The sequence below is a fragment of the Solirubrobacter ginsenosidimutans genome (assembly GCF_027587205.1).
Map to the genome: position 1 here is coordinate 111,804 of NZ_JAPDOD010000001.1, position 114,933 is coordinate 226,736.

Here is a 114,933-nt window from a genome sequence, read left to right on the forward strand (position 1 = left end):
ACGCACGAGGAGTGGGACCTCCAGTTCGCCGACGTGTTCGACCAGATCAACGCCTTCGCGGCTGGGGCGCCGATCAACGTCGTCACCCCTCCGCGCGTATGAAGCCCTAGGGGGCGGCTCGGGCCGCCCCTGCGCCGCGGCTCGACGGTTGCGATTGAGATGGCGAGGAGTGCCTCGTTGGGGTTCGTCGCGTACGAGTTCATGGACTGCGGCGACGGTGAGTTGATGACGCGGGGAACTCAGCGAGCTCCTGCACATCGTGGACGACGTGTTCGCCGACCAGGTCGAGGCGATGGACGGCTTCTACGCCTACCACGCACTCGACTGCGGAGGTCAGGGAGTGACGATCAGCCTGTTCCGCGATCAGGCGGCAGGGGAGGCCTCCGACGAGCTGGCGCTCGAGTTCGTCCGCCAAGAGCTCGCGAGCTTCGGGATCGAACGCTCCGAAGTGATCGGTGGCGAGGTCCTGGTCAGTCGCGCCATGGCCGAGTTGCTCGAGCCAGCGCACGCGTGAGAAACCTGGCGGGGTGGGGCACCGCGCTCGTGTTCGCCCCGCTCCGCCGACCTCGGCACCGCCGGTCCGTCCCGGTGAGCGCCCTCGGTGAGCGGACGGTTGGGAGCGTGGACATCCCGGCGCCCGGGGCGGGCGCCGGGATGTCGCGCGTCCTATGGTCCGCTGGTTGACGCGGTGGTGGCGAACACGTCGGTGCGGTTGGCCAGGTTGCCGCTGTTGGCGCGGACCTGGAACGGCTTGAACCCTGGCCTCAGCCCGCCGCCGGCGAAGTCGAGGCCCGCATAGTCGCCGACGAAGTAGCCGAGTGCGTCGGGTGCGGTCGTCATGTCGAACGACGTGGTCCCGATCCTCTCTTCCGTCCAGCTCGCACCCCCGTTCGTGGACCGCAGGAGCCACGTGTCGGTGGTAAGCGGCGGGGTGGTGGCCGGATTGTCGAAGCGGAAATCGTAGTACTGAACGGCGACTGTGCCGTTCGACGCCACCCTGGGGGTCGCGGTGAAGGCCTGGTTGACCCCTCCGACCGTGCTGATGCGACGCGTGGCCGACCAGGTCCGTCCTGCGTCCGTGGACCGCGAGAACGCGATCTGCTCCTCACCCGTGAAGCGATCGTCCTGCCACACCACATACAGCGCGCCGCTGCTGTTATCGACCGCGATCTGCGGGATCAGATCGCCGGTGCGCACAGCGTGGCCGTCGGCGGGGTCGGTCACGCCGTCGGTGATCATCCGGTCGATCTCGATCGGGCGCGACCACGTGTCGCCCTTGTCGGTCGAGCGCATCACGGCCGCGGTGAAGCCGCGGTTTTGGTTGGACCCGACGTTGCGGATCAGGTTGAACAGCATCACCAGATCCCCGTTCGGCAGCACCACGATCTGGTTGCCGATCGTCTGCGCCTTGTTGCCCGGGTCGAGGATCGGCTTGACCACGTCGTACGAGGCCCCGTTGTCGTCCGAGCGGGCAAACCACGCGAGCGAGCGGAACGCGGCCGCCCGCACTCCCGCGCGTGCGCTGGCATTGTCGCTGGGCGCCACGATGCGCTGCCACGCGACGTAGACGAACCGCGAGTTCGTCGGGTCCGCGGTGATCGTCTCCTTGTCGTTGAAGAAGTTCGCCCGGTCGTCGAACTTGACCACCACCGGGTCCTCCCAGTTCGCGCCCTTGTCAAACGAGCGCGACGTCAAGACGGCGTTGGCGAAGTTGGAGTCGTTGATCGACAGCGCGACCTGGTGCGCCACGCCGTTCGGAGAGAACGACACCCACGGATCGGTCGAGCGCTCGAAGTCACCGCCGTTGGCGGCATTGCCGCCCGTACAGCGGCTGAACTTCGCCTGCCCGGTATCGGACGCGGGGCTGATCGGCGGGATCGTCCACGTCGTGCCACCGTTGAGCGAGAAACCGCTCAAATTGCCGCTCGCCCCGCCGTTGGACCAGCGGTCCTGCTGCCAATTGCCGACGAGGTTGTTGGCGTCCATCAGGTTGACGTCGACCCACGGCTCGACCTCGGCATTGCGGAACACCGTGCCGGTCTGGGGCGCGCCCTCGCACCCCGCGGCGAACGGACTTGGCCCGCTCACCACCGTCAGAGGATCGACGGCCGCCACGGCGGTGGCGGGAGACGTCGCAGCGGCCACCAGCAAGGCCGCGAGAACCGTCCTACGGGCGGAGGATCTGAGCATGGAGCCCTCCTTTTCGAGCGGCCCCTGCGTTTCCCCAACAGGGGTCCGCGGTGCCGCTACCGTACGCCCGGATACGAGACGCCGCAAGCGCAGAACGCGCGGCGGCTTCCTCTCCAGGTTGAAACCGCAGCTCGCGACAGACGCTCTGGGCTCCTGCTCGACACGAGGAGAATTCGCGCAGCCAGGCCCCTCCTGTGCCGTCGCTTGCATAGGGCAGCGCATCAGCCTCCGACCAGCCGCGCCCCGTTCCGTCTCACGGACTTCGCTGTCACCTGAACGCGACACCGTTCCTCGTCGCCCGGATTGTCGCGAGATCGTGGATGAGCGCGAGCTACTCGGTCGCAGCGCCTGGTCCGCTGGCCACCGCCGGGTGCGCGGGACGCGCGTGTTGTGGGTGCGTGGCTACATGCGAATGGTCCAGGAGTCGACGCGGCCGACGTCGGCGGCTGCGGCGTCTTGGACGCGCAGTTTCCATGTTCCGTTGGCGGGCTCGCTCGACAGGTTCACCGTGTAGGTCTGGTCGATGTTGTCGGCACTGCCGCCGGCCCGGTTGTGCAGCAGGTAGGTGCTGCCGTCGGGTGCGATCAGCGAGACGACGAGGTCACCGATGTAGGTGTGCACGATGTGCACCTCGACGGTGGCGGTCGCTGACGCGTTACCCGCGCAGCCCGAGACGGTGATCGGCGACTCCACGGTCGTGAGATCCCCGATCTGCACGTGGCTCCCGTTGGTCGCCCCGCAGCCAGCCGGGCTCGGCGTCGGCGTCGGGCTGGCCCCGAGGTTGACCGTCCAGGAGTCGACGCGGCCGACGTCGGCGGCTGCGGCGTCTTGGACGCGCAGTTTCCATGTTCCGTTGGCGGGCTCGCTCGACAGGTTCACCGTGTAGGTCTGGTCGATGTTGTCGGCACTGCCGCCGGCCCGGTTGTGCAGCAGGTAGGTGCTGCCGTCGGGTGCGATCAGCGAGACGACGAGGTCACCGATGTAGGTGTGCACGATGTGCACCTCGACGGTGGCGGTCGCTGACGCGTTACCCGCGCAGCCCGAGACGGTGATCGGCGACTCCACGGTCGAGAGATCCCCGATCTGCACGTCGCTCCCGTTGGTCGCCCCGCAGCCAGCCGGGCTCGGCGACGGCGACGGACTGGGCGTCGAGGTCGGGCTGGGCGTCGGCGTCGGGCTGGCCGTGGGCGTCGGGCTGGGCGTGGGCGTCGAAGTCGGCGTCGGGTTCGGCGTCGTGGTGACCGTGAACGACCGCGTCGCCGGCGATGGGTCGGTCCTGCCGTTGCTGGTCGCGCGGACCGTCAGCGTGTACGGACCGTCGGCGGTCGTCGTGTAGCCCTGGGGTGAGCTGCACGCTGCGTAGCTGCCGGCTCCCCCGGGTCGGTCCAGCTTGCACTCGAACGTCGAGCCGCCCAACGTCGCGTGGAAGGTGAACGACGGCCCCGTGTCGCTGGTGACGCCGGTCGGGCCGCTATCGATCCAGGTGTCCGGCGGGGAGCCATCGACCACGAACAGCCCCGAGTGGGCAAACCCCGGGTCGGGATTGCCGGCCGCGTCGATCGCCCGCACGAAGAGTGCGTACTCAACCCCGCCGGCCAGCGGACCGAGAGTCAGCGGAGACGCACACGGTTCGAAGAAGCCGGGTGTCTCGACGGTGTCCAGCCGGCACTCGAACGAACCCGGCTCGTTCGACGAGAACGTGAACGTCGGTGTGTCATCGGTCGTCGAGCCGACCGGACCCGAGTCGAGCGACGTGGTGGGGGCGACCGTGTCGACCCTGAACGAGCGTGTCGCCGGCGTCGGGTCCGTGCCACCCGGACCGACCGCTCGGACCGAGAACGTGTAGGCGCCGTTGGCGGTCGTCGCATACGCCCGCGGCGAACTGCACGCCGTGTAGCTGCCCGCGCCGGATGGCGTGTCGAGCTTGCACTCAAACGTCGAGCCGGCCACCGTCGTTGTGAACGAGAACGACGGCGCCGTCCCGTTCGTCAGCCCGCTCGGGCCGCCCGTGATCGTCGTGTCGGGGACTGTGGCGATGGTGAACGACCGCGTCGTCGGGGTCGCATCGGTGTTGCCCGCCGCGTCGGTCGCGCGCACCGCGAACGTGTACGCGCCGTTGACGGTCGTCGCGTACGTCCGTGGCGAGAGGCATGTCGCGTAGGCACCGACGTCGCTCGGGGTGTCGAGCTTGCATTCGAACGTGGAGCCGGCTTCGGACGAGCCGAACGCGAACGATTGCGACGCGCCGCTCACCGTCCCGGACGGGCCGCTGTTGATCGTCGTCTCGGGCGCGACCGTGTCCACCGTGAACGTGCGGGTGGCCGGCGTCGCGTCGGTGCTCCCGGAGTGGCTCGCGCGGACATAGAACGTGTACGTGCCGTCGGAGTGCAGGACGTAGGCTTGCGGCGAGCTGCACGGCCGGTAGACCTGCAGGGTCGTGGGCTCCTGCAGCTGACACTCGAACGTCGAGCCGGGCACGGTCGCCGTGAACGCGAACGACGGCCCCCTCTGGTTCGTCGGCCCGTCCGGGCCGCCCGTGATTGTCGTGTCAGGCGGCGTTTGGCCGCTCACCGTGAACGTGCGAGTCGCCGGGGTCGCGTCCCGGTTGCCGGCGGCGTCCCAGGCGGTGACCGTGAGCGTGTAGCTGCCGTTCGTCGGCGTCGGCCCCACCCATGGAGACGTGCACCAGGCGGGCGTCTCGCCGGCCGGGCCGGTGAGCCGGCAGTGGAAACTCGAGCCCTCCTCCGACGACGTGAACGTGAACGTCTGCGAGGTCCCGCTCACGTTCCCGGACGGACCACCGGTGATCGTCGTCTGGGGCGCGACCGTGTCGACTGTGAACGAGCGCATGGCCGGCGTCGGGTCGGCGCCGTGCGGACCGATCGCCCGAACCGAGAATGTGTACGCGCCGTCAGGGAGCGAGCTGTACCGCACGGGCTCGCTGCACGCCGCGTAGCTGCCAAGGCCGGACGGCCGATCGAGCTTGCACTGGAACGTCGCGCCCGCCGTCGACGCCGTGAACCAGAACGACTCCACGGTCTCGTTCGTCGGCCCGCTCGGACCGGATGTGATCGTCGTGTTGGGGATCGCCTCGACCGTGAACAAGCGCGTCGACCGAGTGACGTTCCCGGCCGGGTCCGTCGCGCGAACCGTGAACGTGTAGTCGCCGTCGGCGAGCGCGCTGTAGGTCTTCGGTGACGTGCAGGCGTCGAAGCTGCCCGTAGTCGCACCCGGGCCGTCGAGCCTGCACGCGAGCGCCGAGCCCGGCACGGCGGGTGTGAACGTGAACGCCGGCGCCGTGTCGCTGGTGTGGCCGGTCGGGCCGTCGGTGATCATCGGCGGGCGGCCATCCAGACGGCCGACCAGGAATCGTGGGTTGCCGATGGACGCGTCTCCCCAGCCGGCGATGACGAAGTCGCTCTCGGGTCCGGGCGCGACGGCCGTGGCGGCCTGCAGCTGACTCGACGGCACGGTCGACCACTCGAACGACGCTGCAGGCGATCCGTCGGGGTCGACGGGCGCGAGCAGGAGATTGGTCCCGTACATCCCTGAGAGCCAGTCACTCCAGTCCTGTTGACCGACGGCCAGGATCGTGCCATCGCCGCGGATCGCCACGTCGTTCGCCCCACCCCCGTAGGGGCCCATGTCGACGGTCTGCCGGCCACCGTTCCCGAACGACCAGTCGAGCGAGCCGTTGGCGAGATAGCGCGAAAGTGCGATCTGGCCGTTGCTCCCCGCCGTGACGATCCGGCCGTCGGCCTGGAGCGCCAGCGCCTCGATGTACTGCCAACTGTCCTGAACCACGCCTCCCGTCCCGAATGACCCGTCGAGCGAACCGTCGGGCCTGAACCGGACCAGGCGGTCGCGACCGGCGAGGACGAGCCTTCCGTCGGCCTGGATCGCCAGGGACTGGCTGATGTCGTCGGCGAACGTCACCATGCCGTCGCCGCCGAACGAGGTGTCGAGCGAGCCGTCGCTGCGATAGCGCGCGATCACGCTCTCCCAATGCCAGTCCGGCAGCTCGTGCACCCCCGCGACGACGATCTTGCCGTCCCGCTGCAATGCCACGGCGCCGAGCCATTCGCTGGCGCCGAGGTCGATCGTCGAGATGCCGCCCGTTCCGAATGTGGTGTCGAGCGAGCCATCCGCCCGATAGCGCGCGAGCAGGAAGTCCGTGGCAGGGGAGCGGCCCGTGACACCGGCGACGACGATCTTGCCGTCCGCCTGGAGCGTCATGTCGGCCACGCCGGCGGATTGGTCGGCGTCGACCTCTGTCGTCTGCTGGCCGTCGTCGCTGAACGAGCGATCGAGCGAGAGGTCCGGGTTGTAGCGCGCGAGCGCGACCCGACTGAGGTAGATGCCCAAGTCGTCGTCGTACGTGCGCGCGGCGCCTGCGAGGACGAACTTACCGTCCGGCTGGACCGCAACGGCGGCGGCCCCACTTTCGGAGCTGGTCGGGAACTCCGTGAACGCCCACTGGTCGTCGGCCTGGGCCGGAGGCGCGACGGCCAGCGTGGCGGCCACCAGCGTGCCGATCCGTCGCACCGTCGTGAGCCGGCCCATCCTGACCTCCTCGTCGCAGAGCTCGCGGCGGTATCTTCTTCGCTCCGCGACCCCAGCGCAATAGGCGATTCCCTATCTTTCGAGCAGCGTGGGCTACTGGCGTGCGCGACTCGGTGCGGACATCGCTCCCGCACCGAACTCGTGACGCTCCTCCTCACCACCTAGGAGCGTCTGTTTCGAAAGAGTCAAGCCGTACCGGTGACCCGAAGGGTGGCTACGGCGAGACCGCGCCCGGGTGGGGCTTACGGGCGGACCAGAAGCGAGGCGAGCACAAGCATGGGCTGCGAGACCGTCGTGCGGCCGTCGATCACCATGGGCAGGATCTCGCGGACCGTCGGGATGGAGAAGGTGTGTGCTTGGCTGGTTCGCATCGGATTGGCTCCTCGCTGGTTGTGAAACGCAAGCTATGCCCCGGCGAGCCGCTTCGCTATGGCGTAAAGCCCGAAAGATCGCTACCGCCTGTGGTGGGGTTGTCACAACAGATGGACGTTGCCGCGCGATGAATGCCCGCGCCGTCGAGGGTCGCCGGTCAGTCACGCAGCGTCGCAAATGCCTTGCGCACCGCCCTCGGAGCGTGGCCGAAGGCGGTCACGATCGTGCCGCCGTCTCTTGCCTCGCGGAACGTGACAGTCAGCGAGTTACCGGCGTTACTGACGAAGAACAAGCGCAGCGGCCTGCGCTCCTCCTCCACGAAGTAGCCTCGCAACTCCAGCCGCGGGACCATTTCACGCCACGCGGACTCGTAAGCGACGCGGAGACTCGCATGCAATCTCCGCTCCTCGTGGAATGCCGCGACGCCAGGAAGAAAAATGCGCCGGCGCTTCGGCACTGCGCTGTTCTCTGATTTCGGGAAGATCGGCGATCAACGCGTCCAGATCACCCCGTGTCTTCGCCCGATAGGCCGTTTCAAGTCTGTCCTCGAGCTCGTCAGCGTCAAGGCGCCCGAGCGACCAGTGCTCTCGCAGCTCTCTGGCTGTCGCGTCGCGGTCAGCGTCTCCTATGCGCATCTCAGAACGCGGCACTCCGCGACTATTGAAGCGCGGAAACGAACGGCCGCTCGCAAGGCAGCTACACGAAAGTCTTGAGCGCGTGGACGAGCGAGCATCGCTGAGCCGTAGATCGGCTACCGCGCCGGACAAGCACCGAGCCGCGACGGCGATCGAGATCGAGTTCGTTGAGATCGAGCGCCTCCTGGATCCGCAACCCGGCCCGCCAGAGCACGACGATCAAACCCCGGGCACGTCCACCATGAACGCCGTCCCCGCAACAGCGCATCACCGCGATGATCTCCTCCGATCACTCGACACGCGATTTCGCGTAGCCGTACCACCGCCAACCGATCGACGATGAGGACAAACCGCCGCAGCGACCGGAGGCCTCAAGCATGCCGCTGACGTCGACTCCGAGCGCGCGCCGAATCACTCTCGAACGCTGCGGCTACACGATCTCATCGCGCGACCTCGCGAGGTCTTCTGTGATGCCATCTCCGTCGACCACCGCGCGAGTTCGAGGTTGGGCGATGCGCGATGCTGGCGCGGCGAGCGTTGCGAGCTCTCGGCGAAGCCTGAACGGGGACGGAGCTGGATGTGAGGGCTACTCGTCGCGGGACGCGCGACCGGCGGCGGCGAAGAGGCTGGTGCGCCGCGCGCGCAAACGCTGCTCGGCCGCGCGCAGATCTCGCGCCGCCCGCCGCAACCGAGGGACGCCGATGTTCCCGACTATCGCGAACGCCACCAGCACGCCAAGACCCGGAACGTTGCGATAGCCAGGCCCCACCACGCCGAGCGCCGCTTCCCGCAAAGCGAATCCACCCATCGCCATGTCGGCGCCGGACACACGCAGGGGCGCGCGGAGCATCCGCTGACCGGACTCGTACGCCGCTCCGGCGGCGGTCACGGCGAGCACTGCGGTCAGCACGTTCGCCTGCTCGCGCGATGTGCCGAACATGCGATTCAGGGCGAAGTAGCGGGCATGGTTGAGCACCCCGAAGGCGATCCGCGAGTCGATGAGAAACATTCGTCCGGCCCCGAACTCGGATTCGGCGGCCGCTCGAGAGCTCGCGCCGGAGGCAGCGGTGGCATCCATGTCGCAACGCTAGATCGAGCGTACGTGGCTGCCATCGCCCGATTGGGGTGAAGTTTGCAATGTCTTCGCACGCCGGCAGGACTCGGCTCAAGCGCCTCTGGCACGCGGAGCTCCGCTGCGGTCGGCACGTCCATCTCAGCGAGCCCGCCATGCTGAATACTCCCGAGATTGCGGAGCTGCGGCACTGTTGCGGAGAGGCGTCGTACAGCGCGTTCTAACACCTATGGGACACCCTCGCCGTGGGCTCCATTCGCCCTGAACTCAACCCGAGCCAGCCGCCGACGTCCGGGCGCCCCTTGGGGCTGCGCGCGCTGCCGCCTCGCCGTCGAGTCAACGAGATGCGGCAGTGCCGAATCGGCCTCCAAGAGTGCTGCGTTTCCACCGGCAGGGCACGTTCGATCCCAGTGGCGCGCAGCGGACGTCACAGGTAGGGTTGGCTCCACGTAGCGCGGCGCGTTGAGCAGCCGCGCGAGCGATCCCCAAGGAGGTCCGTGATGGCGGATTCCGTGTTGTTGTTCGGGTGGGGAGTGCCGATTCCGGGGCGCGAGACGAAGGCGCTTCAGGTCTTCGGCGAGGCCGTCGAGTACTTCGCCCGATTGGAGCGGGACGGTCGGATCGAGGGCATGGAGCCGATGCTGTTGGAAGAGCACGGTGGCGATCTCGGCGGCTTCTTCCTGATCCGCGGTGACCACGACGGGTTGGCCGGTCTGCGCGGCGACGATGAGTTTCAGCGCATGGTCGCCCGCGCCGGACTCGTGGTCTCGAACGTGGGCGTCGTGGCCGGAATGACCGGCGAGCGCCTGCAGCGGCTGATGGCGATGTGGCAGGAGCAGGTTGCCGAGCTGGCCGAGCCCGCAGCGATGACAGCGCACGCCTGACAGGCTGGGCCGGCGGCTTGCCACGGCGAGGCGCCGGCTCCGCGCCATGATCGAGCGGGTCAAACTCCGGGCCGCGTCAAGACGCGGGCGCGATGGTGAGGCACGTACGGCACTCATCGAGCCGTTGTGGCGTGTTCTCGCCGTCGTCGACACAACGTAGCCCGACTTCAGGCGTCACTCGTGCGTCCGGGTCCGACCTCCTGCGACGAACGGCGAACGCCAGCCGTGACCCTTCGTCCGGCTCGGCGTTCCGCTGCCCAGACTCTGCAGGGACCAGGGGCGCGAGACTGCGAGCGCGCAATGTGCCCAGACCGTCGATAAGCACCACTTTGCCGGCGGCGGCGTCGCCGCTGCATTCGGCCCTACGTGGCAGGCGGCATACCCCTCAACCGGGCGCTGACGACGGTCGAGGACGCAAGCGGTACCCAGCCGCGTCGAGATCGCTACCCAGCTGGGGTCGCCTCCGAGAACACGCCCGCGCGAATGTCCTCAGCCATCTCCGAGGACTCCTTGCGATACCAGCCGCCGTCCTCGAGCTCGATCGCCGGAAGCTTGCTCTGCCCGGTGCCGGCGATAACGGCTGTGCGGCGGCCACGCAGGAGCGGTGTCTCCTTGACGATCTCACACGGCACACCAGCCTCCTCGAGCGCGCCTCACGCGCCAGCAGGGATTTCCGTTGGTCTTGGCCCACAAGGTCGAGCAGCGGTGAAGCTTCACGGCCACGGCGGCTCCTTTCTCGAAGCGGATCGCCAGCCGCTCGACCTTATCCCCGGATGGAGCGCGCGGATAGGCGCCCGCATGAACAGGCACGCGCCCCGTTGGCTGCCTCCAGGAGGCGGTCGGTGGACACAAACCTGGCGGCGCTTGATGGCACATCGTCAGCCCGAGCGAGTTTCGTCTACAGCGCGAGACGAACGAGAGCGACCGCGGCGGGCGATCACGAGCGCGGCCATGGCGCCCGGGCTGCTCCGGGCCAACGCCAAGTGGCAACGCGGCCGTGCGCAGACACGATCACCGAGCGCCCGATGCGCCGACCTCGTTGCAGGCCGGCGCGGGTTCGCGCTGCGCCTGGCGTTCGCGCTCGACCAGCACCCGACGCAGCAGCTTGCCTGCGGGCGACCTCGGCAGCTCGACGACCTCATCGATCGCGACCAGCCGCTTGTACGGCGCCACGCGTGCGGCGACGTAGGTGCTCAGCTCCTCGTTGTCGAGCGGGCCGCGCAAGACCACGAACGCCTTTGGGCGTTCGCCGTCGCGCTCGTGCGGCACGCCGATGACTGCGGCATCGGTGACGGCCGGGTGGGTGACGAGCACGGCTTCGAGCTCGGCGGGCGAGACCTGGAAGCCGCGGACCTTGATCAGCTCCTTGAGCCGGTCCACGAGAAAGATGGTGCCGTCCTCATCGATGTGACCCAGGTCCCCTGTGTGCAGCCAGCCGTCTTCGTCGATGGTCGCGGCCGTGGCCTCCGGATCGTCGCGGTAACCCGTCATCAGTTGTGGGCCGCGCACCCACAGCTCGCCGTCCCGGCTCGCCGGTAGCGTCGTGCCGCTGCTCGGGTCGACGACTCGGGCCTCGGTGCCGCCCACGAGCAGGCCTACCGATCCCGCCCGCATGAGCGACGGGTCGGCGAGCGGACAGACCGCGACCAGCGGGGATGCCTCGGTGATGCCGTAGCCCTGTCCGACGATGCAGTCGAGGCGCTTGGCGACGGCCTGCTCCAGCGCAGCGCCGGCGGGTGCCCCGCCGCTGCCGACCGTGCGCAGCGCCGACAGGTCGAAGGACGAGACGCTCGGGTGGTGGGCGAGCGCGGCTAGCAACGGCGGCGCCACGAGTGCCTGCTGCACCCCGTGGGTCTCCATCGCCCGCAGCATGACCTCGAGGTCAAAGCGCGCCAGGGCGACGACCGTGCCGCCGTTCGCCAGTGCATGGTTGAGCACGCAGGACAGGCCCATGCTGTGGAAGAACGGCGCGATGCCGAGCACGCGCTCGCCCTCTTCGATCGGGAACGGCACGGCCATCTGGACGAGGTTGGCCACGAGCGCGGCGTGCGTCAGCTCAACCGCCTTCGGCAGCCCGGTCGTACCGCTCGACGAGAGCATGACCGCGACATCGCGCTGGTCGGGCCGCGACACGGGCGGTGCGCCGGCTGCGGCCATCAGCTCATCGAACGACGGCTCGCCGAGTACGATCACGTCGTCGACGCCGGCCCGCGCGGCGGCCTCACTCGCCACCTCGGCCAGCGGGCCCACGGTCACCACACTGCGGGCGCGCGTGCGCCGCAACTGTGCGGCGAGCTCGCCGCTCGTCAAGAGCGGGCTGACCGGCGACACCGCGCCGCCGGCCCGCAGGCCCCCGTGGAGGACCAAGGCGAACTCCGGGATGTTCGGCAGATGCAGCGCGAGCACGTCGCCGCGGCCGAACCCGCGGGCGGCGAGTCCGGCGGCGATCCGCTCGACGCCGGCGGCGAGTTCGCCGTAGGTGAGCACCCGCCCGCTCGCGCCTTCGATGACCGCAGGCTCGCCGGCGAGGCGGCGGGCGTGGCGGAGCACGAACGTCGTCAGGTCGGAGCCCGGGATCTCGGGATCGGGCCAGGGACTGCGGACCACCGTGTGCTCGTCGAGCGTCGACATCGTCGACCTCCTAAGATGCAGCTTGCACCGTACGGTTCGAACGGTTAGGACCGTACGCTACTATCCGCACCATGTCAACCGGTGTGCGACTCGGACCCGTCTCCTACCTCGTCCTCGGGCTCATCGAGATGCGTGGGCCGTCCACTCCCTATGACCTCAAGCGGATGGTGCAGCTCAGCGTGGGCAACTTCTGGCCATTTCCCCACACACAGCTCTACGAGGAGCCCAAGCGTCTCGCCCAAGCCGGTCTGCTCGAGGAGACGCGCGAGGAAAGCGGCCGCCGCCGGCGCCACTACGCGATCACCGAGGCGGGCCGGCGGCCATTCGCCGAGTGGCTCTCCGAGCCCGTCACCACCCCCACCGAGTACCGGGACCTCGGGCTGCTCAAGCTCTTTTTCGCCGAACTCGCCACGCCCGAGGCCGTGCTCGCGCTCGCGCACGAGCAAGCTGTCGCCCAACGCGCACAGCTCGCCGGCTACGAAGCGATCGTCGCGCGATTCAGCGGCCGGCCGGAGCTAGCCCAGCGCGTGCGCGCCGCCGAGCTCGGCGTCCGCCTCGCCCGCGCTGCCGCAGAATTCTGGGAAGACGTCGTCGAGCGCGAGTCGCGGGCCGACGCCGCCTAAGGCGGGGCCTGGCACGGCCTGCCGTCGGGGAGCGGCTGACGGGGTGGAACGCCGGCTCGCTCGCGATCACACGCGGAGGCGTGTGGTGAGCGCGGCGATCTCGCGGTTGAAGCGCTCGGGGTCCTCGAGGTGTGGCGCGTGACCGACGCCGTCGTACCAGGACGCTTTGGCGACCGGGCAGGTGGCGAGTATGTGCTCGGCCATCGCGGGCAGCGCGACGGTGTCGGCCCGGCCGTGCGTCACGAGCACGGGCACGGTGAGCGTGCGCAGCACGTCGTCGTCGTCGATCTCGCGCGCGGCGAGGTTCGCCCGCACCCGCGCGGGGACGGCCATGTTCCAGCACACCGCGGTCTCCATGTCGGCCGTCGGCAGCGGCGTGGCCAGGCACGCCCGCACGAACGACCGCATGGTGGCGATGTTCGTCGGCAGATCGTCGGCGGTCGCGCCTGCGAAGTGGTCGAGAAACCCCGGGCCGATGAGTGTGCCGAAGGCCGCGGATCCGAGCTTGACGACGCCCTCGACGAAGTTGATCGCGCCGATGCGATCTTCGCCGTGCGCGCGCACGTAGTCGCAGATCACGAAGGCGCCATAGGACCAGCCGACGAGCACGGAGCGGTCGAGGGCGAGGTGCTCGATTATTGCCGCCAGGTCGTCGGCCCAGAGACGGCCGTCGGTGTAGTGCTCGGGCTCGAGCGGTGCCTCGGACATGCCGTGGCCGCGCAGGTCGAACGCGATGAGCCGGAACTCATCGGCCAGGGCGCTCTCGTACTGCGCGGCCCAGCAGAGGTGGTTCTGTGACCACCCGTGGATGAAGAGAATCGGCGGGCCGCCCGGGTCGCCCCACTCGCGAACGTGCAGCCGCAGGCCGTCGCCGCCCGTGACGGTGTGTACTTTGGTGCGCTGCGTCGCCGTTGCCATTCGCGTCCCTTTCGTGTTCGTCGAGTGCGATCCGATCGTCCCTGGCAGCCGGCGGAGGCGCATCGGGCATCAGGCCTTATCTTGGCTCGGCGGGCCGCCGTATCTTGCGGTCGCCCGTGGCCTAGGGCGATACTCGCGGCATGCAGATGCGCGCGAGCGCAGCGTTTGTCGGGCGCGTCCGAGAGCTCGAGGTGCTTGAGCGGGCGCTGAGCGCAACGCGGGCTGGAGGGGGCGCGACCGTGCTCCTCACCGGCGAAGCAGGGATCGGCAAGACGCGGTTGGCCTCCGAGCTCGTGACCCGCGCGCGCGGGGCCGGCTTCGAGGTGCTGCTCGGGCGCTCGCTGGACCTCGTCGGCACCGAGCTTGCCTTTCAGCCGCTCGCCGAGGCGCTGCGAGGGCTCGGAGGGATCGGCCCTGGAGGCTCGCAGCGAGGCGTGTTCGAGGCGACGCTCGCGCTGCTGAGTGAGCGCGCCGGGGTCATCCCCGTACTGCTCATTCTCGAAGACCTGCACTGGGCCGACGCCTCAACGCTTGACATCGTCGTCTACCTCGCGCACAACCTCGACTCCCGGCGCGTCCTCCTGCTGGCGACGCTGCGCGCCGACGAGCCGGCATCGGCGGCCCGATTGCAGCGGCTGGCCGACGGCGTCCGGCGCTCCGGCGCGGGGCAGATCCTCGAGCTCGGGCCGCTCGAGCGCGCGGAGCTCGCGGCGCTGCTCGACGCGCGCGCCGGCGCCCTGTCGGCGGCGGTCACGACCGCGATCCTGACCCGTTCGCAGGGCAACCCGTTCTTTGCCGAGGAGCTGCTCAGCGCGGTCGGCGAGCGAGACGACGCCGAGCTCCCGCGCGGCCTGCGCGACGCGCTCTTGACGCGCGTGTCCGGACTGGACCGGCGCACACAGAGCCTCTTGCGCGTGGCCGCCGCCGCTGGACGCGACGTGTCGTACCCGCTGCTGGTCGCCGTCACGGCGCTCCCCGAACGCGACGTGCGCGAGTCGCTGCGGGCGGCGGTCGAGCATGGCGTCCTCGTGGCCGACCGGCGCGGCGGGCGCTACCGCTTCCGTCATGCGTTGCTCGCCGAGGCGGTCTACGGCACGGTCCTGCCCGGCGAGCAGGAGTGGCTGCACGCGCGCCTCGCCGACGAGCTGGCGCGCGGTGACGATGCCGGACCGGCCGAGCTCGCCCCGCATTGGGCGCTCGCCGGACGCAGCCGCGATGCGCTGACGGCATCGGTAGCCGCCGCACGCGAGGCGCAGGCCGTCTTCGGGCTCTCGGAAGCCCGCGGGCACCTCGAGCGCGCGCTCGCGCTCTGGGACGTCGTGCCCGACGCCTTCGAACTGACCGGCCTACGCCTCGACGAGCTGCTCGAGGAGACCGCGCTGCTCGCCAGCCAAACAGGCGACGCGCCGCGCGCGGTCGAGCTCACACAGCAAGCGATCGCGCTCGTCGGCGCGGGCGACCGGCGGCGCGCGGCGATTCTGCACGAGCGCCTGGGGACCTTCGAGTTCCAGCGCGGCGGGGGCGACACCTTTCTCGCCGCCTTCGAGCGCGCGGTCGCGCTCGTGCCCGCGCACCCGCAGTCCCGAGAGCGTGCGCGAGCGCTCGAGGCGCTCGCGCGCGGTCTGACCCTGTTGTGGCGCTACGACGAATCGCTCGCGGTGTGCGAGCAGGCCCTGGAGCTCGCGCGCGCGGTGGGTGCGCGCGACACCGAGCTGCGCGCACTGATGACGCTCGGCAGCGACCTCGCATATCTGGGCCGGGGTGACGACGGCCTCGCGCACCTGACGCGGGCCGTCCAGCTCGCCGCCGGCGATCCCGACGCGCTGCACCGCGCCTACGTCACCCTCACCGACGCGCTGACGATGCTCGGGCGGCCACGAGCGGCGGCGCAGCTTGCCGAGGATGGCCTCGCCGCGCTGAGTCGGTACGAGGCCGACCACACGGTTCTGGCCGCGAACTGGATCGAAGCGCTGCTGGCCATCGGCGAGTGGGACGCGGCGGACCGTGCGAGCGCCGCCGCGCTGCGCGCGGTGACCGCCAACTACCCGCACATGCCGCTCATCCTCCGCGCCGACCTCGAGCTCGGCCGCGGTCGCTTTGACGCCGCCCGTGTGCACCTTGACGCGGCCCGCGCCACCGTGCGCCACGAGCCCGGCCTGGCCTACCTGGACGCGTACGTCGCCGAGCTCGCTCTCTGGCAGCACCGGTGGACGGACGCCGCCGAGGCCGTTCACGATGGCCTGGCACGGGCCCGGCCCGCCTGGGGAGCGCAGATCCGCGTCTGGCTGTGCGCCAAGGGACTGCGCGCGCAGGCCGAGCTCACCTCGCTCGCCCGTGCCCGTCGCGACGCCGACGCCGTCCGCGGCGAGCGCACCACGGCCAGCGCGCTCCTGGCCGACGCCCGCCGCGCCGCCACCGAAGCTGCAGCCATCACCCCGAACGCCGCTGGCTGGCTCGCCCTCGCCGAGGCCGAGCACGACCGCGCCGAGGGCGCGGTGCGACCCGACCGGTGGGCCGACGCCGCCGACGCGTGGGAGCGACTCGAGCGCCCACCGCTCGCGGCCTATTGCCGCCTGCGCCAGGCCGAGGCGCTCGTCGCGGCCGGTGCGTCCCGCACCGAGGCGGGCGCGCCGCTACGCGCGGCGCACGCCATCGCCGCGCGGCTCGGCGCGGGCCCGCTGCTGCGCGAGCTCGAGCTGCTCGCCGCGCGGGCGCGACTCGATCCCGCGCCACTGCCCGCCCCCGCTCCCCAGGCCGCCAACGCGCTCACGGACCTCGGCCTGACACAGCGCGAGGCGCAAGTCCTCGCACTCGTCGCCCGCGGCCTCACCAACCGCGAAATCGCCGCCGAGTTGGTCATCAGCGTGAAGACCGCCAGCGTGCACGTCTCGCACATCCTGCGCAAGCTCGACGCACCCAACCGCGTCGAGGCCGCCGCCATCGCCCACCGGCTCGCCCCGCCCCAAGCGCACGCCTGACCCGGCATCAGACCGCTACAGAACTCGCGACCACATGCTCCCCGAGGACGCCGCAGTCAAGCGGAGCGCACGCGGACGGTCATCGGGCTCTGCTCACTGTTCCCTTCCTCGACCGTCGCACCAGAGGTACTGCCCAGGCGCCACCACGCACCCGCCTGAACCTGTCCGCAGTCCCTTTCGCGTCAAGGGCGCGACGATCCGGCGGATTGTCGCCAGTTCGCCGAGAAGAGCGACTTTGCGTTCGCCTAACGGTGACGTCGGAGCCTGGGTGCGACACAGGTTGCTATCGCCACGGTCGCCGAATACCCTCGACGTCGTGATGAAGATTGCGATCGTCGCCGCGCTTGTGAGCGCCTACCTGCAACTCGGGTGGCTCGGGGTCGCTGCGGGACTCACGGGATGTGCGCTCGTGTGGGTCTTCGTCCTGATCTACGCGCTCCGTTACGACGAGACCGATCTCGAAATCGAGCGCTAGGTCCCACAGCTCGGGCGACCGAGTAAGCGATCGCCTCGCGCTCACTCGACCCAGAAGGAACATCTCGAGTTCGTCGAATAGCGAGACTCTGCTGGGTTTAGGGCATCCTCGCTTGGTCGCCAAGGCTGCGTGGATCGCCGCCGCCGTGTGAGCGCCGGCTCCGGCGAGCTCCGCTCACCGATCAGGCCGTGTCCGTTATGCCATCGCGCGCTCGAGGTACGCCAGCGAGGCGAGGGTGTCTGCAGTCGGCCGGTACTCCAGACCGATGTGACCTGAGTAGCCGGCCTCGTCGAGCCGGCGCAGAACTGTGGGCCAGTCGATGACGCCCGTGCCGGGCTCGTGACGCCCGGCGTGGTCGGCCACGTGGACGTGGCCGATCAGGTCGCCCTTCCCTGCGATCGGAATACCGGGATCCTCGCCCATCACCGCCGAGTGGTAGACGTCGTAGAGGAGCTTCACGTGCGGCGAGCAGGCCTCCTCGACCAGACGCAGGCCGTGGCCGGTGCCGGTCACGAAGAAGCGTGGATGGTCGGTGTCATTGAGCGGCTCGAAGAGCAGAGTGAGCCCGTGGCGCCCCGCGATCTCCCCGCCCGTGCGCAGCGCCGCGACGATCGCCGCCTCCTGCTCCGCCGCGGGCACATCCGGCAGCCTCTCGCCCGAGGCGACCACCAGCGTCGCGCAGCCGAGCGTTGCGGCCGCGCGCGCGGAGTCCTCCGCAGCCTCCGCGAACTCCGCCAGCCGCCTGGCATCCACGATCGGAACCTGCGGCTCGACGAGCATCATCACGATCGCCACCCCGCCCGCATGCGCCGCCTCGCCGACCGCCTCAAGGTCCTTGTCGCGCCAGTGCCAGAACTCCACTCCGTCGAGCCCCGCGTCCGCAGCGCGGCGGACCCGCTCCGGGACGGGCGCTCCGTCTTCGGCGAACAACCACTCGATGCAAGCCGACCGTGCGAATCTCGTCATGGCGAAAGGATCCTCGCTCGACGCGGGCGCGCGCGTCGCGGTCCGGGACGGGATCGTGCAGCTGGCGTTCGGCAGAGAGTCGCTACCGTCGACGAAAAAGACTTTCCGTGTGCTTACGCGTGTGGCCTGGCGGCGGCGCCGAGGCGGCGAGTGGGACCAGACGCTAGAACGTGGCTCATGCCTTCAGATCTCGTCGAGGATGCCGCGTTGCTGCTTGAGTTCGCTCAGCGAGATTGCGACTTCTCGGCCATTCGCGCCAGCGGTCAGCGTGCGCGGACGCGGATCGACTCGATGACCACGGGCGTGCTGGGCGAGCCCGTTGTCGGGTCGGCCTTGATCGAGTTGATCTTCGCGACGACGTCGCGGCCGCTGCTGACGGCGCCGAGCAGGGCGTAGTCGGGCGAGAGCGGGGCGGCCTCCTTGCCGCTGACGACGAAGAACTGCGAGCCGCTGGTGCCGACGCGCTCGCTGGCTGTCTTGGCCATCGCGACAATGCCCTTGGCGTATTTGAGCTGCTTCGGCGGCGCCTCGACGACGCGGTAGCCGGGGCCGCCGGTGCCGTCACCCTTGGGATCGCCGCCCTGGATTACGAAGTCGGCCACGATCCGGTGGAAGGTCAGGCCGTCGTAGAACCTCTGCTCGGCGAGCGACGCGAACGAGGCGGTCGTCTTGGGCGCGCGCTTGACCGCGAGGCGGATCTGGAAGCTGCCGCAGTTCGTGACTACGGTGGCGATGTAGACCCTGTGCGGATCGAGCCTGCGCTTGGGCTTGGCCGCGTGCACCTTATTGGGCTCGGCCGGGTCGACCGCGGTGCAGCCGTTGGCGTCGGGTGTCGAGACGACGGTGGCCACGCGGTCCAATGCGGAGCCGCAACCAACGACCGTGACCGCGACCGCGACCGCGACCGCGAGGATGAGAATCCGGCGCATGGTCGGGCCAAGAATAGGCGCAGTTGCCGGGTGCCGCCCGGGTCAGTGCCGGACGGCCCCAGGCCCGCGACCTCCACGCTTGTCGCGAGCGACCCGCTGCCCGTAGCTCGGTCGCGAGCGATCCGGCTGCCTATAGCTCCCCGGGAGGTCTGGTGGGTATCGAAATCGTCGAGAAGCGGCACACTTCGTGCTGTGGCCCGATTGGCGGCGGAGTTCGGAGATCTCGCCGATGTCCTTTCGCGCGTATCGAGCGATCGTCGTACTCGTGTACCGATGGGCTCTCATGGAGCGCTCTGCGCCCGCCTGAGACGATACGCCTGAAGCGATGGCGAAACGGAGCCTCATCGGCGTCCTTGCGTTGTCGGCGCTGCTCGCGTGCAGCCCGGCGGCGCTCGCTTCGTCGCCGGCCCTCGTGGGCCCGCCGGGATCCTGCCCTGCGTCGGCGGGCACGACGATCGCGTCCGCCGGCGCTCTGACGGTCGGCACATGCGTGTCCGGTGGCGGGGGGAGCAGCTATGTCGAGTTCTGGAAGCTGTCGCTGACGGGCGGCGACCGCGTGCAGCTGACCGTGCCGTCGGCGGTCGCGTTGGAATTCGACCTCTACAGCAGCGACACGACCGACGACCGCTTCACCGCCGTTCGCCCGGTGGACGTCGAAGTCACGTCGCCGGTCTCCGGGGCTGCGCAGGTGCTAACGATCCAGGCGCCGTACTCGGACACGTTCGTGCTGGCCGACTGCGAGCCGGTCGACTATGCGGCCAACGGCGGCGACTGCCGCGGGGTCTTCACGGGGGGTGGGGCCAAGTACACGCGGATGACCCAGCCGTACGCGTTCACGTCTGCCGCCGTCGGCAACGCGTGCGCCTCGCCACCGCTACGGGCGGGATCGAAGCTCGCGCTGGGACCCGCCCTCACGATCGGCGCATGCGAGTCGGGCGGCGGTAACGACATCGACTACTGGACCGTGGCGCTGAACGAGAACGACCAGCTTGAGCTCACCGTGCCGCCCGCAGCCGCCGATGTCGAGTTCGATCTGTACTCGCCCGGCACGACCGACGCTACCTTCCCACGGGCCACCCCCACCGACTCGCGGCTCGCCGCCGCCACCCAGGGAGGCGCCACCTCCCAGGTCGCCACCTTGACGGCCGCGTCGGCCGGCACCTACGTGCTCGCCGCCTGCGAACCCAAGGCATCAGCCACCATCGCCGGCAGCGACTGCCGCGGAATCGCCACCGGAACCGGCGCGGGCTACATCCTCCCGATGAAGCCCTACACCTTCACGACCTCCACGATCCCCCAACCGGCGTACGACAACACCGGATACGACTCGACCTCCTACGACTTCAACTTCCCCGCGGACGCCTGGACCGCGAGCGACGACGCACCGGCCTACGGCAAGCTCTCCATCGCCACGCAGACCGTGTCGGTGTCCAAGAATCGAGCCCTGCGGCTGAGCATCCGCTGCGCCGGCGCGCCGTGCACCGGCAAGCTCACGCTCACCGCGGTCACGAAGACGAGAACCGCCAACGGCACCAAAAACAAGACCAAGAAGGCGACCGTCATCGTGGCCAGCACCACACTCACGTCGCTGGACACGGGCACAACCCGCGCCTCGCTGATCCTCACCAAGGCCGGCCGGCGCCTCCTGCGGAACGCCGCCCGCGGCCGCCTGAGGACCACGGCGACCCTGAAATACGACACCGGCACGACCACCAAGTCCGCCCACGCCACCATCACGCTGCGCGCGGCCAACACGTGAGCACCCGCCGACTCGGATCCCCAGATCCGGCATCGGCCTAAGTGCTCCGCGACACGCTGTCCTCGGACCCTTGCAGAGCTCGCATGTTGTCGTGAGACAAGGATCCTTCCGTCGATAGGCAACACTCTGACGGTGGCGCCGGAACTGAAGCGCGTGCAGGTTCGCGCCATCGCCTACGATGCCGAGCCGATCGCTCGCCGGCTTCGCGTCGACTACATCACCCGACCCGCGCATCGGTTCGAGTCCGTTGCGGTGCAAGAGACGCCCGACGAGGTTCGAATCGCGATCTTCGCGACCGCGCCTCGGGGGCCGACGCGAGCCAGCGGACACATGCACTCCCTGATGATCGTCCTCGCCCAACCCGTGGGAACTCGCCGCGTCGTCGATACGCGGAGCGAGAGAGTCCTGCAGCGTCTGCCCGCGCCAGTCGATCCTCCACAGCCGGGTGGACCCGGCACCTAGGCGAGTTCGTCGACAAACGAGACTCTTGGGTTGAAGGCCGCCAACCAGCGTTAGTCATGAGCGAGGACGGCGCGAAGGTGCTCGACCGCCGTCGCGGGAAATGGATGTCGCCACTCGCGCGCGTACACATCCGCACCTTGACGACGCTGAAGATTCTCGAGCGCGACCACAAACGGACCAACGACACGCTCGACCGAGCCGGCGAAGGCGACGGACGAGTCCGGCCCTTCCCGGCGGTCGGTGGTCAGGGCGAGGCGGATCTCATCTCCGGTGCGCGCAAGGTCGAGCCGGTGCTGCGTCGGCTCATCATTCCAGGACACTTGCCTCGTGGTCTCGAAGGAAGCGACAGCGAGAAGAGCAGACACGAGCTCGGCGATCGCGTCGTTTGGCGTAAAGGAGGCGTCGAAGGCATACCGCCGTGACCCAGCCACGATCGCGACCGCGACCCAGCCGTTCATCGGTCCCTCGATGTCGACGCGCAGCTCATCCCGGATCGGCAACGCGACGGATCATCACATCCAGCGGCCCGCCCTGCGCACGTAGTCGCTGCCCGCGACGCTCGACGCGGATTCGTCGAGAAGCACCACTTTCCCAACGAGCTTCGGGACTGTCATTGCCGCCGCGCCTAACGTCTACGAAGGGCAATGGGCCGAGGACGTCTCGCAATGGCGGCCTCGGGGGAGTAGCGTCCAAAGCGACTGGCCCTGTGGCCAATGATCCTGGCCTCGGATCGGCGGCACGCCGACCCGTGGCGCGGACAGCATGCCGTGACCGTTTCCGTCGCGAGTGCTGGGCGGTACGCTCGTCGCGTAGCAAACGAGGAGGTTCCCATGACCTTCAAGGTCGGAGATCGCGTGGTTGCCGAGGCGGAATCGACTGAGCGCGTCGCACGCTCCGGCACTGTCCGTGAAGTGCTGCGCGAGGCTCCCGCGGCGCGGTATCGCATCGACTGGGACGACGGCCACTCAACGGTGTACACGCCCGCGGCCGGGGCGCTGCACGCGGCCCGCCAAGACGCCGAGCCGGCACGCTGACGCGAAACTCAAGTCCGTCGGCACTCGCGGCCGGCGCAGAGTGCCCAAGACTTCGATTACGCCAGCGTCTCTACCCTCCGAGCGGTAGCGCGCTCCGGCGTCGCTCCGATCGAGAACCGGCTCGCTCGTCGGGCGTAAGCTCGACCCGTTGAACCGGATGAGGAGGTGACGATGGCTCAGAGCAAGGAACCCGCGACCAATGAGCGGATTGTCCGTCTGCTCGAGGAGATCAAGGCGCAACTCGCTGACGTCAGCCAGAGGCAGGAGCAGATGGCGCATGACCTGACCCGGTTGCTCAAGCACGCGTAGCCCCGCATCTCACGCCGACTTCTGGAGTGGCTCGTGAAGGGCGGCGCTGGGAGGCGCCCGCGATTGCCGCCTCGGCACCAGGGGTGGACCAGCCCGGCCAGCAAAGCCATTGGGACGGGCCTCCAAAGTGCTGGCTACCGGCCTGCGCCGGTGCCGTGCCGTCGATCCAGGGCACGCTCGAGTGGGGGCCCTCACCGTACGCGTGCGTCGATCGAGGGCGCTCGTCGCCGCGCGCACAGCGCTCAACGAAGTGAATCCCACCACTCGTGCGCCGCTTGCCGGGCGTCCTGCGCCCATTGATCGGGAACTTCGACGTCGGGGAGGACCGCGATCTCTGCCAGATCACAGGCGATCGCGACGTGGGGATGTTGGTCGTCTGGCAGCGAGAAGCGCCACATCACGATCAGCATCTCGCGGCCGGCAATGAGGATGGTGCCGATTTCGCCGGGTTCGTCTCGTCCGCCGTCCAGGATGGTCTGCGAGATCGGAAAGCCATGGTGTGGGCTCGCGCGATCGGCGACCTCAAAGAGCGCGGGGATCGCGCTCGGCTCGCCGAGTTCTCGTGCGAGTTCGTTGAAGCGGGCGATCTCACCGAGGTGGGTGTGCTTGGCGTACGCCATCGTGGCAGCGTACGCCCGGCCGTGCGAGCAGCCGTACACTCGGGAGCCGACGTTCGACGAGCGCCCGGTTCTCGCCCCCCCGCCGAGCGGTGCTAAGTCACGCTTCCGCCTGGCGTCGAGAAACGACACTTTGCGGGTGCCGGCGCGCAGCAGCGCAAGCGCTGATCAGCAGCCGCGTGCGCTTCGACCTCGGCGCGGGCAGCGCGTCAGGCGCAGGGTGATCGTCGCGTGGCTCCCCTCGGCCTCGACGTCCTTCGTGATGTCGATGTTCGGTCGGCCGAAGCGCGCCCCGACGTCCGGCTTGAACGCAGCCACGGTGCCGGAGCCCAGGACGGTGCGCACGGGGGCGGGGATGGTGCGACCGAGGTCGGCGGGCACGTGGGGGGTGATCGCGCCCGGCGGGGCCGGCGGGCACACGATCGGCAGGGTGGTCTCGGTCGCCGACCCGGGCACGTCGCCCAGCCGGAAGCCGGACGCCAGCGCCAGGCCGCCGGTCACGGCCGAGAGGCCGTTCGCGCGCAGGCCGGCGGCGACGCGCTCCGGGCCTGCGCCCTTGACGTGGATGGTGACCTGACCGAGGCATGGGATCTTTCCGATGCTCTCGTCGGGGTTGCGCCACGTGGTGTTCATCGGCGTGGTGTGGCGCGTCAGGTGTTCGTACTCACTGCCCTTGATCTCGCCGGCGAAGGAGAACGAGGCGTCCTCGACGAGGTCGGCGGACGCGAGGAGCGCGGGCTCAACGCGGTCGCAGGCGATCGCGCCGCCGGCGGGCACGTCCGCCACATCGCGCGCCGTCTCCGGCGGGAGACGCGTCCCGGCGACCGAGCATTGGCGGAACACGATTGCGGCGCGGCTGGAGCGGAACGTCCAGCGCTGGTGCGCGAACGTCTCGATCGGGCCGCCGAGGCCGATCGTGCTCTGATGGAAGTCGACGTCGAGTTCGGCGCGATACCAGAGCCGGCTCGCGCGCCGGCGCACGCAGGCCACGCGCGACTCCCTGGAGTAGTCCAGCCGCGCGTAGCCGGCGCGGCAGCGCTTGAAGCAAAGCGGCGGCTGCTGCTGGGCGGCGTTGATCTCATAGCCGGCGCGACACGGCGGGCCGTGACGGTGCGGCGCGTGCGAATCGGGCGTGTACTCCGCCTGGGCGGCGTGCGTCGGCGCCTGGACGGCCAGCGCGGCGGCCGTCGCCAGCGCCGCCAGCAGCGCCACGCGGCCCGGTCGTTCCATGACTCGCATGGCCCGTTCCTCTCATCGATTCCCCTGCATGCAGGCTCATGGGCCAGGGTGCCCGGCCGCGACGCCCGCCGCCAGAGACCCTTGGTGTAAACGAGGACCCCCTGGGTCAACGCGACAACCCTGTCGCCCCGGCGTGCTGCAGTCGCGCGCGCGACCGATACGTTCAGCCATGTCGCTGCTTGGGAAGGTCCTGATCGTCGTCAGGTCGCTAGATCGCGAACTTCAGCAGGGAGACGCTCATCGAGAACATGCCTCAGCGCTGCCCGCGACGCTCGACGCGGATCGTCGACAAGCGGCACTTTGCTGGCGGCGCGCACCGCGCTTCTCCTTTTGCTGCTCCTATGTCAAGAGATTGATGGTGTGATCGTCTGATTCTGGGTGGTGGCGTCGGTCTGGAGCAAGTGCCAGAGGCGGCGGGTGAGGTGGCGTTTGAGGCAGCGGAGGGCTTCTTTGGTGCTCTTGCCTTCGGCGCGTTTGCGGGCGATGTAGTCCTGGGTCTCGGGGTGGCAGCGCAGGCGGGTGACGGCGATGCGGTGGATGGTGGCGTTGATCTGGCGGTTGCCGCCGCGGTCCAGGCGGTGGCGGTTGGTGTTGCCGGAGCTGACCGGAATCGGAGCGACGCCGGCGGCGCGCGCGAGCTTGGCGTCGCTGGTGAACCTGGCCGCGCCGGCGATCTCGCCGACCAGCTTGGCCGCGGTCAGCGGCCCAAGGCCTGGCTCGGACAGGAGCTGTGGCGCGATCTCGGCGACCAGGCCCGCGATCTCGGCCTCGAGCGCCTTGATCGTCTGCGAGAGCTCGCGGATGCGGCGTAGTTCGTCGCGGGCGATGCGGACGCGCATCGTCTGCTCGGTGCGCGCGAGCCGCCGGGCGATGCGTGGGCCCCAGGTGCCGTAGAACAGCGAGCTGCCGGGCAGTCGTAGCTCGGGCCAGAGGTCGTGCAGATGCCACTGCATCGTGTTGTTGAGCGCAACGCGCTGACGAACGAGGCGTTCGCGATGGTCCACGAGCAGCCGCAGATCGAGCTCAGGGCCCTGCAGGTGCGCGGCCGGCAGGGCGTCCAGGCCCTCGCGCAGCGCCGCCCGCGCGACCGCGAGCGCGTCGATGCTGTCGGACTTGCCGCGCGCGCGGGCGCGACGCCGCGTGTCGGCCATCAGCGTCGTCGTCACGCGCAGGACGCGCTCGCCGCGTGCGATCAGAAACCGCTCGAAGGAGCCCGACACGTGCCGACAGTCCTCCAGCGCCCACACCCGTTCGCTGCCGAGCTCGCGCGCCCAAACCACAAGCGCGGCAAATCCCTTGGCGCCGACCTGCACGGTCTGCTCGCCCAGCAGCTCGCCGGTCGCCGCCGAGACCGCGGCGATCGTGTGCGAGCGCTTGTGGGTGTCCGCACCGAGCACGATCATGACCTCGTCCACCTCCACCTCGGATTGAGTGGACGCCCGGCGGACACGGCTTGCTGAGGGCGCTGCCACGCTCCTATCAAGTCACGCCGGACCTCCCGACCGGCGACGAGCGACACAGCAAAAGGTGGTCAGGCCCGACGGCCGACAGCCTCAAAGAGAGTCAGCTCGCCGCCGGTCGCGGAGCCTTCACCTCGCATCGGACGTCACCGACGAACCAGATCCAAACAGCAAGCCTCGAAGTGAAAGCGCCGTCGCGGACCCTTCGCCGCGCTTGCCATGGTCCTGTCAGCGATCGGCTCCTGGTACGACGTTGACCGTCCAAATGCCGGTGAACGACCCACCGAACGCGAACGCGGAGACGACGAACGTGTGGCGGCCGGGCGGCAGGCCGCGCAGCACGCCGAGGTAGCCGACGACGACGACGGTCGTCGGTCCGGGCTCGGCCCCGAACGGGTTGCCGGGCTGCGACACGACACCGAACTGATCGGTGATGGTCAGGAAACGGTCGCTGAGGACGTTCTGCGGCGGGCCGCCGTCGACGCTGACCGTGACCCGGACGACGTCTTGGCGGACGTTCGCCAGGGCGCACTCGCGCTGCTCGGCCGCCGTCTCTGCGAAGAACGGCGCCGGCTCCGCGTCCGAGCACGAGGCGCCAGGCAACGGGACGAGCACCTTCGTACCGGGCTTGACCGTGCAGGTGCTTCCGGGCTGGGCAGCCAGGACCTTGCCTCCTCCGAGCCGCCCGCACGCCGGGACCGACTCGCCGGTGTAGGAGGGTATGAATCCGGCGATCAAGACCTCCTCGGCGCTCACCCCGCCGCCGGAGGTAAACGGCGCGACCTTGCCGGCGCCCGCGCCGGCGGGCGGGTCGGCCTGCGAGGCCGGCGTGATGACGGACAGCGCCGCGAGCGACGCGAGCAGAGCAACGGAGCGGTGGTACTTCATGACGAGCCCCCTGTGTCCGGTACGAGGCGAAACGGTGCCACAGCCACGAGGTCGGTGAACATGAGAACTCCAGGGCAGGCCCTGACTCGCCCCGGACCCGTGACGCGCCTCATCGGCTCCTCCGTAACGCCTATGCGGTTTCGTGACCTCGAAGCAGCGACGCACGAACACCCGACTGTCGCATTCGTGTGGCAGGACCGGCGAGCCGCAGCGACCGTCGCGCCAATGGCGGCCAGGATCATGCCGCGGCGTGCGTCGTGTGCGCTCAACTGCTCTCCCCCTCGGTTCAACCGTGGGTTGCGTGATGCATCCGAGCGGCGAGAAGCCGTCGCAGTGCTACAGAGCGCAGCTTGGAGGCCATGGCGCCGCCGTCGATGTCGAACCGGCTCTGACGCCGCCGGCCCAGGACCGACCAACCGACTATCTACCTCTCATCAACCGCTGTCAACCCGGGCGTAGTGCCGCCCCTGACCACTGTCCAACGACGCCCACATCGCGCGGAGCGCTCCTTCCAAGTGCGGTGCGCCCGGCTCCGGGAGGCCAACGGCAGCTGGCTTCGCGTGGTGGCATGGGAAGCGCGACGGCTGTGCTGTCTCGATGCTCCGCCTGAAAGCAGCCGCGACCCGCAGCGCGCTGCTTTCAGGTCGCGAAGTTCACGAGTTCGTCGAATAGCAGCACAATTCGAGTGGGCGGCGGCTCTGTTTGGACGGGTGGACCCGTCGCTTCAGCTGGCATTGGCGCACGAGCTCCGGGCGGGTACGATCGGCACGATGGCTCGCAGTAGGGGGGAAGTCAAAAGCGTTGTGAAGATCGCCATCAGTGCTAGCAGCGTGAAGAGGCGATCGTCAATCAGTCCTTGTTCGCGGCCGACGGTTAGAAGGACGATCTCGATCACCCCGCGGGTGTTCATCATCACGCCGATGGCGGCGGAGTCGCGCACGCTCTCGCGCGCGATGCGCGCTCCCGTGTAGGCACCGACGAATTTGCCCGCACACGCGGTCGCGAGGATGAGCGCGAGGTCCGCCAGATCGCTCTTTCTCAACCCGGGGATGTCCACCATCATTCCGGAGGTCACGAAGTAGATCGGGACGAGGAGGGCGCTGACGGGCGAGAGGCGCCGGCGGATCTCCGCGAGTGCAAGGTCCCTGTCCTGCCGTGGCATCGCCGCCCCAGTCAGGAAGGCGCCGAACGCGGCGTGGATGCCGATCGCCTCGGTGAGATAGGCGCCAGTGAGCGCCACGGGCACCACGAGCGCCTCGCGTGCCGGTGTCGCACTCCGCAGCAGGACACGGAGCAGTGGGCGTACGACCAGTGCGATGACGGCAACGAAGACGGCAGTCTCGACGAAGATCCGGATGTAGTCCCACGCTCCCCCCGCCTCGAGCGCCGTCAGCGCTATGGCGAGCGCGCTCCAGCCGACGATGTCGTCCACCGCTGCCGCGCTCAGCACCAGCACGCCCAGTCGGGTCTGCGACAGGCCGGTCTCCCGCAGGATGCGGGCGAGGACCGGGAACGCCGTGAGGGACAGCGACGCGCCGACGAACAGGGCGAACGGCCAGAACGGCACCGGCGTACCGTCGACCGAGTCGTGGGTCTCGTGGAGGTGGACGGCGAGCGCCAGCCCGAGCGCGAATGGCAACAGCGTGGACGCGGCGGACACGGTGGCCGCCGCCGTCCCGCGCCGCCTGACGAGCCGCAGGTCGAGATCCCACCCGACGGTGAACATGAACAGCACGAGCCCGAGCTGGCCGATTTGTCGCAGGACAGTTGTCGCGTCTGCTGGAAAGAGGGCGCTCGACGGATCGCCGGGCAGCGCGCCCAGCAGTGTCGGCCCCAGCGCGATGCCCGCCACGAGCTCGCCGATCACCCCGGGTTGCCCGATGCGCTCGAACAGCATGCCGCCGGCCCGGGCAGCCAGCAGGATCACCGCGACATCCAGCACGATCCTGCCCGTCGTGAGCGTGGGGTGCATCCCGGGAGCGGATCAGAGTGGCGGCAACGCTGGCTCCGGAGGCGGGCCTGCCTCCTCGAGGAGCACGCGCTCGGCCCGCCGGAACTCGGTCTCGGCCTGCTCGCGGCTGTCGCCGACCGCGGTCAGCCCGACGCGGCCGAGCTCGGCGATCGTGCTCATCATGTGGAAGACGATGCCGGTCTGGCGAGCCTGGTCGAAGTGCATGCGGTTGCGGACGGCGACGTCGAACAGGTCGTCGATCGACAGGGCACGCAGCAGGTCGGAATCGAGGTGGTCCGTGGCCAGGAGATGCTTCTCGCGCCCGCTCGGCGCGGTGAACAGCGCCGTGACGGGGTCATACGCACCGTCGGTGAGGAACTGCAGCGTCAGGAATGGGTGGGTCGTCCCGCCCTTGCGCAGGTTGATCTCGATCGCGTAGGCCCTCCACGACCCTTGGCCGTCGCGCACGACCACGAAGTCGACGGCGAAACGGCCGAGGACGCCCTCGCGCGCCAAGCGCTCTCCGATCTTGGCTGCCTCGCGGCTGATGGCCTGCGCGTAGCCGAAGTCGGCGGGGAACCGGCACCCGAGGTAGCTCTGACCGCTCGGGCCGCCGAGGAGCTGATCGTGCGTAGAGAGGAGCTCCACCTCGCCGTGCGGCGTCACCCGCAACTGGACGCTGGGACTGCGGAGCTCGGCACCGAGGAGACGCTCCTCCACGATGCCTCCGCCTGCGGCGAACTGCGCGAGGTAGGCCTCGAGTCGCATGTCCGGATGCTCGAAGGCCATCGCCTCGACGCGGTGACGGAGTTCCGCCCGCTCGTCGGCGGAGCCGGGCGCCGGCAGGCCGCGCAGATCGACGAGCGCGTTGCCTCGCCCGGAGACACCGTCGTTGAGCTTGACGATCACCTCGGCGACGTTCGGTCTGGTCGCGCGCATGTCCGCGAGCGCCGCTACCACGCCGTCGAGATCGTGCAGGTCCTCGTAGCCGAGCGGGTGCGGGACGCCGGCCTCCGCGAACAGCCGCCGGCAGCCGGTCTTCGTGCCGAACGCGAGCAGGCGCGGATCGGCGCCGTAGAGCGGGATGCCGAGAGTCAGCGCGACGTCGCGCTCCAGCGTCGTGGTCGCGTAGGGCACGAGGTGGCAGCGGGAAGCGTCCGGGATCAGCCCGCGAATGTGCGCCAGAACGCGCGGACGTTCGAGCAGCTTCGCCGCGAGCGGTCGCGCCGAGCCGTCGTGGGTCGAGACCATGTGCAGGCGAGCACGGGCATGCCGGGGGATGACGCCTGGCAGCAGCCCGAGGTAGTAGTCGACGACGCTGTCGGGAACCGGGCGCCCCGTCACGTAGATCACCCTCAGCCGCGGCTGCCGGAGCAGGAGCAGCAGGAAGAGCAGGCGCTCCTCGAGCGACTGCACCGCCGCTCCTCCCTGGGTCGAGTCCGGCGTCACGGATGGCACGACAACGATCGATTCGCCCGCCTGGTTGAGCCGCAGGGCGCTCCAGACGGGGAGGAGTCGCTGCTGGAGACGGGCGAATCGCGCGCTGCGCTCGTCGTCGCTCAATTCGCTGAGGCGCGGCGGGCTCTCGGCGACAGGGGTCACACTCCGGCCCGCGCCTCGTCGAGTCCGACCACGTTGTAGGCGCGCGCCGGACGAGAGAAGCCGCGCAGCGCCAGCTCGCCGATCGAATCGGCGACGACGATGTCCTCGGCCGCCGTGAAGACACGCTGGCTGATCAGGATCTGCCGGGGTGCCGCAGCGCCGCAGAGTCGGGCCGCCAAGTTCGTGACGCTCCCGATCGCGGTGTAATCGGAGCGTCCCTCGAAGCCGATCTGGCCGAGCGTGGCGTGCCCCTGCGCGATGCCGACGCCGAAATCCAGCTCATGGCCCTGACGGCTCCATTCCTCGACCAGCTGCGTCACGCGACCGCGCATCGCAACGGCCATGCGCACGGCGCGCCGCGGCCCGTCAGGGCAGGGCAGTGGATCGTTGAAGATGACCATCAGCCCATCTCCGGCGAAGCGCTCCAGCGTGCCCTCGAAACGATGGACGAGGTCGCCCAGGGCTGCGTGGTACTGGTTGAGCACCAGCATCAGGTCCTCGGGCTCCACCGTCTCCGCGAACGCGGTGAAGCCGCGCAGGTCGCAGAACACCACCGTGATCTCGCGGCGGTGGCTCTTGAGGAACGACTCGTCGCCGGAGGACATGACCAACTCGGCGAGCTGGGGCGAGAGGAAGCGCCGGAGCCGCCCCATCCGCTCCAGTGCGTCGACCTGTTCCTGCACCCTCTGCTCGAGTTGCCGGTTCCAGGCCGCGAGCTCGACCGCCTGCCTCTCGATCGTGTCGTGGTATCGCTTGATCCGCAGCAGCGAGCCGACGCGCGCGAGCAACTCGGCGTGATCGAACGGCTTGGCAATGAAGTCGTCCGCGCCCGACTCGATGGCGACGACCTTCTCCTGTTCGCCGCTGGCCGTGATCATCACGATCGGCAGGAAGCGCGTCGCGGGATCGGCTCGCAGCGTCCGGCAGACCTCGTAGCCGTCCATCTCCGGCATCACGATGTCGAGCAGGACGAGATCGATCGGCTCGGACGCCACGCGCTGCAGCGCCTCATGGCCCGACGTGGCCTGCACGACGGTGTAGCCGCGGGGTGCGAGCACCGCCTCCAGGAGCCGGACGTTCTGCGGCAGGTCGTCGACGACGAGAATGATCGCGGGTTCGGTCACGCGCGCCTCCCAGCTTCCGCAGCGGCCACCACGGCGGTGAGCTGCCCCGAGAGCTCGCGCACGTCAAGCGGCTTGCCGAGGTACGCGTCGAAGCCCGCGGCGAGGAATCGGTCGCGGTCCTCCTTCATCGCGAACGCGGTCACCGCGACGACGGGGATGTCGGCCGTCGCCGGGTCGGCTCTGAGTCGCGAAAGCGCCTCGACGCCGCTCATGCCCGGCAGCTGGACGTCCATGAGCACAAGCCGGGGCCGCTCGGCCTGCGCCAGTGCGAGACCGTCCTCGGCGTTCGACGCCTCCAGGATCGCGTGGCCGGCATGGCTGAGCACGTCTCGGGTCAGCTTCCGGTTATAGGGGTCGTCGTCGATGACGAGAATGGCTTGGCCGGTCACGACGGTTCGTTGGATGGGACGGTCGGTGCGGAGGCGACCCGACCGACGAGGTCGACGAGTTCGGCAGGTTGGAACGTCCCCTTTTGGGCGAGGAAGCTGATCCGGCCGGCGAGTCGCTCGTGGTCAGCCGGCGTGATCTCCTTGGAGGTGAGGACGACGATCGGGACGTCGGCGACCGTTGGATCGGCGCGCAGTCGCTCGATCACCTCAAAGCCGTCGACATCAGGCATCAGCAGGTCGAGCAGGACGACCGAGGGGCGCTCGCGCCGCACGAGTTCCACCCCCTCCTCGCCGCCGCGCGCACGCAGGACCGACCACCCCACCGGCGCGAGCACGGCTTCGACGAGTTCGAGATCGAGCGGGTCGTCATCGATCACCACGACCGTACGCACGCCCTTGGGCGGTGCGACGCAGCGTCCGAGCGCTTCGAGCAACGCCTCTCGGTCGATCGGCTTCACGAGGTACTCCGAGGCGCCGAGGGCGAACCCTGCGCCCCGCTCGTCGAGCATCGATGCGATCACGACCGGGATCGCGGCCGTCGCGGGATCGGCCTTGAGCCGCGTCAGCAGGTCCCAGCCGCTGAGACCGGGCAGGAGGATGTCGAGGATCACCGCCCGCGGGCTGAGCCGCCGCACCAGCTCGAGGCCCTCAAGGCCGTCGCCGGTGATGGAGACCGTGTATCCGGCACCGTCCAGGTAGACCCGCATCAGATCGGCGGAGCGGCGGTCGTCTTCCACCACTAGGACGCTGCCCGCGGATGAGCCACCATCCGGCACCGGCGTCGTGGCTTTCAGCGGTCGATCAACCCCCGGCGGCGAGGGAATCCCGACGGGAATCGCGAACGTGAACGTGCTGCCCACCCCGAGCTCGCTGTCCATCCAGAGGCGACCGCCGTGGAGACCGACGATCTGCCGAGAGAGCGTCAGGCCGAGACCGGTGCCCTCCTTGTTGCTCCGTGCCTCACGGCCGCCTCGCTGGAACGCTTCGAAGATCCGCTCGCGTTCGGACTCGGCGATTCCGATGCCTGTGTCGCGCACGCTGACCTTCGCGTTGCCGTCGACCAGCCCCGCGGTCACGACGACCGAGCCTCGGTCCGGTGTGAACTTGACGGCGTTGCTGAGCAGGTTCAGAACGACCTGCCTCAGCTTGAGCTCGTCCCCGAGGATGCTGCCGAGGTCCGCCGCAACCTCGAGGCTGACCGAGATGCCGTGCCGGTCGGCGCGCTCCCGCACCATCGCGACCCCTTGCGCCAGGAGGTCGGGGAGCGACACGGCGGCGAGCTCCAGCTCCATCCGGCCCGCTTCGACCTTCGACAGATCGAGGATCTCGTTGATCAGCTCGAGGAGATGACGTCCCGAGTCGCGTATGTCGCCGACGTACTCCGCCTGGCGCTCGTTCAGCTCGCCGAACATCCTGTCCAACAGCACGTCCGAAAAGCCGATGACCGAGTTCAACGGCGTCCGCAGCTCGTGCGACATGCTCGCCAGGAACTCCGACTTGTGGCGGCTCGCGACCTCGAGTTGACGCGTCTTGTCCTCCAGTTCGCGGAAGACTCGGGCGTTGTTGATCGCCACCGTCGACTGGCTGGCCAAGGTCTCGAGTAGAGCGACCGTCGGCTTGGGAAGCGCGCCCGGCACCTTGCTGCGGACGGTGAGCGCGCCGATGATCTCCTGCTCGCGTCGGAGTGGGACGGTGACCAGAGATCGCCACCCGTGACGGCGGAGTTCCTCGATGTGGAGGTCAGGCGGCTCGCGGTCGAGATCCTCGGCCTGCGCGGCTTCACCCGCGATCGCCGCGCGCCCGATGAACGTCTCGCCGACCCGGATCCGTATGGACGTGAGGGCCTCCGCGAGCTCTGCGCTGGTACCGAAGCAGGTCCGCAGCACAAACTCGGCCGTCGATGGCTCGTACTCGAAAATGGAACCGCCGTCTGCTCCGGACAACTCGACCGCCCGGGTCACGATCGTGTTGAGCACCTCGTCGAGGTCGAGGCTCAAGCTGACGGCCTGGCTGACCTCACCGAGTGCGCGCAACTCGTCGACCGACCGCGCCTGCTCTCGACTCCGCTGCTCGAGTTCCCGGAACAGCCGCACGTTCTGGATCGCGATCAGGCCTTGTGCGGCGAACGTCGTGACAAGCCCGATCTCCCGGTCGTCGAACGGCTCGACCCGCGAGCGCCAGACCGCAACGACTCCGACGACACGGCCCTCGGCCAGCATCGGGACGCCGAGCAGCGTGCGGAAGCCGCCGAGTTGTTGCGCGCGGTGCCATTCGTATTTCGGGTCCGCGGCGGCGTCGGAGATCTGCACCGTGCGCTTCTCGAGCGCCACGCGGCCCACGAGCGTCCCCGGGCCTTGCGGGATGGGATGCTGCTCCAAGTACCGCCGGTGCTCCGGCCGCCCGCCCAGGGCGACCTCGAGCCGGTAGACGTCGCCTTCGAGCTGGTGGACGTACCCCCCATCAGCGGCGCAGAGCCGGATGGCGTGACGGACCACCGTCTCGAAGACCGGCCGCAACTCGAAGTCCGAGCGCCCGATGGTCTCGAGCACCTGGCTCGTCGCGCTCTGCTGCTCCAACGCGTCGGCGAGGTATCGCGTTAGCCGATCGACCCGCTCGTCGGGCGGGGTTGCCTCTGGCTGGGCGGCCACCGCGGGGTCCAATATCCTTCACCTCTGTCGAGGGCCTACGACGCCCCCGGACGGCGGTCACGCGAGCATACACCCGCCTGTCAAGCCACAACTGACGCTTAGCGACGACGATCGCACGCGCTGGAGTGATGGACGCGCTGCTCGACGGTCTTGGCGGGGGACCGCGAGCGAGCGCGGATCGTGCTCGCGATCGCCGACGGTGCGGGATCCAGCGCCTGGAAGGCATCTACGACCAAATCTCATCGACGAGGTCCAGGAATCTCGGCGGCTGGGACCTCGAGGTCCTGGACCTGCCGTTCGCTGCCGACTTCGACGTCACGGCCAGGTCTCCATGGCATGAACTTCGGGGTCTCCAAGGGCAGCACGTTCGACCGGGTGCTGATCTTTGATCTTCCCGACCGTCCTGATGCGTAAGTATCTCGAGCACCGCGACTCGAGCCGGCTGAAGCGCCCAGAGAGTCTCTGCGTCGCGGTGGAAACGATGGCCTGCGCTGGCCCCACAGCTCAGCCGCAGCCGACTTTGCCACACCGCCGCAGCATCGCCGCATTGTGATCTACCCGGCGGGATCGTAACCGGCTACGGACGCCGAACGACACGCCTTCGTCGAGAAGCACCACTTTCGCCCCGGAACCTTTGCTCTTCAGCCTCGCTCTCGGCGGCTTCGCCGTTGCACTCGGCGGCGTTGCTTGGCCGCATCTCGCAGACCCTGCGAGAGCAGGTGCAGGATCGAGTCGCGGAGTGGGTCCAGGATCTGCGCAATCTCGAGTTGCTCAAACGGAATCCGATGCGGTACCGGCCAGTCGACGCGCGGACCGAGACGCCACGCACCGTCGTTGTTTTCAAGTCGCGCTTGGAAGCCGACGTCACCGGCATCGTTGACCGCTAAGACGACCAACCAGTCGATGCGTCCTGAGAGCGTGCTTCGGTAAGTAGCCCACAGAGCTACCGCGACTTCAGCGGCCTCGGCCTCGATGATGCTCTCGGCCACGCGCTTGCGAAAGTTGAGCGGATTTCTGCCGCGGTCGGCGCGCGAGTCGTCGGCCTCTCCGCCGCTGGGACGGCGCTCGATCCAGTCGGTCTCCTGCCCGCCAAAGTCCGCGACACACACGAGCCAATCCAACGACGGGCCTGCGAGAAACGCGTGGTCTTGCGTCGCTCGCTCCCAAACTCGCCCCACGAGTCGAAGCGGTGGGCAAACGGCCATCACGCGACCATAGGAAGATCAAGCGCTCGTCGGTCACCACGACGGTGACGGTCACGGTCAAGTCATCGGCGAAGGGCGCCAAGAGCGTGTCATCGCACAACACCCTGAAGATCAACAAGAACGCGAAGCGAGGTAGGTCGCCGAACAGACTCGACCCCGGGAACGATCGCCCCAGGGTGGTGTCCTATAGGACATGCTCGATGACGCCCATGCGTTCTGGCTGCGCGCGCCCGGGCGCGGAGAGATCCGGCCGGTCACGCTGCCCGTGCCACGGGACGGCGATGTCGTCGTCCGGACGTTGCGCTCCGGCGTGAGTCGCGGCACCGAGACGCTGGTATTCCGCGGCCGCGTGCCGCCGAGCCAGTACGCCGCGATGCGCGCGCCGTTTCAGGAGGGCGACTTCCCTGGGCCCGTGAAGTACGGCTACCTCAACGTCGGTGTGGTCGAGCAGGGACCGCCGGAGCTGCGGGGCCGCACGGTCTTCTGCCTGTACCCGCACCAGACGGCGTACGTGGTGCCCGCCGGCGCGGTGACCGTCGTGCCCGACGACGTCCCGCCCGCGCGCGCCGTGCTCGCCGGCACGGTCGAGACCGCCGTCAACGCCCTGTGGGATGCACCTCCGCTGCTGGGAGACCGCGTCGCCGTCGTCGGCGCCGGGATGGTCGGGTGCTGCGTCGCTCGCCTGCTGGCGCGGTTCCCCTCGGTCGAGGTCACGCTCGTCGACGTCGACGGCTCCCGGGCCGAGGTCGCGGCCGCGCTCGGCGCCGGCTTCGCGCGGCCAGAAGACGCCGCCGGCGGGTGCGACCTCGTCGTGCATACGAGCGCGACGTCGCCGGGGCTGCAGTGCGCGCTCGACCTGCTCGCCCCCGAGGGCACCGTGCTGGACCTCAGTTGGTACGGCGACGCCGAGGTGCGGCTCTCGCTGGGCGGCGCGTTCCATGTGGGCCGCCTGGGCATCCGCGCCAGCCAGGTCGGCACGGTCTCTCCCGCCCGCAGCGCGCGCCGCTCGGCGCGCGACCGGCTGGCCCTCGCGCTCGACCTCCTGCGCGACCCGGCCTTCGACGTGCTCGTCACCGGCCAGTCGCGCTTCGACCAGCTGCCCGACGTCATGGAGCGCCTGACAATCGGGACCCTGCCGGCGCTCTGCCATACCATCACCTACGAGGGAGGTAGCGCGTGTTCACCGTGACGATCCGTGACCACATGATGATCGCCCACAGCCTGCGCGGAGAGGTGTTCGGGCCGGCGCAGAGCCTGCACGGCGGCACCTACGTCGTCGATGCCACGTTCCGGCGCGCCACCCTCGACGACGACGGGATCGTCGTGGACATCGGCCGCGCTGCCGAGGCGCTGGGGGTCGTGGTGTCCGAGCTCACCTACCGCAACCTCGACGACGAGGCGGGCTTCGCCGGGGTGAACACCACGACCGAGGTGCTCGCCCGGACCGTCGCCGATCGGCTCGCCGACTGCGCGCGGACCGGCGGCCTCGGCGACGGCGGACGGCAGCTCGACGGTCTGACCGTGACGCTGCACGAGTCCCACATCGCGTGGGCGAGCTACGAGCGATCGCTGTGACCGAGGTCCACGTCATCGTCCCGGAGGGCATCGACGACCCGGAGCGGCCGAGCGGTGGCAACACCTACGACCGCCGGGTGTGCGCCGGGCTCGCCGCGCTCGGCTCGGTGGTGTACGAGCGCCCGGTGGCCGGCGCCTGGCCGCGGCCCGACGCGTCGGGGCATACCGCGCTGGCGCGCGCTGTCGAGCGGATCCCGGACGGCGCCGTGGTGCTGCTCGACGGGCTGATCGCCTGCGCCGCTCCCGAGGTGCTCGTTCCCCACGCGTGCCGGGTGCGGCAGGTCGTCCTCGTCCACATGCCGCTGGGCCACCGCCCGCCGGACGCCGAGGCCGGCGCGGTCCGGGCCCGCGAGCGCGACGTCCTGGCGGCGGCGGTCGCCGTCGTCGCGACGAGCGCCTGGACCCGGCGCCGGCTGGGGGAGCTGTATGCGCTGCCGGCCGACCGGGTGCATGTGGCCGAGCCCGGCGTCGACGAGGCCGATCTCGCGCCCGGAAGCGCTGCCGGGGGCGCGCTGCTGTGCGTGGCGGCGGTGACGCCCGACAAGGGTCACGACGTGTTGCTCGGCGGGCTGGCGACGGCGATGGACCTGCCCTGGCGCTGCGCGTGCGTGGGCAGCCTGCTCCGTGACGCGCCGTTCGCCGACGGTGTGCGCCGCCGCGCGCGGGCGGGCGGGCTGGGTGATCGGGTGCGTTTCCCGGGACCGTGCACCGGCGCGTCGCTCGACGGCGCGTACGCCGCGGCGGACCTGCTCGTGCTCGCCTCGCACGCCGAGACGTACGGCATGGTGGTCACCGAGGCCCTGGCTCGCGGCCTGCCGGTGCTCGCCACGGAGGTCGGCGGCGTGCCGGAGGCCCTCGGGCACGGGGCGGACGGCACCCGCCCAGGACTGCTCGTCACGCCCGGCGATTCCGCCGCCCTCGGTGTCGGCCTGCGGGCCTGGCTGGTCGATGCCGAGCTCCGCGGGCGCCTACGGAGGGCCGCCCGCCAGCGGCGCGCGTCGCTGCGCCGGTGGCCGGCCACGACGGCGGTCGTCGCCGGCGTCCTCGCGGGAGCGGCGCGATGAGCGCGACGGGGGTCCGCGTCAGCCCGCAGTGGCTCGTGCTGCGCGAGCCCGCCGACGCCGCGGCGCGCTCGGCCCGGCTCGCCGAGCGCCTCGCGGGCCACCTCTCCGGGACCGATCGCCTCGTCATCCACGACCTCGGCGGCGGCAGCGGCGCGATGGGCCGCTGGCTCGCGCCTCGGCTGTCGGGGCCGCAGCATTGGGTCGTGCACGATCGCGACGCCGACCTCCTGGACCTCGCCGTCGCCGCTGCGCCGGGCCCGGCGGCCGATGGCGCCGCGGTCACCGTCGAGGCGCGGATGTCGGACATCACGCGGCTGACGCCGGACGACCTGTCCGGCGCCGATGTGATCGTCGCCTCCGCGCTGCTCGACATCCTGAGCACGAACGATTTGCGCGGGGTCCTGGATGTCTGGACCGGGATCGAGCGGTGTCCTCTGCTGCTCACGCTCACGGTCGTGGGGTGCGTCGTCCTGACCCCGGGCGATCCCTTGGACGCCCGGATCGGCGCCGCGTTCAACGCCCATCAACGCCGCACGACGACGGCCGGGCGCCTGCTCGGCCCGGACGCCGTCGCGGCCGCCGTCGAGCAGCTCCGCCTGACGGGCGCCGAGGTCATCGTCGCGCCGAGCCCCTGGACGCTCGATGCGGCCCGCGCGGACCTGACGCGGGAGTGGTTGCACGGATGGGTCGCTGCCGCGTGCGCGCAGACGCCCGCGCTGGCGGTCGAGGCCGGCGCCTACCGCGACGTACGCCTGGCCCAGGCCGCCGCCGGGGAGCTCGCCGTCACCGTTGACCACGCCGACCTGCTGGTGCTGCGATGAGGTGGGCCGGCATCGCCGGCCACCACCGTGACGCTCTCCGTCCTGGTCTGGCGGCTAGGCACGGCGGTGGCGGCGTTCTACCGCTCGCTCTTCCTCAACGTCACGCTGCCGGGCGGGATGGTCGGCGACGTCCATCGCGGCATCAGGCACGGCTGCGACACCAGCGACGTCGCCCGCGACCGGTCCCGGTGGGGAGGGTGCGCGACGCCGTTGTGCGCGACCCGCGCGGCGGCCTGCTGGCTCGGCAAGCGTGGCCGGCCATCGCGCTCGCTTCCGCGCTGGTCGTGGCGGGGCACGCCATGAACTTCCTGATCGCCGCGCGGACGGCCGGAGCAACCGCGTCACCATCCCGGATGCTGTCGCTAGCGCTGCTCATGCTGCTGGGCGCCGCGCTGCCCAACATCGGCGGCTGGGGGCTGCGCGAGGGCGTGACGGCTTGGGCGTTCGCCGCGGCCGGACTGGGCGCACCCCTCGGGGTCGCCACCGCGGTGGTCTACGGCGTGATGGTGTTCGCCGCCAGCCTGCCGGGTGCCGCGGTCCTCGTCGTCGACTGGGTTCGCCGCACCCCGTCGGCGCCCTCGCTCGAGCAGCCGGCCGGCCGCGTGCTCAGGGTCCCTGCGCGGCCGGAGGCAGCCCCGGATGCCTGAGCGCCCCTACACCATGTTGAGCTGCAGCGTGTCGCTGGACGGCTATCTCGGTGACCACACCCCGCGCCTCGCGCTGTCCAACGACGCCGACTTCGACCGGGTCGACGCGGTGCGCGCCTCCTGCGACGCGATCATGGTCGGCGCCGTCACCGTGCGTGCGGACAACCCGCGCCTGCTCGTGCGGTCGCAGGCGCGCCGCGACGCGCGCACGGCGCGCGGTCTGACCCCGTCGCCGATGAAGATCACCGTGACCGACCGGGCGGACCTCGACGCTCACTCGGACTTCTTCACGACTGGCGAGACCGAGAAGCTCGTCTACACCTCGAGTGCGCGGGTGCCCGACGCCTGCGCGCGGCTCGGGCTGGTGGCGACGATCGTCGACGGCGGCCCGTGCGTGCGGATGCGCCGCCTCAGCGAAGACCTCGCCGACCGCGGCGTGAAGCGGCTCATGGTCGAAGGCGGCGGCGTCGTGCACACCCAGTTCCTGGCCGACGACCTCGTCGACGAGTTGCAGCTCGTCATCGCACCGGTGTTCGTCGGCGACTCGAGCGCTCCGCGCTTCGTGAGCGACGCGCGCTTCCCCTGGCACTGCGGCCGGCGCGCGCGGCTCGCCGAGACGCGCCAGATCGACGACGTCGTCCTGCTGCGCTACGCGCTCTCACCGCGGTTCGCCGACCGATGACCAAGCGACGGACATCCCGGTGGACGGGCCTGGCGGCCGGCCTGCTCGCCCAGGCGCTCCTGCTCGCCGTCCTAGAGACGACGGCCGGCGTCGGCGTGGCCGGACTCGCCGTCGGCGCGGCCTGCGCCGTGATCATCGCGGCGGCGCTCGCCCGCGGCCTCGCCCGCCGGCCGGGGGAGGAGCTGGGGCCGGCGTCGTGGGTGACGTTGGCCCGGGCCACGCTCGCCGTCGGCGTCGCCGCGCTGACCGTGGAGTCGTTCACCCACGACGTGCCGGTCGCGCTCCTCGTGGTGCTCTCCGCGGTCGCCCTCGTGCTGGATCTGGCCGACGGGCCGTTGGCGCGGCGCACCGGGACGGCCACCGCGCTGGGCGCGCGCTTCGACGGCGAGATCGACGCGTTCCTGATCCTCGCCCTCAGCGTCTACGTCGTGCCCGCGTACGGCGCGTGGGTGCTCGCGGCCGGGGCGGCGCGCTACGTGTTCCTCGCCGGCGAGTGCCTGCTGCCGTGGATGCGCGCATCGATCCCGCGGCGGGAGTGGCGCCGGGTGGCCGCCGGGACGCAGGGGGTCGTGCTGACCGTCGCCGCCGCCGACGTCCTGCCCCACACGCTCATGGAAATCCTTCTGGCCGCGGCGCTCGCCCTGCTCGCTGCCTCGTTCGGGAGCGTCGTGTGGTGGCTGTGGCGCCACCGGGCCGAGGCGCCCGCAATCGAGGCCGATGCCGTGCGGCCCGCGCCCGGGCCGGTGCGCACCGGCGTCGCGACGGCGATCAGCGCCCTCGCGCTGGTGCTCGTCTGGGTCGCCGTCGTCGCGCCCGACCACCCGAACCGGCTCACGCTCGGCGGGTTTGCGCGGCTCCCGCTGGAGCTGCTCGCCGTCGTCGCGCTGGCCGTCCTGCTTCCCACGGCGCCGCGCCGCATGCTCGCCGTCATCGCCGGAGCGGTGCTGAGCGTGCTCCTCCTCGTGAAAGTGCTCAACATCGGGTTCTTCACGGCGTTCGACCGACCGTTCAAGCCCGTTGACGACTCGGGCTACCTGGGCATCGGCATCGAAACGCTGCGCGACGGGGTGGGGAGGTCGTACGCCGACCTCGTCGTCGTCGTCGCGGCCGTGTTGAGCGTCGTGGTCCTCGCCATCCCGGTCCTGGCGCTGCTGCGTGTGACCCGGGTTGCGGCCGCCCACCGGGACTGGGCGCTGCGGTCGGCTGCGGTGCTCGGTGCGCTGTGGGTCGCTTTGTACGTCGCCGGCACGCCAGTCGCCTCGTCGAGCACCGCCTCGCTGGCGGTGCAGGAGGTGCGGTTGGTGCACACCGGCCTGGCCGATCGCGGCGCGCTGGCCCGGGAGCTCACCCACGACCGCTTCCGCGCCACGCCCGGCGACCAGCTGCTCACCGGCCTGCGCGGCAAGGACGTCCTGCTCGTGTTCGTGGAGAGCTACGGCAAGGTCGCGATCCAGGGCTCGTCGCTCTCGCCGGGGGTCGACGCCGTGCTGCACCGCGGCAGCGCCCAGCTGCAGGCCGCGGGCTTCTCCGCGCGCAGCGCGTTCCTCACCTCGCCGACGTTCGGCGGCCTCAGCTGGCTCGCCCACTCGACGATGCAGTCGGGGATCAAGGTCGACGGGCAGCGGCGCTACAACCAGCTCGTCGCGGACAACCGCCTCACGCTGACGGCGGCGTTCAAGCGCGCCGGGTGGCGGGCGGTCGGCGCGCTCCCGGCCAACCACCGGGCGTGGCCGGAGGGCTTCAGCTACTACCACTACGACAAGATCTATGACCGCCGCAACCTCGGCTACCGCGGTCCCGGCTTCGGCCTGCCGCCGATGCCCGACCAGTACGCCTTGGCCGCTCTCCAGCGGCGCGAGCTCGCCCCGCCCGACCGCAAGCCGCTCTTCGCCGAGGTCGACCTGATCTCCAGCCACACGCCGTGGACGAAGATCCCGCGGCTCATCCCCTGGGATCAGGTCGGCGACGGCTCGATCTTCAACCGCATCCCGCCGGCCGCGTCGTCGCGGGCCTCGCTCCTGGGCGACTCCACGCGGGCCCGCAAGGCCTACGGGCAGTCGATCGAGTACTCGCTGAGCACGCTCTTCTCGTTCGTGCAGCGCTACGGCAACGACAACACCGTCCTCGTCGTCCTCGGCGACCATCAGCCCTCGACGGTCGTCAGCGGCCAGGGCGCGAGCCACGACGTGCCGATCTCGGTCATCGCCCACGACCCCAAGGTGCTGGACCAGATCGCCGGATGGCGCTGGCAGGACGGCCTGCTGCCGAGTTCGCAGGCACCGGTCTGGCCGATGGCCGCGTTCCGCGATCGCTTTCTCGGCGCGTTCGGCTCGACGCCATCGAGCGACTGAGCCATGCCGACGCAGCACGACCGCACGCGGTACGACCGGGCGCTGCACGGCGCGCGGGTGTCGGCGTACGCGGCCGGCGAGTTCGTCGGACAAGAGAGCTTCATGACCGCCGGCGAGATCCGGGCCCTGGCCGAGCGGGCCGGCATCGGCCCCGGGGTCGCGGTGCTCGACCTCTGCTGCGGCGTCGGCGGACCCGGGCGCTTGATCACGCGGGAGTTGGGCTGCGACTACCTGGGCGTGGACGCCAGCGCGAGCGCCGTCGCGATCGCCCGTCAGCGCGCCGGCGACCGGCCGTGCCGCTTCGCGATCGGCCAGATCCCGCCCCTCCCGGCCGGTTCCTTCGATGTCGTGCTCCTGCTCGAGACGATGCTCGCCTTCGCGGACAAGGACGCCCTGCTGCGCGCCATCGCCGCGGCGCTGCGGCCGGGCGGGCGCTTCGCGTTCACGCTCGAAGAGGGGGCGCCGCTCACGCCGGGCGCGCGGGCGGCGATGCCCGCCGCCGACACCGTCCGGCCCGCCCGGCTCGACGAGATCTGCACGCTGCTGGAGCGGGCAGGGCTCGGCCTCGCATGGCAGGCGGACCACAGCGCCGCCCACCTCGCGACGGCGGAGGCGCTGACGGCGGCCTTCACCGCGGATGCCACGCGCATCGCCGCCGAGATCGGCCAACGCGCACTGGACGAGCTGCTCGCCGCCCACCGCCTGTGGATCGAGTGGCTGCGCGAGGGCCGGGTCCGCAAACTCGCGCTGGTGGCGGAGCGGGTCTAGTGGCCGACGGTCTCGTTACCGCGCGGCGTTCCCATAGCGTCTGCCGCCGCTCGTGGGCGGAAGGCAGGCCGCGCGCCAGCGCCTCGGTGACTGCCATGCCATACGTCTCGGCCCGCGAGGCCAGCACCAGCACATCCGCGCCGGCGTAGCTGCGGTCCAGATCGGCTCCAGTCCGTGGGCCTGGAAGCGCACGCGGCCATCGAGCCCGGCGCATCCGCGCCACCGCCGCGACCCACGCGTGGCTCGTCGACGAGGACCACGAAGGCGCGATCGCCGGCGACGCGCACGGCGGCGTCCACCGCACTCGCGCGGCCCTATCGCTGGACGACCGAAGTCACGGTCCACATCGACCGTCACGCCACCGCAAAGGCGTCGGTCGCGCGCTGTACGTCGCGCTGCTCGACCGCGGCTACCAGCCTGGCGGTCGCGGGCATCACGCTGCCCAACGATGCGAGCGTCGGCCGGCACGGGTCGCTCGGCTTCGAGCGTGTCGGGGGGTTTGCCGGCATCGGCTGGAAGCACGGCCGCTGGCACGACGTCGGCTGGTACCAGCTCCAACTGCACAACCCGCACGACGCGCCGCCGCCGCGGGTGGGCGGTGCACCAGGTACAAGCGCACCTGGTAGCGTCGCGGCGACGCACGATGGCGCTCAGAACGGAGAGCCGTGTAACAATCGCCAGCAGTGCCCTTGAGGTGTGGGCGTACCTCTGTGACGTCGGACGCTGGCCGGAGTGGGCGCCGACGGTTCTCGAATGTCGCGTTCGCGGAGGCGCTGCGCTTCAGCCCGGTTCGCGGCTGGAGCAGCGGGCGAAGGGGCCACTCTGGTGGACTCACGACCGGGCCCAGGACGTGACCGTTGTCGAGGCGCCCCGCTACTTGGCGTTCGCGGGCCCGATGGGCACTTCCGCGGCGCGCTGGGGAATGGAGCTCGAGCCGACGCCCGCTGGGCAGACCGAGGCCAAGATGTGGATCGAGGTCGACCTCGGGGGCATCATGCGCGTGATTCCCGGCCGGATTCTCCAAGGCAGGATTCAGCGTGTAAGCGATCGCGAGATGGCGGCGATCAAAGCCGCGGTGGAGTCCGCGACGCCGGGCGGCCCGGATTCCTAGATGGTGTGCGCGCGCGGTTCTACCGCGACGCTACCGAGATCGAGGAGCACACCGTGAGCGAGATCGACCGTAGGCGAGAGCATCTGATCGAGACATACCGCAAGAAGGCCAAGCACTACGACATCACCTCCCGGCTCTACCCCGCGCCTGGCTACCCCCAACGGGCACAACGCCGACGGGCCGTACACGCACTCGGCCTTCGACCGGGTGACAGCGTGATCGACATCGCATGTGGCACGGGTCTGAACTTCCCGCTGATCGAGGAGGCGATCGGTCCCGACGGCCGGATCGTCGGGGTCGATCTCACCGACGCGATGCTCGCCCGTGCCCAGGATCGGATAGCGACGAACGCCTGGAGCAACATCCGCCTCGTGCAGGCCGACGCGGGTGACTTCGACTTCCCAACTGAGGTCGACGCGATCCTGTCCACGTACGCGCTGACACAGGTGCCCGAGTGCGCAGACGTCATCTCCCACGGTGCCGCAGCCCTCTCCAGAGGCGGACGGTGGGTCGCGCTGGATCTCAAGGTTCCCAACAACACGCCTCGCTGGCTGGCGAAACTCGGAACCGCAACCGTGCGGCCTTTCGCCTCCATAGATGAGTGGATCATGCGCCGTCCGTGGGAGGCGATTCGCACAGCCATGCAGAAGGAACTGGCCGATCTCACATGGACCGAGTTGTTCTTCGGGACCGCATTCCTCGCTGCCGGGTCCCGCGGCACCCGAACCGTCGCCATCCGCGGCCGCAGCGATGACGACCCGTGCGGTGCGGTTTCGGTGCGGTCGGTGCCCCGATCTGACCGCTCCTGATCGTTCCTCACCGCCTTCGCCGGACGCAATGCGCAGCGGCGACACGAAGCGGAAACGGCGTAGGGCCACCGGTCCGTGGAGAACCACGTCGCGTTCGCGACGCTGGCATCACCCGGTAGCCCGGCGCGCCGACCGAGAGTGCGACCTACCAGCCGCCGATATGGCGGATCGTCGAACTGGGCACAGTTCTGCGGCGGCCAGCGCCCGCTGCTATTCGTTTGCATTGCGCAGTGAACGCGGCGTCGAAACCGGCGGGCCGCCACTGGCGGATTTCCTACAGCAGGCCGCCTACAAGCTCGGCGGCACACCCGCCTGCCTCGCGGTCGCGCGCAAGCGCGGCACACATAGCGAGCAGCATGATTCGAGCAGGCCGGGACCTCGCTTGTCATCGCGCCGGCAGTCGAGTTGTCGATTTCGTCGTACGTGCGTGTTGATGCGGAGGTGGCAAGACGGCCGGTCGTGTTTGCAAGCTTCGACGCAAGTGGCCAACCTCGATGCGACGCGCGGGGTCATCCCGCACGAGACCTTCACACCGACTGCAGAAGGACGGCTCTCGTGTATCGCAGACCACGCGACGAATTCCAAGACTCCACGATCATCTCTCGGCGATCGCCTCCTGAGGCGAAAGTTCGCGGGCTCGCCGCCCGTGCGCGGGTTTGGATCGGTGCCGGTGCGACGGTGGCTTCGCTCGCCGTCGTGGCCGCGGCCGCCAGCGCCGAGCCGACACGCGGCGGCGATCCCGGCGGGAACACCGGCGGCGCCGTCCTTGATGACTCGGTGGCCGGCCTCGACCCCCACATCCAGATCGCGCCGGCGTTCCCGCAGACGACGGCGGCGGCGGCCATCGTCGTCGACCGCGCCACGGGTACGGTGCTCGGCTCGAACAAGCCAGACAGGCGCTGGGCGCCGGCCAGCACGACGAAGATCATGACCGGGCTGCTGACCGCCGAGAAGATTCGCGCGGGAACGGTGTCGCTATCGGACACCGTGACGATCCAGAGCGACGTCAGCATCGAGGGCGGCAAGTCGATCGGTCTGGCGCCCGGCGACACGATCTCGCTGCAGGATCTGCTCAACATCACGCTGATCGATTCCGACGGCGACGCGGCGTCGGCGGTCGGCACATACGTCGGCAGCCAGCCGTGGGGTGACCCGAGCTGGATGGGCCGGGCGCAGTTCGTGCAGTGGATGAACGACCGCGCGGGCGAGCTCGGTCTGACCAACACCCGCTACATCGACATCGCCGGGCGCGATCCCGAGGACCTCGGCCGCGAGAACGACGACGGGCTCTGGCCGCCCGACGGCTACTGGCCGACGCAGGAGGTGTGCTCCGGCAACGACTTCAACAACCCGCCGTGCGGCCACTACACGACCGCGCGTGACCTGGCCGCGCTCGCGCGGGTCGCGCTCGACGAGCCGCTGTTCGCGCGGATCGTTGCGCGCCCCTCCTGGCGCACGACGACGTGGCGCAGCGCGAGCGGTGGGGTGCTCGACCGGACCGTCTACAGCAGCAATGAGCTGCTGCCCGGCGGGACCGCGGCATACCCCGGCGCCTACGGTGTGAAGACCGGGACGACGAACATGGCGCGCCAGAACCTCGTCTCCGCCGCCGCCACGTCCACCAAGGACGTCATCGCGGTCGTGTTGGGCTCCGACGACGATTCCACGGTGCCTGGCGACCGCTACACCGACAGCCGCGCGCTGCTGGACTGGGCGCTGCGATAGCGCGGTCGTTACGCGGGCTCGTCCTGCGCGACGCGGCCAACGGCATCGGTCGCCTCCTCATGCGAGAGGCCGATGCCGGTCAGCACGCCAGTGGCGGTCGAGCGGACCTGGCCGACGAGCACGCTGACGGACAGGTTCGCCGTGCCGCCCAATGAACCAGTGCTGTGTCGAGCTGCTCCTCATCCACGCAGAACGTCGACCTCGATTGCCGTTCGGAAGGCGGCGGTGAGTCCATGTTCGGGACTCTGAAGAGGTCAAGGCGCCCGGGTCAGACAGCCCATAAGTAGATGGCGATAAGACGGTGCTGCCATCCCCTGCGTTGCAGCGGCGACCGGATCAGCCCCTGGGCAGATGCCGAAGCGTCGGAAGCGTCGACAGGAAGCACTTTCGCTCCTCGCGCGCAAAGCAGCGGTGATGCGGATCAGGCAGCGCGTTGCTCACACGAAGCGGTTCCGAGCCAGGTGTGGGGATTTCGGTCCCAGCACCAGCCCAGCTTCGGCTTGCCGTCGCTGATCCAGAACGCCGGTACGCGTTGGTCACCACGTCGCGAGCCCGCCATCGAGAAGCCCCAATTCTTGGCGATGACGTCGGGCTGCTGGAGGACGAGCGCGATGCCTTCGTCGAGGGTCAACGGCGAGCGGCCGGCGTCCAGGATGTCGCGCAACGCATCCTCAGGACAAACATTCCGCGACTCGGCGCCGAGGTCGATGCCAGTCGCGACGTACGCGTCGGCCACCGGCAGCTGGACGGCATCAATAGGCACGAACGTCTCGAGCTCGTCCAGCTCGAGGTGACCGAGAACGAGGGGTCGACCGTGCCGCTCAACACGCGCGGCAGCCGCAGCGACGGGAACGACGTTGCGGGAGAGCACGAGCACCGAGCGCTCCAGTCGCCTCTGTGGACGTGCGACCTCAACGGTCGCTCTGAACGATGCTTCGTCGATGCTGATGCCCCGCGCCACCAGCGCGCCGACCTGGTCATCGAACGACAGCGTCACCATCTCAACCATGCGAGACAACCTATCGTCGCCGATCTGACGCTTCCGTGACCCGCCGCTTCTCGCTTCGCCTGGAAGGAGCTGCGCGTCGCGGCGACGGCCGAAAGTGGCGAGATTGTGGACGAGCGTCGCGGGGTTGGCAGCGCGTCGCCTGGCGTCATACCGATCAGCGGGCTCGCGGCAGCGTGAGCTCCATCCTGGCGGGGATCATCGGCGGGCGGCGGGCGTGGACGGTGTCGATGATCTCGTCGGGTCGATGCCTCGGAGGTAGATCGAGGTCACGCCCAGGTTGCGGTGTCCGAGTTGGCGTTGGATGACGTTCAGTGGCACGCCCTCGCGCACAGATCGAGCGCGTGGGCGTGGCGGAGCTGGTGCGGCGTGAAGCGCCGACGCACGCCGGCCCGCGCCGCACGCCTCGCGCGCGGCAGACGAGTGCCATGCCCGCCCGCGCGTGCGGCCGTCGATCACGCAGAACAGCGGACCTACCGGCATCGCCTGGCGCGCGCGCAGCCATGGCTCGAGTTCCTCGAAGCCCCGGTCGTCCATCCCGACCTCGCGACGCCGACCGCCTTTGCCGCGACGCACCAGCACCGACCCGCGGCGCGCGTCGAGGTCGAGCTCAGTCAGATCGAGCGCCTCCTGGAGCGAAGGCCGGCGCGCCACAGGACTACGATCAGGCCACGGGCACGGTCGCCGTGTAGCCCATCGCCGCAGCAACGCATCACCTGGATGATCTCCTCCGTGCGCGGTGGGTCAGGCGGGTAGCGCCGACCTTTGGTGCAAGATCGGCGTCCGGCGCGATACCCGGGCATGGCGGCCGGTGAGCGGCGGCGACCGAACGAATCCAGCGGCGGTGTACCGGACACCACAGCTCCTCGTGATCTTGAGGCCGATGAACGGCTCTATCACGACGACGCAGCTGCCTCAATCGGCGACCGTCGTGTCGGCTTCGCGACCGTCCGGGCCGACGGCCGCAGCGGGACGGATTCGTCGACAAGCAGCACTCTGTCGGCGGCTCCAGGGCTGCTGCGTTTGCCTCGAGGCCGCAGCGGCGTTGGACCGTCAAGCCGCTGCACGCGCCTGTGGAACGGGTTGCTGCGCCTCGCGTTGACAGGAGTCCGCCTTGAGACATGACGGGTGATCGAGGCACCCGAGGCCGGCGCCGAGGGTCGACGTGCGCCTCAGTGCCGACACTCCTTGCGCCAGGAGCGCCTTTCGTTGAGCGCGACGATGATCCGGATCGTCAGGTAGAACGTCCACGGCGGTGACGCCGGGGCCGGCTTCTGGCCCAGCTTGCGCCACGCCCAAGGCCCGAGCGTGGCCGCGACGTAGAACAGAGCTCCGGACACTGTGGCTCGGCGCGGCATGGTGTTGAGCCTGCGGAGGAACGGATGTAGCGTCTGCATAGAGGATCGTGAAGGGCAGCGAGCGACAAGCGCGGACGCCGACGTTTTGCGCGTTGTGTGTGTCTCGTTGCGGCGCGACCGCGGTGACCGTCGACGGGCGCTTCACCGCGCTTGAGCCCGACCCGGCGCACCCAACCGGGCGAGCGCTGTGCGTGAAGGGCAAGGCGGCGCCGGCGATCGTGGGCCATGCCGATCGGGTGCTGCACCCGTTGCGTCGTACGGCGCCGAAGGGCGCGGAGGACCCGGCGTGGGAGCGCATCAGCTGGGACGACGCGATCGACACCGTCGCCGCGCGGCTCAGCGCGATCGCGACCACATCGGGGCCGGAGTCGGTCGTGTTCGCCGCCGCGTCGCCGTCGACCTCGGCGATCAGCGACTCGGTGGACTGGATCGTGCGATTGCGCCGCGCATTCGGCAGTCCGAATTTCACCTGCTCGATGGAGCTGTGCGGATGGGGGCGGTATCTCGCCTCGATGTACACGTTCGGCGCGCCGGTGCCGGGGGCATTCATGCCCGACCTCGAGCGGGCCGGCTGCATCCTGTACTGGGGCTACAACCCGTCGGTCGCCCGGCTCGTGCACGCGACCGCGACGGTCGACGCCCGCCGGCGAGGGGCGAAGCTCGTGGCGATCGACCCGCGCCGCGCGGGGCTCGCGTCGAGCGCCGACCACTGGTTGCGGGTGCGCCCGGGGAGCGACGGCGCGCTCGCCATCGCGATCGTCGGCGTTCTGCTCGAGCGCGGGTTCTACGACGTCGAGTTCGTCCGTCGCTGGACGAACGCGCCGCTTCTGGTGCGGGCCGACACGGGACGGCTGCTGCGCTCGGAGGAAGCGGGCGGCGCCGAGCCGGGACGCTACGTCGCGTGGGACGCCGTCGCCGCGAGGCCGGTGAGCTATGACCCGACGACACGCAGCTACGGCGTCGACGAGGCGCGACTCGCGCTGGAGGGCCGCTACACCGTGGGCGGCCTGGAGTGCCGTCCGGTCCTCGCCGAGCTCGCGGACCACTGCCGCGAGTACACGCCGGACGCGGCGGCCGAGATCACCGGGGTGCCGGCGGCGGACATCGCCCGCGTCGCGGAGACCCTGTGGACGTCCCGACCGGTCGCGTTCTACACATGGAGCGGCCTCGAGCAGCACAGCGGCACGACCCAGACGATCCGCGCGATCAACGTGCTCTACGCCCTGCTCGGTTGCCTCGACGCGCCAGGCGGCAACGTGCTCTTCACCCCGGTACCGACCAACCCGGTCGACGGGCTCGATCTGCTCGCGCCCGAGCAGCGCGCGAAGGCGTTCGGCCTCGACGAGCGGCCACTCGGACCCGCGCGGTTTGAGTTCACCACCGGCTCGGACTTCTACGCGGCAGCACTCGACGGCCGCGCCCGAGCGCTCGTGAACTTCGGCGCCAACCTCGTCGTGGCCCAGGGCGACAGCGCACGGGGCCGCGACGCGCTCACGCAGCTCGATTTCGCCGTCCACGCCGACACGTTCCTGAGCCCCACGGCCGACCTCGCCGACATCGTCCTTCCGGTCGCGACCCCGTTCGAGGTCGAGGCGCTGCGAATCGGCTTCGAGGTCAACCAGCAGGCCCAGTCACTGGTTCAGCTGCGACGGCCGGTCCAGCCGCCGCGCGGCGAGGCGCGCTCCGACCTGGAGATCGTCTTCGCGTTGGCGAAGCGGCTCGGCCTCGGCGCCCAGTTCTGGGACGGCGACATCGATGCTGCGTGGCGACACCAGCTCGCGCCGAGCGGGATCACGCTCGAGCAGCTCCGCGCGCAGCCGGCCGGGATCGCGCTGCCGCTCAAGACCGTCCACCGTAAGCACGCACGGATCAGGGACGGCATCCCCGCCGGGTTCCGCACCCCCTCGGGCAAGGTCGAGCTGCTGTCCGAAACGCTCGCCGAGCACGGGCACCCGGCGCTTCCGACGTTCACCGAGCCCGCCATCAGCCCACGGTCGCGGCCGGACCTCGCCGTCCGCTACCCGCTCGTGCTGACGTGCGCCAAGTCGGTGCGGTTCGCCGAGTCCCAGCACCGGCAGATCGCCACGCTGCGCCGTGCCACACCCGACCCGCAGCTCGAGCTCCACCCCGACGCGGCCGCAGCACGGGCGATCACCGCCGGGGACTGGGTGCGGATCGTGACCCCCAACGGCGCCGTCCGCGCCCGCGCGCGCCTGAACTCGACCCTTGACCCCGGAGTCGTGTGCGGCCAGCACGGCTGGTGGCAGGGATGCGCCGAGCTCGGGCTTCCGGGCTATCCCCCGTACGGTCCGGACAGCGCCAATCTCAACCTGATCCTGCGCCAGGAGCCCAGCGACCCGGTCAGCGGCAGTGCCCCGCTTCGCGCATCGCTCTGCGAGGTCGAGCGGATTGACACCCAGAACGCCGCCACTGCACGGGCGGCCCGCTGATGCGTCACGCCACCTCGAAGTCGTGGCGGGAGGCGATCTCGCCGATCTTCTCGCGAGTGAGCGGCTGATCGGCCGCGGCGGCAGCCAGTTCGCGCATGTATCGCTCGAAGCCCGCCGGAGTGTTGAAGTTGAGGAAGCGCACGGGCTCGGGGCTGGGGTTCGAGAACGTGTGGACGACGCCGGGCGGAACGCACGCGAACCCGCCCGGTCCGACCTCGTGGACCTCGTCCTCGACCTGCATCGTCAGCGTCCCCGACAGCACGTAGAACATGTCATGCAACGTCCGGTGGCGATGCGGTGGCGGGCCGGGAAACCCGGGCTCGATCGTCGTCTCCGACAAGAAGAACGACCCGGCCGTCTGCTCGCTCCCGGCCTTGATCAAGATCGATGAGCCTCCGCCGGCGGCAAGTCGTTCGCCCTCGCTCGGGCCTAGCACGGTGGCTTTCACGCGTCAGATCCTGCCATGGCTGCCCGTGCCAGTGGCGTTGGCCGATCCGCCCGTATGTCGCCGCTCTCGATCCCGGCGCGCTCCGCGCCGTCCCGGACGCCGAACGCGCAACCGCCTCGGCCTCAGCCCGCACGGGTGAGGATCACACGATCTGCGCGGACCGGACGAGGATCAGGTCAGCGCACGAGCGTGGTGCCGAGCCGGTCTGCCAGCCGCACGCTGGCCTCGATCTCCAGCTTGCGGATCGAAACGGATTCGATGCTGATCCCGAACGGAACGCCCAGGCGACGGCAGAAGGACATCAGTTCGAGCGCGGTTGCCGCGGCATGCTCGACGGACTCGTCGAGAGTGTCCTTGGCGTGGCGCAGGTCGTTCTCGATCCAGCGAGGCACGTCGATGCCGAGCCATCGGAGGAACTCCAAGGTCCTCATCGAGCCACACACCGACAGGGTGAACACGATCGGGACCGGATCGATACCGCGGTCGCGACACTCGTAGGCGTAGTCGGACACCAGGTTCTTGGCTGCGTTGACGTCGTAGACGATCTGGGTGACGAAGTACGAGCACCCGGCCTCTTGCTTGGCGACCAGACGAAGATGCTCGGCGCCTTTGCGAGTGTGCCGTTCAGGTATGGCCACGCCGCCTAGGAGCAGATCCGGGTTCACTTCGGTGCGCAACTGCTGGGCCATGCGCAGCGTCGTCGCCACGGGCTTCTCTCGCGAGGAAGCGCCGACGAAGACAGCCATCCGCCCGGCGGTGTCCTGGGTCCTCATCCAGTCGCGAAGGTCTTGCTCGGTGTACTTCGCCGTCGCGCGATAGACGACGACCGGTGTGTGCCATGCCTGGAGGTATCGATCCAGATAGTCGGCCGGGTCCATCGTCGGCAAGAACGGGAACGGTCGTTCGTCGGGGTTGCGGTCGGACTCGTCGTCGATGTCATAGAGGATCAAGCCGTCCACGCCGAGGGGTTCCAGGCGCTCGAGGGTGACGTCGGCGATCTCCTGGGCCTGCTCCACACTGGTCGACAACCGTGGTGGGGTCAGGGCGAACAGCAGGAACTCTCCCTGGCGGGAGACGATGCGACGCTGAAGATCCACGTTCGCAAGGCTATCTGGGGTAGGACGGGCCACTGAGCGGGAGCCGGCAGCTCGAGCGCGCTCTCGGTCTTCGCAACCCCCGATAGCCGCCGGGAATCCGCGTATCGCCGCGCTGTTATTACACGCCAAGCTACGGAGCCGGTCAGAGTGCCCAGAGCGTCGACGAGGAACACTTTCGCTTCCGGTCCCCATGTGCCCGCGCGCGGTCTTCGAGAGGGTCTGAACGACCGAGAGCGCGGGGCCTTTGCCTTGCGACTGCGCGCCCGCCCGCGGTCGACTCGTCGGTCTTACGCCGCGCTAACGGGCTGAGGGTGGGGCGAAGTCGTGCGGCTCGGGGACGAGCAATCGCTTGCCGGCAGCGTCAGGACGGACGTGCGGGCCGTTCGCTTTGCCCCAGTCCGCCTTCTCCGCCACTGCGGCGATGGCGGTTTCGTCCACGGTCAGGCCAAGGCCTGGCTGATCGCCGAGGACGATCGAGCCGTCCGCGAACTCTTGGTCCACTGTGATTCCCACGGGCGCGGCGAGGTCCTGGACCTCCGTGGCGATGTGGTTCGGGACCGCGGCGGCGGCGTGTGCGAGCGGGTTGCCGTTGTACGCAACCGGGCTGACCAGGAGGTCGAACGCGTGTGCCAACGCGGACACCCGGAGGAAGTGGGTGATGCCCCACATGCTTCCCGTCTGCACGACGTCGACGGCGCCGGCCTGGACGAGGGGGCGGAACTGCTCGAGGCCGGTGAGGTTCTCGCCGGTCGCGACCGCCGCGCGCACCGCACGGCTGATCTGGGCGTGCCCGTCCGCGTCCCAGCGGCGTACGGGCTCCTCGATCCACGCGAGGTCGACCTGCTCCTCAAGGCGTTGAATGTAGGCGATCGCCTCCTTGCGCGACCACCCCTCGTTGGCATCGAGCATCAGCCTCGGCGACGCACTCGCGGCCTCGTACACCTCGTGGACGAGCCGGAGGCGGCGAAGGTCGCCCGCTAGATCGAGGCCGCCCTTGAGCTTGGCCGCCCGGAACCCACGATCGGCGAAGGTCGTGTGGAGCTGAAGGAGCTCGTCGTCCTCAAGCGGTCCATCAAGCCCTGAGGCGTACGCGGGGACCACTCGGTCACGGGCACCGAGCATGCGCCACAGTGGCAGATCCGCGGCCTTCGCCTTGAGATCCCAGATTGCCATGTCGAGTGCACCGATCGCGCCGAAGACGGCGCCGGCATGCCCCGCTTTGAACACGGCCGCCAGCATGCGGTCATAGAGGGCGGTGACGGCTCGTGGGTCCTCCCCGACGATCGCAGGAAACACCGCCTCGAGACCGTCGCGCGAGCCTAGACCGACGCCGGTGAGCCCCACGTCGGTCTCCACCAAGACGATCGGCACGACGGTCACGCCGGAGACGACAGACCCGTTGATATCGCCGATGGGACGGCCCCAACGATGCACCGTCATCAGTGTGCGGTAGCCGGTGATACGCATGCCTGCATCTTCTCCCTAATGCGCGCGCTGTCGCGCACACTAACCCGCGGCCGGCCCCCTGGCCGCCCGCTCGCATCCGTGCGACCGATGAGTCCTCGCGGGGGGCTCGAGGTCTACCGTCGACAGATGAGCCCAGACCTGATCGGCGGATGCGCGTGCGGGGCCGTGACCTACACGGTGGCCGACGCGTTCGAATACGCGAACAACTGTCACTGCACGCGCTGCCGCGCCTCGACCGGCACGGCCTTCAAGGCCTTCGCCGGAATCCCACGCGAACGACTCCGGCTCAGGACAGGCGCCGATGCACTGCTCGTGGTCGGACAGCCCGGCGCCAACGACACCCGCTGCGCGCGCTGCGGCTCACTCCTGTTCTCGGTAGCGAGCGCGGGGAAACCCTGGGATCGTGTTCATTGCGTCAACATCCCGCAGGATGTAGGGTCGCGTCGTGCGCCAGCGCACACGGACAGAGTTGCGGCAAGCCCGCGGGGCTTCGGAGCCCGAGCAGCCCTCCGGAGCGCGTCCGGGCACACTCACCGTCGACCAAGTGCGGGCACTTCAGCGCAGCGCCGGCAATGCGGCGACGGCCAATCTGATGCGTTTCTCGCGCGTCTCAGCGCCGGGCGTAGCCCGCAGCAACGGCAAGTACCGGCTCTCGCAGAATGGCGCCTACCTGGTGGAGCCGGCAACTGGGTCCATGTATGCACACAAGCTCGCGACGGCGCCTCGCTCCTGCGCAGCGACCGGCCAGTCCCATCCGAAGTCGGCCGACTACATCGAATACGCACCCTCGATGGGTTTCATCACCGATTGCCTGCACACCGCTGAGGAGATTGTCCACGGCAAGTCGCTCGCCCAGGAGGGCGACTACACGAAGGTTGCGGGGACCGGCGAGGCCTTTGGTCTCGGCGAGGACGAGAACATCAAAGCGGCCAAGAAGTACAAGAAGGAGGCCGACAAGCTCGGGGGAAAGGCGCCTGTCAACGACGGTGCGGCTCCGGGGGTCGGCCAGGCATTCGTGATCGTGGACACGACACCCAAAAAGAACAAGTCGTCGTTCCGCTACCCGTACCACGCGGCCGGCGTGATTGCTCGCGACGGCGATGACGCCGTGACGATGGAGATGTTCGCGTCCGACGAGGACGCGATGGACGTCGATCGCGGTAGCGAGCCGCCGCAGTTCCAGATGTACGGACCCGGGCTGACGTTCCACAGCGCGTGGAGTTCGCACTACGCGACCCCGGTCACCATCGTGATCGAAAAGGCATAACGAGAACCGGGAGCAAGCCGACGCGTGGACCCGCATGGACGCGCACCGTCGGAAGCCCGGATATCCATTCGGCAGCGCGCGACGGCCGCGCCGCGTTGGCGCCCCGCTTGCATCGCACGCACGCGCCGAAGCACGACGGCAACAACACGGTGCCCGCCAGCGTGAGCCGGTACACCGGGCATGGCTCAGAGCCTCCCAACCGTCGAAACGAAGCACTCTGGCCCCGGCGGGCGGCGCACAACATCGGACTCGCCCTTCAATTTCAAATCACCGCGTCGATGAATTCGCGGCCGAGTCGCAGTCTGAGGTGCGATGCAAACACCGACACGAGGCGCGAGATGAGCGACACCGAGCCCCAGACCGCGAGCGGCAAAGTGCTCTGGCACTTCTTGATGTCCCTCGACGGATTCGTCGCAGGGCCTAATCACGAGATGGACTGGATGTCCGGGGTCTCGGTTCGCCCAGGCCTGCATGACGAGTACATCGAGACGACCGGCGCCGTGCTCGGGGGTCGCGACGGCTGGAACGTCGTGAACGAGAACCGGCCGTACGGCGGAGCATGGAAGGGGCCGATCTTCGTGCTCACCCATCACCCCGAGGACGCGCTGCCCGCCGACGATGTCACGTTCTTGAACTGTGGCCCGGCCGAGGCGGTGCGGATCGGGCTGGAGGCGGCCGGCGGCAAGAACCTCGAGGTGTTCTCGCCCACGATCGGCCGTCAGCTCCTCGAGCTCGGGCTGATCGACGAGATCGACCTGCACGTGGCGCCGATCCTGCTCGGCGAGGGCATCCGGCTCTACGACAACCCAGGAAGCGACCCGATCCGCCTTCACCGAGTCCACGAAGGCGACCCGACACTGGCGATCAACGCCCGATACCGACCCGCCACACCGCGGCCTTCATGACGTCGCGGACCCCAGAGACCACGACGACCGCCGGCGCACGGACGCCGAACAACACGCCTTCGTCGATAAGCAGCACTCTTCGCTGCTACGTCGACGACTCGCTCTGGCCCTCCAGACCGCCGAAGCCTCTGGTGCCTCTCGCCCGGGTAGCGCCTTCTCGTGTCGCAGCTGCTCTCCAACCCGCCGCGATGGCTGCGCATAGCCGCTCTCGTAGTCATCCTCGCTGCGCCCGTGCAGTGCCTGCTCGGTGCACACTCTGTGGGCGATTGGCTGTGGGCAGGCGCGATAGCCGTCGCCGCCGTGCTTGTCGGAGCCGGGCTCATCCTCGATCGCAAGCGCTAGCCATCCACCCAGACTCGCGCGCGCTCTGCGTGCCTGTGAGGCCGTCGGCGAGGATGCACGAAGCGTCGAGAAGCGAGACTTTGCGCGATGGCGCCTGACGACAAAGGGACGACACGACTCACGGCGGCGGAGCGGGCTGTAGCCCGGGCCTTGGCCGACGAGATCAACCGCTTCAACGTCCAGACGACTGGCATCGATGATTTCGAGGAGCTGTTGGTCACCGAGACCGACGAGGACGGGGCCCTGATCGGTGGGATTTACGGTTGGACCTGGGGCAGTACGTGCTGGATCGATGCCCTCTGGGTCCGCGAAGACACGCGCGGCCGGCGCGTCGGCAGCCGCCTGCTGCAGGGCGCGGAACGCATCGCGCTCGCCCGTGGCTGCCTCCAACTGGCGCTCGACACGCACAGCTTCCAAGCGCCTGACTTCTATACGCGAAACGGATTCGAGGTCGTAGGCGATCTCCCGGACTATCCCGTCGGCCATTCCAAGTTCCTCATGCGCAAGCGCGCCAGCGGGGGATAGAAGGCCGGGCGCCCGACGCGCTTCCGTCGACACTAGGTTGCTGACACGGTCGTACGCACTTCATGGCGGGCATGGGGCGCGCACTTCTCTTCGAGCGCGTCCTTGGCTCCTCCCGTCGTCCATTGCGATAGCGCCGTCCGTCGCCGGCCTGGCTATCGCGTGTGCCTCAAACGGCAGCGAACGCGGCCGTACCAGGTCGAGCGGCGGTCGTTCGAAGCTCCGTCGTCGCCCGGCCAGAAGGCCGCTGGGGCGCGGGCCTTCTGCGCAATGGATTGCAACCAGCTTCTCTAGTCGTCGCCGTGGTCGCGGTCGTCGGAGTGGCCGCCTCGAACGACCTTGAGGATGATCGTGATGAAGAGTTCGCGGGAATTGTCAGGGTGGACTACTTCGAGCGTGACGGTGTGGCGGCCGGGCCGCAGCGAGTGGACCACGACGCCCCATCCGTGGGCGGTGAAGGTCAGGGGGGTTCCCGCAGGCACGTGGAAGTCGTTGTCGGCGGGCAACGCGATCGTTCGTTGTGGCGAGATGAGCTCAAACCGTGGCCTGACGATGTTGATGGGGTCGCCGTTGTCGACGGTGACGTTGAGCTCCTTCAAGGACTCCTGGCTGACGGCCCTGGCGCACGCGAGCTGCTCTCGTTCGGTCACAGGGAACGGATCCTCGAGGTCGTCGCAGAAGGAGCCGAAGCCGACGTACAGTCGCGAGCGTGGCGTGGCCGTGCACCTCGCGATTCCGTCGTCTCCTCCGTGCCCTTGCAGCACGTCGGGCGCGAGCGTCGTGCAGGTTCCCTGGAAGGTGGCGTTGCTGCCGCTGAGCGACCGTGCCCATGCCTCGGCCTGCAATTCGCCGCCGGTGAGTCCGCCGCCGCGCGCGGGTGAGATCACGGCGCGTCCGTGGTCGTTGTGTTGGTGAGCGGCGGTGGCGGGCGCTGCGCACAGCGCGATCGCCAGGGCCGTCAGAACGGTATGACGTAGATGCCTCATGGCACCCTCCTTTGAATCGGTAGCGGATCAGCGGGTGGGGCGAACGCCGGCGCGCGAGCCTGCCCAGGCGCCGCCGACGGCGAGCAGGACGATCGCGGCGGCGGCGGCGGCCCCGATGCCGGCCGAGCCCCAGTCGAGTCCTCTGTCGTTGCGGCGGATGACGGTCGGGGCGGGTGCGTGCGCTTGGGACGCTCCAGCCGCGGGCGGAGTGGGCGGTGCGGAGGTAGGGATGGTTTGCACGGGGCGCGCGCCGGCGGCTGGTGTGGCGAGGGCCGTGGCGGCGAGGGCGCCGGCAACGGCGCCCCTGAGACGGCGGGGCGGCATGATGGACCTCGGCTGAGGTGTGCGGGACGCCCGGGAGGCTGCCGCGGCCCGGTCGATCGCCGGTCGATTCTGGGTCAGTGGCCGGTCGATTCGCGGTGGCCGTCGCGGGAGTAGGCTCGCTCTGTCACTCCTCCGCCGTTCCTGCGGCATGGACATCCGCCTTCTCGGACCGATCGAGACCAGTCTCGACAGCGGGCCCGCTGCGCTCGGGCCCAGGCAGCAGCGTGCCGTGCTGGCGATGCTCGCGTTGGAGCTCAATCGCACGGTGTCGACCGATCGGCTGATCGAGGGGTTGTGGGGCGAGCGGGCGCCTCCGAGCGCGCCCAAGCTCGTGCAGCTCTACGTGTCGCAGTTGCGCAAGCTGCTCGGCGCGGAGGCCGAGATCGTCACCCGCGGCCGCGGCTATGAGCTGCGCCTGGCGGCCGATCGCGTCGATGCCGCCCGGTTTGAGTGTCTCGTCGCTGAGGCCGCCGAGGCCAACGGCCCGGGCGCTGGGCTCGCGCGCGAGGCGCTCGCGTTGTGGCGCGGGCCGGCGCTGGCCGACGTCGCTGATGAGCCGTTCGCCGGTGCGGAGATCCGCCGGTTGGACGAGCTGCGGTTGCGCGCGACCGAGCTCGCGATCGATGGCGAGCTGGCCGCGGGCCGGCATCGCGAGCTGATCGGCGAGCTCGAGGCGCTGGTGGCCGCGCATCCGCTCTCTGAGCCGCTGCACGGGCAGCGGATGCTGGCGCTGTATCGCTCCGGCCGCCAGGCCGAGGCGCTGGCGGCCTATCGGCACGCCCGCCGGGTTTTGGTCGACGAGATCGGCGTCGAGCCCGATCGCGAGCTGCGGCGCCTGCATGACGCGATCTTGCGCCAGGACGCCGCGCTGGATCTGCCCGCCGCCGTGGCGCCGTCTGCCGCGGTGTCGTCTCCGGTGGTGGCCGGGGGCCGCGCGCCGCCGGTCGTGGCACGGACGCCGGGTCGGCGCGTGCTCGTTGCCGTGGCGGCGCTCGTGTTGGTCGGCGGGCTCGCGGTCTTCGCCGTCGGCCGCTGGAGCGGGCCCGAGCGGATCGCGTCGATCGACGAGAATGCGGTCGGCGTGATCGACCCGGGATCGGGGCAGATCACGGCGCAGTATCCGGTCGGGCGGGGAGCAAGCGCGCTCGCCGTCGGCGGCGGGTCGGTCTGGGTTGCCAACGCGGGCGACGGCACCGTGTCGCGGATCGAGCCCGGGCGCGATCAGATCGTGACGATCCCCGTCGGCGAGGGCCCGTCGGATCTTGCGTTCGCGGCCGGATCGCTGTGGGTCACCGATCGAGGCGGCGCGGTGTGGCAGATCAGCCCCGCGGTCAATCGGGTCGTGCGCAGGATCGCCGCGGGCAACGCCCCGCGTGGCATCGTCGCCGGGTTCGGGGCCCTGTGGGTGGCCTCCGAGGCAGACCGCACTGTGACCCGGATCGACCTGGAGCGCGGAGCGGTGACGCGCGAGATCGATCTGGGCGCGAACCCCACGGCGCTCGCTGTCGGCGAGGGTGCCGTGTGGGTCACGAGCGAGGAGGGCGCGACCGTGTTTCGGATCGAGCCGCGCTCGGGCGACGTGGTGAAGACGATCGCCGTCGGCAACGGCCCGGTCGACGTGGCGGTTGCAGGCGGGGCGGCGTGGACCGCGAACCGCCAGGACGCGACCGTCTCGCGCGTCGACGCTGCGACCGACGCGGTCACCGACATCGTCAAGGTGCCACGCGATCCGAGCGCGATCGCAGCCGGCGACGGCGGGGTGTGGGTTACGAGCTCGACCGATGGGACCGTCTCGCGGATCGACCCCGTGACGCGGCGGACAGCCGAGCCGATCGCGGTGAAGAGCAGTCCGATCGCGATCGCCGTCGCCGACGGCAAGGTGTGGACGGCGGCGCTCGCGGCGCCGGCGACCCACCGCGGCGGAACACTGCGGGTGGAGGCGAACCCGCTCGACTACGACCGCCTCGAGCCCGCCAGCTACGGCGACCTCACAGCCGACGCACTGCTCTCGCTCGCCTACGACGGCCTCGTTGCCTACCGGCGCGCCGGCGGCGCGATGTTCGGCCCGCTCGTCGGTGCTCTCGCCACCGACGTCCCGCCCCCGAGCCCTGATGGGCGAACCTACGTCTTCAAGCTGCGACCGAAGCTGCGCTACTCCGACGGCTCGCCCGTCCGCCCGGAGGACTTCCGCGCCTCGCTCGAAGCCCTCTTCCGCCGCGATCCCGGGCTCGGGTCGTACTACCAGGGGATCGTGGGCGGGCAACGGTGCGCGAGACGGCCCGCGAGATGCGACCTGTCCGCCGGGATCGTGGCCGACGCGCGCCGGCGCACCATCACAATTCACCTGACGCGACCCGACGGTGAGTTCCTCCACGGGCTTGCGTACTCGCTTGCGGTCGTCGCGCCGGCCGCGCAGCCCTTCGGCCGCGCGCAGCCTCCGGGAACCGGGCCCTACCGGATCGTCAGCTACGACCGAAAGCGCGGCGCGCGGCTCGTCCGCAACCCGCATTTCGGTGCGTCGTCGCCGGGTGCGCGCCCCGACGGCTTCGCCGACGAGATCGTCGTCCGCGTCAACCCTCACCGCGACGCCGAAGTCGCCGCCGTCCAGCGCGGAGAAGCCGACGTCGTGCCCGTCGTCGGGCCGTTCGGCGGTGCTGTGCACGCCAGCCTGCCGGCGCTCGCGACCCGCAACGCGGGACAGCTCCACACCACTGCCATGCCCGAACTGGACTACATGTTCCTCAACGTGCGCACGCCCCCGTTCGACGACCCGCGCGTCCGGCGCGCGCTCAACTACGCCGTCGACCGGCACGCGATCACCACGCTCGCCGGCGGGCCCGACCTCGCCCAACCCACCTGCCAGTTGCTGCCGCCCGGCTTCCCGAACTACCGACCGTCGTGTCCATACACGCTGCACCCGAGCCCCGGCGGCGGCTGGAGCGCGCCCGACCTCGAACGAGCGCGGCACCTGATCGAGCAGTCTCAGACCAAGGGCACGAAGGTCACGGTCTGGATCAACCGCGAAAAGCGCGACATAGCCCGCTACTTCGTCTCGCTCCTGCGCGAACTCGGCTACCACAGCTCACTGCGCGTCTTCGGTGACTACCAGACCTACCGCAACGCGATGGCCCGTTCGCGCACGCCGCCGCAGATGGGCATCGACGGCTGGGCCGCTGACTCCTCAGCTCCATCGAACTTCGTGCCACCGTTCCGGTGCGCAGCGATCGCCCCCCGGTCGCCCGGCAACGAAAACCTGGCCCGATTCTGCGACCGCCGCCTCGAGTCGCGGATCGAGGCGGCGCTGGCCGCTCCCGGCCCGCGCGCCGACGCGCTCTGGAGGGGTGTATACCGCGACCTTGAGGCCGCGGCGCCCGCCATCCCGCTCGTCAATCGCCGCGCCATCACCTTGGTCTCAAAGCGCGTCGGCAACTACCAGCATCACCCCGTCTGGACGACGCTCCTCGAGCAGCTCTGGATCCGCTAACGCGCATCACGGTCGGCCCCCTCTCTAGCCGCCCGGATGGATGCACCAGCGCGCTTCTCCTTCCGCCTGAACGGAGCAGCGCGCCGATGGGCGCTGGCCGTCTCTAGGTCGTCGAGGAGCAGCACAATCGAGACGACGCCGACTGCGTAAGCGCCGCCGATCGTGGGTTAGGCGCTAGGCCGCAAACACGTAGAGGTACGCGTAGATGAGCAATGCTGCGTAGAGGGCCAAGCCGATACCGAACGCCGTGGCGATCGACGCGACTGCCAGCGACGCCGCGCGGTCTCGCGAGCCGCCGGACCGCCGGCAGTGACGAAACGCCAAGCCGGCCGTCGTCACGGCTCCCGCCATGATCGAGGGTGCCGCGGTGAAGACGAGAAGCACGTCATCGAACGCGCCCGCGCTCCAGGATGCGAGGACCGCGAACACAAGCAGCCCGCCTAGCGGAAAGCAGCCGTAGAGCAACCACGTTTTCGGGCGCTGCCCTCGCAAGGAGCGTGGGGTGTCTGACCTGCCGTCCACTCGACGAACCTATCGCGCACACCCCAGTCCGGAGCAGCCGCGGCCGTGCCGCTGCGTGTCATCGAGAGGGCAGCAATCCGCGTGCCGATTGGCGCCGCCGCGTTGACACGGAGTCCCTGCAAAGTGCTGGAGGCGTCGACAAGCAGCACTCTCGACACCGCCGCCTGCGAGTGGGCTTTACGCCTCTCCGGACCCGTCGCGCTTACGCTCGTGCCACGTCTCGAGCACGAACTCGACGATGGCGCGAGCTGAGTTCGCGGCAAGGCGCGCGTGACGGGCAAGTGCCGGCGAACACGCGGTCCGACCGTGACCGAGCCCAAGTTCGTTACGCAGCTCCGCCAAGCCTTGAACTGCCGTGGCGAGATTCTGGAGACGCGATGTGCGGCGGCCGAGCCCTTCGCGCTAGCTGGCACCGCTTCGCGGCTGAGCCGCAGCTCTCTGGCAACTAGCTTGTAGAGATCGGTCAACCCAGCTGCTCGCGGGTACTCGACGCCGTTGTCGTCGAGCACGAACTTGAAGCTGCTCTCTAACCAGTTCTTTGGCCGAGCCCATAGCTGCCGCCGGGTCCGCAGCGATCCCTGCTTCGATGCGCCGAGGGGCTCCATCAACACGCGCGGCTCACTCAGCCGGTCAAACTTCTCCACGGCGAGCGTTGGCGCGGTCGCGCCGAGCACCAGGTTGCCGTCGTCATCGACGGGAGCGCCGTCGCGTTGCAGTGCTCGCACCAGCGCGCGCGCATCATCAAGCAGTGGGTCGTCGTTCGGATCCGGGGTCGGACCGAACCAGCTGCTCGCGCTCCGGCGTCCCCAATCATCGACGGCGACCAGTAGACAGATACTCCCGGATCCGAGAGGTCGAGGCCTGCCTCTGCGGCTTCGCAGACCGAGCGACGGGCGCGCCCCTCGGTCGCTCGGAAGCCCGGCGGAAGCACAAAACCGTGGGCTTCGTAGACGTCCTCGATGGTCCGGACGGTGCCGAGAGACGTCGCCATATCGGCGAACTTCTGCTGCGATCGGCGAGAAAGCTGCACGCCGTCAGCCTAGGGTTGTTCAGACCCCCCGTCGACCACCGTCGCGCGTCGCAGCAGCGCCATTGATGCCGGCCATCGCGTCCAGATCGTCGAGAAGCGGCACGTCCTCAAGCGGTTGGGTCGCCGACCCCGGGTCGGGCGCCAGCGAAGGCTTCGCGGCCAGGGTTGACCGCGGCAGGCCGTCGTTCGCCGCCCCCGGACCTGCATCGGGCAGGACGCGCCCGCCGAGCCCGACCTAGTGACCTCGGCGCTCATCGTCGCGCTCGCCTCCTCGGGCTCCCCTACTGGCTCGAGCTCGCGGCGCTGCGCCGACTCCCGGAGGCGGTGTTCGGCGTGCTGATGTCGCTCGACCCGGCGGTCGCCGCGCTGGCCGGCTTTCTCATGCTCGACCAGAACCTCGGTGCGCACGAGCTGCTCGCGATCGCGATTTTGATGGTGGCCAGCCGCGGGGCCGGCAGCCTCAGCCACCGACAACGATCTCGCCAGTCCGTGCGCAAGTGTCCAACCTCGGCGCGTCGTGAGGGGTCTTCGTTCTCGACAACCCCCACCACCCACGGAAGGACCGACATGGCGTTCGGACAGACACAGACGAAGAACCTGGAGATCAAGTTCGTCAATAAGACGGACCTGACGCTCTTCATCCCCGAGACGGGGCACCGGGTGAAGAACCCAGGTGCCCTCGAAGGGTGGAACGACATGACGCTCGGCGGCAGCATCACGAACCTGAAGCCCGGGCAGTCGCGCAGCGTCGTACAGACGGTGAGCGTCAAGCAGGACGACGACATCGAGATGGAAATCCACTACAGCGCGCCGAGCGGGCGCGACTTCACGCAGCTCTTCAGCGGCCTGAACACCAACGACAAGCTCGCGGTGCTCTCGCTCACCCACCACTAGGCCGTCAGCCGAGCGCGTAGCGGAGCCAGTGCGGTGAGACGGCCTCGAGCCGCCAGCCCCTGGCCCGCGACGCGTCGGCGACGAGCTTCCAGCGCAGCGCGAACTCGCGCTGGCGGTGGAACGAGCCGTGGAGAGCGAACGCGGCCGGTCCCGGGCGTAGGCGGCGCGAGCTTGGCCCGAAGCGGTAGGTGCAGCACGAGCGTGGTACCGCGCAGTCGCAGTGGAGTCGCGTCAAGCTCCGCAACGGCGCGCAGGACGACGTGGTCGGAGCCCGCGTCGAGCGGCGCCGGGTCGCCGAAGATCGCGCAATCGTCGAGGAGCAGCACTGCCGACGAAGTCGAACAACGCCTGCGGCAACTCCCAGCTGAGATTGGCGTCGTGGTCGCGCAACCGTTCGACGGCGCCGATCGGGCGTCAGCGTCGGATGTTCCTTCGACGGCGTCGCAGTGCCCGGGCGATCAGCCACACGGTCACGAACACGAAGGTCCCAGCGCCGGCCCAGAACATGCGCGCGTAGTTCGCAGCCGCCGTGTCGGATGGGCAATCGCCGGAGTCGCAGAGCGCCGTGCCGATCGAGCCGAGCATTCCTACGGCGCACGCCGCGGCGCCAGAAGGAGCACGTAGCCCCAGATCAGCACGCGGACGGTGCGCATCGCTGTTGCATCGGCAGAATCGGTGGCGATCTCAAGTGTGCTGACGTCGTCCGTTCGCATCCCGCATCCGTCGATTGGGGCACTCTTGCGGGCTTCTCGGCTTTAGGCGCCCTTCGAGTGATGTCCCGGCGTCGAGTCTGAATTGACGCTCGGCGCCAAAGGGCAGAGAATCGACTCGACAAAGGAGGTTCTATGGCGAGGAAGATGGCTGACTGCCGTCGCTGGCCGAGCGACACCAACTGCTCGCTCACCATCATCGGTGAAGAGGAGGAAGTCATTCGCGCCGCCGCCGAGCACGCCGCCTCAGTGCACGGACACGAGGACACGCCGGAGCTACGCGAACAGATGCGCGAGTTCCTCGAGCCGGCGGATGCCTATTCGAACGAGCCGCGCGCGCAGGAACCGCTGCCCGGCTAGATGGAAGGCGCGCCGCCGCCACAGCAGCGCGGCGCGCCAACCGATCTGTGAGCAGCGCGACAGGCCAGCACGATCCGCAGAGCGCTCAGATCGTCGAGAAGCGGCACACTCGCGCCCGTGGGGCTCGCGCTGGGTATCGACTAGGTGTGGGCGCGCGTCGCCATACACCTAATCCGAGCTCACTACGACGGGCCCAGTCACGCAGCACCTCGGCGCGCCGAGCTCAAGCGTCAGTCCGTACCAGGGCTTGGTTTCCGCCTCCACGAGACCATCGGTTCGTTCCACAACACGCCCGACTCAGGCACCGGTATGCGGATCGGCTCGGGGATCGCCGGTCGCTGGTCGACGGGTGTCGCGTCGCAGCGCCGCTGGGTTTCGCGCGCTGCGTCGGTGATGTCCCACGCAATGCCATAGTCGGCCGGAGGATCGGGACCGTCGAAGCCGTCGCGTCGAACGTCGGTGAGGAGATCGGCAAAGCGATCTCGCGCCCAGAAGTCGAACCACCGCGCGAGGTCCCCGACACCGGGATCAAGAGCACTACAGGCGGGTCCGGAGCTGTATTGCCAGAGTGTTCCGGATCGGCCGCAGACCTCGATCGTGAACTCTGTCGAGACCTCGAACCCAATGCCCACCGGACCATAGGCGTCCACGACGGCGAGCATTCGAACGATGGTGGATCCGCGGAGCGACACGAGACGACCATTGTGCACGGGGGTTCACCGAGGTCCTAGATCATCGAGAAATGAAGTCATCCCGACACGGCGGCGCTTTCGTCGACAAGCGACACTTGTCGGCGCGCGCGTCGCTGCTCCCTTTGCTGCTCCTATGTCAAGAGATTGATGGTGTGATCGTCTGATTCTGGGTGGTGGCGTCGGTCTGGAGCAAGTGCCAGAGGCGGCGGGTGAGGTGGCGTTTGAGGCAGCGGAGGGCTTCTTTGGTGCTCTTGCCTTCGGCGCGTTTGCGGGCGATGTAGTCCTGGGTCTCGGGGTGGCAGCGCAGGCGGGTGACGGCGATGCGGTGGATGGTGGCGTTGATCTGGCGGTTGCCGCCGCGGTCCAGGCGGTGGCGGTTGGTGTTGCCGGAGCTGACCGGAATCGGAGCGACGCCGGCGGCGCGCGCGAGCTTGGCGTCGCTGGTGAACCTGGCCGCGCCGGCGATCTCGCCGACCAGCTTGGCCGCGGTCAGCGGCCCAAGGCCTGGCTCGGACAGGAGCTGTGGCGCGATCTCGGCGACCAGGCCCGCGATCTCGGCCTCGAGCGCCTTGATCGTCTGCGAGAGCTCGCGGATGCGGCGTAGTTCGTCGCGGGCGATGCGGACGCGCATCGTCTGCTCGGTGCGCGCGAGCCGCCGGGCGATGCGTGGGCCCCAGGTGCCGTAGAACAGCGAGCTGCCGGGCAGTCGTAGCTCGGGCCAGAGGTCGTGCAGATGCCACTGCATCGTGTTGTTGAGCGCAACGCGCTGACGAACGAGGCGTTCGCGATGGTCCACGAGCAGCCGCAGATCGAGCTCAGGGCCCTGCAGGTGCGCGGCCGGCAGGGCGTCCAGGCCCTCGCGCAGCGCCGCCCGCGCGACCGCGAGCGCGTCGATGCTGTCGGACTTGCCGCGCGCGCGGGCGCGACGCCGCGTGTCGGCCATCAGCGTCGTCGTCACGCGCAGGACGCGCTCGCCGCGTGCGATCAGAAACCGCTCGAAGGAGCCCGACACGTGCCGACAGTCCTCCAGCGCCCACACCCGTTCGCTGCCGAGCTCGCGCGCCCAAACCACAAGCGCGGCAAATCCCTTGGCGCCGACCTGCACGGTCTGCTCGCCCAGCAGCTCGCCGGTCGCCGCCGAGACCGCGGCGATCGTGTGCGAGCGCTTGTGGGTGTCCGCACCGAGCACGATCATGACCTCGTCCACCTCCACCTCGGATTGAGTGGACGCCCGGCGGACACGGCTTGCTGAGGGCGCTGCCACGCTCCTATCAAGTCACGCCGGACCTCCCGACCGGCGACGAGCGACACAGCAAAAGGTGGTCAGGCCCGACGGCCGACAGCCTCAAAGAGAGTCAGCTCGCCGCCGGTCGCGGAGCCTTCACCTCGCATCGGACGTCACCGACGAACCAGATCCAAACAGCAAGCCTCGAAGCGACAGCGTTAGTCAACAGGGCGAGTAGGCGAGCAAGAGCCGCTGACACGTCGGAGTCCTTGTCTAGCTAGCTAAGGACCCCGATCTGAACATCGCCTCCTGTGGTTGCAGCGTCGGTGATCAGGGCTCAGCTCGTTGCGTATTGCGGGCGCCCCACCGGTCGGAAGACCTGGATCGTCACGCCCTTCGCGTCGACGTGCGAGTCGACCAGCTCGAGCGCGTGGTCGGGGCCGGTCTCGGGGAGCAGCCTCGTGCCCTGGCCGAGGATCACCGGGATGACGACCAGCGTCATCTCGTCGACCAGGTCGTTGTCCAGCAGCCACCGGATCAGGACGCCGCTGCCGTGCACCTGCAGCTCGCCGCCCGGCGTGGCCTTCAGGTCCGCGATGGCGCCCGCGAGGTCATCAGGCAGGACGGTGGTGCCCGCCCACGCCGGGTCGACCAGGGTGGTAGAGGCCACGTACTTGGGCCGGCTGTCCAGGGCCCGCCAGGTGGGCACCCAGCCGGGGACCTCGTCGATTGTCAGGGACCCCCACGAGCCGGCGAAGATCTCGTACGTCCGCCGGCCGAACAGGAACGCGTCGGCGCGCGCGTAGGTGTCGTTGATGAACTTCGTAGTGCTCTCGTCGCCCGTGCCCCGCGCCCAGCCGCCGCGCTCGAATTCGTTCCGGGGGTCGTCGTGGCCGCCGTTTCCCTGCATAACTCCGTCGATGGTGACCTGCGTCATGGTCGTCAGCTTCATGTCGTCGCTCCTGGTGCGGTTGTGCCGCTCCTCGTGAGCGGCTCACCCTTACGACGAAGGGGATGGCCTCGATCCGACATCGGGGCGCATGCCGCGATCTCGTTCACGCTCACCGCGTGCACGCCGCGCTCGCAGAAGAGCTGCGGTGCGGCGTCGAGGATGCGGCTGGAGCACGACATCAACGCGACGTCGAACGCGTCGGCGACGGCAGGCAGGTGCTGGGTCAGCGTCGGCTTGGCCGGCGAGGAGGACTATGTCGGCTACGCCCGCCGCGACGAACTCCTCCACGACGTGCTAGAGCACCGGCCGGCCCGCGAGGGGGAGCAGCTCCTTTCGGAACCGTGTGGGTCGCCAGTCGCAGCCGCGTGCCCGGCGGGTTTCACACTGTCGTGGGTCTCAGTTGACGAGTGAGCGATGCATCTCGGGCACGGCGGCGGTCTGTAGGGATATGAGCACACTCGTTTCGACTCTTGATGATCATTGGCGGGCCACCAACGCGTCCGCCGCCGAAGCCGGCCTGTCGCCGGAGGAGTTCGCCGCACTGAACGCCCGCTGGGGGGACGTGACCGCCGAGCCGGGCGCGGTCGACTACGCCGAGATCAACGCCGGCGGCGTGCCCGCCCTGTGGGCTGTCCCGCACGACGTGGGCGGCGGCGTGATCGTCTGCATGCACGGCGGCGGCTTCATCGGCGGCTCCGTGTGGACGCACCGCAAGCTCTTCGGGCACCTCGCCAAGGCGGCGGGCGCGCGAGCGCTGATCGTCGAGTACCACCACACGCCGATGCACCAGCACCCCGTGCAGGTCGACCAGTGCACTGACGTCTACGGTTGGCTGCTCGAGCAGGGCGTCGCCGCGCGCGACGTCGCCTTCAGCGGCGACAGCGCGGGCGGCGGCCTGGCCCTTACCACCGTGCTGCGCGCGCGTCAGCGCGGGCTTCCCGATCCCGCGGCGCTGCTGCTGCTGTCGCCGTGGACCGACATGACCTTCGACTACCCCTCGATCGAGACCAACCGGCCGACCGATCTGCTGTTCGGCGACCCGTCGCCCGCGGACCTGCACGGCCTGGCCGCGCTGTTCCTCGGGCCCGACGGCGACGCGCGGGATCCGCTGGCGAGCCCAGCGTTCGCCGACCTCGTCGGGATGCCGCCGATGTACGTCCAGGTCGGCGGCGCCGAGATGCTGCTCGACGACGCCCGGCGGCTCGTCGCGCGCGCCGAGCAGGCCGGCGTCGCCGTGCGGCTGGACGTCGTCGACGGCCAGCAGCACACCTTCCAATTCGACGCGGGCCACGGCGACCCGGCGGACGCCGCGATCGCGAGGCTCGGGGCATGGGTCTCGCCGCTGATCGGCTGATGCGCGAAGTGCCCTTCGTCGCGGCCACCGAGGCCTACCGCGCCGAGCTGCTCCAGCACTGCTACCGGATGCTCGGCTCGGGCGCGGACGCCGAGGATCTCGTGCAGGAGACGTATATGCGCGCGTGGCGCGGCTGGGCGGGCTTTCAGGGTCGGTCCTCCGTGCGGGTGTGGCTCCACCGCATCGCCACGAACGCGTGCCTCTCCGCGCTGGAGGGACGTCCGCGCCGGGCGCTGCCGAACGGCCTCGGCGCACCCGGGGACGACCCGTCCCAGCCCCTTCCCGAGGATCGCGACGTGCTGTGGGTGCAGCCGTTGCCCGACCCCGCCGACGTGGCGACCGCCAACGCCAGCCTGCGACTGGCGATGATCGCCAGCCTGCAACAGCTGCCGCCGCGCCAGCGCGCGGTGCTCATCCTGCGCGACGCGCTCGACTGGAAGACCGAAGAGATCGCGGACGCGCTCGGCACGACCGTACCCGCCACCCGCAGCATCCTGCAACGCGCCCGCGCCAAGCTCTCCGAGGCGCCGCTCGACGAGCGCGACGTCGTCGAGCCGACCGAGCCCGAGGTCCGCGCGCTCCTCGACGGCTACATCACGGCCTTCGAGCAAGCCGACATCCACTCACTGGAACGCGTCCTGCGTGACGACGCCACGCTCGAGGGGACGAAGTCGAAGACATGGTTTAGCGGCAAACGGACCTGCCTAGAGTTCATCGGGCGTTCTCTGCACCAGCCCGGCGCCTGGCGCCTGATCCCGACGACGGCTAACGGGCAGCCCGCCGCCGCCGCGTACTGGCACGGCACGCCCTACGCGATCGTGGTCCTCACGATCGCCCGCGACGGCATCACCGCGATGACCGTGTTCACCGACACCGCGCTCTTCCCTCGGTTCGGGCTGCCCGCCAGCGCGCCGCCGCACCCGGGGCTGACCAACGGGGACTAGACCTGCTCAGCCGGCTCGAGGAACGCGGCCAGCCCCATACCAGTCCGCGAAGCGGCGATGCACGGGCCCTAGCTTCCGATGCTCCGCCTGCGGATCTGTGCCAGCTATCTCCTCCTCGCGCACCGGAGCCCACAGCTCGCATTCGCCGCTTTCGCACACGGTGATCTGGCCCGCCGTCTCGCCTCGGGTCACCGCTAGCCACGCCGAGGCGCTTTCCCGCCCGTCATCGGGACTGCGCTCCAACGTCGCGTCAATGCCTCGCGCCTTCAAGTCGGTGCGCTCCCGTTCTTACGAGGATGCGAGTTGCTCGACCATTTCAGCGGCAGTCTGACGGGCGACTGCTTCTTTTCGCCTCAAGCAGCGACGACGCCACGCGCCGGCGGTAGCGTCGCGAGGTATCGAAACCGTCGAGAAGAGGGACTCTCGGACGTTCCGGAGCGCCGGTCAATCGGGCAGCCAGCGTGTGCCGTCCGAGTCAGGTGGACCGGGCGAAAGGGCGTCGGCGGCCTCCAGGGCTTCCTTCCAATTGGCGACGACTGTGCCCGCCCAGCCGATTCGCGAGGCGCGATCGGACGCATCGCGAGGCACCGCTTCCACGCGATAGGCAACCCGCCCGCCGGGAAAGCGCTCGGCGGTGCACCCGATTACGAGGTCGAGTCCGTCCAAGCGAGCATCACAGTTGGTCGCGCCTGCCGGCGGAAATCGCTCAATCTGCTCCGCGGCGGCGCGAAGTACGTCGCGCGCAAAGACGTCGTCCTCTTCCGAGCTGGTGACCATCAGGTCACGGTAGCCGCCGCCGCGACACCGGACACCGATCGCGCCGGAGGCAGGGCAGAAGGTTCGAATTCGTCGATGGGCACCATTTCGTCCACAGCAGCGATCCCGACCGTGTGACCGAGACGATCACACCACCAACCGCACGAGCCCAGCCGCGGCCGTCCCGGCCTCGACCGGCGGAACGCGAAGGCCAGGGGCGGCTATGCGCCAGGACTCCACCGACCCACGCGTGCGACCCCCGTCCACTCGTTGTGGAACGCTTCACCGGTGCTCGACGGGATCAGCGAAGGCGATCCGGCCCGGATCGCGCGGGCGTTGCGCGGCCTGCCCGAGGGCAAGCGGCGCGCGCTCGCGCCCGAGCTACTGCGGCACGCGCGCGGCCTCTCGGGCGACTACTACCGGGAGTCCGTGGTGCACGTCGCGCTGCTTGGCACGGCGACGCTGAAGGAGATCCGGCGTCTCGGCGGCTGGTCGGCTTCGATGGTCAACGCCGAGTACGGCCTGGCCGTGCTTCTGGACCGGCGCCCCGACTGGCTGCAGGAGTACGCGGAGTGGCGGCTCACCGCCGATCGCTTCGAGTCCCCGTGGCCGCTCGTGCGCGGGCTCGTCCGCGCGGGCGCGATCGAGCGCCCGGGGCCACCGTACCTGAGCGCGCTGATCGCCGAGGGCCGTGCCGAGGGCAGCGGCGGCCGGGCGGCCCGGCTCGTCGCCGACGACCCGGCGCTGCTCGATCGCGAGCTGTGGGACCTGCTCGTCGCGGACACAGGTCCGGAGTCGCTGCGCGCCGCCGACGTCAGCAACGAGTGGACGAAGGGCGCCGGCTTCAACACGGTGATCGCGGAATGCGCGGCCGACGGCCGGATGCCCCGTGAGCGCGTGCTCGACGCGCTCTTGGACGGGCTCGCGAACGACATGATCGCCTACCGTGCGCCCTGGCACACGAAGCTCTGGAAGGCACTCGCGCCGACCCGGGTGGAGCTCGCGGCCCGCGCGGACCGGCTGCGCGTATTGCTCGGCGCGGCGGCCGACCCGATCGTCGCGTTCGCGGTCGAGCAGATCACGCACGCGCAGGTTCCGGTGGCGGCGGACGACCTCGCCCCCGCGCTGGCGGCGAGCTCGAAGAAGACCGTCCGCGGAGCGCTCAAGCTGCTGGACGACGAGTCCCTCAATGCGACGATCGCCCTCGGGCACCCGGACGCCGCCATCCAGGGCGCGGTGCTCGATCGGCTCGAGCGCACGACGCTCGACGACCGTGCCCGCGAGGCGCTGCTCCAGCACCTGGACCTGCTGGCCGCGACCCAGCGCCCGCGCGCCGAGGCGCTGCTCGGCCTGGAGCTCAAGGCCGCGGCACCGAAAGTCTGCGTCGACGTCGGCGACATCCCGCCCGCGATCCAGGCGGCGCTGAACTTCGGCGGACCGCTGCCGCCGGCGCCGATCGCGGGCGAGCCGGTGCTGGGTGAGCCGATCGCACCGATTGCGACCGTAGAGGAGCTCGCCGAGGCCTTGCGCACGTATCACGACGCGTTCCCGCAAGAGGAGCGCAAGCTGGACGCAATCCTGCGCTTCTGCGGCACGCGGGAACCGTTCGAGGGCCCGCTCGCCCCCCTGGTGGAGAAGCTCCGCGAGGTGGCCACGAGCGGCGCGATGATCTCGACGTCCGGTGCCGCCGCCAGCTGGCTGACCGGGCGGGCGCCCGTGCTTCGCCCCGACCACTCGGCCCGGGCGCGCCGGATCGCCGCGGTGGGCGCGCGGGCGGCACGTGGCGAAGCCGGACCGCTGCTGGGACTGCCTACGCACGTCGGCGCGTGGATCGACCCACGCGTGCTGGTCGAGCGCGTCGTCGCGTCGGGGTCGGGAGTGGACGAGGTCGAGTTCACGCAAGCGCTGCTCCGGCTCGCCCCGGACGGACGTGCGGAGGCGCTCGCCATCGCTGTCGGCGTGCCCGGCGATGTCGGCACGGTGCTGCGCTGCGCGCTCGGGGGCGAGCCCGTCGAGGATGAGGGGATGGCCGCGACCGCCGCGCGGGCTGCCGCCGGGCTCACGCCGTTCCTGATCGACGTCGCGCATCGCGCGGAGATGCCGCGCCCTGACTCCAGGCTGCAGGTGCGCCTGGCCGAGCCGCTCGCGCCGTTCGGCGGTGGCCCACTCGGCGACCTCCTCACCGCGGTGAGCAGCAGAGACCGGTCCGACTACGCCGATCCTGACACCTTCCCGGCGCGCCGTGAGCTCCCCGCGGCTGCGGTGCTCGCGAACATCGGCCGGGGCCTCCAAGACGAGGCCGCGCCCTTCGGCACCGGGGCGCTGCTGCGGCGGCTGCTTCCCCCGTGGGAGCCGATCGCGCCGCTGTCGCTGCGGGTCGCGGTGCTCGCGCTGGGCTCGCGGGAGCCCGTCGATCACCTGCTCGCCGTGGACCTGCTGATCGCCGCGATCGACGACGGTCGCGTCGACGCGCTGCCGCCCGACGACGTCGGGTTGCTCAAGCCGAACCGGCTCGCGGTGAGCCTCACTCGGATCGCTGAGTCCGGCCCACTTCGGCGCGTGGTCGTGCGGGAGCTTCTCGACGCGTCCATCCACCTGGTGCCGGCCCGGTTCGGCCCGCTGCTCGTGCTCTTCGACGAGCTGTGCGCGCAGACCGGTACCGGGCCGCGGACCTCGCGGGACCATCTGGCCACGCTCGGGCACAAGGCGGCGAAGGCGCTCGTGAAGCGCGGCGGCGAACCGGCGGAGCAGGAGGCGCAGCTCGCGTTCGCCGCCCGCGTGCGCCGGGCACGACGCTGGAGCGACGCATGACGGCGCTTCCCACGAACCTCTCCGAGCTGATCACCGGACTGCACGGCCTTCCGGAGCCCGAACGACGCAAGCACGCCCCGGGGCTGCTGCGGTCGGTGCGTGCAATCACGACCGACTCGAGCTCGGACGCGCACGTCCGCTGGGGCGAGATCGCGCTGCTGCAGGTCGCGCTCGCCGGAACCGCGACGTTCACCGAGATCCGCCGGCTCGGCCGCTGGTGGGCGGTGCAGATCGATCCTGAGCTAGGCGCGGCGGTGCTGCTCGACCGGCGTCCGGCCTGGTTGGCGGACTACGTGGCTTGGCTGCTCGGCGCCGACGAGACCAACCCGCCGTGGACGTTGGTGCGGGCGCTCGTGCAGGCCGGAGCGATCGAACGCCCACCGGCGCCGCTCTATCTGAACGCGCTGGTCACGCACGGGAGAGACATCGGCGCCCGCCGCGCCGTGCAGCGCGACCCTGCGCTGCTCGAGCACGAGTTCTGGGCGCTGCTGACGGCGGACACGGGCCAGGAGTCGCTGCGTGCCGCCGACGTCAGCAACGAGTGGACGAAGGGCGCCGGCTTCAACGCGGTGATCGCGGAGTGCGCGGCGGACGGCCGGATGCCGCGCGAGCGCGTGCTCGACGCGCTGCTCGACGGGCTCGCCAACGACATGATCGCCTACCGGGCGACCTGGCACACGAAGCTGTGGAAGGACCTCGCGCCGACCCGCGCCGAGCGCATCGCCCGCGTGGACCGGCTGCGCGTGCTGCTCGGCGCGGCGGTCGAGCCGATCGTGGGGTTCGCCGTCGAGGAGCTCGCCCGGTCCGGCGTCGCGGTGCCCGCGGCCGATCTGACCCCCGCGCTGGCCGCCTCCACGAAGAAGACCGTCCGCACGGCGCTGAAGCTGCTCGACGAGGCGCCCGCCCAGGCCGCGATCGCGCTGGGCCACCCTGACGCAGCGATCCAAGGCGAGGTCCTGGACCGGCTGGAGCGCTGGACGCTCGACGCGGCGGGGCGCGACGCGCTCCTGCTCCAGCTGGACGTGATGGCGGCGACCGTCCGGCCCCGCGCCGAGGCGTTGCTCGGGCTCGCGCTGCCGACGACGCTCGAGACCGTCGAGGTCGACCTCGACGACATCCCGCAGCCGATCCAGGAGGCGTTGAACTTCGGCGGCGCGGTGCCCCTCGCGCCCGTGCCGGGCGAGCCCGTGCTCGGCGAGCCGCTCGACGCGGCGACGCTGGACGAGCTCGCGGAATCCCTCGGCACCAAGTGGACGCGCGACGAGCGCCTCGTGGACCTGATCCTGCGCGAGTGCGGGTCACGCGCACCGTTCGAGGGCCCGCTCGCCGCGCTCGTCGAGCGCCTGCCCTGGTTCGTGGAGCACCAGCACTGCGAATGGCCGATCCACGTTGCCGGCGCCTGGCTGACGGGCACGGTGGCGGACCTCAGTGATCGTCCCGAGACGTGGCACCGGCGCCTGTTCGCGGCGAGCCGGCGCGCCGCGCGGGGGGAGGCGGGACGGCTGCTCGCGCTGCCGACGCACGTGGGCGGCTGGATCGAGCCGGCCGTGCTGGTGACCCGGCTGCGCGAGGCCGCGGACGCCGACGAGGAGGAACTCGCGACGGCGCTCTTACGGATCGCCCCTGACGGTCGCGCCCCTGCGCTGGACGCCGCGGCAGACGTCGAGGGCCGGCCGGGTGCGCTGCTGCGCTGCGCGCTGGGCGGCGAGCCGATCGAGGACGCCGGGCCCGCCGCTGCCGCCGCCCGCGCCGTCGCGGGGGTTGCGCCGGTCACGGTGGAGCTCACGCTCGACCTCGACGGCGTGCGGCCGATCGACCGGTTCGTCCTGACGCACGACGGCCCGACGGGCGACGGCCCGCTCGCGGATCTGCTGGCCGTGACGGAGCCGTCCGAGCGAGAACGCTGGCACCAGACGCCGGATCAATTCGTCTATCCCGGCCGGCGGGACCTCGGCGCCGCCGGGGTGATCAACCGGCTCGGCTGGAACCTCGACACCGAGTACACGATGCTCTCGGGCGCGCACGAGCTGTTCCCGCCCCTGCTGCTGCCGACGGAGCCGATCGCGCCAATGACGGCGCGCTGCCTGCTGCTCGCCCTCGGCTCGTCCGTTGCGGACGAACACCTGTTGGCCGCCGACGTCCTGATTGCCGCCATCGAGGACGGTCGCGTCGACGCGACCACGCTCGCCCACGGCCGTGCGGACCTGCCGGCGATCAAGCCCAACCGGCTCGCTCCGCGTCTTCAGGCGATCGCCGAGGCCGGTCCGCTCCAGCGCGCGGTCGTCCGCGACCTGCTCGACCTGACGATCGAAGCGGCCCCCGCTCGCTCGGGGCCGCTGCTCGTGCTGTTCGACGAGCTCTGCGCGCAGACCGCCACTGGGCCGCGGGCCTCGCGGGAGCACCTGGGCACGCTCAAGCACAAGGCGGCGAAAGCGCTCGCCAAGCGCGCAGGCGACCCGCCCAAGCACGAACGGCAACTCGCGCTCGCTGCCCGCGTGCGCCGCGCACGTCGCTGGATGGAGAGAACATGATCGAGCACGCCTACGTCTACACCGCCCCGTCGACCGCGACCACCGACGCGCTGAACCTCGCCACGAGCGGCGGGGTCGCCGCGCACCCGCAGCTCTTTCGCGGTGAGCTGAACCAGCCGGCGATTCACGCGAGCGCGGTCCTCGCCGTCGCGCGGACGGCCCGTGCGCAATTCTTCGAGCACGGCAAAGTGATGACCGACCCGGTCGTGACCTGCCACGCGGACCAGCTCCGGTTCGAGGCCCTGAGCTCCTGCGCCGGCGTCTACGCGCGCCACGACGCGCGGCTGAGCGGCGCCGACGGCGAGGTGCTGCGCGTTGGCGTGACCAACGTCGACATCAACGAGGCCACGCGAGCGGTACTCGCGCGCGTCGGCGGCTCGTCCGGGTGGCTGCACCTCGACGTCGGCGACGACGGCCTGCAGCTCGCTTCGCCGGGCGGGGTGGCGATCGAGCGAAAGGTCGCGCTGCCGACGCGCTGGGTGAAGGGCTTCGGAGAGGTCGGCGTCGCGGCGCGCGCTCTGCAGGCCGGCTTCGAGCTGCCGGGCGCGCTCGCGCAACGGTTCCTGCGGGCGAGCATCCCGCGCACGCGCGAGGTCTACCTGACGCCCGCCGGGCGCTGGTCGGCGGCGGGCGGCCCAGGCGCCGTCGCGGTGCGCGACCCCGAGCGGCTGAAGCTGCTCGTGCCGCTCGCCCGCTTCGGCACGGCACTGCGCGTCTGGGGCGGCTCGACCGGCATCAGCGCGTTCACGCTCACGCTCGGCGACGCGGGGACGTTCACGCTCGTGCTCAGCCCAGCCAAGTCACGCGGCTTCAGCGGCGAGGGCCAGACGCTGGCGCCACTGGCCACCGAGGCGCTCCAGCCCGCCGCCGACGATGCCGAGCTGGACCTCGCCTGGCAGCCGCGCCTGATCGGGGACCCAGCCGTGCTCGACGTCCTCGCCGCGCGCGGCCGCGCAGGTTTTGACCTCGAAGCCGGCACCCACTTCCACCGCGACCTTCCCTACGACCTCACGCAGGTCGAGGCGCTACACCCGCGACTGCTCGCCGCGCGCAAGCTCGTCCCGCAGGTGCGCTGGGAGGGCGACCACGCGTTCGTCGGCGCCCACCGCGTCACCCCACCCACCTGCACCTGCGAGTGGTGGTCGCGCTACCGCGGTGAGCGCGGTCCATGCAAACACGTGCTCGCGGTCGAGCTCGCGCGTACCGCCTGAAGCGCAACACGGGCCGCCGGGCCCGGCGTGGATGCCTCCCGCGACGACCACGAGAATGGCAGAACCGTCGAAACTCGAGACTCTTGCTTCTCGTTGAAACCGGCGACGTTCAGCGACGGCAGCCGCATCCGGTCGTCGTCGTTTCCACACGAAGTAGCAGCCGAACACCCCCGGGATCCACGCTTGCTGTAGACGACTGCAGGCCCGGACGGCGGTCGCCCGCCGCCACTGAGGCTCCGCTTGAACGAGACGGCTCGCACGCAAGGAGACGTTTGCTGCTGCGCTCTGCGCACTGGAACTGCGGCCTTCTATGGAGATCAAACTGAACCACCAAGACCATGAAGCGACGTCACGTCGACTACACGCGTCGTCTCCTTTCCAACCCTCGGCTTGTGCGTACCATCCGCGTCCAGTAGGACGCGGGATTCCGTTGCCGTTCGGGATGGGAGTCATGGCTGAGGAGCACACCATTGCTGGGCCGGCCAAGGGCGAGCCCTTGCCCCAAGGTCGCGTCGGGGTGCGTCTGCGCATCCCCTTGTCAGGCGGCCCGAGTGGCCGCTGGTCGCGTGACTTGAGCGCGCGACTGACCGCAGAGTTGACCGGGCATCCGAGCGTCGGTCATCTCGTCCTCAATGAGATCGTCCAAGGTCAGGAGATCGTGCTCGACGGGGTCGAATCCGAGGAGGCAGACGCGCTCGCGGGCGCGGTTGAGCGTGCGGTCGATGCGACCAATCGAGCCTGCGCGGACGCGCCGGACAACTCCGTTCCGCTCAAGGCCTGGGAGGAGGCCGATGCCATCGCTCGCACGGTCGCGAAACACCAGCGCCTCGGTGGCCAAGGGATTCCGGAGGGACACGAATAGCCCGGAACCGCTTGTCTGCGCCACAGGGCAGTCGCCGAATCGGACACCGGCACGCGTACGACCGCCTGCGCATGGCCAAATCAGCGACAGCGGCAGCATGATTCTCGAAACCGTCGATAAACGACTCTTTCGCTTCTCGTTCCGCTGCGGGTAGCGCGCGCCGTGGAGGGGCGCTACCGCGGGGACCTGCGTGCCGAGAGCACTAATCGCGTGATCGGGACGCGCCGACCGCGGCCTGACGATCCGATGATGCTTTCCGATCCTCCGCTGCTTCTAGGACCGCGCGTACACCCCCTGACGTCGCCGCAGATATTGCCCCGCCAAGCAGCGAGCCGCAAACCGCAGCGCCAGCGACACCGCCGGCGATAGTGAATCCGGTGGTCTTCGCGGCTTTAGGAGGTGGTTCGGAGCGAGATGGCGCCGAAGCCGACGGCGGCGAGGTCGAGCCAGAGCGAGATCCGGGCGACCTCGTCGCGCATCGCGATGAGCGTGTCAGACGGAGCTGAACTTCAACAATTGGTGCACCGTCGTGCCCACCGACACGAGGTCGTTGCCGGCCTTGGTGTCGATAAAGAGCGAGTCCAGGGTGGGGTCGCTGAAGCGCGTGGTGACGATCGCTGCGAGCCCGGTCTCGCGCACCTCCGGGCCGCTGGCGGCGACGCTGATCGCGTCGTTGCCGAACGTGCCGTTCACCGTCAGGCTGTCGGCCGCCTTGTCGCTCGCGGTTGTGGCTCGGCCGATCGCCAGGTCGAAGTCGACGTGGTCGGTGTCCGTCCCGCTGAGGTCGTCGACGCGCATGGTGTCCGCGCCGCCGCCCGGCAGGATGTCCAGGCGCTCGACGCCGCCGAGGTCGGCACGCACGTTGCCGACGTCCACGTTGACCGTCGTGCGGCCGCCGACCGGGGACGCGGTGAAGCGCTCGTTGGCGCTGCTGCCGTCCATGCGGAGGAAGTCGGTGCCCGCGCCGCCCTCGACGATGTCGCTGCCGTCGCCGGCCGCCCAGTTGAACGTGTCCAGGCCGCCGCCCAGGAGCGCGACGTCGACGCCCGTGCCGCCGGTGATCACGTCCTGGCCGGGCGAGCCGACGATCAGATCCTTGCCGCCCGCGCCGAACAGGAACGGCTGCGTCTTGTCCTTGGTCATGGCGGACGCGTCAATCGTGTCGTTGCCCTCGTCCCCGCCGATCGCGAGCTTCTGGCCTGGGTCGGTGGAGCGCATGATCACTGTGGCCGCGAGCCCGGTCACGGTGTGCGCGTCGGTGCCGCTCGCCGCGACCTTGATCGAGTCGTCGCCCGGCGTGCCGGCGACCGTGAGCGTGTCGAGGCGCTGGTCCGGCCGGCCGAGGTCCACGTCGACGCTCTTGATCGCGGAGCCGGCGAGGTCCTGCACAGACACGATGTCGGTGCCGCTGGCCGGGCTGGGAGCGACCGTCTCGACGCCGCTGAGCGCGGCGCGGCCGGCGCCGCTGCTCACCGCGCCGGCGGATACGTCGATCGTCTCGTCGGCGCTTGAGCCCTGCGCGAGCAGGCGGTCCTCGCCCGCGTCGCCGCTGATCGTGTCGTCGCCGTCCAGCGGCCGCCACACCGCGGTGTCCGCACCGTCGCCGAGCTCGATCGTGTCGTCGCCGCCGTTGCCGCGCACGGTGTCGGCGCCCGCGCCGCCGCGCAGTACCTCGCCCGCCGCCGCGCCGGTGATCGCGTCGTTGCCGTCGCCGCCGTCCAGCGTGAGCCCGAGCTGTCCGCCGACGGCGCCGATCGCGGTCAGCGTGTCGCTGCCGCCGAAGCCGAAGATGGTCAGCCGGTCGTTTGCGCCGGCATTGTCGACGCGCAGCTCGCCGCTCACCGCGACGGTGTCCCCGCTCGCGGAGGCCTGCAGCTTGTCGCCGCTGTCGGTGCCCGCGAGGAAGACACTGTCGGGCGCGTCGTCGGCGAGCCCGAGGTCGGCGTCGACGCGCGCGAGCGAGGTGCCGGTGAGGTTGCCCACGTCAACGAGGTCCTGCTCGCCGCCGGCGTCGAGCGCGAGCAGCTCGACGGCGATGGTGTCGGCGGGCGCGAACGCCGTGTCGCGCGATACCCGCGCCAGTGCGCCGACGGCCTGCACGGTGAATTCCTCGGACTCGCCCGAGCCGTTTTCCTGCAGCGTGTCGTTGCCGCTCTGGCCGTCGATCTTGTCGGCGCCGTCGCCCCCGGCGTGGATGGCGGTGTCGTCGCCCGCGCCGAGGAAGACGCTGTCGTCGCCGGGGCCGGCCAGGACTAGGTCGGCGTCGACGCCGCCGGAGATGACCTCCGCGCCGGGACCGCCGACCACGACGTCGGCGCCCGGGCCGGCGTCGATCGTCGTCGTCTCGCGCAGCAGCGCCTCGACCCGGATCTCGTCCGCCCCCGCGCCGGACTTGATCGCGATCTTCGAGAAGGTCGAGCGGTCGAAGGAGCGGACGCTCGCGCCGTCGTCGACCGCGAGCACCTCGGGCGCGGACAGCCGCAAGGTCAGATGATCGGGCGCGGCGTCGCCGGTGATGGTCAGCGTGTCGCCGGAGACGGCGGACAGGACGGAGGCGTGGGCCGCGGTGGGGAACGCGGCCATCGCCAGCAGCAGGGGGAGCAGGAGTCGGCGCATCGCGGCATCCTGCCGCCGGGCGCGCGCCGGCGAAAGGGGGGAATCCCCGGACCCGTCCCTGAACTTGCAGGGACAGCCCGCACGTTGGGGTCGCGTGTTCGTCCTCGAAGCGGCGGAGGCCGGGGATCTCGACGCGCTCCGCGCGGCGGATCTCGCCGTCTGCAAAGCCCCCCATGACCGAGACCTACGAAGTGCGCGAAGGCGAGCTCGAGCTGCTGATCAACCGCTCATGGCTCCGCCTGCGACCCGGGGATCGCACCCGGGTCGAAGCCGGCGCCGTGCACACATTCCGGCTCAGGCCAGTGCCCGCCCGGCGTCCGCAATGTGCACCGGCCCGCGTGCGACTTCGAGCCCCACATCCGCGCGTTGCGCTCCACCGCGAACGCGCGTGATCTGGGCGACCTGGGTGGCCCCCGCGCACTGCTCTACATCGCCATGCTCGTCGACGAGTTCCCCGAGCACTCGCGAGCGGCAGGGCGGGCGCTCGACCTTGCCACCGCTCCCCATGCCAGCCTGGCGCGCTTCCTCGGGCTCGGGCCCCTACACGCGCCGACGTCATAGCCCCGACGGCTCCCGCCACCCCCCGTGTCCTTGCGCGTCTATGCAAGGCCCGCCGGCGTTGCGAGTTCGTCGAAAAGAGAGACTTTGAGTTGGTCCCACGTGCGCCAGGCGTTGCGTTAGGCTGGGACGCCTCGCCGTGGGTGGCCGTCAGGCGATGGCCAACCTGCGCCGCTGTGACCTCGACCACAACTATCGCGGGCCGCGCCCGGATCAACGCACCGGCTACGCGCTCAGGATCTTCCCCGGTAAGAGGCTCGACCCGACGTTCGCGCGCCGGAAACCGATCCCGGACGAACTCGGCGTGATGATCGAGACGTGGCTGGTCATGGTCGACAAGCTCCACGAGTACAAGACAGGCGCGAAGTACCCGACGACGTGTCTGTCACCGACGGCGAGGACGAGGTCAAGCGCAAGAAGAGCGGTGCGCTGCTCCCGGCCAACGTGAAGTCCTCGAACGGACTGACGGCCGTATACCTCTCGCATTACTTCTCCGGCTGCTTCCCGACGCCTAAGACGATGCACCAGTCAACGCGCGGCATCCCGGCGATGGTCACGCGCGCATTCGACGAGCTCCCCGGCGAGATCGTCGAGGACTACATCGAGCGCTACACGGAAGCGGCAACGCAGCAAGGAACCGAGCTGCCGTCGGAGGAGCACATCAAGACAGTGCTCGCCCGCTGCTTCGGCTACTCGCCGAACGAGTATCGACATTCGCGTTCCAGCTCGCCGAGCGCGCCGGCGTCATCTGGAACGAGCGTGTCGCCGGCAAGATGCAGAACATCGTCGAGCCGAGGCTCTACGCGCACGCAATCGCCGACCACGAGAACCTGCGGACGATCGGTCAGGTCGCGGCCGCTACAAGGACCTCAAGACCAGTAGGTCTTTCGAGCTGTTTCCCGGACGCGCCATCGAGCAGATATGGCAGTTCCCCACCACGGACGACGGCGCACGCAAACGTCCCGACGTCGCCAAGTACGTCGAGACGCTGCATCGGCTGCGCGCCGCCGTGGACGACTCCCAGACGCTCGTGACGCGAGCTCATGCTCTACGGATGCGTCCGCCGGTGCGTCAGCCAGCGCGGCGTACTGTCCGAGATCCCTGCGTCCCAGGCTGACCAGGACACGAAGCTCGACTTCCTGTTGCTGCATAACCACAGCTTGCATCAGGCCGTCGGGACGCTGATTGCTCAGGTCGAGGACTTGCGCAAGATCGCGCTGGAAGGTCACGATCTGACGTTCGAGGCGGTAAAGATCAGCGCTCAGCGCGACGAGCTCGTCCGCCAGCTCGACGAGCTGCGGCACAACCAGGACACGTGGCTGGCGGTTCTCGACAACAAGGTCCACGAGGAAGTCGTGGAGCGCGATCGAGCTCGGCGAGCTCGGCTACAGCATCGCGCCGCAGCTCGAAGCCCCAAGCCGCTCCGCGACTGGATGACGCCAGAGGAGCTCCGCCGGGCCGCGGTCGCCGAGAACCGTGCGACCGTCAGCCGCTGGCTGAAGGGGAAGAACCTGCCTCGCCGGCGCGAGTTCTGGCCCTGGGAACACCCCCGCGGTTCCCGTCGACGAGTCGCTGCCGAAGCGTCGCCGCATCTGGGTCCCCGGCATCAACCCGGGGTTCTGGCAGACCGACTTCATGCGTCAGGAGCTTGACGCGATCCTCACCGTCTGGCCGAAGTGAACGCGGCTGGACCGACCCGGACACCAGGGAGCCGCGCGGGATCTGCTTCGCGCCCCTGGTGCTCCCCGAGCCGTTTGAGTCCGAGTGCGCCGAGGTGCTCGTGCCCGACGAGCTCTAGGCGGCGTAGGGCTGGCGGGCGGTGTCCACTGCGGCACCCTAGGGCGCCGGCGGATGCCGGTTAGAAGTCGAGCGCGTCCGGATCTTCGTAGTCGCAGGCGTTGAAGTCGCTGGCCGGCCAGTAACGGGGCTTCGAGCTGCCGATGTCCTCTAGCTCCTTGTAGCCGGACTTGACCGCGGCCCAGTCTCCCGCGTAGTAGGCGTCGGCGAGGCCGTGCACCTTCGTCAGGACCGTGTCGCCGCGGTTCCAGAACGCGTCGAGCTGAGCCTCGTCGCCCGTCGGGCGCGGCAACGTGCGGAGCTTCGCGACGGTCGCGAGCCCGCGCTCGGAAGCGAGCTGGAAGAACGACACCGTCTCGGGTACATCGAACAGCCCGCTGTCGCCTTCGAGGGCCTCCGAACGACGAGAGAGCTCGCCGTCGGCGTCGATCTGCCTGCAGATCTTCTCGGCCGCGGCGACGTACCCAGCGCGCGTGACCTCTGTGCGAACGACCGGAACTCTGGCCGAGTAGACAGTGCGGGTCTTCTTCGAACGCGCGTTGTACGCGTCGCGAGTGCCGTACAACACGGCCTTCACGCGGTACTCGACGGGAGCTCCGTCCGGGCTGGAGATTCGCTTGGTGAAGCGGCCGCGGCTGTCGAACTTGGCGCTCGCGACGCTCCGCCACTTGCCGTTGCAGGCGCTGCGACGCTGAACCGTAGCCTTGAAGCCCTTGCGCGCAAAGTACCCACCCTGGTTGCCCTTGAGTGTGATGTAGCCGCGGACGTTCTGCGCGGTCTTGAGGATGATGCGGCGCTTCACCGAGACCTTCGCAGAGGTGACGCTGCCGAGGCGCGCGGTCAGCTCGCCGAGGCGTTCGTTCTTGCTCGCGATGATGCTGGCGCGGAATGAGCCGTCCGGCTCGACGGTCGCGACGCCGATCGCGCGAGTGCGGGCCGAGTCCATACGCACGATCTTGCCGACGTCCGCCGGGGTCGCCTCGCCCTGGATGATGATGTAGTGGTATTTGAAGTAGAAGCCGGGCCCCTGGTCTCCCTCTGGGACGTAGTAGGCGTCGCGGATGACGAGCGGCGAGCTGTCGCAACGCAGCGGCATCGGCGTCTCACCCCGGAGGACTGCCTGCGAGCCGTAGCTGGTCCAGATCCTGGCGGAGGCGCCGGATGCAAGGGCGAGTGAAACGGTGAGCCCCAGCACGCAGTTCGTGGCGATCAGACGGAGGCGGTTGTGCGAGAGCATGGCTGCAGAGTGCCCGCATGCGAACCCCCGCAGTCGGAATCCCGCTGGGCGGCGCTCCTTGGCGGGGCTGTATTCGGCGGGCAAGCCCTCGCGAGAGGTAGCCCTCGGGTTCCGGTGTACGCCGGCAGGCGCTCCACGCCTTCTCGGATCGCGGCGCGCGCGACCCCGGTGGCGTCGATGACGTCTGATTTGCCGCGCTCAAGGGCCGAGCGCCGCGCGCCTGCCATCAACTTCGGCGCGACCCGAACCACCATCTCCCCACGCGCGACCAAGAACCGTTCCATCCGGCCCGAAACATGTCGGCAATCCTCAATGGCCCACACCCGCTCGCGTCCTAGCGCGCGTCCCCACACCAACGCGCGGTGCATCCCGTTCAGCGACGACGCCGCCTCATGCAACGCGACAGCGCGCTTGGGTCGCCAGCCAGAGTTTCGGAAACGTCGAAGAGCAGCACTTTACGTCCGATGGCACCTCTCAGGTCGCCGGTGGCCCTGGTGCGCGAGTCGGTCGTCGCGAGCGCCGTGCTGCCGGCCAAACCTTGTGTCAAGCTCGTTGACCAGCCCGAAGTACGGCGGCCCACGCCGTAGGGTTCGTTGGGGCGACCTTCGGGCAGCACATCGACGCTGAACCCGCGCGGGCTCATCGGCTTACCGCTCGTCCCCCCTCGTGAAGTCACGGACGGTGGCGCCTGGGTGCGAGGACATCGTGAGGTCATCGCTGGCTTGGTCGGGAGGGAGGGTCTCGGCCTGCAGTACGTCGGTGACGGTCGTGCCGAATTCGAAGCGAACGGGAAGCGAGGTCCGCTTGTCGATGTAGTAGACCCGCTCCGGGACGGGATCCTCGCCGGCTGTCGTGGCGGACAACGCGATGACGTGAACGGGGATGCCACGGATCGTGGTGTCGTCGCGCTGGGAGACGCCGGGCTCACCGGCGCCGGCCTTGCTGAGGAGCTCGAGCGGATCGTCGTCCGATGCGGTGTTCAGGCTCCGGTAGAGGACGTTGTCGTTGGCGTTCCAGGAGGACGAGATGTCGCCGTCCAGGGTTACTTCGCCGATCAATGTGCCGCCGGCGGACCGCACCAGCGTGCGCTGGTCGCCGTTGGGCGCGTGCCAGGTCTCGGCACGGCTGGACGGACGGCCGTCCGGGCCGAGGGTGACCGTGACCGTATGCAGGACGCCGGGACCGCTGAGCGCGGCGGCGGCCTGGGCGATCACGTCGCGGCCGTTCGCTCCGGGGAGCGCGAGCGAGAGGGCGGCGGCGACCGCCAGCAGCGTGCCGCCGCTGCCGACGCGCGCGACGTTGCGGGTCGCCCGGCGCCGGCGGACGGCGGCGACGCGCTCGAAGGACGGCGGCGACGCAGCGGGGTGCGCGCCGGCCGGATCGGCGACGCGGACGCGCTCGAGGATGCAGTCGTCTGAGGTCATGCTTGGGTCTCCACGTTCAGGGTCGAGGGGATTGGGCGGGGCTCTGCGGGGGGCGGCGGCGGGGGATCGAGCGCGGCGGCGAGCCGAGCCTTCGCGCGTGACAGCCGGACGGCGAAGGTCGCGGCCGAACAGCCCGCGACCTTGGCGGCCTCGGTGTTGCTGAGCCCTTCCCAGGCGATGAGGCGGATCGCTTCGCGCTCGCGCTCGCTGAGCTCCGCGAAGCCGCGGCCCAACGCCGGATCGCCGACGACGAACTCGGCGGGATCCGCCGAATACCGGTCGCCGCCGCGACTCATCAACCGCTGGATCAGCGCGTCGCGGCGTGCGTGGCTGCGCCGGTGCCCGTGCACGACGCGCCGCGCGACGCCGTACAGCCACGGCAGCGGGTCACCCTGCGCCGGGAGTCGGCGCCATGCGATGGCGAACGTCTCGGCGACGATGTCGTCGACGGCATCGACCTCCACGCGTCGGGCCGCGTAGGCCCGGATCGCCGGGGCATACCGCTCATAGGCGAGCGCACGTCCCTCGGAGCGGCCGGCCTTGCGATCTGAACTGGTCACATCTCATTTCTGCCGCCTCGGCCGCGGACATTACGTCGCCGCGCCAGATGAGGCTGGATGCGTACGGCGAGGTCGGCGACCCGGGCCGTTCCTCGAGGCCCACGACCTCTACGAAAGCGACCGCGCAGCCCGTCGCATAAGGCCGTCGAGCCGGTCGCGCACCTCGCTCGACGGTCCCAGGTCGCCGGGAAAGTCCGCGAGTGCGGAGTGCAACGCCGGCTCTACCGAAAGCACAGACTGGGACCGCTAGTGTGCCGCCGGTGTTGCGCCGCCCGCAGGACGTCCACGCTTCCGACGATCAGCCGCCTCGGTTGGCGGGCTATCGCAAGTCGGCCGAGGAGTACGCCGCACGGTATGAGCGGGCGCTGGCTCGGGGCAAGGATGCTGCCGCGTGCGACGCGCTCTGGGGGCTGGTCGCTCGGGGGACGGAGAGCGTGGGGTGGTGTGAAGGCGCCTTGCGCTCAGGCGATGACCTGAGAATCTCCGACGCGGCCGGCGTGTGCCTGTGGATCGGCCCACCGTCGACGTTGATCGAGACGCTCCGGAGCCTGGTGGAAACGTTGCCGGACTCCGAGGGGCGCGACTCGGCCGCTGCGGCTCTGCCGGCCGAGGTGCGCGCCGAGATGACCCGCGAGGAGGACGATGCGGCGCCGGACATCGCGCCGGGGGACAACCTGCTCGAATGCACGATCGTCTGGTACGTGGAGGCCCCGCTGGAGCGGGTCGTGGCCGACCACGAACAGCGGCCTGCCAGGCAAGACGCGTCCGAGCCCGCCACGCGACACTCGGCGCCGCTGATCGAGCTGGGGCCGTTGCTGGAGTGGTCTGCTGAGACCCCGTGGCGGAGGCCCTATCTGATGGTGAGCGCCGGGGACCGGTGGACGGCGGTCTTTTCTCGGACCGCCGACCACTCGTGGGTGGACTCTTTCTCCCGGCGGCTGGACACCCGGGTGCTGCGCACGAGCTGCAGCTCCGAGGATCCCTATCCCGGGGTGGCGTTCTGGCTCACCCTGCCGGGAGGCAAGGAGTGGCGCTCGATCCAGGTCGGCAAGGACGACTCGGGCTGGTTCTGGCATCTCCGTGGGTCCGAGCAGGCCTTCGAGGAGCCCGAGCGCTACCAGGAACGGCTCAAAGCCAAACGCTTCGACGTCCAGATGCTCGATCGGTATTGCCTGGCGCTCAGGATCGACCGAAACAACCCGGATTTCTACGGTCCAGACGCCGTCCTCTTCGTCGACGGATCCCCCGACCGACCCAGGCGGCGGCGACGCTGGTGGCGATGAGCGCAAAGGAGATCAAGGCGCTCCTCGATCTCGGCTAGACCTCGTTGCACTCGGAGCCGTCGACTTCGACACGTCGCAGCGCTGTGCAGAAGTCGAGATGGATCCCTTCGTCGAAACTCGAGACTCTCGCTTTGTCGTCTGAAGGGGCGGCGCGCCGAACCGCGGATTGTCGCCAGTTCGGCTAAAAGGCCACTCGCGATTCGTCCAAACGACTGCACACCCGCATGTGTGACGCGCCTGTCCGTTCAAGTTGGCGTCGTCGTTGAGGCCCGACGCGCGCGGATGAGTTAGCGCAATCGCCGGTCGTAGAGGCCGTTGGACCTGCCGTGACCGCCGGGGTGTTGACGACCGAGGAGGCGATCTTGCGCGTCCCGCGCCACGATGCTGGTGGGCTTGAGCATGATCGCGTCCGCTTCGGCCGCGTCGAAATGCCAGGCGAACACGCGCTTGGTCGGGTCTCCCGGCATGGGCTCGGTCGAGACCCGTACATCGCCGCGCCGGTCGCCGAAGGACACCGAGGCCGCGTCCGGGATCGTGACGCCCGCGACCGCCATCCCGTTCGCCGTCCGATACCAGCTCGCCTCCACGGCCCATTCGGAGGTGAACGCCTCATCGGAGTCATAGCCCGGGCCAACGAGGAGCAGTCTGGGCCGGCCCTGCGAGTCCCGAGACCACGCGACGTCCAGCCCGTGATGCTCGAGCACGAGGCTGGACCACGGCGAGATCGAATCCTCCTCGACGTTAAACGCCTCGGCCATCTGCGCCCGGTCGCTCTTGTGGACCTCGACGTCGAACCAGAATGTGAGCCGGTTCGATGCGACCAACGCAACCACGACCATCACGACCATCGCAACCAATCCCAGCACGGCGCCTTTCATGGCACGCAGTGTCGCGCATGCGCGGGGAAGGTGAACTAGTTCATTCGGCCAAGAAGGCGAGTAGGCGCGCGGTGAGCTGCGTGGCCAGCGGCTGGTGTCGAGCCGGCACCGTCGAAAGCGCGAAACCGTCGACAAGCAGCACTTTGGTGCCCGTTGCTCGATCGATCCGTAGTACCGCACCATCCAAGCCGAACGCGTCCTGCCTTGCAGCGCCTCGACGAGTCACTCGACATCGCGTAAGTTGCGCCCCATGAAGCGCGCCGTGGTTGTGGTCGCTGGATTCGTAACCGGCATCGGAGTCCTCGTCGCCGCTGGGCTACTGTCGGTGTCGATGACGCGCGGGCCGTCGGCCACCGACAGGTCGAGCGATGACCCTCAGAAGGTCGCTGAGGAGTTCGGGTGGGTCGATTCCGGCGCGCAGCGCTGGTCGCCGCAGTCAATGGCGGGCAGCGGCATCCGATTTGCCATCGGGACCCAGCGCGGTGCGCCGTGCATCCTTTTCATCGGTCCGGGCACTGGGGCGCCGTGCTTCGGGTCTGGGTGGGCGGTAGAGGTTGCGTTCAGGTCGGTGCAAGACCAGACGTTCGTCCTCGGGTCGACGATTCCGGAGGCCGCGTTCGTGCGCTTTGGAAAGAGTCGTGACGCATTTCGTGTCCCGGTTGAGCGGGTACCTGGCCGCGCTGAGGGCTTCATCGCGTTCGTCCTACCGGATGGGGCCCTTGACCGAGTGAAGACCAACGACATCGTCGCGCTCGATAGACGCGGCCGTCTGCTGGGCCGACAGCACGCAAACGATGGGCACGGTGGCTTCGGGGCGATGGACGGCATCTACGACCGGCGGCTCAAGTAGTTCCGCGTCGTAGCGCGCTGTCCGAACGGTTCGCGCTCCGACGCCGGCGCCCGCGGCGCAGCCACTCGCCGTACAGCAGGTGCGCTCGCGCGAGCTCCGCCTGCACGCTGGTGCCGCCGAGCCGTTCGATCGCCTCGCGATAGAGCGCCGTGGCTCTAACCGCGTGCGTCGACACGCTTACGATCTGGAACACGTTGCTCGATCACCCGATCCCGATCGAGATCCGCGGCCAATCGTCTGTGCGAGTCACCGGCGGGTGAACCGAAGAGCAGGATTCGTCGAACGCAAGACTCTGCGGCCCCTGGCACTGGCTCGACTGCGCGTCGTCGCGCCGCGCGCGAAGTAGCCTTCGCGGGTATGCGGAGCGTGGACGCCGAGGCTGAACTGATGGCCCGCCTGTCGACGTTTGGGGCGAGTGCTGAAGGGCCCTCGTATTCCGACGTCGAGCGGACGTGGCAGACGCTACGCGCCTTCGCGGATGAACCCGTGGACGACCTGGACGCGCGCGATTCGTCGGCTGACACGTGGCTTGCCCAACACGGCCCGTACGGAGGCGGAACCTTCGTCCTCGACATGACGCGCGAGTTTCGGTTCGTGGACGAAGAGGGCCGCTACAGCCACTCGGCGGTCTTGAGTTGCGGCCTCTACTTCGCACCGTTCCTGGCGTTGAAGGGCCTCGAGGCGGCTGACCTCTCGTCGGCCGGGCTCAGTCTCGACGATTTCTTTCGCCAGGCGCTCGAACTCCCGGGCTTCAAGCGAGTGCGCGACCACCAGCCGGCACCGAACGGGCTGAGAGTCTTCTACACGGATGTCTAGAGAGGCGGCCGGAGCGCCTCCATCCGGAAGTCTTCTCTTCGTCGGGGGCTGTCGCGTAAGTCCGTCGATGACTGCGGCGGTGCCGCGGCGGTGTGGCAAGTCGGCCGCGGCGGGCCGTGGGGCCGGCGGCCGTCAGGCCGCCGTGTTGGCGAGTTGGTGGTTGTGGAGCTTGAGCAGGTTGTGGGTGGCCATGCAGAGGCGCCATTCGGTGCGGACGGCGGTTCTTCCGCGGCGGTGGAAGCGGGTGATGCCGCGGTTGTGTTTGGTGTTGCCGAATACGGATTCGATGATGTGTTGTCGCTGCTTGTAGAGCGCCTTGCCGTGTTCGGTCGCCAGGACGTTGCGCATGAAGTCATAGATTCCGCCGCGCCAGCCCGGCCGGGGCGTGGTTCGCAGGCCGGACTCGGGCCGGATCAGGACCGGGATGCCGTCGCCGGTGAGCCGGTGGATCTGCTTGGTGTGCCAGTAGCCGGAGTCTGCGACAACGACGCTCGGGAGTTCGGTGATGCCCGCGGCTGTGAGCTCTCGGCGGACCGCCGCGACGGTCCGTTCGAGGTGGCCGAAGTCGGGGGAGATGACTTCGATCTCGGCGGCGATGACGATCTGGTGCTCGTTGGCTGCGGCCTGGGCGTTGTAGCCCTGCAGGAACCCGTGTTGGCCTTTGACCATTCGCGAGTCCAGGTCGGTGGTGTTGATTTCGCCCTCGGGGACCTCGGGTGGTGTGTAGGGCTTGGGGACCGTCCCGGGTCCGAGCCGCCAGCCGCGGTGATCCTTGCCGCCGGCGCGGGAAGCGTTCGTAGGCGTCGTTGGCGCGCGCCTCGATCCAGAGTTGCTCATCCATGCGCTCTTTGGCCTCACGCAGCCGTGCTGACCGATCGCGCGGAATCGGCGCGCCCTCGGCGGCGCGCTGATCGTCCAACCAGCGCTTGGCCTCCTTGAACCACTGCCTGCGCCCTCCGTGCGTCGAGATCTCCGGCGGCAACTCATCTCCCCGGCGATCACCGAAACGCTCGTCCTCCTCGGCGTCGATTGCTCGAGCGTCTTCGATCACCTCGCGGGCCAGACGTTCGTAGTCTCGGTTGGCCGAGCGGCTCGCGTTGGCGGCGACCTTGCTGCCGTCGACGGCGACGACGCTCAGGCCGACCAAGCCAGCCTTCGCGCACAGCCCGAGAACGCCGCCGAAGAGCTCCGCGAGCGCGTCCTGGTGGCGCTCGACAAAGCGCGCGATGGTCGCGTGATCGGGCTTGCTCTGCGCCGCGATCACGCGGTAGGCGATGTCCTCGACGCACGCTCGCTCGATCGCTCGCGAGGACCGGTTCCCGCGCGCGTAGGCGTAGAGGATCAGCGCGACCATCATCGCCGGATCAAACGCGGGCCGGCTGCGCCCGACGGCTCGATAAGCGCCATAGAACGCGTCGAGTTCCATGGACTCGACCGCGCCGAGCACGAACCACGCGAAGTGGTCTTCGGGCAGCCACTCGCGCACGTCGGGTGGCATCAAGAACGACTGCTCGCGATCACACGCGATGAACCGTTGCGCCATGCCCGGAATCGTCTTAAACGCGCCGGACGGGACGTCGCCACGCGCATCCACGCAAAAGCAAGCGCCAATTCCCGACTTACGCGACAGCCCCTTCGAGGAGCGGCACTCTGCTCACGGCCTGGAGCGGTGAGCAGCGCTGCACCATCAGCGAAGCGGGCGAGTCGCATGCCCGACGCACCGAAGGGCGTCCAGCCCGCCGGTCGACAAGTAGGGTTTGCAAAGTGCGCCGTCTCCTCCTGCCACTTGGAGCGACCTTCGTCGCATGGCAGATCGTTCAGGCTGACTGGCCTTCCGCCGTGTTGGTTGCGGTGCTCGTCGTCTGGCTCGTCTGGCGCGACATTCCGCCGCGGTTGTTTCAAGCAACGTCCGTGATTGCGTGCGCCGCGGTGGTCGCTGATGCCGTGCGGTCAGGCCTACCGTGGTGGATGATTGTGCTGGCCGCCGCTAGTGGTGTAGCGCTCGTCTTCATCTTCGTGCTTGCGTTCGCCTTGCGGCATGGGATCCGTTCGCCCGCCGTTCCGCCGTCCGCCCCGCGCTGAGCGCCCTCGTGGCTGCGCGGACCGGCGGAGCGCGGGTCTGTCTCCATCGCCCCGAATGGTCCGGTTGCCGGTTGCGTCGAAGGTGTCGCGTGACTACGGCGATTCCGTCTTAGAGCCACCGCTGCCAGCCGACAGAGGCTCGCGGAGCCCAGGAGACGATCAACCAGACCTTGCTGTTGCAGAGAACCGGAGACGGCGCCGGGACCGTTTCGTTACAGGCTTTCCGAAGTGCCGGAAGAACAGAATGCCCGCTGAGAGAGCGACAAGACCCAGGCTGCCGCACGGCCCGACCGCGACCCCGACCCCGACGAGTCCGGTCACGGACGCGCCGCCGCCGGTCTCCGACGACGCCGTCACCCCCCGTCATGCCCGAAAAGCAAACCTTCACTAGATCATTCGTCGAAGGGTGCCGGCGGGTTGGCGCCTCGCGTCTAGAGTCCGCGCGATGAAGGCTGCCCGCGCGACTGTGGAGCACCGGCTTCTCGCCGTTGTGAATCTCGTCGGCGGCAGCGTCGCGCTCGCGCTCGCGCTCTCTGGCGACAAGGCGGCGTTCGACACGTTCGCCGCGGTCTTCGTCGCGTTGATGGCGATCGCGATCGCGCTGGCCACGTTTTGGATGCTGCGGAGCCTGCGTCGCGCTGAGCCATTTCCCGACTGGGCGACGCGCGCACGTGGCGTCGGGCCGAGCCAGTTCCTGAGCGCCGCGATGTCCGCGGCCGTGACCGTCTTCATCGCCACGGCCCCGTCGCCGAGTACTTGGATCGTCGCCGTCGCCCTCCTCGCTATCGGTCTGTTGCATCTCTGCACTGCCATGCTTGCCGCGCGGGTCGAGCGGCGCATGGGCTCGGACGTTCTGCGCTTCGAGAACCGGTATTTCCTTGCCCACTAACTAGCCCGGGTGCACGCTGGCTTACCAAGGACAGCGTGTCCGAGCGCTCTGCTCGGTCCGGATCCCGCCGCCGCCGCCCGCCCCCGCTGACGGGCTGACACAAACGCACGCAAACCACCATCTACGCCGAGAGGCTCGAGTTCGTCGAGAAGCGGAACTATCGTCGCGTGACGATGGATGCTCTGCCGATCGAGGAGTTTGCGCGGTGGTGGCGCGAGACGGGCGAACACGAGCTTCGCCAAGTACTCCTTTGGCGATGGGATCCGATCGGTGTCGCTGACTGGTTTCCGAGCGCCGCTGACGAGTACGACAGCTACGCGCCCCAACTCGTGCAGGTACTCCGCAACGGCGGAGACACGGATGCGGTCATGACCTGCCTTCGCAACGTTGAGCTCGACGCGATGGGGCTGCCAGGAACGTCGCCCGAACGTCTTCGGGAGGTGGCGAGGGTCATCGACGAGTGGTACGGCAACTCGCAGAAACACTGGTCTGAGTTCGGCCCGATTCCTCGCTGAGGCGGAACGTTGTCCGCCAGCGGCGGCGCCCGCAAGCCGCCGGCGCCCCGTTCTGTGGCGATCGCGTTCTGCCGCTCCCGTCGAGGAATGAGACTTTGAGAGCCTGCAACGCCGCGCAAGCCGCAATGGACAAACGTCTGCTCGATCGCGCCGACTGCTTCTGAAAGAATGATCAGCGATGCCTGATCGAGTCGTCTATTCGGCCCTGGGACTGTGGGCCCTCTCGCTCGCGGCACTTCTTGTCATCGGGCGGGAACTCGGCGAAACCGTGGTGCTCGTCCTGTTCTGCCTCATGATGGGCTGCGCGGCCTTCATCGTGGCTAGCTGCTACGGCCTCGTCGGACTGCTTCGTTTGCTCGCGCTCGCGTTGCTAGGCGGTGTCTGCGTCGCTGCCGTGACGCTCGTCCTGCCCGAGGGCGTAGACGAGGTCGTCGCGTGGCTTGGTCCGATCGTTCTCGGTGTACTCGTCGCTGCGGTCGAGCGCCGCAAGCGGCGCCGCCAGCGCGTCATCATATTGACGACGAGCGAACGCACGGTCGTCTTGACGACAGATGGCTAGGAAGCGTCCGGAAGCGCGTCATCGTGGAATTGACCGACAACCGACGACGAGCGCCAGTCGGCCGACCGTCTCATTTGTGCCTGCCACTGCTGCGCGCGATCGAGCGTCAGTTCTACGCCGTGGCCGACCTCGGCGTTGGCTCCGGGCGCCTGCCCAAATCGTCGAATAGGGGCACTGTGACGTGGTGCCCGCGCGCAACTCCGTTTCGGATATCGCGAGAGCGACGGCGTTCGAGTTCGATCCTGTCGGAGCACGCACGCGTGCGCCACGTCGTGCCTATGCACCGCATCGTTTCACTCGAGCCGCGTGGCACTTCTGCTGTTCGTCGCGTGTTCGGTTCGGCCGGGAACCTCGCTCCCATTGCCGCGCAAGAGCGAGGGGCTCGGTTCGTCAGAACGGCGCAGCGGACGGCGACAGGCCGGCGGCGTTGACCTCTGCTTCGGTCGCCGGCGCGAGGCGATCAAAGGTGTCAGCGTCAGGCGGGCCGGCAGATGGTTCGGTGGGGCTGGCCGGGGAGTGCGTCCTGCCACTCGCGCGATGTGAGGTCGCGACTCGCGACGAGGCACGCGTGCCGTTTCCATGTCTGCGGGGAGATGTCCAAGCGGAGGCCGCCGTGCCGGTCGGAGACTGCGAACAGTCGCGAGCCGTCGGGGGCGAGGACGGCGGCGGCGAACGTGTCCGGTTCGACCGTGAGAGGCGGTCCGATGGGGTTCCCGGTGCTGACGTCGTGCAGCCCAACCGTCCCGTCGGCGCCGCCGGTGACGAGCACCCGCCCGTCGGGGGTGAATTGCATCGACACAAACCGCTGCACGCCGTGGCCCTCGAAGCGAGGCCCGACCGGCTTCCAGCTACGCGTCGACCACAGCTGCGCCGTGCCATCCATGTGCCCCGTAGCGAGCCGGGTGCCGTGGGGAGAGAACGCCAGCGAACGCCCGCCGTCGGGCGTCACAAGCCGCGCGACGAGCCGGCCGGTGCGTGCGTCGCGGACCTCGGTGGGGCCCTCGCGGGCGGCGGCGGCGAGCAGCGTGCCGTCGGGACTGAAGGCCACCGAGGCCGACGTCACTGCGAAGCGCACACGGGTGAGGGCGCGCCGGCGGACGTCCCATACGCGCACGGTGCCGTCGTCGGCTGCCGTGTCGTCGGTCGGCGTGCCGATTTCTGCGGCGGCGAGCAGGCTCCCGTCGGGCGAGAAGGCGAGTGCCTGTGACGTCGTCGACAGTCCACTCAGGTCGCCCACGGGCTGCAGTGAGCGCGCGTCCCGGAGCGTCACCTGTCCGCGTCTACCGGCGATCGCGAGCAGTCGCCCGTCGGGACTGAAGGCGACGGCCGCGGCGAAGCCGTCCAGCGCATGCACGCTGCGGCGCGGGCGCAGCGTCTGCGCGTCGATCAGATCGACGGTGCCGTCGGTCTGCGTGACGGCGACGGTGCGACCGTCGGGGCTGACAGCAATGCCGCGCGGCGACCTGTCGCCGGGATCCACGAGAAACGGCGGTCCGGCGTCGAAGCGCCGGATGAGCCGGCGATCGCCGGCGAGGTCCCACACGAGCGCGCGCTCGTCCTCGCCCGCGCTGTAGAGGGTGCGTCCGTCGGCGGAGATCTGCAGTCCCCATATATGCCCGCGGTCGTGCCCCTGCAACCGCTCGCGCAGTTCTGCGCGCGCGACGTCCCAGACGAGCAGTTGCCCGTCGTCGTGGGACGTGACGAGCGTCCGCCGATCGGGCGTGAACGCGAGCCGCGAGACGGCCGCGGCTTTCCCGCCGGTGAAGCGCCGGACTTGTCCGGAGCGCAGGTCGAGCACGCGGACCGCGCCGCGCGGCGAGCCGAGCGCGAACAGGCGTCCGTCGGGGCTGACGCTCCCGGTAGCGTCGCCCACGGGCCAGCGGCGCAAGGGGCGCAGCCGCTCGGTGTCGATCATCACCGTCTCGTTCCGCGGCGCGCTGGTCATGACCAGGCGCCGGCGATCCGCCGTCGTTGTCAGGCCGAACGCGGCCTGGGGCAGACGCAGCGCGCGGCCCTCGGCGGCGCCGGTCGTCGCGTCGAAACGGCGCAGCACGACCGCGGCCTCGATCGACGGCGGGTTGAGGATCTGCTCGATCAGGAGATCGCGGCCGTCGGGCAGGAACGCGACGCTCGCGGCGCCGTACCTCGACGGGTCGAGCGCGATCCGCAGCCGCCGCGTGCGCGTGCGGGGGTCGATCAGGTCCACCACTGGCCCGGACGGCAGCGTTATGGGCGCGGCGAGCGTGGCTCCATCCGGCGAGAACCTGAGCGGGCCGACGTCTCCGTCCGCGACCCGGTAGGGCGCGCCGATCGAGCGGCGGCTTGCGACGTCAAAGACGCTGACCGCACCGAGAATGCCTCCGACGGCTGCCAGGCGCCCGTCCGGACTCACGACCACAGAGCTGAGGGGCCAGCCGTCGCCTGGAAGCACGCCGATCACCGCCGAGTTGCGCGCCAGCACCGAGAGCAGGTTGCCGCGCGTGGCGGCGGAGTCGTGCAGCTCTACGCCGGCGCGCGCGAGCAGGAGCGCGTGGTCGAGGTGCTCGCGGCCGACCGCGTCGGCGCCGACGCGCTGTGCGTCGGCGACCACGGTGGCGTCGCGAGCCTGGCCGCGCTGGGCGACGGCGATGGCACCTGCCGCCACCGCGAGCGCCAGCAAGGCTCCGACTCCGGCCAGGAGGACCCGCAGGCGGCGATTCGCACGGCGCTGCCGCTCGCCCTCGCGCTCCGCCTCGGCGCGGCTCGCAGCGACGAACGCGCGCTCGAGCCCGTCCAGCTCGGGCTCATGCTTCGCAGTCCAGTCGAGCGTGGAAGCCAGTCGGGCGCCTCTGTAAAGCTCCGCCGGGTCACGATCGGCGGATTGCCAGCCGCGGGCCGCGTTCATGAGGTGCAAGTGCAGCCGGCGCCCGTCGGCGTCTTCCTGGAGCCATGTACGCAGTCGCGGCCACTCGCGCAGCAGGGCTTCGTGCGCGACCTCCACCTCGCCCTCGCTGATCGAGATCAGCCGCGCCTCGGCGAGCACGTCCAAGACGTACGCGACGTCAGTGCCCTCGAACTCGGTCAGCCGGGCCCGGCGTCGCACAACGGCGTCGCCCTCGCCGTCCCCGGCCAGCCGCAGCAGGACGCGCCGTGCGAGCCGCCGGCCCGCAAGGTCAAGCCGCTCGTAGGCCTGCTCGGCCAGCCGCGCGACCGCCCCGCACACTCCCCCGGCCTTCTCGTAGTCGGACAGGCGCAGCGACCCGCCCCCGCGGCGCTGCCACAGCTCCAGCAAGGCTGAGGAAACCAGCGGCAGCGCACCGGGCTGCCCCTGAACGTCGGCGACCAGCGCGTCGACCAGCTCGCTCTCGACCGGCACGCCGGCCCGGCGCGCCGGCAGCTCGATCGCACGGCGCAGCTCCTCGCGGCGCATCGGGCCGACGAGCACGTGGCCGGCGCCCAGCAGCCGCGACAGCTCCGTATAGGCGGCGCAGCGACCGTAGAAGTCGGCGCGCACGGCGACGACCACCAGCGCGGGCCGGCGCACGTCTCGCACCGAGGCCATGAGCGCGTCGACGAACGCCGCGCGCTCTGACTCCTCGCCGCAGATCGTGAACGCCTCCTCGAACTGGTCGACCGCCACGACCAGCCGGCCGTGACTCGGCGCCCGGGCAAGCGCCTGCTCGAGCGCGCGCAGCGGACGCTCCCCCGGCCGCAAAACGGCGAGCGTCCAGCGCTCGCTGCCGGGAATTACATCCGCCGCGAGCGCGGCGAGCAGACCGGCATGCAGCACCGAGGACTTCCCGCTGCCCGAAGGCCCGACGATCCCCAGGAACGGGGCGCCCGTCAACCGGGCGACCATCTCTGCCACCAACCGCTCGCGCCCGAAGAAGAAGTCCGCATCGCCGGCCTCGAAGGACGCCAGCCCCTTGTAGGGGCAGACGGCTTCGACCGCACGCGACTCGGTTCGCTCCCTGGCGACCTGCAGCTTGACGATGCTTCCGACGAGGTCGTCCTCCGCGGCGCGCAGCCCGGACCGATCCCCGTTGATACGGCCCACCGAATCGGCGAGGCGACGTAGCTCCAGCATGCGCGCCCACTCCGACGCCACACCGTGCAGCGACCGCGGCAAGCCGCCGCTGGCGACCAGAAGGCGCTCGACCGGCACCGCAACCTTCGCGCCCGCATAGAGCCGGGCGAACGCGCGGGCACCGTCGGCGTTCAACGGAGCCAAGGCGAGCGTCCCGGCCGCCCGCAACGAGGGCACCACCTGCTCCGCGGTCGCCACCACGAGCACCGCCCCGGCGAATCGCTCGTCGAGCGGATCGAGGTCGCGCGCGACGTCGTCGAGCACCAGCAGGGTGGGTCGGGAAGCCATGCGAGCGGCGGCCAGCGCATGCGACGCGTCCGCCGAGCGGCGAGCGGACACGTACAGCACGGCTCCGCGGTCGCGCAGCACCTCTTGCGCGAGCTCGGCGACCAGACGTGTCTTGCCGATTCCGCACTCGCCCACGACAAGGACGCACCGGCCGTCCCCGGCGAGCGCGCGCTGCCAGTGCCCACGCAGCCAGTCCAGATCGGCCTCTCGGCCCAGGAGCGGTGTCGCCGTGTCGAGCTCGGGCGCCAATCGGGTCGCTTCGACCAGAAGTGGTGGCTCGAGCCGGGGATCCTGGCGGAGGATCGCCTCGTGCAGGTGGCGCAGCTCGGGGCCGGGCTCCACGCCGATCGCGTGCACGAGCGCCTGGCGAGCTTCGCGATAGGCCTCCAACGCCTCCGCTTGCCGGCCTGAGCGATACAGCGCGAGCATGTATTGCCCGCGCAGCCGCTCGCGCAACGGCTCATCGGCGATCAGCGACCGCAACTCGGGCAGGACCTCGCAATGGCGGCGCGCGCCCAGGTCGGCGTCGATCGCCAGCTCGGTCGCCTGCAGTCGCAACTCCTCCAGCCGCCGGATCGCCGCGCTCGCGAACGGCTCATCAGCTACGTCGGCGAGCGGGCTGCCACGCCACAACGCGAGCGCCGCCCGTGCTTCCCCGTTCGGCGCCCCGCCGGCCTGCTCGGCGGCGTGAACAAGCCGCTCGAACCGGACGGCGTCGACGCGATCGACCGCCAGCCGGAGCTCGTAGCCGCGACCGCGCGTGACGATCTCCGCCACGCTCCCGCGCAACAGCTTGCGCAACTGGGACACGTACAGCTGCACCATCTTGGGAGCCGAGGCCGGCGCGCGCTCGCCCCATAACCCCTCACACAGCCGATCGGCCGACACGGTCCGGTTGACCTGCAGCGAGAGCATTGCCAGCACGGCGCGCTGCTGGGGCGCCCCGAGGGCTACCGGGCGGCCGTCAAGGCTCGCCTCGACCGGCCCGAGGAGACGGATGTCCATGTCAGACCCTGCGAGCGACCCTACTCCGGTGCGCGCCGCGGATCAATCCGCCCATTGACCGCACATATACCGGCGTCGGCAACGGTGCAGAGCGTTCCCACCCCAGCGTCCCGAAAGGCCAAAATGCCCTGTTCCTTCCGACCCATCAAGCGTGCGCTTGTCATCGTGGCGGCGGTCTCCGTGGGAGGCCTCGTAGCGGGCGCAGGAACGGCGCTAGGCGCCTTTCCGGGCGCGAACGGCAAGATCGCGTTCGGCAGCGACCGCCCGGTCGCAGGCCAGCCGCCCAACGACAACATCTGGACCATGCGCGCGGACGGACGCAAGCTCGTCAACCTGACGCCGGATTCGCCGACCAGCGACGACAACCCGAACTGGCGGGCAGACGGGCAGCAGATCGTGTTCGAGAGCGATCGCCGGACGCCGGGGAATCCGATCCCGAAGGGGTTCGAAGGCCCGGATTTCGAGATCTTCTCCATGAACGCCGACGGGTCCGACGTGCGGCAGATCACGTTCAACGAGCTCGACGACGAGGACCCCGCCTGGTCGCCCGACGGCCGGCACATCGTCTTTGTCCGGGACTTTGACCCGGTCCGAGGCCAAGTCAACTACGACATCTTCACGATGCGGGCCTCCGGGGGCGACGAGCGGAACATCACGAACCATCCGGATCCCCTTGACCAGGTTCCCAATTGGTCGCCGGACGGCGAGCGGATCGCGTTCACCAGCAACCGTGGCGGCGGCGACGGGGTCGAAGCCGCTGAGATCTACACGATGCGCGTCGACGGCTCGCGCGTGCAGCAGCTCACCGACAACGACACGTTCGACGGTGCGCCGAACTGGTCACCGAGCGGCCGGAAGCTCTCCTTCCAGAGCCATCGCGAAGGGCAGCTCTCGATCTACACGATGCGCCGTGACGGCGGCCGCCAAGAGCGGTTGACGTTCGACGTACCTGGCGCCTTCGGGTCAGCCTGGGCCCCGAACGGTTGCCGCGTCGCTTTCTCGAGCTTCGCGAATCCCGAGATCTTCACGATCAACGTCGACGGCACCGGTCCGCGCAACCTGACCAACAACCCGGCGTTCGACTTCGCGCCCGACTGGCAGCCGCTCGACGACCACCACGGCGACGACGACGACGAGGTTGCCCGCGACCAAGTGGACCGCTCGATCTGCCGGGACTGACCGAACCGGCCGGGCGGGCTACCCGCTGCACCCGTCAACCCAACGTCGGCCGTCGCGCTCAGCGAGAGACCCTCGACACGCGCCGCGCGGCACTGCGACCGAAGCGAGCCGCCCCTCAGGCACGCCATCGGTGCGGTGCGTGTACAGGTGGAGGAGCGCTACGGCCGGCGTGAGCGCGCGAGCGTGAGCCCCCGCGCCGGCCCACGGAGGCGATCCATGGCTGGCTTCTCGACCGCAACAAGCCGTACGCTGCCACGCTGATCTCGCTGGTCACGTATCGCTTCGTAGTTCGAGTGCCATGGATCCGTCGCTCCACCGCCCGCGCTGGACAACCAGGAGCACCGCACAGCTCCAGGGAGGAACTGCGGTGCATACGCACGACGTCAGCGAGCGGGAAGTCCTGCAAGGACGGAGCCGGACGGCTGTCGCTCTCGCAATCGCTCGCAAGCGGCGGCCGACGAAGCGCACCGCTCGCCCGTGCGAAAGTTCCGAAATCGCGGAACGGCGAACTCCCTCGGGCGTCCGAGACCCCGGTTACGGTCGGCGTCGCGGCAACGTGAGGCCGACGCTGGCCGGGATCATCGGTGGCCGGCGGCCGTGCACGGTCTGGATGATCTCGTCCGGATCGATGCCCTGCAGGTAGATCGAAGTCACGCCGAGGTTGCGATGACCGAGCTGGCGCTGGATGACGTTGAGCGGCACGCCCTCTCGGGCGAGCTCGATCGCGTGCGCGTGACGCAGCTGGTGCGGAGCGAAGCGACGCCGCACTCCGGCCCGGGCGGCCCGTCGCCGCAGCGCGGCGCGGGCGGCCGAGGCATACCAGGCACGCCCGCGGGTGCGCCCGTCGATGACGCGGAACAGCGGGCCGACCGGCGTCCGCTCGCGCACCACGAGCTACGGCTCGAGTTGTTCAAAGCCCCAGTCGTCCATACCGACTTCTCGTCGGCGCCCGCCTTTGCCGCGCCGGACCAGCACCGAGCCGCGACGACGGTCGAGGTCGAGCTCGCTGAGGTCGAGCGCCTCCTGGATCCGCAGCCCGGCTCGCCAGAGCACCACGATCAACCCACGGGCACGGGCACCGTGGACACCGTCGCCGCAACAGCGCATGACGGCGACGATCTCCTCGGTGCGCGGCGGATCTGGCGGATACCGTCGGCCCTTGTTTCGTGACGGACGGCCAGCGAGATAGCCGGGCACCGAAGCTGGCGAGCGGCGCCGCCCAAGCGAATCCAACGGCAGTGAAGCGGTCATGTTCTCTCCGATCACTCGACGCGCCATCTACTCGCGTCGTACCACTGCCAACTTCAGGGCCGATGAGGACGCTATGCACCCGCGCCCGACTGTGCCCCTGGCGTCGAGAGAAGAGACTTGCCTCTTAGGCGGGACTTGCTGCGTATAGCGGCGTCCCGTCAAGCTTGCCGACGGCTGTCGTAGCCGCTCGCCGCGCCTACGGTTGTCTGATCTGCTTCGTCGTCGCCCGTTGGGAAGCGCGTCTCCCAGATCGCTGCGCGCTCGCATGGATAGCCGCCGCCGTGTGCTCACCGCCCGCCGCGGGCCGCTCATCGATCGGCCGTGACGCTACGCCATAGCGGCCTCGAGGTACGCGAGTGAGGCGACGCTGTTAGCGGTCGGGCGATACTCCAGTCCGACGTAACCCGAGTAGCCGGCCTCGTTGAGCCGGCGCAGCACCGTCGACCAGTCGATGACGCCCGTCCCGGGCTCGTGACGGCCTACGTGGTCGGCCACATGGACATGGCCGATCAGGTCGGCCTTCCCGGCGATCGGAACGCCGGGATCCTCGCCCATCACCGCCGAGTGGTAGACGTCGTAGAGCAGCTTCACGCCCTGTAAGCCGGCCTCGTCGACCAGCCGGAGACCGTGGTCGGTACCGGTCACGAAGCAGTGCGGATGGTCGGTGTCATTGAGCGGCTCGAAGAGCAGAGTGAGCCCGTGGCGCCCCGCGATCTCGCCGCCCGCGCGCAGCGCCGCGACGATGGCCGTGTCCTGCTCCGCGACCGGCACCTCGGGCAGCCTCTCACCCGAGGCCACCACCAGCGTCGCACAGCCGAGCGTCGCGGCCGCCCGCGCGGACTCCTCCGCGGCCTCGGCGAACTCGGCCAGCCGCCTGGCATCCACGATCGGAACCTGCGGTTCGACCAGCATCATCACGATCGCGAGCCCGCCCGCATGCGCCGCCTCGCCGACCGCCTCGAGGTCCTTGTCGCGCCAGTGCCAGAACTCCACCCCATCGAGCCCCGCTTCCGCGGCGCGACGGATCCGATCCGTGACCGGCGCGTCGTCCTCGGCGAACAACCATTCGATGCAGGCCGACCGTGAGAATCTCGTCATGAGGAGAGGATCGTCGCGGCACCACAAGAGGGCAAGCTCCGGTGGTTCGCGCCCGCCCCGCGCGTTGTCTACGACGCAAGACCGGGGCTCTTGAGTTCGTCGAATATGAGCACTCTCGCTTCTCGCATGCCACGCAGCCGCTGCGTGGACGTCGCTGAGCGTGCTGCTCCCGTCGAGAAGAGAACCTTCTCGTCCGCCTGCGGGTGGGGCAGCGGTTGCGTCGTTCAGCCGGCGCTACGTCGCGATGTCATACACCAAGACTCGTTCTGAGAGTTGCTGCGCCAGCGCGCTAATCGGGGAGTGCTCCGGGTGGGGTAGGTAGTGGTCGCGGGCGTGCTCGTCGGTGAACGTGATCAGGAAGCCGTAGCCGTAGCCCTGCTCTAGGCCTTCAGGGCTGTTGCTGGTTCCGAAGCGTACGGACTCGATTCCCTCGATCCGCTCGGGCAGTCCGGCGAGCAGTTGGCCAAGGCTCAAGAGGTCGGTCTCAGTGACGCCGGCGCGCAGGGCGAGCAGGACGACGTGATCGGTCATCCGGCAACCGTATGACAACCGACGCCGGCTCGGCGGCCACCACGAGGCCGCCTCCACGAAGCGTCGGATCGTTGAGAGGCAGATGATCGTCCTCCGCATGTAAGACCTGGCGACGGTTGTTCTCTCGAACTCCCGGCTATCCCTTATCAGCCCTCTACGGGATAGCCCTTACCGGCTGTCGGCCAGAGGACCCACGGTACCCGGGATCCGAGCGGCTGAAGATTGCTGCGATCGTCGAGAAGCACCACTTTCGCTTCTCGTTCTGGCCCCAATGACGCCGACGCGATGCCGGCCGCTGGTTGTGCCTCTAAGGAACAGTGCGGCGAGCGGCAACGGAGCTACTCGGCGCGCTGCGCCGTATCGTCCCAAGCGCTGGTTAAGGACCCCCGCGCTGTCGACGCTGAGCGGCGGCGTCTGGACCCACGGCCCCGAGCGGGCCGAGCTTGTCGATCAGCCACTCGCCCGTCGCGATACGTCGCAGCTGGACGATCTCGTCGTTCGAGAGAATGGCGGCCGCTCGGTCGCCGCTAATGGCGATTGCGTGGACCGTCGCGCCGCGGAAGTACGTTCCCCACTCCGGCGTGGCCGCCCTGCAGTCCGGGATGGGCGTCCCCCCTGCCCGTTGGCACGTCACCTGCTCGCAGGCGGTCCGGGTCATGTAGTCGGTGCAGGTCTGAGGGCTGGAGGCGAAGTGTCGCGCCCACTTGTTGGCGGTCTCGGCGATCGGCCCCTTTGCCCCTGGCGACGCGCCCAGGAAGCTCACGAACGCGACGAGGTTGCCGGACTGGTCGTAGAGCCGGCACCAGCTCGAGACGTCGCGCGGGAAGCGGTAGCTCAGGCTCGTCTGGCCGTCCGGCCAGCGCCGGGTGAGCGTGGTCTCGCGCCGCGGATCAGCGACGTTCGCGCCGCAGGTCGCGCTGATCCGCGCGCCGCTGACCGTTGCGAAGGTCTGGTTGCGCACAGGAGGAAGCAGCTGCACCGTCAGTACCCGTCCGTCGAGGCTGAAGCGCACGCCGGCCTCGACGTCGGTAGCGACGACCTTCTTGCCCGGCGGCGTCGCCGGCCGTTCGACGTCAGACTCGCGCGTGACGGTCAGGACGACCGCGACGAGGGCGGCGACCACGGCGAGCGCGACCAGCGCTCGCAGGCCGGTCGCGGGAAGGACCGGCAGCCGCCGCCGCAGGTCGAAGACACGTGAGCGCGTATGGCTCTCGGTGTCGCGACGGTGCGCCCGGCGCAGCTCACGTTCGAGGTCGTCGAAGAAGTCGGTCAAGGGGTCCGCTCTTCCAGCTTGCGTCGCAGGCTCGCGAGCCCGCGCGAAACGCGCTTTCGGATCACGGCCTCGGACGTGTAGGTGGCGGCGGCGATCTGCTCGTACTCCTGCTCGTCGAGGACGCGGGCCTCGATCGCGTCGCGCTGGTCAGCCGGCAGCCGTTGCAGGAGCTGGACGACGTCGCCGTCCGTGGTCACCACGAGCTCGATCGCCTCATCATCGAGCGCGAGCGGCACCATGCCGAGCGCCCGGCGGGCGCGGTCCTCGACGCGCCCGTGCTCCAGCGTCCGCGCGAGCTTGTGCCGCGCGATCCCGTACAGCCAGCCGATCGCCGGACCCTTGGCGGGGTCAAAGCTGCGGCGCGACGCGAGCGCCGCGGCGAACGTCTCCGCGGTCAGGTCGGCCGCCAGCTCGCCGTCGCCGGTGCGCCGCATGAAAAACCCGGCCAACGGCCGCGCATTCCGCCGGTAGAAGGCGGCGAAGGCCTCCTCGTCGCCCACGGAGGCGACCAACAGCTCCTCGTCGGAGACCGTCATCAACAGATCATTGCCGGGCCTGGCCGCGTTTGTGACCGAATCGCAAAACGTGATGTCCAGCCGATCCGAACCGGGAGCGCGCGGGGCCGTCGGTCGAGTAAGCCGCTGACGTGCAGAACATGGTCCCATACGCGACACGGCCCGGCTCGTCGCGAGCCAGTGCTCCCATCGCCTCGGACCTGCGGCGACTGGAGGCGACTTGCCGACGGCCGCAATGTTGTCGAGTCCGTCGATTTAGGGCACTTTCGCCGGCCATGCGTCGGCGCCGCTCCGTTCGGACGAAGAACGACGACTGTCGAGGCGCGTCTCTGCGCACTAGCGGGCTGTGGCTCGTCGCTCGACCCAGGCGAAGCTGGCGTGGTGATTTGCGCTTTCGAGGTTCAGATCGGGAGGCGGGCGTAAATCGTCGTGGGGCCGCCGGCGGGGCTGTCGACCGTGAACGTCCCGGTGAGGGCTTCGATCCGATCGGCGAGGCCGCGCAGGCCGCGGGTCGGGGTCGCGCGTCCGTGGCCGTCGTCGCGGATCTCGATCAGCAGGGTTGTGCTGTTCACCTGGACGGTTACGGTCGCGTGCCTCGCGCGGGCGTGGCGGGCGACGTTGGCCAGTGCCTCTGAGCACACGAACCAGGTCGTCGCGCGCAGCTCGTCGGTCAGGATCTGGAGGTCGCCCGTGATGCGGAGCGTCGTCGACACTGGCGAGCGGCGCGCCATTTCCTCCAGTGCGCCGGGGAGGTCGGCGCGGGTGAGCGCCGGCGGGTACAGGCCGTGGCCCAGGTCCGTGAGCTCCGCGGTCGCTGCACGGAGCTCGTCGCGCAGCGCGCCGGTCAAGGTCCCGGGGGATTCGTCGAGCAGTCGGTCGACGCGGCGCAGTCCCGCCAGGGGTCCGTCGCTGAGTCGCTGTTCGAGTGCACGGCGTTCGGCGTCGGCGGCGGTCAGCAGCCGTCGGCGCGAGGCGCGCACGTCGGCGGCGTGCGTCTGCACCGCGGCCTCGAGGCGGGCGGAGTCCAGCGCCAGCGCGGCGGCCGCGGCCGCCGCGGCGGCCAGCCGCAGGTCCCCGGGACCGACCGCGCCGTGGAGGAGCGCGACCTCGCCGCCGCCGGGCACCGCGGCGCGCGTCACGGGGTGCCCGTCGGGTGCGGGTACCGCGTGTCCGCGCTCGTCGACCCAGCCGACGTCGGGAACCCCGTAGCGCAGATCGAGGTCGGGGTCGCCGAGGGCGCGCGCGAGTTGCGCGGTCACCGGCCGATCCGGGCGACGATCGGCGGCGAGCTCGATGACCAGCTTGCCGGCGGCCTGGCGCTCCCACGCGCCGGCGCAGGCCGCCAGAGCGACCACGCCGGCGCCAAGCACGATGACGTCGTTGAGCACCAGCAGGGTGGTGTGGCTTGCGAGGTTGAGCGCGGCGAGCCACCACATCGCGCTCAGTCCGGCGGCGGCTGCGGCCGTGGCGAGGAGCGCTTGCCGCCGGCCCGCGGCCGACCGCCTGGCGCGCGCGAAGAGCACCGCGGCGACGGTCGCCGCGATCCCCGCCGTCGCGGGGCCGGCGACGACGGGGCCGAGCAGCCCGGCGATCCAGGCCGCGGTGGGCAGCGCGCGCCCCCGGGCGCCCGGGACGCGCCCGGATGGCACCGACAACAGCAGATGCAGCAGCGGGCCGCGGTAGGCGAGGACGCAGACGGCGGCGAGCGCGCCGGTGCTCGCACCCGCTAGCGTGCCGAGGTACCAAGTGATCGCCGCGAGCAGCGCGAGCCGCCCGGCGGCGGGCGCCCGGTCCAGCAGCCACGCGCCACCACCGCCCAGCGCCGCGCCGACGGCCCAGTCGAGCGTTGTCGCGAACGGCGTCGCCGCCGGCGCGACCGCCTCCGCGGCCGCGCCGAGGGCGAGGATGCCGACGCCCGCTGCCGACCGGGTCAGCGCACCTTGCGCCATGGCTGCCGCAGGATGACGCGCTCGCCCGCGCCGGTTACGTCGGCCGGCTCGAACCGCAGTACGCCGTCGAAGTAGCTGAACTCCATCGTCTCTGGCGCCGGGAGCGGCGGTGGCGTCGGCGGCTCCCAGACCAGCGTGAGCCGGTTGCCGTCGACGTGATAGCTGCCACTGCAGGCCGGGTGCGACGGGGTAGGGACGTCGGCGCACTGGTCCGGGAGGGTTGGGGTCACGGTCTGCGTCCAGCGACCGCGCCTGAACGTGGTCGTGAAGACGGTGTCCTCGTCGTACGGAACGGGAGCGCCCGCTGCCCGGAACTGCGCCGCGGTGACCTTCGCGACGTAGACGCCCTCCGGGAAGGCGCTGCGCGCGGCTTGATCCTCGCTGCCGCCGGGCGTGCACGCTGCGGGCAGCGGAGCGGCGAGTGGCTGCGGACCGGCGCCGGGCAGGATCCGCATCGCGTCCAGGACACGAGCGGCCGCCGGGTTGCTCTCCAACGCGGCGAGCGCCGGCTGAGTGGCCTGCGCGAGCGCGCGCAACTGCTGTGCGCTGGGAACTGCGATCCGGACACCCGCAGCGCAGAGCACGCTCAGGTCAGAACGCTCCTGGTCGGGGATGCCGGTGCGCGCCGACCTCACCGTTTCCGCCGCGGCCTCGCGCATCGCCGCCTGCTGCGCTTTCGAAAGGCGCCGCCAGGCCCGCCGGCTCATCGCGATGCTCTCGAACTTCGGGAAGATGCCGTAGCCCGATAGGTGGCGAAGCTGGTTCCAGTAGCTGTTCTCCGCGATGTGTACGGGGGCCGACTCGGCGGCGTCGAGGCGATCGTGTTCCAGTGCGCGGTTGACGTCGCGCGCTGACAAACCCTGGATGGCCTGCGCGCCGAGTGCCTCGAACGTCGCCGCGGACTGGGGATCATCGACGATGCGCAGCCGCAGCCGGCTGAAGTCGGCCGGCGTCAGCGGCGGCCGGTCGGCCAGCACGCGCCGGGTCTGGGCTGGCACCAGAGCCAGGCCGACGACGTCGTGCGGGAGCGTCGCGAGCACGTCGCGCCCGAGCTTGCTCGACGCGAGCGCCTGCGCCGCCTTGTCTGTTGTCAGCACGAACGGGGCGAGCAGCGCCCTGAACTCGGGTAGGCCCGCGGCGGACCACGCACGCGCCGGCACATAGGCGACGTCAGCCCGGCCGGCTTCGAGCGCCCGCACGAGGCGCAGCTCGTTGGCCGGCAGCGCGCCCGAATAGCCGTTTCCGAGCTTCAGTTGCACGCTGCCGTTGGAGCGTCGCGCGACGGCCGCGGCGAAGGCTATCCCGAGCTGATCGCCCTGGTCGGGCATCTCGAGCGTCAGCGTCACCGCGCGGTCAACCCTGGCACCGGACTTCTGGACGGCCTGATCACCGCATGCGGCCACGCTCACGGCCGCGATCGCGAGAGCCACGGGGCAGCTGAATTGGAGTAATGGGTGCATGCCGACAGCCTCCCGGCTGTTGGGCCTTCGGTCATCGGGGCGGCCACCGAGCGTGCGCGGATGGCTCAGGGTGCACCCTGACGCGAGTGGCGATCGCCTGTCAACTCGGGCAGGATCGGACGATGCCGCCGCGCCGGCGCCTCGTTCTCATACTCGGCCTGCCGCTTGTCGCGGTCCTGGGCACGGCTGCGCTCGTGCAGGCGCGGCGCCATCCGGAGCAGGCGCTGGGCGGCGCGGGCGCCGGGGCGCTTGCGCTCCAGCTCCTTGCCGGGTTCGGCGCCTGTGCGGCTGGAGCCGATCTCGATCTGCGGCGCTCGATGCGACTCTCAGGAGGGCTGCTGGCCGCGAGCGGGGTCGCGCTGCTCCTCGGCGCCGTGCCGCTCCATGACGCTGGCAGCGCCGTCCTGTTCACGGCGGCGCTGGCCGGCGGGGCGTTCGCGCCGGCGTTCGCCGGGGCGGCGGCGGTGTGCCATCCGGTGGCGGGACGGCGGCTTGGAACCGTCGTGGCCGGGATGGCGGCGGCGGCCGTGGTCGTGCTCGGGGTCGTGCCGACCGCGCTCTTTGACCCGGTGGCGAGCGGGTGCCTCGCGTGCCCGCGCAACCTCCTGCTCGTGCACGGCTACGGTGCGCTGCAACTTCCCCCGGTGAGCGTCGCGCCCTGGGCACAGGCGCTCCTGTGCGGGGGTCTGTGCGTGCTGGCGGTGGGCCGCTGGGCACGCCGGCCGGCGCTGGCGCGACGCGCGGGCGCCCCGGTCGCCGTCGGGGGTGCGCTCGTCGCCGCGCTGGGAGCGGCGGCCTTCGTTCACGCGGCGGTGGTGAGCGGGCCGCGCGTCGACGAGACCGCGCGCTCGCTCTGGCTGGCACAGTGCGCGTTGCTGGCGCTCGTGGCGACGGGCGTCGCGGTCCAGGCGCTGCGGGCGCGCCTTCTGCGCGGGCAGATCGCAGACATCGTGGTCGCGACGCTGTCGTCCCCGGAGCGGTTGCGCGAGGCGCTGGCGCGCCGCCTGGGTGATCCCGGGCTGGCGATCTGCTTCCCGGGCGCGCGCAACGGACCGGTCGATGCCGAAGGGCGCCCGTCGCGCGTTCCGTCGCCGGGGGCGGCGACCACCGAGGTGGTCCGCGGGCGGCAGGTCGTCGCGCTGCTCGCTCACGACGCGGCGCTGACGCACGCGCCCGACCGACTGGCGACCGCGGCGCGCGGCGCCGGCCCGGCGCTCGAGCACGCGTCGTTGCGCGCGCGCTTACGTGCTGAGCTCGCCGAGCTGAGCGCGTCGCGCACACGGATCGTCGAGGTCGCCGACGAGGAGCGGAGGCGGGCGGAGCGTGACCTGCACGACGGCGCGCAGCAGCGCCTGATCGCGCTGTCGGTCGCGCTGGCGCAGGTCGCCCACCAGGACGGCTCGCTGGCGCGCGCTGCGGACGAGCTGCGCCGTGCGCTCGAGGACCTCCGGGCGCTCGCGCATGGCCTGCATCCCGCCTCGCTCACCGAGGCGGGCATCGCGGCCGCGCTCGGGGAACTCGGCGAGCGTAGCCGCGTGCCCGTCCGCCTGACGGCGCTCCCGAGCGGCCGCTGGCCGCCACTGGTGGAAGCGGCCCTCTACCGTCTGGTGCTCGATGGCGTCGGCTGCGCCGAGCGCGCGGGCGACGGCGGGGTCGTCGTCGTGGCCATCGAGCACGTCGGCGCCGGCCTCGGCGCCACCGTCACGCTGCCCGGAGTCCGCGCGGCGACGGCGTCTCTCGGCCTCGAGCACGTCTACGACCGCATCGCGGCCCTCGACGGCGCGCTGACGCTGCACGAGACAGTCGCCGGAGTGCACCTGGAGGCGCACCTGCCGTGCGGATCGTGATCGCCGAGGACATGGCGCTGATGCGCGCCGGCCTCGCCCGGCTGCTCGCCGACCGCGGCTTCGAGGTCGTCGGCGAGGCCGAGGACGCCGAGACGCTGCTGCGGCTCGTCGAGCGCACGCGCCCTGACGCCGCGCTCGTCGACATCAAGATGCCGCCGACGCACACGGACGAGGGCCTGCGCGCCGCGGCCGAGATCCGTTCGCGCCGTCCGGACACGGCCGTGCTGCTGCTGTCGAGCTACCTCGACTCCCGCTACGCGGCGACGCTGTTTGCCGACTACCCCGCCCGCACTGGCTACCTCCTCAAGGAGCGCGTCGGCGACGCGGGCGTGCTCAGCGACGCGCTGCGAAGGATCGCCGACGGCGAGTGCGTGCTCGACCCGACGATCGTCAACCGATTGCTTAATCGGGCACGCGAGCCCGGCCCACTCGACGAGCTCTCCCCGCGCGAGCGCGACATCCTCGCGCTGATGGCCGAAGGGCACTCCAACGGGCGCATCTGCGAGCTGCGATTCCTCAGCCCGAAGACCGTCGAGAGCCACGTCCGCAACATCTTCCTCAAGCTCGGGCTCGACGACGCAGCGGCGAGCAGCCGGCGCGTGCTCGCCGTCCTCACCTACCTGCGCGCCTGATTTCAGGGCGTGCCCTGAACGCCCTGACCGCGGTTCCGGGGCCACACGGTTTCCCGCCCAACCGGCGGTGCGTAGCGTCGCTCGGGCTCTGTCGACCAGCGTGAGAAGAGGCAGCAAATGCTTGCAGCGAGCAGACAGCGACGGACGATGCTGAGAGCCGCGCTCGCGATTGGCCTGTGCGGCACGGCCGCGGCGCCTGCGAGCGCCGCGAACCTGTGCGTCGCCGAGCGCGGCGGCTGCTACCGCAGCATCCAGAAGGCCGTCGACGCGGCGCGCGACGGCGACTCCATCCGCGTCGGTCCCGGCGTGCACGCGGGCGGCGTGACGATCGACAAGAACGTCCAGCTGCGCGGCGCCGGCGCGAGCGCGACGCGGATCCGCGGCGGCGGACCCGTGCTCACGCTCGGTACCCCGTTCGCACCCGATCCCCCGACGATCGCGATCAGCGGTGTGACGATCAGCGACGGCGTGACAAGCTCGGCGATCCTCGACGGCGTCCCGGTCACTCACATGGCCTTCGGGGGCGGCGTACTGATCCCGTCGTCCCAGGACCGTGCGCCAGGCGCCGCGGTCACGATCACCGACAGCGTGATCGAGCGAAACGTCGCCGCGCCCAGCGCGACCGTGCCCTCGCCATCAAACAGGCAATGCCCCGGCGGTCCCTGCCCGTACGCCGGCGGCTACGGCGGCGGCATCTACAACGCCGGCAGCCTCACGCTCACCCGCACGACCGTGGCCGCCAATCGCAACGGCACGCGCCCCGGAGCGGCGCCGCTGGCCAGCGACGCCGAAGGCGGCGGGATCTTCTCGATCGGCCCGCTGACGCTGATCGATTCGCAGGTCGTCGACAACGAGTCGCGCACGTTGCCGCCCAACGCGCGCTACGCCAACGGCGGCGGGGTCTTCTCGCAGTCCGGCGGCGTCACCCTGCAGCGCAGCACGATCTCGGGCAACCGAGCGATCCTCGAGTCGTCCTGGCCGGCGAGCGTCGAGCAGCACACCGTCGGCGGCGGACTGTTCGTCGGCGGCGACTCGCCGGCGACGATCGAGCGCTCACGGATCGAGGACAACGCGCTGACGGCGTTCAACACGGTCGGCGACGCCATCGCCTTCAGCGGCGGCCTTCAGGGCAACGGGCCCGTCATCATGCGCGACAGCATCGTGGGTTCCAACCACGTGACGGCCAGCGTGCCGCCCGGATCGACCGGTATGGCATCGGCCGACTCGGGCGCCGGCAACCTCAACGTCGCGAGCACGATCGCGGGCTCACGCCTCGTCGCGAACACCGCGACCGCCGTGGCCGGCGCCGGGTCCGCGATCGCCGGCGCCGGCGCTCTGTGGGCGTGGTCTGACGACACGATCGACGTCCGCGGCAGCGTGATCTCCGGCAACCAGGTCAGCGCGATCGGCAGAGGCACCGTCGCGGCCCGCGGCGGCGGAATCGTGAACGTCGACGCGCTCGCGCTGCGCGCTACGGACGTCTCGCAGAACACGGTTCGGGCCATCGGCCGCTCGGGCGAGGCACTCGGCGGCGGCATCTTCAACGGCCGCGTGCCGGATTCCCAGGACTTCACCCCGCAGTTCAGCGCGGCCGACAGCGAGATCACCGGCAATGCGATCGCGGCCGGCCCGGGGATCGTCGCGCACGGCGGAGGCCTCTTCACCAGCGAGCCGATCACACTCGACCGCACCCGCATCCGAGGCAACCGACCCGACCAGTGCGCCGGCTGCTGACCCGGGCCACTCGCGGCGGCGGTGCTCGCCGCCGCGAGCAGGCAGGGCTGGCCGC

102 protein-coding genes and 6 pseudogenes (1 of these 108 cut by a window edge) are annotated in these 114,933 nt (G+C 70.1%); 50 read left to right on the plus strand and 58 right to left on the minus strand.

Annotated features, from left to right (window positions below; all coding sequences use genetic code 11):
* Window positions 1–102: the final stretch of a D-2-hydroxyacid dehydrogenase family protein gene (locus OM076_RS00555; RefSeq protein WP_272597470.1), read on the plus strand. It extends 867 nt beyond the left edge of the window; 102 of the gene's 969 nt are visible here — the last part of the coding sequence; its start codon lies off the left edge, out of view; the stop codon is at window positions 100–102.
* A gap of 157 nt (window positions 103–259) precedes the next feature.
* Window positions 260–514 (plus strand): hypothetical protein, encoded by a 255-nt coding sequence (locus OM076_RS00560; RefSeq protein WP_270037333.1) that lies wholly within the window; start codon window positions 260–262, stop codon window positions 512–514.
* Between the two features lie 152 nt (window positions 515–666).
* Here the strand turns inward: OM076_RS00560 and OM076_RS00565 are convergent, their stop codons facing one another.
* From OM076_RS00565 to OM076_RS00590, 7 genes are all read right to left on the minus strand, one after another.
* Window positions 667–2,475 (minus strand): sialidase family protein, encoded by a 1,809-nt coding sequence (locus tag OM076_RS00565; protein WP_270037334.1) that lies wholly within the window; start codon window positions 2,473–2,475, stop codon window positions 667–669.
* 117 nt (window positions 2,476–2,592) lie between these two features.
* Window positions 2,593–6,753 (minus strand): proprotein convertase P-domain-containing protein, encoded by a 4,161-nt coding sequence (locus OM076_RS00570; protein ID WP_270037335.1) that lies wholly within the window; start codon window positions 6,751–6,753, stop codon window positions 2,593–2,595.
* A gap of 242 nt (window positions 6,754–6,995) precedes the next feature.
* On the minus strand, window positions 6,996–7,124 hold the full coding sequence (locus OM076_RS00575; RefSeq protein WP_270037336.1) for a hypothetical protein: 129 nt from the start codon (window positions 7,122–7,124) through the stop codon (window positions 6,996–6,998).
* 158 nt (window positions 7,125–7,282) lie between these two features.
* Window positions 7,283–7,582 carry a hypothetical protein gene (locus OM076_RS00580; protein ID WP_270037337.1) on the minus strand — a complete coding sequence of 100 codons (300 nt, stop codon included), beginning with the start codon at window positions 7,580–7,582 and terminating at the stop codon, window positions 7,283–7,285.
* The gene (locus OM076_RS46675; RefSeq protein WP_372517985.1) at window positions 7,479–7,760 is read right to left on the minus strand and encodes a DUF1707 SHOCT-like domain-containing protein; all 282 of its coding nucleotides are present in this window, start codon (window positions 7,758–7,760) and stop codon (window positions 7,479–7,481) included. Before OM076_RS46675 ends, OM076_RS00580 begins: the two co-directional genes overlap by 104 nt.
* 61 nt (window positions 7,761–7,821) lie before the next feature.
* Complete coding sequence (locus OM076_RS00585) at window positions 7,822–7,983, minus strand: hypothetical protein (RefSeq protein ID WP_270037338.1); 162 nt, start codon at window positions 7,981–7,983, stop codon at window positions 7,822–7,824.
* Between the two features lie 363 nt (window positions 7,984–8,346).
* Entirely contained in the window at window positions 8,347–8,838 is a 492-nt protein-coding gene (locus OM076_RS00590; protein WP_270037339.1) for a hypothetical protein, read from the minus strand.
* 494 nt (window positions 8,839–9,332) lie between these two features.
* Here OM076_RS00590 and OM076_RS00595 point away from each other — a divergent pair, with 494 nt between their 5' ends.
* A complete protein-coding gene (locus OM076_RS00595; protein WP_270037340.1) occupies window positions 9,333–9,716 on the plus strand; it encodes a hypothetical protein in 384 nt (127 codons plus the stop codon).
* Window positions 9,717–10,159: 443 nt separating this feature from the next.
* Here OM076_RS00595 and OM076_RS00600 read toward each other — a convergent pair whose 3' ends face one another.
* Together OM076_RS00600 and OM076_RS00605 are read right to left on the minus strand one after the other, a co-directional pair.
* Window positions 10,160–10,348: a hypothetical protein gene (locus OM076_RS00600; RefSeq protein ID WP_270037341.1), complete on the minus strand. Its 189-nt coding sequence runs from the start codon at window positions 10,346–10,348 to the stop codon at window positions 10,160–10,162.
* 379 nt (window positions 10,349–10,727) lie between these two features.
* A complete protein-coding gene (locus OM076_RS00605) occupies window positions 10,728–12,347 on the minus strand; it encodes an AMP-binding protein (protein ID WP_270037342.1) in 1,620 nt (539 codons plus the stop codon).
* A 71-nt stretch (window positions 12,348–12,418) separates the two neighbouring features.
* Here OM076_RS00605 and OM076_RS00610 point away from each other — a divergent pair, with 71 nt between their 5' ends.
* Window positions 12,419–12,970 (plus strand): PadR family transcriptional regulator, encoded by a 552-nt coding sequence (locus tag OM076_RS00610; RefSeq protein WP_270037343.1) that lies wholly within the window; start codon window positions 12,419–12,421, stop codon window positions 12,968–12,970.
* 66 nt (window positions 12,971–13,036) lie between these two features.
* Here OM076_RS00610 and OM076_RS00615 read toward each other — a convergent pair whose 3' ends face one another.
* A complete protein-coding gene (locus tag OM076_RS00615) occupies window positions 13,037–13,888 on the minus strand; it encodes an alpha/beta fold hydrolase (protein WP_270037344.1) in 852 nt (283 codons plus the stop codon).
* Between the two features lie 146 nt (window positions 13,889–14,034).
* Here OM076_RS00615 and OM076_RS00620 point away from each other — a divergent pair, with 146 nt between their 5' ends.
* A complete protein-coding gene (locus tag OM076_RS00620) occupies window positions 14,035–16,866 on the plus strand; it encodes a helix-turn-helix transcriptional regulator (protein WP_270037787.1) in 2,832 nt (943 codons plus the stop codon).
* A gap of 319 nt (window positions 16,867–17,185) precedes the next feature.
* Window positions 17,186–17,341, plus strand: a complete 156-nt coding sequence (locus OM076_RS00625) for a hypothetical protein (protein ID WP_270037345.1) — start codon at window positions 17,186–17,188, stop codon at window positions 17,339–17,341.
* Between the two features lie 195 nt (window positions 17,342–17,536).
* On the opposite strand, the gene OM076_RS00630 is transcribed toward OM076_RS00625, so the two are convergent.
* Both OM076_RS00630 and OM076_RS00635 read right to left on the minus strand, forming a co-directional pair.
* Complete coding sequence (locus OM076_RS00630) at window positions 17,537–18,307, minus strand: TIM barrel protein (RefSeq protein ID WP_270037346.1); 771 nt, start codon at window positions 18,305–18,307, stop codon at window positions 17,537–17,539.
* A gap of 263 nt (window positions 18,308–18,570) precedes the next feature.
* Window positions 18,571–19,236: a peptidylprolyl isomerase gene (locus tag OM076_RS00635; RefSeq protein ID WP_270037347.1), complete on the minus strand. Its 666-nt coding sequence runs from the start codon at window positions 19,234–19,236 to the stop codon at window positions 18,571–18,573.
* A gap of 325 nt (window positions 19,237–19,561) precedes the next feature.
* Here OM076_RS00635 and OM076_RS00640 point away from each other — a divergent pair, with 325 nt between their 5' ends.
* Window positions 19,562–20,995: a hypothetical protein gene (locus OM076_RS00640; protein ID WP_270037348.1), complete on the plus strand. Its 1,434-nt coding sequence runs from the start codon at window positions 19,562–19,564 to the stop codon at window positions 20,993–20,995.
* A 132-nt stretch (window positions 20,996–21,127) separates the two neighbouring features.
* A complete protein-coding gene (locus OM076_RS00645) occupies window positions 21,128–21,457 on the plus strand; it encodes a hypothetical protein (RefSeq protein ID WP_270037349.1) in 330 nt (109 codons plus the stop codon).
* A gap of 50 nt (window positions 21,458–21,507) precedes the next feature.
* Here OM076_RS00645 and OM076_RS00650 read toward each other — a convergent pair whose 3' ends face one another.
* Complete coding sequence (locus OM076_RS00650; protein ID WP_270037351.1) at window positions 21,508–21,957, minus strand: hypothetical protein; 450 nt, start codon at window positions 21,955–21,957, stop codon at window positions 21,508–21,510.
* A 330-nt stretch (window positions 21,958–22,287) separates the two neighbouring features.
* On the opposite strand from OM076_RS00650, the gene OM076_RS00655 reads away from it, so the two are divergent.
* Both OM076_RS00655 and OM076_RS00660 read left to right on the plus strand, forming a co-directional pair.
* Window positions 22,288–22,491 carry a DUF1918 domain-containing protein gene (locus OM076_RS00655; protein ID WP_270037352.1) on the plus strand — a complete coding sequence of 68 codons (204 nt, stop codon included), beginning with the start codon at window positions 22,288–22,290 and terminating at the stop codon, window positions 22,489–22,491.
* Between the two features lie 171 nt (window positions 22,492–22,662).
* Window positions 22,663–22,800 carry a hypothetical protein gene (locus tag OM076_RS00660; protein ID WP_270037353.1) on the plus strand — a complete coding sequence of 46 codons (138 nt, stop codon included), beginning with the start codon at window positions 22,663–22,665 and terminating at the stop codon, window positions 22,798–22,800.
* 242 nt (window positions 22,801–23,042) lie between these two features.
* Here the strand turns inward: OM076_RS00660 and OM076_RS00665 are convergent, their stop codons facing one another.
* The 10 genes from OM076_RS00665 to OM076_RS00710 form a co-directional block, all read right to left on the minus strand.
* Window positions 23,043–23,420 (minus strand): hypothetical protein, encoded by a 378-nt coding sequence (locus OM076_RS00665; RefSeq protein ID WP_270037354.1) that lies wholly within the window; start codon window positions 23,418–23,420, stop codon window positions 23,043–23,045.
* A 165-nt stretch (window positions 23,421–23,585) separates the two neighbouring features.
* Entirely contained in the window at window positions 23,586–24,647 is a 1,062-nt protein-coding gene (locus tag OM076_RS00670; RefSeq protein ID WP_270037355.1) for a hypothetical protein, read from the minus strand.
* 353 nt (window positions 24,648–25,000) lie between these two features.
* Window positions 25,001–26,059 (minus strand): IS110 family RNA-guided transposase, encoded by a 1,059-nt coding sequence (locus tag OM076_RS00675; protein WP_272597471.1) that lies wholly within the window; start codon window positions 26,057–26,059, stop codon window positions 25,001–25,003.
* Window positions 26,060–26,344: 285 nt separating this feature from the next.
* A complete protein-coding gene (locus tag OM076_RS00680) occupies window positions 26,345–27,004 on the minus strand; it encodes a hypothetical protein (RefSeq protein ID WP_270037357.1) in 660 nt (219 codons plus the stop codon).
* Between the two features lie 724 nt (window positions 27,005–27,728).
* A complete protein-coding gene (locus tag OM076_RS00685; RefSeq protein ID WP_270037358.1) occupies window positions 27,729–28,976 on the minus strand; it encodes a cation:proton antiporter in 1,248 nt (415 codons plus the stop codon).
* Window positions 28,977–28,988: 12 nt separating this feature from the next.
* Window positions 28,989–30,557 carry a peptide ligase PGM1-related protein gene (locus OM076_RS45790; protein WP_270037359.1) on the minus strand — a complete coding sequence of 523 codons (1,569 nt, stop codon included), beginning with the start codon at window positions 30,555–30,557 and terminating at the stop codon, window positions 28,989–28,991.
* Complete coding sequence (locus OM076_RS45795; RefSeq protein WP_270037360.1) at window positions 30,554–31,681, minus strand: adenylate/guanylate cyclase domain-containing protein; 1,128 nt, start codon at window positions 31,679–31,681, stop codon at window positions 30,554–30,556. The genes OM076_RS45790 and OM076_RS45795 overlap by 4 nt, the downstream gene beginning before the upstream one ends.
* Complete coding sequence (locus tag OM076_RS00700) at window positions 31,678–32,070, minus strand: response regulator (RefSeq protein WP_270037361.1); 393 nt, start codon at window positions 32,068–32,070, stop codon at window positions 31,678–31,680. The genes OM076_RS45795 and OM076_RS00700 overlap by 4 nt, the downstream gene beginning before the upstream one ends.
* On the minus strand, window positions 32,067–34,718 hold the full coding sequence (locus OM076_RS00705; protein WP_270037362.1) for a hybrid sensor histidine kinase/response regulator: 2,652 nt from the start codon (window positions 34,716–34,718) through the stop codon (window positions 32,067–32,069). Before OM076_RS00705 ends, OM076_RS00700 begins: the two co-directional genes overlap by 4 nt.
* A gap of 641 nt (window positions 34,719–35,359) precedes the next feature.
* The gene (locus OM076_RS00710) at window positions 35,360–35,827 is read right to left on the minus strand and encodes a hypothetical protein (RefSeq protein WP_270037363.1); all 468 of its coding nucleotides are present in this window, start codon (window positions 35,825–35,827) and stop codon (window positions 35,360–35,362) included.
* Between the two features lie 289 nt (window positions 35,828–36,116).
* Between OM076_RS00710 and OM076_RS00715 the strand changes: the two genes are divergently transcribed.
* Genes OM076_RS00715 through OM076_RS00750 form a run of 8 tightly spaced genes read left to right on the plus strand, consistent with a single transcriptional unit; the run spans window position 36,117 to window position 43,831 of the window.
* Window positions 36,117–37,112, plus strand: a complete 996-nt coding sequence (locus OM076_RS00715) for a zinc-dependent alcohol dehydrogenase (RefSeq protein ID WP_270037364.1) — start codon at window positions 36,117–36,119, stop codon at window positions 37,110–37,112.
* Window positions 37,100–37,498: a 6-pyruvoyl trahydropterin synthase family protein gene (locus OM076_RS00720; protein WP_372517978.1), complete on the plus strand. Its 399-nt coding sequence runs from the start codon at window positions 37,100–37,102 to the stop codon at window positions 37,496–37,498. Before OM076_RS00715 ends, OM076_RS00720 begins: the two co-directional genes overlap by 13 nt.
* Window positions 37,495–38,562: a glycosyltransferase family 4 protein gene (locus tag OM076_RS00725; RefSeq protein ID WP_270037366.1), complete on the plus strand. Its 1,068-nt coding sequence runs from the start codon at window positions 37,495–37,497 to the stop codon at window positions 38,560–38,562. The genes OM076_RS00720 and OM076_RS00725 overlap by 4 nt, the downstream gene beginning before the upstream one ends.
* Window positions 38,559–39,383, plus strand: coding sequence for a hypothetical protein (locus OM076_RS00730; protein WP_270037367.1), 825 nt, complete (start codon window positions 38,559–38,561; stop codon window positions 39,381–39,383). Before OM076_RS00725 ends, OM076_RS00730 begins: the two co-directional genes overlap by 4 nt.
* A complete protein-coding gene (locus OM076_RS00735; RefSeq protein WP_270037368.1) occupies window positions 39,380–40,030 on the plus strand; it encodes a lysylphosphatidylglycerol synthase domain-containing protein in 651 nt (216 codons plus the stop codon). Before OM076_RS00730 ends, OM076_RS00735 begins: the two co-directional genes overlap by 4 nt.
* Entirely contained in the window at window positions 40,023–40,712 is a 690-nt protein-coding gene (locus OM076_RS00740) for a RibD family protein (RefSeq protein ID WP_270037369.1), read from the plus strand. The genes OM076_RS00735 and OM076_RS00740 overlap by 8 nt, the downstream gene beginning before the upstream one ends.
* Window positions 40,709–43,063 carry a CDP-alcohol phosphatidyltransferase family protein gene (locus OM076_RS00745; RefSeq protein WP_270037370.1) on the plus strand — a complete coding sequence of 785 codons (2,355 nt, stop codon included), beginning with the start codon at window positions 40,709–40,711 and terminating at the stop codon, window positions 43,061–43,063. Before OM076_RS00740 ends, OM076_RS00745 begins: the two co-directional genes overlap by 4 nt.
* 3 nt (window positions 43,064–43,066) lie before the next feature.
* Complete coding sequence (locus OM076_RS00750; protein WP_270037371.1) at window positions 43,067–43,831, plus strand: class I SAM-dependent methyltransferase; 765 nt, start codon at window positions 43,067–43,069, stop codon at window positions 43,829–43,831.
* Between the two features lie 61 nt (window positions 43,832–43,892).
* Here the strand turns inward: OM076_RS00750 and OM076_RS46680 are convergent.
* Window positions 43,893–44,018, minus strand: a pseudogene (locus OM076_RS46680) (glycosyltransferase); the annotation flags it as partial.
* Here OM076_RS46680 and OM076_RS00755 point away from each other — a divergent pair.
* The 4 genes from OM076_RS00755 (at window position 44,006) to OM076_RS00770 (ending at window position 47,476) form a co-directional block, all read left to right on the plus strand.
* Window positions 44,006–44,524, plus strand: coding sequence for a GNAT family N-acetyltransferase (locus OM076_RS00755; RefSeq protein WP_270037796.1), 519 nt, complete (start codon window positions 44,006–44,008; stop codon window positions 44,522–44,524). The pseudogene OM076_RS46680 and the gene OM076_RS00755 sit on opposite strands and share 13 nt — an antisense overlap.
* Window positions 44,475–44,942 carry an SRPBCC family protein gene (locus tag OM076_RS00760; protein WP_270037373.1) on the plus strand — a complete coding sequence of 156 codons (468 nt, stop codon included), beginning with the start codon at window positions 44,475–44,477 and terminating at the stop codon, window positions 44,940–44,942. Before OM076_RS00755 ends, OM076_RS00760 begins: the two co-directional genes overlap by 50 nt.
* Before the next feature lie 53 nt (window positions 44,943–44,995).
* Window positions 44,996–45,751 (plus strand): class I SAM-dependent methyltransferase, encoded by a 756-nt coding sequence (locus OM076_RS00765; protein ID WP_270037374.1) that lies wholly within the window; start codon window positions 44,996–44,998, stop codon window positions 45,749–45,751.
* A 678-nt stretch (window positions 45,752–46,429) separates the two neighbouring features.
* Complete coding sequence (locus tag OM076_RS00770) at window positions 46,430–47,476, plus strand: D-alanyl-D-alanine carboxypeptidase family protein (RefSeq protein ID WP_270037375.1); 1,047 nt, start codon at window positions 46,430–46,432, stop codon at window positions 47,474–47,476.
* An 8-nt stretch (window positions 47,477–47,484) separates the two neighbouring features.
* On the opposite strand, the gene OM076_RS00775 is transcribed toward OM076_RS00770, so the two are convergent.
* The 4 genes from OM076_RS00775 to OM076_RS00785 all read right to left on the minus strand — a co-directional run bounded on the left by OM076_RS00775 (window position 47,485) and on the right by OM076_RS00785 (window position 49,840).
* Window positions 47,485–47,628: a hypothetical protein gene (locus OM076_RS00775; RefSeq protein WP_270037376.1), complete on the minus strand. Its 144-nt coding sequence runs from the start codon at window positions 47,626–47,628 to the stop codon at window positions 47,485–47,487.
* A gap of 269 nt (window positions 47,629–47,897) precedes the next feature.
* Window positions 47,898–48,485, minus strand: coding sequence for a DUF5701 family protein (locus OM076_RS00780; RefSeq protein WP_270037377.1), 588 nt, complete (start codon window positions 48,483–48,485; stop codon window positions 47,898–47,900).
* Between the two features lie 195 nt (window positions 48,486–48,680).
* On the minus strand, window positions 48,681–49,136 hold the full coding sequence (locus OM076_RS46685) for a tyrosine-type recombinase/integrase (RefSeq protein ID WP_372517979.1): 456 nt from the start codon (window positions 49,134–49,136) through the stop codon (window positions 48,681–48,683).
* Window positions 49,137–49,654: 518 nt separating this feature from the next.
* Entirely contained in the window at window positions 49,655–49,840 is a 186-nt protein-coding gene (locus tag OM076_RS00785) for a hypothetical protein (RefSeq protein ID WP_270037378.1), read from the minus strand.
* Between the two features lie 44 nt (window positions 49,841–49,884).
* Here OM076_RS00785 and OM076_RS45800 point away from each other — a divergent pair, with 44 nt between their 5' ends.
* Complete coding sequence (locus tag OM076_RS45800) at window positions 49,885–52,290, plus strand: molybdopterin-containing oxidoreductase family protein (RefSeq protein ID WP_372517986.1); 2,406 nt, start codon at window positions 49,885–49,887, stop codon at window positions 52,288–52,290.
* A gap of 4 nt (window positions 52,291–52,294) precedes the next feature.
* On the opposite strand, the gene OM076_RS00795 is transcribed toward OM076_RS45800, so the two are convergent.
* The 3 genes from OM076_RS00795 to OM076_RS00805 all read right to left on the minus strand — a co-directional run bounded on the left by OM076_RS00795 (window position 52,295) and on the right by OM076_RS00805 (window position 55,302).
* Window positions 52,295–52,672 (minus strand): cupin domain-containing protein, encoded by a 378-nt coding sequence (locus OM076_RS00795; protein ID WP_270037382.1) that lies wholly within the window; start codon window positions 52,670–52,672, stop codon window positions 52,295–52,297.
* A 242-nt stretch (window positions 52,673–52,914) separates the two neighbouring features.
* Window positions 52,915–53,835 carry a methylenetetrahydrofolate reductase gene (locus OM076_RS00800; protein WP_270037383.1) on the minus strand — a complete coding sequence of 307 codons (921 nt, stop codon included), beginning with the start codon at window positions 53,833–53,835 and terminating at the stop codon, window positions 52,915–52,917.
* Between the two features lie 297 nt (window positions 53,836–54,132).
* Entirely contained in the window at window positions 54,133–55,302 is a 1,170-nt protein-coding gene (locus OM076_RS00805) for a mandelate racemase/muconate lactonizing enzyme family protein (RefSeq protein ID WP_270037384.1), read from the minus strand.
* Window positions 55,303–55,428: 126 nt separating this feature from the next.
* Here OM076_RS00805 and OM076_RS46690 point away from each other — a divergent pair.
* From OM076_RS46690 to OM076_RS00820, 4 genes and pseudogenes are all read left to right on the plus strand, one after another.
* A pseudogene (locus tag OM076_RS46690) lies at window positions 55,429–55,635 on the plus strand (GFA family protein); the annotation flags it as partial.
* 211 nt (window positions 55,636–55,846) lie between these two features.
* Complete coding sequence (locus tag OM076_RS00810; RefSeq protein ID WP_270037385.1) at window positions 55,847–56,569, plus strand: hypothetical protein; 723 nt, start codon at window positions 55,847–55,849, stop codon at window positions 56,567–56,569.
* A 338-nt stretch (window positions 56,570–56,907) separates the two neighbouring features.
* Entirely contained in the window at window positions 56,908–57,474 is a 567-nt protein-coding gene (locus OM076_RS00815; RefSeq protein WP_270037386.1) for a dihydrofolate reductase family protein, read from the plus strand.
* A gap of 429 nt (window positions 57,475–57,903) precedes the next feature.
* On the plus strand, window positions 57,904–58,341 hold the full coding sequence (locus OM076_RS00820; RefSeq protein ID WP_270037387.1) for a GNAT family N-acetyltransferase: 438 nt from the start codon (window positions 57,904–57,906) through the stop codon (window positions 58,339–58,341).
* A 287-nt stretch (window positions 58,342–58,628) separates the two neighbouring features.
* Here the strand turns inward: OM076_RS00820 and OM076_RS00825 are convergent, their stop codons facing one another.
* Window positions 58,629–59,324, minus strand: a complete 696-nt coding sequence (locus OM076_RS00825) for a hypothetical protein (protein WP_270037388.1) — start codon at window positions 59,322–59,324, stop codon at window positions 58,629–58,631.
* A 27-nt stretch (window positions 59,325–59,351) separates the two neighbouring features.
* Window positions 59,352–59,564, minus strand: a complete 213-nt coding sequence (locus tag OM076_RS00830; RefSeq protein ID WP_270037389.1) for a hypothetical protein — start codon at window positions 59,562–59,564, stop codon at window positions 59,352–59,354.
* A gap of 232 nt (window positions 59,565–59,796) precedes the next feature.
* Between OM076_RS00830 and OM076_RS00835 the strand changes: the two genes are divergently transcribed.
* Window positions 59,797–63,132 (plus strand): ABC transporter substrate-binding protein, encoded by a 3,336-nt coding sequence (locus tag OM076_RS00835; protein WP_270037390.1) that lies wholly within the window; start codon window positions 59,797–59,799, stop codon window positions 63,130–63,132.
* 174 nt (window positions 63,133–63,306) lie between these two features.
* Here the strand turns inward: OM076_RS00835 and OM076_RS00840 are convergent, their stop codons facing one another.
* Together OM076_RS00840 and OM076_RS46695 are read right to left on the minus strand one after the other, a co-directional pair.
* A complete protein-coding gene (locus OM076_RS00840) occupies window positions 63,307–63,597 on the minus strand; it encodes a hypothetical protein (protein ID WP_270037391.1) in 291 nt (96 codons plus the stop codon).
* Between the two features lie 234 nt (window positions 63,598–63,831).
* Window positions 63,832–64,023, minus strand: a pseudogene (locus tag OM076_RS46695) (abortive infection family protein); the annotation flags it as partial.
* Window positions 64,024–65,008: 985 nt separating this feature from the next.
* Between OM076_RS46695 and OM076_RS00845 the strand changes: the two are divergent.
* Window positions 65,009–65,578, plus strand: coding sequence for a hypothetical protein (locus tag OM076_RS00845; protein WP_270037392.1), 570 nt, complete (start codon window positions 65,009–65,011; stop codon window positions 65,576–65,578).
* A gap of 4 nt (window positions 65,579–65,582) precedes the next feature.
* Here OM076_RS00845 and OM076_RS00850 read toward each other — a convergent pair whose 3' ends face one another.
* Window positions 65,583–65,813, minus strand: a complete 231-nt coding sequence (locus tag OM076_RS00850; protein ID WP_270037393.1) for a hypothetical protein — start codon at window positions 65,811–65,813, stop codon at window positions 65,583–65,585.
* Window positions 65,814–66,423: 610 nt separating this feature from the next.
* Between OM076_RS00850 and OM076_RS00855 the strand changes: the two genes are divergently transcribed.
* Window positions 66,424–66,648 (plus strand): DUF1059 domain-containing protein, encoded by a 225-nt coding sequence (locus OM076_RS00855; protein ID WP_270037394.1) that lies wholly within the window; start codon window positions 66,424–66,426, stop codon window positions 66,646–66,648.
* Window positions 66,649–66,878: 230 nt separating this feature from the next.
* On the opposite strand, the gene OM076_RS00860 is transcribed toward OM076_RS00855, so the two are convergent.
* The 4 genes from OM076_RS00860 to OM076_RS46700 form a co-directional block, all read right to left on the minus strand.
* A complete protein-coding gene (locus OM076_RS00860; RefSeq protein ID WP_270037395.1) occupies window positions 66,879–67,310 on the minus strand; it encodes a hypothetical protein in 432 nt (143 codons plus the stop codon).
* Between the two features lie 166 nt (window positions 67,311–67,476).
* Window positions 67,477–68,535: an IS110 family RNA-guided transposase gene (locus tag OM076_RS00865; protein WP_272597471.1), complete on the minus strand. Its 1,059-nt coding sequence runs from the start codon at window positions 68,533–68,535 to the stop codon at window positions 67,477–67,479.
* A 367-nt stretch (window positions 68,536–68,902) separates the two neighbouring features.
* Window positions 68,903–69,517 (minus strand): dihydrofolate reductase family protein, encoded by a 615-nt coding sequence (locus OM076_RS00870; RefSeq protein WP_270037396.1) that lies wholly within the window; start codon window positions 69,515–69,517, stop codon window positions 68,903–68,905.
* The gene (locus tag OM076_RS46700) at window positions 69,514–69,696 is read right to left on the minus strand and encodes a TetR family transcriptional regulator (protein ID WP_372517980.1); all 183 of its coding nucleotides are present in this window, start codon (window positions 69,694–69,696) and stop codon (window positions 69,514–69,516) included. Before OM076_RS46700 ends, OM076_RS00870 begins: the two co-directional genes overlap by 4 nt.
* Window positions 69,697–69,965: 269 nt before the next feature.
* On the opposite strand from OM076_RS46700, the gene OM076_RS00875 reads away from it, so the two are divergent.
* Together OM076_RS00875 and OM076_RS00880 are read left to right on the plus strand one after the other, a co-directional pair.
* Entirely contained in the window at window positions 69,966–70,871 is a 906-nt protein-coding gene (locus OM076_RS00875) for an alpha/beta hydrolase (RefSeq protein WP_270037397.1), read from the plus strand.
* Window positions 70,847–71,815, plus strand: coding sequence for an RNA polymerase subunit sigma-70 (locus tag OM076_RS00880; protein ID WP_270037398.1), 969 nt, complete (start codon window positions 70,847–70,849; stop codon window positions 71,813–71,815). Before OM076_RS00875 ends, OM076_RS00880 begins: the two co-directional genes overlap by 25 nt.
* 444 nt (window positions 71,816–72,259) lie before the next feature.
* Here OM076_RS00880 and OM076_RS00885 read toward each other — a convergent pair whose 3' ends face one another.
* Window positions 72,260–72,592 carry a hypothetical protein gene (locus OM076_RS00885; protein ID WP_270037399.1) on the minus strand — a complete coding sequence of 111 codons (333 nt, stop codon included), beginning with the start codon at window positions 72,590–72,592 and terminating at the stop codon, window positions 72,260–72,262.
* 267 nt (window positions 72,593–72,859) lie between these two features.
* Between OM076_RS00885 and OM076_RS00890 the strand changes: the two genes are divergently transcribed.
* The 4 genes from OM076_RS00890 (at window position 72,860) to OM076_RS00905 (ending at window position 79,986) form a co-directional block, all read left to right on the plus strand.
* Entirely contained in the window at window positions 72,860–75,382 is a 2,523-nt protein-coding gene (locus OM076_RS00890; protein WP_270037400.1) for a DUF6493 family protein, read from the plus strand.
* On the plus strand, window positions 75,379–77,913 hold the full coding sequence (locus tag OM076_RS00895; protein WP_270037401.1) for a DUF6493 family protein: 2,535 nt from the start codon (window positions 75,379–75,381) through the stop codon (window positions 77,911–77,913). The genes OM076_RS00890 and OM076_RS00895 overlap by 4 nt, the downstream gene beginning before the upstream one ends.
* Window positions 77,910–79,124, plus strand: coding sequence for an SWIM zinc finger family protein (locus OM076_RS00900; RefSeq protein WP_270037402.1), 1,215 nt, complete (start codon window positions 77,910–77,912; stop codon window positions 79,122–79,124). Before OM076_RS00895 ends, OM076_RS00900 begins: the two co-directional genes overlap by 4 nt.
* Before the next feature lie 451 nt (window positions 79,125–79,575).
* Window positions 79,576–79,986 carry a hypothetical protein gene (locus tag OM076_RS00905; protein ID WP_270037403.1) on the plus strand — a complete coding sequence of 137 codons (411 nt, stop codon included), beginning with the start codon at window positions 79,576–79,578 and terminating at the stop codon, window positions 79,984–79,986.
* 492 nt (window positions 79,987–80,478) lie between these two features.
* On the opposite strand, the gene OM076_RS00910 is transcribed toward OM076_RS00905, so the two are convergent.
* Entirely contained in the window at window positions 80,479–82,602 is a 2,124-nt protein-coding gene (locus tag OM076_RS00910) for a calcium-binding protein (protein WP_270037404.1), read from the minus strand.
* A gap of 324 nt (window positions 82,603–82,926) precedes the next feature.
* Here OM076_RS00910 and OM076_RS00915 point away from each other — a divergent pair, with 324 nt between their 5' ends.
* From OM076_RS00915 to OM076_RS00925, 3 genes are all read left to right on the plus strand, one after another.
* Window positions 82,927–83,163, plus strand: a complete 237-nt coding sequence (locus OM076_RS00915) for a hypothetical protein (RefSeq protein ID WP_270037405.1) — start codon at window positions 82,927–82,929, stop codon at window positions 83,161–83,163.
* Between the two features lie 315 nt (window positions 83,164–83,478).
* Window positions 83,479–84,042 (plus strand): hypothetical protein, encoded by a 564-nt coding sequence (locus OM076_RS00920; protein ID WP_270037406.1) that lies wholly within the window; start codon window positions 83,479–83,481, stop codon window positions 84,040–84,042.
* Between the two features lie 161 nt (window positions 84,043–84,203).
* Complete coding sequence (locus OM076_RS00925; protein ID WP_270037408.1) at window positions 84,204–84,812, plus strand: hypothetical protein; 609 nt, start codon at window positions 84,204–84,206, stop codon at window positions 84,810–84,812.
* A gap of 206 nt (window positions 84,813–85,018) precedes the next feature.
* Here OM076_RS00925 and OM076_RS00930 read toward each other — a convergent pair whose 3' ends face one another.
* From OM076_RS00930 to OM076_RS00940, 4 genes and pseudogenes are all read right to left on the minus strand, one after another.
* The gene (locus OM076_RS00930; protein WP_270037409.1) at window positions 85,019–86,194 is read right to left on the minus strand and encodes a hypothetical protein; all 1,176 of its coding nucleotides are present in this window, start codon (window positions 86,192–86,194) and stop codon (window positions 85,019–85,021) included.
* Window positions 86,195–86,334: 140 nt separating this feature from the next.
* A pseudogene (locus OM076_RS47095) lies at window positions 86,335–86,529 on the minus strand (IS110 family transposase); the annotation flags it as partial.
* A 312-nt stretch (window positions 86,530–86,841) separates the two neighbouring features.
* Window positions 86,842–87,618, minus strand: coding sequence for a hypothetical protein (locus tag OM076_RS00935; RefSeq protein ID WP_270037410.1), 777 nt, complete (start codon window positions 87,616–87,618; stop codon window positions 86,842–86,844).
* On the minus strand, window positions 87,615–88,178 hold the full coding sequence (locus OM076_RS00940; RefSeq protein WP_270037412.1) for an RNA polymerase sigma factor: 564 nt from the start codon (window positions 88,176–88,178) through the stop codon (window positions 87,615–87,617). The genes OM076_RS00935 and OM076_RS00940 overlap by 4 nt, the downstream gene beginning before the upstream one ends.
* 260 nt (window positions 88,179–88,438) lie before the next feature.
* Here OM076_RS00940 and OM076_RS00945 point away from each other — a divergent pair, with 260 nt between their 5' ends.
* A complete protein-coding gene (locus tag OM076_RS00945) occupies window positions 88,439–89,461 on the plus strand; it encodes a hypothetical protein (RefSeq protein WP_270037413.1) in 1,023 nt (340 codons plus the stop codon).
* A gap of 287 nt (window positions 89,462–89,748) precedes the next feature.
* Here OM076_RS00945 and OM076_RS00950 read toward each other — a convergent pair whose 3' ends face one another.
* The gene (locus tag OM076_RS00950; protein WP_270037414.1) at window positions 89,749–90,339 is read right to left on the minus strand and encodes a hypothetical protein; all 591 of its coding nucleotides are present in this window, start codon (window positions 90,337–90,339) and stop codon (window positions 89,749–89,751) included.
* A gap of 250 nt (window positions 90,340–90,589) precedes the next feature.
* On the opposite strand from OM076_RS00950, the gene OM076_RS00955 reads away from it, so the two are divergent.
* Window positions 90,590–91,189 (plus strand): hypothetical protein, encoded by a 600-nt coding sequence (locus OM076_RS00955; RefSeq protein ID WP_270037415.1) that lies wholly within the window; start codon window positions 90,590–90,592, stop codon window positions 91,187–91,189.
* On the opposite strand, the gene OM076_RS00960 is transcribed toward OM076_RS00955, so the two are convergent.
* Window positions 91,182–91,382, minus strand: coding sequence for a hypothetical protein (locus tag OM076_RS00960; RefSeq protein WP_270037416.1), 201 nt, complete (start codon window positions 91,380–91,382; stop codon window positions 91,182–91,184). The two genes, OM076_RS00955 and OM076_RS00960, sit on opposite strands and share 8 nt — an antisense overlap.
* Window positions 91,383–91,546: 164 nt before the next feature.
* Here OM076_RS00960 and OM076_RS00965 point away from each other — a divergent pair, with 164 nt between their 5' ends.
* Entirely contained in the window at window positions 91,547–92,005 is a 459-nt protein-coding gene (locus OM076_RS00965; protein ID WP_270037417.1) for a hypothetical protein, read from the plus strand.
* Between the two features lie 132 nt (window positions 92,006–92,137).
* On the opposite strand, the gene OM076_RS00970 is transcribed toward OM076_RS00965, so the two are convergent.
* Together OM076_RS00970 and OM076_RS46705 are read right to left on the minus strand one after the other, a co-directional pair.
* Window positions 92,138–92,842 carry a transposase gene (locus tag OM076_RS00970; RefSeq protein WP_270037418.1) on the minus strand — a complete coding sequence of 235 codons (705 nt, stop codon included), beginning with the start codon at window positions 92,840–92,842 and terminating at the stop codon, window positions 92,138–92,140.
* Window positions 92,843–93,224: 382 nt separating this feature from the next.
* Window positions 93,225–93,548: pseudogene (locus OM076_RS46705) on the minus strand (transposase); the annotation flags it as partial.
* A 221-nt stretch (window positions 93,549–93,769) separates the two neighbouring features.
* On the opposite strand from OM076_RS46705, the gene OM076_RS00975 reads away from it, so the two are divergent.
* From OM076_RS00975 to OM076_RS00990, 4 genes are all read left to right on the plus strand, one after another.
* Window positions 93,770–94,087, plus strand: coding sequence for a hypothetical protein (locus OM076_RS00975; protein WP_270037419.1), 318 nt, complete (start codon window positions 93,770–93,772; stop codon window positions 94,085–94,087).
* 445 nt (window positions 94,088–94,532) lie between these two features.
* Entirely contained in the window at window positions 94,533–94,976 is a 444-nt protein-coding gene (locus OM076_RS00980; RefSeq protein ID WP_270037420.1) for a hypothetical protein, read from the plus strand.
* Between the two features lie 173 nt (window positions 94,977–95,149).
* Window positions 95,150–95,491, plus strand: a complete 342-nt coding sequence (locus OM076_RS00985) for a hypothetical protein (protein WP_270037421.1) — start codon at window positions 95,150–95,152, stop codon at window positions 95,489–95,491.
* A gap of 178 nt (window positions 95,492–95,669) precedes the next feature.
* Window positions 95,670–96,050 carry a hypothetical protein gene (locus OM076_RS00990; protein ID WP_270037422.1) on the plus strand — a complete coding sequence of 127 codons (381 nt, stop codon included), beginning with the start codon at window positions 95,670–95,672 and terminating at the stop codon, window positions 96,048–96,050.
* A gap of 475 nt (window positions 96,051–96,525) precedes the next feature.
* On the opposite strand, the gene OM076_RS00995 is transcribed toward OM076_RS00990, so the two are convergent.
* Window positions 96,526–101,409 (minus strand): nSTAND1 domain-containing NTPase, encoded by a 4,884-nt coding sequence (locus OM076_RS00995; RefSeq protein WP_270037423.1) that lies wholly within the window; start codon window positions 101,407–101,409, stop codon window positions 96,526–96,528.
* A 180-nt stretch (window positions 101,410–101,589) separates the two neighbouring features.
* Here OM076_RS00995 and OM076_RS01000 point away from each other — a divergent pair, with 180 nt between their 5' ends.
* A complete protein-coding gene (locus OM076_RS01000) occupies window positions 101,590–102,588 on the plus strand; it encodes a TolB family protein (RefSeq protein WP_270037424.1) in 999 nt (332 codons plus the stop codon).
* A 534-nt stretch (window positions 102,589–103,122) separates the two neighbouring features.
* Here OM076_RS01000 and OM076_RS01005 read toward each other — a convergent pair.
* The 7 genes and pseudogenes from OM076_RS01005 to OM076_RS01035 form a co-directional block, all read right to left on the minus strand.
* Window positions 103,123–103,866: pseudogene (locus OM076_RS01005) on the minus strand (tyrosine-type recombinase/integrase).
* 300 nt (window positions 103,867–104,166) lie between these two features.
* Window positions 104,167–104,937, minus strand: coding sequence for a TIM barrel protein (locus OM076_RS01010; protein ID WP_270037426.1), 771 nt, complete (start codon window positions 104,935–104,937; stop codon window positions 104,167–104,169).
* Between the two features lie 234 nt (window positions 104,938–105,171).
* Window positions 105,172–105,468, minus strand: coding sequence for a Dabb family protein (locus OM076_RS01015; RefSeq protein WP_270037427.1), 297 nt, complete (start codon window positions 105,466–105,468; stop codon window positions 105,172–105,174).
* A 376-nt stretch (window positions 105,469–105,844) separates the two neighbouring features.
* A complete protein-coding gene (locus tag OM076_RS01020) occupies window positions 105,845–106,741 on the minus strand; it encodes a hypothetical protein (protein WP_270037428.1) in 897 nt (298 codons plus the stop codon).
* Window positions 106,738–107,277 (minus strand): RNA polymerase sigma factor, encoded by a 540-nt coding sequence (locus OM076_RS01025; protein ID WP_270037429.1) that lies wholly within the window; start codon window positions 107,275–107,277, stop codon window positions 106,738–106,740. Before OM076_RS01025 ends, OM076_RS01020 begins: the two co-directional genes overlap by 4 nt.
* A gap of 380 nt (window positions 107,278–107,657) precedes the next feature.
* Window positions 107,658–109,205 carry a sensor histidine kinase gene (locus OM076_RS01030; RefSeq protein ID WP_270037430.1) on the minus strand — a complete coding sequence of 516 codons (1,548 nt, stop codon included), beginning with the start codon at window positions 109,203–109,205 and terminating at the stop codon, window positions 107,658–107,660.
* On the minus strand, window positions 109,187–110,635 hold the full coding sequence (locus OM076_RS01035) for a TRAP transporter substrate-binding protein (protein WP_270037431.1): 1,449 nt from the start codon (window positions 110,633–110,635) through the stop codon (window positions 109,187–109,189). The genes OM076_RS01030 and OM076_RS01035 overlap by 19 nt, the downstream gene beginning before the upstream one ends.
* Window positions 110,636–110,787: 152 nt before the next feature.
* Between OM076_RS01035 and OM076_RS01040 the strand changes: the two genes are divergently transcribed.
* The 3 genes from OM076_RS01040 (at window position 110,788) to OM076_RS01050 (ending at window position 114,878) form a co-directional block, all read left to right on the plus strand.
* Window positions 110,788–112,512, plus strand: coding sequence for a histidine kinase (locus tag OM076_RS01040; RefSeq protein ID WP_270037432.1), 1,725 nt, complete (start codon window positions 110,788–110,790; stop codon window positions 112,510–112,512).
* A complete protein-coding gene (locus OM076_RS01045) occupies window positions 112,500–113,144 on the plus strand; it encodes a response regulator transcription factor (protein ID WP_270037433.1) in 645 nt (214 codons plus the stop codon). The genes OM076_RS01040 and OM076_RS01045 overlap by 13 nt, the downstream gene beginning before the upstream one ends.
* Window positions 113,145–113,291: 147 nt before the next feature.
* Window positions 113,292–114,878 (plus strand): right-handed parallel beta-helix repeat-containing protein, encoded by a 1,587-nt coding sequence (locus OM076_RS01050; protein WP_270037434.1) that lies wholly within the window; start codon window positions 113,292–113,294, stop codon window positions 114,876–114,878.
* The last annotated feature ends 55 nt before the right edge of the window (window positions 114,879–114,933 follow it).

Bases quoted from the DNA above. Each gene is read 5' to 3' on its own strand.
- OM076_RS00570 (WP_270037335.1), bottom strand. From the start codon at position 6,753: ATGGGCCGGCTCACGACGGTGCGACGGATCGGCACGCTGGTGGCCGCC.
- OM076_RS00575 (WP_270037336.1), bottom strand. From the start codon at position 7,124: ATGCGAACCAGCCAAGCACACACCTTCTCCATCCCGACGGTCCGCGAG.
- OM076_RS46675 (WP_372517985.1), bottom strand. From the start codon at position 7,760: ATGCGCATAGGAGACGCTGACCGCGACGCGACAGCCAGAGAGCTGCGA.
- OM076_RS00590 (WP_270037339.1), bottom strand. From the start codon at position 8,838: ATGGATGCCACCGCTGCCTCCGGCGCGAGCTCTCGAGCGGCCGCCGAA.
- OM076_RS00595 (WP_270037340.1), top strand. From the start codon at position 9,333: ATGGCGGATTCCGTGTTGTTGTTCGGGTGGGGAGTGCCGATTCCGGGG.
- OM076_RS00605 (WP_270037342.1), bottom strand. From the start codon at position 12,347: ATGTCGACGCTCGACGAGCACACGGTGGTCCGCAGTCCCTGGCCCGAT.
- OM076_RS00610 (WP_270037343.1), top strand. From the start codon at position 12,419: ATGTCAACCGGTGTGCGACTCGGACCCGTCTCCTACCTCGTCCTCGGG.
- OM076_RS00615 (WP_270037344.1), bottom strand. From the start codon at position 13,888: ATGGCAACGGCGACGCAGCGCACCAAAGTACACACCGTCACGGGCGGC.
- OM076_RS00620 (WP_270037787.1), top strand. From the start codon at position 14,035: ATGCGCGCGAGCGCAGCGTTTGTCGGGCGCGTCCGAGAGCTCGAGGTG.
- OM076_RS00625 (WP_270037345.1), top strand. From the start codon at position 17,186: ATGAAGATTGCGATCGTCGCCGCGCTTGTGAGCGCCTACCTGCAACTC.
- OM076_RS00630 (WP_270037346.1), bottom strand. From the start codon at position 18,307: ATGACGAGATTCGCACGGTCGGCTTGCATCGAGTGGTTGTTCGCCGAA.
- OM076_RS00635 (WP_270037347.1), bottom strand. From the start codon at position 19,236: ATGCGCCGGATTCTCATCCTCGCGGTCGCGGTCGCGGTCGCGGTCACG.
- OM076_RS00640 (WP_270037348.1), top strand. From the start codon at position 19,562: ATGGCGAAACGGAGCCTCATCGGCGTCCTTGCGTTGTCGGCGCTGCTC.
- OM076_RS00655 (WP_270037352.1), top strand. From the start codon at position 22,288: ATGACCTTCAAGGTCGGAGATCGCGTGGTTGCCGAGGCGGAATCGACT.
- OM076_RS00660 (WP_270037353.1), top strand. From the start codon at position 22,663: ATGGCTCAGAGCAAGGAACCCGCGACCAATGAGCGGATTGTCCGTCTG.
- OM076_RS00665 (WP_270037354.1), bottom strand. From the start codon at position 23,420: ATGGCGTACGCCAAGCACACCCACCTCGGTGAGATCGCCCGCTTCAAC.
- OM076_RS00670 (WP_270037355.1), bottom strand. From the start codon at position 24,647: ATGGAACGACCGGGCCGCGTGGCGCTGCTGGCGGCGCTGGCGACGGCC.
- OM076_RS00675 (WP_272597471.1), bottom strand. From the start codon at position 26,059: ATGATCGTGCTCGGTGCGGACACCCACAAGCGCTCGCACACGATCGCC.
- OM076_RS00680 (WP_270037357.1), bottom strand. From the start codon at position 27,004: ATGAAGTACCACCGCTCCGTTGCTCTGCTCGCGTCGCTCGCGGCGCTG.
- OM076_RS00685 (WP_270037358.1), bottom strand. From the start codon at position 28,976: ATGCACCCCACGCTCACGACGGGCAGGATCGTGCTGGATGTCGCGGTG.
- OM076_RS00715 (WP_270037364.1), top strand. From the start codon at position 36,117: ATGCTCGATGACGCCCATGCGTTCTGGCTGCGCGCGCCCGGGCGCGGA.
- OM076_RS00730 (WP_270037367.1), top strand. From the start codon at position 38,559: ATGAGCGCGACGGGGGTCCGCGTCAGCCCGCAGTGGCTCGTGCTGCGC.
- OM076_RS00735 (WP_270037368.1), top strand. From the start codon at position 39,380: ATGAGGTGGGCCGGCATCGCCGGCCACCACCGTGACGCTCTCCGTCCT.
- OM076_RS00740 (WP_270037369.1), top strand. From the start codon at position 40,023: ATGCCTGAGCGCCCCTACACCATGTTGAGCTGCAGCGTGTCGCTGGAC.
- OM076_RS00745 (WP_270037370.1), top strand. From the start codon at position 40,709: ATGACCAAGCGACGGACATCCCGGTGGACGGGCCTGGCGGCCGGCCTG.
- OM076_RS00750 (WP_270037371.1), top strand. From the start codon at position 43,067: ATGCCGACGCAGCACGACCGCACGCGGTACGACCGGGCGCTGCACGGC.
- OM076_RS00760 (WP_270037373.1), top strand. From the start codon at position 44,475: ATGGCGCTCAGAACGGAGAGCCGTGTAACAATCGCCAGCAGTGCCCTT.
- OM076_RS00780 (WP_270037377.1), bottom strand. From the start codon at position 48,485: ATGGTTGAGATGGTGACGCTGTCGTTCGATGACCAGGTCGGCGCGCTG.
- OM076_RS00785 (WP_270037378.1), bottom strand. From the start codon at position 49,840: ATGCCGCGCCGAGCCACAGTGTCCGGAGCTCTGTTCTACGTCGCGGCC.
- OM076_RS00805 (WP_270037384.1), bottom strand. From the start codon at position 55,302: ATGCGTATCACCGGCTACCGCACACTGATGACGGTGCATCGTTGGGGC.
- OM076_RS00815 (WP_270037386.1), top strand. From the start codon at position 56,908: ATGAGCGACACCGAGCCCCAGACCGCGAGCGGCAAAGTGCTCTGGCAC.
- OM076_RS00820 (WP_270037387.1), top strand. From the start codon at position 57,904: ATGGCGCCTGACGACAAAGGGACGACACGACTCACGGCGGCGGAGCGG.
- OM076_RS00825 (WP_270037388.1), bottom strand. From the start codon at position 59,324: ATGAGGCATCTACGTCATACCGTTCTGACGGCCCTGGCGATCGCGCTG.
- OM076_RS00835 (WP_270037390.1), top strand. From the start codon at position 59,797: ATGGACATCCGCCTTCTCGGACCGATCGAGACCAGTCTCGACAGCGGG.
- OM076_RS00855 (WP_270037394.1), top strand. From the start codon at position 66,424: ATGGCGAGGAAGATGGCTGACTGCCGTCGCTGGCCGAGCGACACCAAC.
- OM076_RS00860 (WP_270037395.1), bottom strand. From the start codon at position 67,310: ATGCTCGCCGTCGTGGACGCCTATGGTCCGGTGGGCATTGGGTTCGAG.
- OM076_RS00865 (WP_272597471.1), bottom strand. From the start codon at position 68,535: ATGATCGTGCTCGGTGCGGACACCCACAAGCGCTCGCACACGATCGCC.
- OM076_RS00870 (WP_270037396.1), bottom strand. From the start codon at position 69,517: ATGAAGCTGACGACCATGACGCAGGTCACCATCGACGGAGTTATGCAG.
- OM076_RS46700 (WP_372517980.1), bottom strand. From the start codon at position 69,696: ATGTCGTGCTCCAGCCGCATCCTCGACGCCGCACCGCAGCTCTTCTGC.
- OM076_RS00875 (WP_270037397.1), top strand. From the start codon at position 69,966: ATGAGCACACTCGTTTCGACTCTTGATGATCATTGGCGGGCCACCAAC.
- OM076_RS00880 (WP_270037398.1), top strand. From the start codon at position 70,847: ATGGGTCTCGCCGCTGATCGGCTGATGCGCGAAGTGCCCTTCGTCGCG.
- OM076_RS00885 (WP_270037399.1), bottom strand. From the start codon at position 72,592: ATGGTCACCAGCTCGGAAGAGGACGACGTCTTTGCGCGCGACGTACTT.
- OM076_RS00895 (WP_270037401.1), top strand. From the start codon at position 75,379: ATGACGGCGCTTCCCACGAACCTCTCCGAGCTGATCACCGGACTGCAC.
- OM076_RS00900 (WP_270037402.1), top strand. From the start codon at position 77,910: ATGATCGAGCACGCCTACGTCTACACCGCCCCGTCGACCGCGACCACC.
- OM076_RS00905 (WP_270037403.1), top strand. From the start codon at position 79,576: ATGGCTGAGGAGCACACCATTGCTGGGCCGGCCAAGGGCGAGCCCTTG.
- OM076_RS00910 (WP_270037404.1), bottom strand. From the start codon at position 82,602: ATGCGCCGACTCCTGCTCCCCCTGCTGCTGGCGATGGCCGCGTTCCCC.
- OM076_RS00925 (WP_270037408.1), top strand. From the start codon at position 84,204: ATGCTCTACGGATGCGTCCGCCGGTGCGTCAGCCAGCGCGGCGTACTG.
- OM076_RS00930 (WP_270037409.1), bottom strand. From the start codon at position 86,194: ATGCTCTCGCACAACCGCCTCCGTCTGATCGCCACGAACTGCGTGCTG.
- OM076_RS00935 (WP_270037410.1), bottom strand. From the start codon at position 87,618: ATGACCTCAGACGACTGCATCCTCGAGCGCGTCCGCGTCGCCGATCCG.
- OM076_RS00950 (WP_270037414.1), bottom strand. From the start codon at position 90,339: ATGAAAGGCGCCGTGCTGGGATTGGTTGCGATGGTCGTGATGGTCGTG.
- OM076_RS00955 (WP_270037415.1), top strand. From the start codon at position 90,590: ATGAAGCGCGCCGTGGTTGTGGTCGCTGGATTCGTAACCGGCATCGGA.
- OM076_RS00965 (WP_270037417.1), top strand. From the start codon at position 91,547: ATGCGGAGCGTGGACGCCGAGGCTGAACTGATGGCCCGCCTGTCGACG.
- OM076_RS00970 (WP_270037418.1), bottom strand. From the start codon at position 92,842: ATGAGCAACTCTGGATCGAGGCGCGCGCCAACGACGCCTACGAACGCT.
- OM076_RS00980 (WP_270037420.1), top strand. From the start codon at position 94,533: ATGAAGGCTGCCCGCGCGACTGTGGAGCACCGGCTTCTCGCCGTTGTG.
- OM076_RS00985 (WP_270037421.1), top strand. From the start codon at position 95,150: ATGGATGCTCTGCCGATCGAGGAGTTTGCGCGGTGGTGGCGCGAGACG.
- OM076_RS00990 (WP_270037422.1), top strand. From the start codon at position 95,670: ATGCCTGATCGAGTCGTCTATTCGGCCCTGGGACTGTGGGCCCTCTCG.
- OM076_RS00995 (WP_270037423.1), bottom strand. From the start codon at position 101,409: ATGGACATCCGTCTCCTCGGGCCGGTCGAGGCGAGCCTTGACGGCCGC.
- OM076_RS01010 (WP_270037426.1), bottom strand. From the start codon at position 104,937: ATGACGAGATTCTCACGGTCGGCCTGCATCGAATGGTTGTTCGCCGAG.
- OM076_RS01015 (WP_270037427.1), bottom strand. From the start codon at position 105,468: ATGACCGATCACGTCGTCCTGCTCGCCCTGCGCGCCGGCGTCACTGAG.
- OM076_RS01025 (WP_270037429.1), bottom strand. From the start codon at position 107,277: ATGACGGTCTCCGACGAGGAGCTGTTGGTCGCCTCCGTGGGCGACGAG.
- OM076_RS01030 (WP_270037430.1), bottom strand. From the start codon at position 109,205: ATGGCGCAAGGTGCGCTGACCCGGTCGGCAGCGGGCGTCGGCATCCTC.
- OM076_RS01040 (WP_270037432.1), top strand. From the start codon at position 110,788: ATGCCGCCGCGCCGGCGCCTCGTTCTCATACTCGGCCTGCCGCTTGTC.
- OM076_RS01050 (WP_270037434.1), top strand. From the start codon at position 113,292: ATGCTGAGAGCCGCGCTCGCGATTGGCCTGTGCGGCACGGCCGCGGCG.